Raw genomic sequence first — 113,432 nt, 5'->3', positions numbered from 1 at the left:
GATCGGTTTCGAGGGTGCCGGGCGGCGTACGACGACGCGGCTGCTCGAGGGCGACCTGCCGAAGTACAAGACGCTCTTCCCCACGGAGTTCAACTCGATCGCGGTCATCGAGACCGCCCCGTTCGTCGAGGCCGTGAAGCGCGTGGCCCTGGTGGCCGAGCGGAACACTCCGGTCCGGCTCAGCTTCGAGCAGGGCGTGCTGATCCTGGAGGCGGGCTCCAGCGACGACGCACAGGCTGTGGAGAGGGTCGACGCCCAGCTCGACGGCGACGACGTCTCGATCGCCTTCAACCCGACGTTCCTGCTCGACGGCCTGTCCGCGATCGACTCCCCGGTCGCCCAGCTGTCGTTCACGACGTCGACGAAGCCCGCTCTGCTGAGCGGCAAGCCGGCCGTGGACGCCGAGGCGGACGACGCCTACAAGTACCTGATCATGCCCGTACGTCTGAGCGGCTGAGCCCACAGGTGTGTGCGTGCGTCCGGGCGTAGGCTCGGACGCAGGTACGAAAGTGCCGTAACGCCACCTCGCTAGTGAAGGAACCTCTGATGGAGCTCGGTCTCGTCGGCCTCGGCAAGATGGGCGGCAACATGCGCGAGCGCATCCGCCGCGCAGGTCACACCGTCATCGGATACGACCGCAATCCGGATCTCGCGGATGTCGCAAGCCTCGAAGAGCTGGTGGGCAAGCTCAAGGGCCCGCGGGTGGTGTGGGTGATGGTCCCGGCAGGGGCCGCGACCCAGTCCACCATCGACGAGCTGTCCGAGCTCCTGCAGCCCGGCGACGTCGTCGTGGACGGCGGCAACTCCCGCTGGACGGACGACGAGAAGCACGCGGAGGAGCTGAAGGCCAAGGGCATCGGCTTCGTCGACTGCGGCGTCTCCGGCGGCGTCTGGGGCCTGGAGAACGGCTACGCGCTGATGTACGGCGGCGACAAGGACAACGTCGCCAAGGTGCAGCCCATCTTCGACGCCCTCAAGCCCGAGGGTGACTTCGGCTCCGTGCACGCGGGCAAGGTCGGCGCGGGTCACTTCGCGAAGATGGTCCACAACGGCATCGAGTACGCGATGATGCAGGCCTACGCCGAGGGCTGGGAGCTCCTGGAGAAGGTCGACTCGGTCACGGACGTCCGTGAGGTCTTCCGCTCCTGGCAGGAGGGCACGGTCATCCGTTCCTGGCTGCTCGACCTCGCGGTCAACGCCCTGGACGACGACGAGCACCTGACCGACCTGCGCGGCTACGCACAGGACTCCGGAGAGGGCCGCTGGACCGTCGAGGCCGCCATCGACAACGCCGTGCCGCTGCCCGCCATCACCGCGTCGCTCTTCGCGCGCTTCGCGTCCCGGCAGGACGACTCGCCGCAGATGAAGATGATCGCCGCGCTGCGCAACCAGTTCGGCGGCCACGCGGTGGAGAAGAAGTAGTCCACAGCCTGTGCACTGAGCACGGGTTTGCCGGGGGAGGTCGGCGCACACCATGCACGTCACGCATCTGTCGCTGGCCGACTTCCGGTCCTACGCCCGGGTCGAGGTCCCTCTCGATCCGGGCGTCACCGCGTTCGTGGGCCCGAACGGCCAGGGCAAGACCAACCTCGTCGAGGCCGTCGGCTACCTCGCCACGCTCGGCAGCCACCGGGTCTCCTCGGATGCGCCCCTGGTCCGGATGGGCGCGGAGCGGGCCGTCATCCGCGCCGCCGTCACCCAGGGCGAGCGCTCCCAGCTGATCGAGCTCGAACTCAATCCCGGCCGCGCCAATCGCGCCCGCATCAACAGGTCCTCGCAGGTCAGGCCGCGCGACGTGCTCGGCATCGTGCGCACGGTGCTGTTCGCGCCCGAGGACCTCGCGCTGATCAAGGGGGACCCCGGTGAGCGGCGGCGCTTCCTCGACGAGCTGATCACCGCGCGCTCGCCGCGCATGGCGGGCGTGCGCTCGGACTACGACCGGGTCCTCAAGCAGCGCAACACCCTGCTGAAGTCGGCCGCCCTCGCGCGGCGACACGGCGGCCGCTCCATGGACCTGTCCACGCTCGACGTCTGGGACCAGCACCTCGCGCGCGTGGGTGCCGAACTGCTCGCACAGCGGCTCGACTTGATCGCCACGCTGCAGCCGCTGGCCGACAAGGCCTACGAACAGCTGGCCCCCGGCGGCGGCCCGGTCTCCCTGGAGTACAAGCCGTCCGCACCGGGCGAAGGACACACGCGTGAGGCACTGTACGAACAGCTGATCGCTGCCCTGGAAGAGGCCCGCAAGCAGGAGATCGAGCGTGGTGTGACGCTGGTCGGCCCGCACCGCGACGAGCTGATCCTCAAGCTCGGCCAGCTCCCCGCGAAGGGGTACGCGAGCCACGGCGAGTCCTGGTCGTACGCGCTGGCGCTGCGCCTGGCCTCGTACGACCTGCTCAGGGCCGAGGGCAACGAGCCGGTGCTCGTCCTCGACGACGTCTTCGCCGAGCTGGACGCGCGCCGCAGGGAGCGCCTCGCCGAGCTCGTGGCGCCGGGCGAGCAGGTGCTGGTCACCGCCGCGGTGGACGACGACGTGCCCGGCGTGCTCACCGGCACGCGCTATGCGGTGTCCGACGGAGCGGTGGAGCGCGTATGAGTGCCGAAGAGTCCGCCAAGGACGCCTCCAGGGGCGCCGCCAAGCAACCCTCCGACGCCACGCCGAAGACCCCCGAGCCCTCCGGTGTCGATCTCGCGCGGGTCGCCCTGCGCGCCGCGAAGGAACAGGCACGCGCGCGTGGGGATGCCGTGCAGCAGAAGAAGCAGGCCCGTCGTGGCGGGCTGCGTTCCGGGGCGCGCGCCGACGGGCGTGACCCGCAGCCGCTCGGCTCCGCGATCAACCGGCTGATCACCGAGCGCGGCTGGGAGACGCCGGCCGCGGTCGGCGGGGTGATGGGCCGCTGGCCGCAGATCGTCGGCGACGACCTGGCCAAGCACTGCGTCCCGCAGAAGTACGACGAGGACGAGCGTGTCCTGACCGTGCAGTGCGACTCGACGGCATGGGCCACGCAGCTGCGGCTCATGGCCCCGCAGCTGGTCGCGCGCCTCAACGAGGACCTGGGCCACGGCACCGTACGCCTCATCAAGGTGCTCGGTCCCGGGGGTCCCCCGCGCCGCTTCGGACCCCTGCGCGCACCTGGTAGCACGGGTCCCGGCGACACCTACGGATGAGCCCGTTCCGGGCGGTAGCTGGCGGTTGACGGCCCAAAGCGCTGAGTGCCGCTGTGAGCCCTTTGGAGCCCCGTTCCGCATATGGGGAGTCGGCCGAGTCCGGTTCAGGGCGGCACATGCGGACTCAGGTACCGGCAAACCCCCATCACTGTCGGCGCTACCGGTAGACTGGAAGCTAATCCCGCCCCACTTGTGGGACGCACCGAGCAACGCTGACTATCGCTGAACGACGCAGCCGCTCCGGCCACCGCCGGGAGCTTGGCTTGTGCTGTGCCAGAAAGGGCGCTTCGTGGCCGATTCCGGCAACCCCAACGAGAACATCCCGTCCACCGCCGCCGGCGAGAACGGCGAGGTCACACCCTCGTACGACGCCAGCGCGATCACCGTCCTCGAGGGTTTGGACGCGGTCCGCAAGCGACCCGGCATGTACATCGGCTCGACCGGTGAGCGTGGCCTGCACCACCTGGTGCAGGAAGTCGTCGACAACTCCGTCGACGAGGCCCTCGCCGGGCACGCGGACACCATCGACGTCACGGTCCTCGCCGACGGCGGCGTACGCGTCGTCGACAACGGCCGCGGCATCCCCGTCGACATGCACCCCGTGGAGAAGAAGCCCGCGGTCGAGGTCGTCCTGACCGTCCTGCACGCGGGCGGCAAGTTCGGCGGCGGCGGCTACGCCGTCTCCGGTGGTCTGCACGGCGTCGGTGTATCGGTCGTGAACGCGCTCTCCACCAAGCTCTCGGTCGAGATCAAGCGCGACGGCTACCGCTGGACCCAGGACTACAAGCTGGGCGTGCCGACGGCCCCGCTCGCCAAGCACGAGCAGGTCGAGGAATCCGGCACCACGGTGACCTTCTGGGCCGACTCGGACGTCTTCGAGACGACCGAGTACTCCTTCGAGACGCTCGCGCGGCGCTTCCAGGAGATGGCGTTCCTCAACAAGGGTTTGACCATCAAACTCACTGATGAGCGCGAGTCGGCGAAGGCCGTGGCGGGTGCGGACACGGCCGAGGCGGCCGACGACGAGGTCCGCACGGTGACGTACCACTACGAAGGCGGCATCGTCGACTTCGTGAAGTACCTCAACTCCCGCAAGGGCGAGGTCATCCACCCCACCGTCATCGACGTCGAGGCCGAGGACAAGGAGCGCATGCTCTCGGCCGAGATCGCGATGCAGTGGAACTCGCAGTACACCGAGGGCGTGTACTCCTTCGCGAACACCATCCACACGCACGAGGGCGGTACGCACGAGGAGGGCTTCAGGGCCGCGCTGACGGGCCTGGTCAACCGCTACGCGCGCGACAAGAAGCTGCTCCGCGAGAAGGACGACAACCTCACGGGCGAGGACATCCGCGAGGGTCTGACCGCGATCATCTCGGTGAAGCTGGGCGAGCCCCAGTTCGAGGGCCAGACCAAGACCAAGCTGGGCAACACCGAGGCGAAGACCTTCGTCCAGAAGGTCGTGCACGAGCACCTCACGGACTGGTTCGACCGGAATCCGAACGAGGCCGCGGACATCATCCGCAAGGGCATCCAGGCCGCCACGGCCCGCGTCGCCGCCCGCAAGGCGCGCGACCTGACCCGCCGCAAGGGCCTCCTGGAGACGGCGTCCCTGCCGGGCAAGCTCTCGGACTGCCAGTCGAACGACCCGACGAAGTGCGAGATCTTCATCGTCGAGGGTGACTCCGCCGGTGGTTCGGCGAAGTCCGGCCGCAATCCGATGTACCAGGCGATCCTGCCCATCCGAGGCAAGATCCTGAACGTCGAGAAGGCGCGGGTCGACAAGATCCTGCAGAACACCGAGGTCCAGGCGCTGATCTCGGCGTTCGGCACGGGTGTGCACGAGGACTTCGACATCGAGAAGCTCCGCTATCACAAGATCATCTTGATGGCGGACGCCGACGTCGACGGTCAGCACATCAACACGCTGCTCCTGACGTTCCTGTTCCGCTTCATGCGGCCGCTGGTCGAGGCGGGGCACGTCTACCTGTCGCGCCCGCCGCTCTACAAGATCAAGTGGAGCCGGGACGACTTCCAGTACGCCTACTCGGACCGTGAGCGCGACGCCCTGATCGAGCTCGGCCGCCAGGCGGGCAAGCGCGTCAGGGACGACTCGGTCCAGCGCTTCAAGGGTCTCGGTGAGATGAACGCCGAGGAGCTGCGCGTCACCACCATGGACCAGGAACACCGCGTGCTCGGCCAGGTCACCCTGGACGACGCGGCGCAGGCCGACGACCTCTTCTCGGTGCTGATGGGAGAGGACGTCGAGGCACGGCGCTCGTTCATCCAGCGCAATGCCAAGGACGTTCGCTTCCTCGACATCTGAGTCGGCCCGTACCAGCCGCACCTCGAAAGGACTTTGACCAGCAATGGCCGACGAGAACACCCCCGTGACGCCCGAAGAGGAACCCGCCGTTCCCGGCGTGGGCATGCGTGTCGAGCCCGTCGGGCTCGAGACGGAGATGCAGCGCTCGTACCTCGACTACGCGATGTCCGTCATCGTGTCCCGCGCGCTGCCCGACGTACGCGACGGTCTCAAGCCCGTCCACCGCCGCGTCCTGTACGCGATGTACGACGGCGGCTACCGCCCCGAGAAGGGCTTCTACAAGTGCGCCCGCGTCGTCGGCGACGTCATGGGTACCTACCACCCGCACGGCGACTCCTCCATCTACGACGCCCTGGTGCGCCTCGCCCAGCCGTGGTCGATGCGGATGCCGCTGGTGGACTCCAACGGCAACTTCGGCTCTCCGGGCAACGACCCGGCGGCCGCCATGCGCTACACCGAGTGCAAGATGGCGCCGCTGGCCATGGAGATGGTCCGTGACATCGACGAGGAGACCGTCGACTTCACGGACAACTACGACGGCCGCAACCAGGAGCCGACGGTTCTGCCGGCGCGCTTCCCGAACCTGCTGATCAACGGCTCCGCGGGCATCGCGGTCGGCATGGCCACCAACATCCCGCCGCACAACCTCCGCGAGGTCGCGGCGGGCGCGCAGTGGGCGCTCGAGCACCCCGACGCCTCGCACGAGGAGCTCCTCGACGCCCTTATCGAGCGCATTAAGGGCCCCGATTTCCCGACCGGCGCCCTAGTAGTGGGCCGAAAGGGCATCGAGGAGGCGTACCGCACGGGCCGTGGCTCCATCACGATGCGCGCGGTCGTCGCGGTCGAGGAGATCCAGAACCGCCAGTGCCTGGTCGTCACCGAGCTGCCGTACCAGACCAACCCCGACAACCTCGCGCAGAAGATCGCCGACCTGGTGAAGGACGGCAGGGTCGGCGGCATCGCCGACGTCCGCGACGAGTCGTCCTCGCGCACCGGCCAGCGTCTGGTCATCGTCCTGAAGCGGGACGCGGTCGCCAAGGTCGTACTGAACAACCTCTACAAGCACACCGACCTGCAGTCGAACTTCAGCGCCAACATGCTGGCGCTGGTCGACGGTGTGCCGCGCACCCTCTCCCTTGACGCGTTCATCCGGCACTGGGTGACGCACCAGGTCGAGGTCATCGTCCGGCGCACGAAGTTCCGGCTGCGCAAGGCCGAGGAGCGGGCCCACATCCTGCGCGGCCTGCTCAAGGCCCTGGACGCCATCGACGAGGTCATCGCGCTCATCCGCGGCAGCCAGACCGTCGACATCGCGCGCGAGGGCCTGATGGGCCTCCTGTCGATCGACGAGATCCAGGCCAACGCCATCCTCGAGATGCAGCTGCGCCGCCTCGCCGCCCTGGAGCGCCAGAAGATCGTCGCCGAGCACGACGAGCTGCAGGCGAAGATCAACCAGTACAACGCGATCCTGGCCTCGCCCGAGAAGCAGCGCCAGATCATCAGCGAGGAGCTCGCGGCGATCGTCGACAAGTTCGGCGAGGACCGTCGCTCGGCGCTCGTTCCCTTCGACGGCGACATGTCCATGGAGGACCTGATCGCCGAAGAGGACATCGTCGTCACCATCACGCGCGGCGGCTACATCAAGCGCACCAAGACCGAGGACTACCGCTCGCAGAAGCGCGGCGGCAAGGGCGTGCGCGGCACGAAGCTGAAGCAGGACGACATTGTCGACCACTTCTTCGTGTCGACGACGCACCACTGGCTGCTGTTCTTCACCAACAAGGGCCGTGTCTACCGCGCCAAGGCGTACGAACTGCCCGACGCGGGACGCGACGCCCGCGGCCAGCACGTGGCGAACCTCCTCGCCTTCCAGCCGGACGAGCAGATCGCCGAGATCCTCGCGATCCGTGACTACGAAGCGGCGCCTTATCTGATCCTGGCCACCAAGGGCGGCCTCGTGAAGAAGACGTCGCTCAAGGACTACGACTCGCCCCGCTCCGGCGGCGTCATCGCCATCAACCTCCGCGAGACGGAGGACGGTTCGGACGACGAGCTGATCGGCGCCGAACTCGTGTCGGCCGAGGACGACCTGCTGCTCATCAGCAAGAAGGCCCAGTCGATCAGGTTCACCGCAACGGACGACGCGCTGCGCCCCATGGGCCGCGCCACTTCGGGCGTCAAGGGAATGAGTTTCCGCGACGGCGACGAGCTGCTCTCGATGAATGTGGTTCGTCCGGGTACGTTCGTCTTCACCGCCACCGACGGTGGGTACGCGAAGCGGACCAACGTCGACGAGTACCGCGTTCAGGGTCGCGGTGGCCTGGGCATCAAGGCCGCCAAGATCGTGGAGGACCGTGGTTCGCTCGTCGGTGCACTGGTGGTCGAGGAGACCGACGAGATCCTCGCCATCACGCTGTCCGGCGGTGTGATTCGTACGCGAGTCAACGAGGTCAGGGAGACGGGCCGTGACACCATGGGCGTCCAACTGATCAACCTGGGCAAGCGCGATGCCGTGGTCGGCATCGCTCGTAACGCCGAGGCCGGGCGCGAGGCCGAGGAAGTCGACGGAGACATCGTCGTCGACGACTCGGACGGTGCCGAGCCGGCCGCCGGTACGGACGAGGGCACGGACTCCTCGGCCGAGTAAGCGCGAGGAGTGAGTCATCGTGAGTGGAGCCACGGGCGCCGGATCGAAACAGACCGGCACCACCGGCACGGACAGTGCCCGTGGCTCTGCCGCTGACGCACATGACTCTCACGAGTCTCATGGATCCCAGGGGGGGACTGTGACGGACACCCGAGGGCCGGGGACTTCTGGTCAGACGTCAGGCCAGTACGACGCCGCGTACGCGGCGGGCAAGACGTCGGGAGGCGGTGGCGGGGCGCTCCCCGGGGAGCGGCAGCCGCAGCAGGCCTCAGGGCCCTACCACCCGCCGCAGGCGTACCAGCAGGGCTCGCAGACGGGTTCGGTGCGCAGGCCGCGCACGGGGGCCCGTACGACGCCCCGTACGCGCAAGGCGCGCCTGCGCGTGGCCAAGGCCGACCCCTGGTCGGTGATGAAGGTCAGCTTCCTGCTCTCCATCGCGCTGGGCATCTGCACCATCGTCGCGGCCGCCGTCCTGTGGATGGTCATGGACGCGATGGGCGTCTTCTCGACGGTGGGCGGCACGATCTCGGAGGCGACGGGCTCGAACGAGTCCAACGGCTTCGATCTGCAGTCCTTCCTGTCGCTGCCGCGCGTCCTGATGTTCACGTCGATCATCGCGGTCATCGACGTCGTGCTCGCCACGGCCCTCGCGACGCTCGGCGCCTTCATCTACAACCTCTCCGCGGGCTTCGTCGGAGGCGTCGAGCTGACCCTCGCCGAGGACGAGTAGCACCCTGGTTTCCCGGCGCTCGGGTATCGATTTTGGGACTGGACCGCAGGTGCGCTAATCTTCAGAGGTCAGCGCGCGGGACATACCGCAGCGCGGCGGGGCTATAGCTCAGTTGGTTAGAGCGCATCCCTGATAAGGATGAGGCCACAGGTTCAAATCCTGTTAGCCCCACAGCAGAGCAGTACATGAAGAAGGCGTCTCCCCAGGTGGGAGGCGCCTTCTTTGTGTTTCGGGTCCTGGTGAGACCTCGTGAAGCTGTCCTTCGGCGTGGTCGCCGGGGCCGGTGTGCTGGTCGCCCTGGTCGTGGCCCTCACGGCGGTATGTGTCAGAGCGTCGGCTCTCGTCCGTCCTGCAGTCGCGCGGCGAACGCCCGCGCGGCGGCCAGGTCCCCGGCGTTCGGCCGCTGTTTCTGGATCCCGCCGACCAGCCTGAAGGGCGCCATGGTGTCCAATGCCCGGCACGAGAAGTTTCCGTCCACCTCGAAGCCCTTGCGTTCGAGGAGCTGGACCAAGGGGCGGGTGAAAGGCGCAAGCGGCAGCTCGGGAAGCCCGCTGGTGGCGAACACGAATGCCCGGCCCCTGCCGGTGGGCAGGGCCTTGACGAAGTCGGTCAGGCGGGGGTGGAGCCTCTGATAGAACACACCCGAGCCGAATCCCACGAGGTCGGCCTCGGCGAGCTCCGCCAGGTCGGCCTGCTCGGGCGAAACGACCTTCGCGCCCAGTACCTGGGCCATGCTGTCGGCGACGCGACGCGTATTTCCGTGCGACACGGAGGCGCACACGATGACGGCCTTCATCCTCACGATCCCTTCTCTCGCTTCCGTGGATAGGACAGCGCAGCGACATCAGATGTGACACCACCCGCGTGTGATGGCAGTCACATCAGGCAGGGGGAGGCGAGCCCGCACGGCAGGGCTGGAGGCAGTGTGGGAGGGAGCAACTTCATTGGCTGGTAGCACGGTTGACGGTTTCTTCCGGCGTGCGTTTCGCTGTCAGCGGCTAGATCCTCTGGGTGATGGGTAGACAGCTGTGGCCGGAAAGAAGCGCCGCACGATGACAGAACGCCTTGCCGAGGTCGAAGAGGAGATTTCGCGGTCGAAGACCGCGAAAGAGTTGGCGGCCACCGACCCCGACACCGTGACAGCACCTGGTGCATCCTGGCCTGATCGGCGATCCGCCTCCGCCACGGGTTCATCCTGAGTTGGCTCGGGATATTGGCTGACCGGGGTTCCATGTAGGGGGAAACGGTCCTTTGTGTGTATTCCGGACTTCCTGTCCCGCATATCGAAGAGCGTCGATCAATTGAGTGCCCTGCGCAGGCGCTCTCACGGCAATCGCTGCACAGCGAGGGCATGGAAAGGCCCGACCGCTGGCGACGGGGGATGCACCAGCGATCGGGCTGGTCCAACCGTAACAAGGCTGCCTGCGCAGGGGGAGTGGACTGCCCGGTCGAGATGAGTGGTTGTGATCGGGATCACGTGGTGCGATCCGCGGAGAGAATCAGCGAACCGTTACTCGTCGCACGGAGGCTCGTACGAGAGACGGGGTAGATATTCGCGCCATATTTCCGGTGTCAGAACGCCCTGCGTGGTCGAGCAAACGCGGTGAATTGCCTCGACCGTGTCCAGGTTCCACAGCCGGACGGTGTCGGTTCCGCTCGATACTCCGAGCATGTCGATCTGCGAACTGAACGACAAGAAACTGCCGGTCTTGGCGTTGGGGCTCATCGACTGACCGATGGCAGCGGCCTTGGCGGGGTTGGAGATGTCCCAGAGCCGGACCGTGTTGTCGTTGCCGCCGCTCGCCAGGGTGTGGCCGTCCTGGTTGAACGTCAGTGACACGACCGCGTCGGTGTGGCCGGTGAGAGTGGCCTCGAGGCGGCTTGCCTTGAGTGGGTCGGAGAGGTTCCAGAGCCGGACCGTACCGTCGTCGCTCGCGCTGGCCAGGGTGTGGCCGTCCGGGCCGTAGGCGAGAGCGTTGATGGGGCCCAGGTGCCCTGTGAGAGGGGTGCCGAGCTGGGTGGCATGACGGGGGTCGGTCACTTTCCAGAGACGTACGGTGCCGTCCGCGCTGCCGCTGGCGAGGCTTCGTCCGTCCTTGTTGAAGACAAGGGAGTTGACGTAACCCTTGTGGCCGGTGAGTGGCGTGCCGAGCGGGCGAGGGCGGGACGGGGTGCTGACATTCCACAGCTGGATGGTGCGGTCGGTCTGGGGGGTCGCCAGCGTGCGGCCGTCCGGGCTGAAGGCCAGTGAGGCCGCGAATCGTGTCCGCAGTTCGATGGGCGGCCCGTAGACGACGGGGCGAGCGGGGTCGGTGACGTTCCACAGCTGTACCGAGTTGTTTGCCGTGAGCACCGCCAGCGTGTGGCCGTCCGGGGAGAACGCCATCGCGCGCACCTCCCCCTTCCCGGAGCTGAAGGGCTTGCTCACGGACGCGGGCCGGTCGGGGCGCTTCACGTTCCACAGCCGGATCTTGTCGTCGCCCGCGGCCGTGGCGAGCACTTTCCCGTCCGGGCGGAACTCGCCCATCCGGCCGATCATGTCCGATGTCGGTATCGACCACAGGCGGACCTTGTTGTCGCCGCTCCCGGTGGCGAGAGACCGCCCGTCGGGGCTGAAGCCGAGGGCGTACATTTCCCCGCTGCTGCCTGTGAGCGGCTCGCCGACCTGGGCCGGATGTGCCGGATCGCTGACGTTCCACAGACTCGCCGTGCTGTCCGCGCTGGCGGCCGCGAGCATGCTTCCGTCGGGGTTGAAGGCCACCGACCAAACCGGTCCGGTGTGGCCCGTGAGCGGTGTGCCGAGGGGCTTCGCGCGGTGTGGGTCGGTGACGTTCCAGAGGCGGACGTTGTTGTCCGAGCCGCCGCTGGCGAGCGTGCGGCCGTCGGGGCTGAACGCCACGGAGTGCACCGTGCTCGTGTGGCCGGTCAGAGCCTTGCCGGTCGGCTTCGGGCGGCGCGGGTCGGCCATGTCCCACAGCCTGATCGTGCCGTTGTCACCACCTGCCGCCAGCGTCTGCCCGTCGGGGCTGAAGGCAACGGAGCGTACGGCGGCGGTGTGGCCGGTCAGCGTACCGAGCGCCTTCGGCCGACTCGGGTCCTTCACGTTCCACAGGCGGACGGCGTGGTCGTCATTGGCTGAGGCCAGAGTGCGTCCGTCCGGGCTGAAGGCGACCAGATAGATCGCGCCGCCGTGGCCGGTCAGGGGGGCGCCCAGCAGGCGTGGGTGGCGGGGGTCCCGAACGTTCCACAGCCTGATCGTGCCGTCGTCCGACGCACTGGCAAGGGTGTTGCCGTCCGGGCTGAAGACCGCGCTGCTCACCCAGCTCTTGTGGCCGGTGAGGGGTTTGCCCAGGGGCTTGGGGCGCGACCGGTCCTTCACGTCCCACAGCCGAACGGTTCGGTCGTAGCTCGCAGTGGCCAGGAGCCGCCCGTTCGGGCTGAACGAGGTGAGGTAGACGGCGCCCTTGTGGCCGAGCAGTGGTGTGGCCAGTGGCGCGTTCACGATCGAGATCAATCGATTCCGTGTGGCCTCGTCGTCCGGCCGCATGCGATGTGCCACCAGGTCGAGCTGGGCTGACAGCGACGGGTCCGTCTTCTGCGCGCGATCGGCCTCGGCGACCACCTGCTGGAACACCGCGTCGTCCCGCTGGTTCCACGCGATCACCGCCGAGACGACGGCCACCATCGCCAGGACGACCAGCGCCGCTACCGCACCGCGGGCGATCCAGACCGTGCGCTTGCGCAGCCTGGCCGAAGCGGCCAGGAATTCCACGGTGCCGCGGGTCAGGAAGGTGTCACCGGAGGATTTCGCCCAGGCGCGGGCCTGTTCCAGCCGGGAACCCCGGTAGAGCAGTGCCGTATCGCGGTCGGATTCCTCCCATGCCTTGCCGTCTTCCTCAAGACGCTGGCGCAGCAGGTGATCGTTCCTGTCCTCGTCGATCCAGTCGCGCAGGCGTGGCCAGGCGTGGAGCAGCGCTTCATGCGTGATCTCCACGGTCTCCGAGTCGAGTGTGACCAAGCGTGCGCGGACCAGGGCTTCGAGCGATTCTTCCGTCTTGTTGGGGTCTGTCGACTCCGCTGCCAGTTGGCGCCGTGTCCCCCGCCTACGGGTTGCCTGGGTGTCTTCGCCAAGGCGGACCAGCCTGAGGAGGAGCAGCCTCGCGGCCGTGCGCGCCGCCGGGTCGAGGTCGGACCAGGCGCGCTCGGCGGTCGCCGCCACCGCTCCCTGGATTCCTCCCGCCGCGCGATAGCCGGCGAGCGTCAGGCGTCCCGTCTTCCGCCGCTGCCAGGTGGCCATCAGGGCGTGGGAGAGGAGCGGCAGTACTCCCGCGTCATGCGACCCGCGGGGACCGTCCGTGCTCACTTCCCGGATGATCAGCTCCGCAAGGCCCGGTTCGAGCTCAAGACCCACTGCCTTGGCCGGTCCTGTCACCGCGTCGCGCAACTCCGTGGTGGTCAGCGGCCCGAGGACCATGTGCCGGTGTTGCAGCGCGTCGGCCAGTTCGGGATACCGGAGGCACTGATCGTAGAAGTCGGCGCGTATGCCGAGGACTACGAGCGCGGGAGCGGGGTCACCGGAGTCGGTGGGCGAGCACGCGGCGTGCAGGAGCTGGATGAAAGCGCGCTTGTCCGCCTCGTCGGAGCAGAGGGTGAACGTCTCCTCGAACTGGTCCACGATGATGACCGGACGGGCGGCGGAAGACGCTTCGCGGTGCGCCCAGGCCGTGACGGACTCTCTCACCGCGTGCACGAATGGCGGAGTACCAGGCTCCTTCGCCGCCGACTCCCCCTCGATGGGGACGGCGTGTGCAAGCTCAGGTATGTGGCGGGTCAGCTCTTTGAGGGGATCGCCTCCCGGCACGAGCTGCACCACCAGGTCTGCCTGGCTGTTCTCGTCGCGCAGCGCGCCGTTCCGCAGCGCGGGCACCACACCGGCGTTCAGCAGGGAGGACTTTCCTGCCCCTGAGGCGCCGACGAGCATGACCAACCCGCCCGTCTTCTCCGTGGCGCGGAGCTGAGTGATGAGAGCCTCCGTACTCCGCTCCCGTCCGAAGAACCACCGGGCGTCCTGTTGGCGATACGAAGCCAGGCCCTTGTAGGGGCACACCGCGGCGGCGGCCGGGGCCTCGGCGGGAGAGGAATTCTCAGCTTCCGCGGGCGTAGCGGCGCGGCCGCTGACGGGGTCGGCCACCGCGTGCTCCCACAGGAGCTGCCACTGGACGATGTCGTACAGACCCGCGGACACCGGGACGGGCCGCTCGTGGCGCGCGTCGGGGATCAGAACATGGAGTACCGCTGCGAGGGCGGTGAACTGGGCAGGCACGTTCTTGGCCCGCCGCCAGTCGCTGATCCGCTGTGCGGAGACCCGTACGGGTCGCCCTCGTTCGTCGACTCGCTGCAGTCGGACGACCGCCTCGGCCACACGCTGGAGGGGAGGGTTGCCGGCCTCCTTGTACAGCAGTGCGAGACGCTCCGCGAAGGCTGTGCGTGCCCCTGAATCGGGACTCAAGGCCTCCACTCCTCACTTCCCCCGCGCCTGGACATCCGGACCGGAAAACTCACTTTATATGGCTGACCTGCGATTTAGGGGTCCGGATGCTGCCGGGATCTCCTCGGTGTGAGCGAGGACTGGCAGGATCGCAGAGCAGTAGCGAACCAACCGCGCAGCGTCAGGGCAGGCCAACGCCTCGGGCGCTCGGAGAGGTGAGACATGGCGCTGCATGATCTCGGCTGGTTTCCGCCGGAGTTAACAAAGTCGCGATGACGATCCCGTCGCGCGAACTCATGAGGCCGCTAAGGCCGACCACATCCGGACCGTCTTCGCGTCGCCCGCGGACCGGTCTCTCCTCGATCCGCGCTGATACGCCGACATAGCGCGGATCGACTTCGCCCGCGTCGTTCGGTACCGGTCCCCACAGGGGAGGGACCGGTGCCGATACGACGCGGCGGACGAAGCTCATGTTCTTTCGCACCGAAGCCCGGGCCTTCACGAACGCTGGGCGAGGCTGGGGCCTGTCAAAGGTGCATCATGGACATCACTTCAGGGCTCCGTACGCCGGTCGCCACGCTGGGGACGGCCTCGCCGGGGCGGACCCATCCCGCGTTCACGGCCGCGGTGACGGCGGCTTTCTCCGCTGCGTCGGCTTCGGCGTTCAGCCCCTCGTCCGTACCCAGGTACTTTGCCCCCGCCGCAACTCCGGCAGCCTGTGAGGCATTGAGTGCGGCCCGGCAGGCGACAGCCGAGAGTTCGGCGTCGGCGTCGACGAGCTGCCCCATCTGTGAGGCCTGCGCGGCCGACGCGGCCGCGTTCCGAGCACAGCGCGAGTCCGCGGCCGGGTCGGGCGCGCTCTCGGAGAGCACGGCAAGGGCCTGCGCCGCCACGCGCGCTGCGTGAGCGATCTTCCAGGCGGCGTCCGCGTGGCCATCTGAGCCGAGCTGCTCGACGTAGGGGATAAGGGCTGCCGCGCGTGCCGCAGCGCTCTCGGCGCGGGCGGCGTGGCTTGCCCTGAGGGCTACCGCGGTCGGCTCCCGCTCTTCGTGGTTGTGCTCGTTCACCGGCACCTCCATGTCCGCGCGCACAGCGGCGGAGCGTCGTGCTCCAGCCGCCCCAACGTTGTCCACGGCGGTGGACAACGGATGTGTCGGGCAGGGTGGCACGTCGCCCCACAACAGACCAGAGCCGCGCGCGAGCCAGGTGGCCGCACCGGTCGTACCCAAGACCGGTTGGGAGACCGTCCGTGATGAGTCGCGGGGCACCCGGCATTCCGAAGCCTTGACCACCTGGCCCACGGTCAGCTGACGACCGTCACTTCTCTCGCATGCGCCGACTCGCACCCGCCGAAGGAAGCGCCCTGCGGGGCCACTACGGCACCGGCCTGGCCTGCACGGGCCGCGTGAGCCGATCGCGCCGCAACCACGGTGTCATGTGCCATCGTCCCTTCACGCGAGTGGCTGTTGTAACTCCAGGGACATCGATTCACTCGGTCGCGGCCGAGAGGGGCGGACGGACATGCAGGATTTCCACCTGGGCCACCTTCTTGTGGCCGCCGAGGACGGCGACCTGCGGGCGATGGTGCTCCTCGCTGGGCATTTACACCAGAGTGACCAGGCTGAACAGGCCGAGCCGTGGGCGCGTGCGGCCGCCGAGATGGGTGACCCCGAGGGAATGGTCTGCTTGTCTCGCATTTGCATCACCATGGCGCTCGGCGGGGCGTATTGCGTTGATCTCGCGAAGCTGGCGGAACTTCGCCGGGATCCGGAGTTCGTGAAGCAGTCCACGAGATGGTCGGACGAGGCTCGCTGCTGGAAAGTGAAAGCGGCCGAAGCCGGACAGGAAGACGCCATAGCGGCGTTGTCCCGCTCGGCGGAGAGCCCTGAGGAGCGCGAGCGATGGCTCCGGCATGGCGCATCAGCAGGGCATCGTCACCTCAGAAGTGAGCTCCTGCGCCTCCTGCGAGAACAGCGGCGGTTCGAGGAAGCTGAGCCATGGCAGCGAGCGGAAGCTGAAGACGGAAACGGTGACGAGCAACTGAGGCTTGCCCGACGCCTCATCGAGCAGGGGCAGCTCGAAGAGGCAGAGCACTGGTTCCGGAGCGCCGCTGCAAGCGCCCGGGAATGGACAGCGGTTCAGGCCGGGGAGAAGCTCGCTCGATTCCTCACGGACCAAGGACGCGACGACGAGGCAGAACAGTGGCGTCGGCACGCCAGAGAGATCAAAACCCGTCTGCTCCGAGAATCCGACGCCGGCGGAGTCCATCCTCCGTACCACGTCAGCGAGCAAGTCGTACTCACGGCCCTGGTGACCACGGCCGTGCTCCCCTTCATTCAGACACTGGTCTCCAAAGCGGCCGAGGACGCATACGCACAGGCCCGCCAACTGATCCGCCGCCTGCCCCTCAGGCCCCGGGGAAACCGCAGTGCCAACGGCCCAGCCAGCGTTTCCAACCAGACAGAGGCACGGTTCGTCATAGTCGACGACCCGGATACAGGCATCACCCTGTACCTGTCGTCCGACGTGTCCGACGAGGCGCTTCAAGCCCTCTCCTCCTTCGACCTGAGCGAGTTGACCGCACGCAGACCCGATGCGGGACGGGTTCGTCTCATCTGGCACCAGCCAAGCGGTACATGGCGCATCCGCGGTGAATCGGATCAGCAGCCCAGAAGGCCGGATTGAGCCAAGCCTCAGTTCCTCCCGCCCTTCCAAAAGGGGAGCTACACCCGGCCTGGTTGGGGCTACTCCGCGGGGCATGACGACACCGGAGCCGACGAAGGGGCGAGCACTCCTTCCAGGCCTGGGCGCGGGGGTGCTGATCGGGCTGCTCGCCTTCGGCCCCAAGGCGTGGTTCTGAGTACGCGCTACGCCTCTCGTTGAGTGGGCGGCAGCAATAGATCACGTTCCTGGTGCTGATCGCCTGTGACTCGTCCCCTGACGCCGAGGTCCTGGCGCGCGGCGTCGTGGAAGGTGTTGATGGCCCGGAAGACGGCCCGATTGCGATCCCGCCAGTCCTCAAGCGCCCCGGGCAGCTTGCCGGTTGCCTGCCAGTCGATCTTGAGTGCCACGGCGTTGAGCTCGTGTGCGGCCTCCATGACGTCGTCGCCTCCAAGGAGGAGGAGACGCTCGAAGGCCCTCCCCCGGAGGTGGCCGGCCTCCGCCATCTCGACGCGGACATCGCGTTCGCTCTGCTGGCTCTCGCGGAGGCCCTCTCGAATCTCGTAGAGATGAACGGCGAGGAAGACGCAGGACCGGACGGCGTCGATGTAACCCTCGTACGCGGCGACCTTCTTGTCGTCCCACCGGACCAGCAGCTCGTGCTTGCGACGGCTTCGCTCCATGAGGAAGTTGGTCAGGTGCGTCGACAGCGCACCGAGCAGCACCGCGGCGATCGTGACGAGCTGCTCGCCCGTTCCCACCGGCCCCCCAAGGTCAGCAGCACTCCTAAAGATGACTGGACGATCTTATGAGTGCGGTCGGGGAGGGGCGGGGGGATTGCTGAAACAGGGGGTGTCACGGCTTGGCACGGCGGTTCGCGGCCAACAGCAGGGGGCGTGACTCTGTGACCGGTGTGACACCTGCCTATGTTTCAGCTCTTTTGTCAGTGCTTGCGGATCCGCTCAGGGGGTTCCGCGGTGACGGACTGGGACGCCCGTGGACCACGGGCGTCCCAGTGATGTTCGTGTGTGTGGTCCTCGTCAGTCCCGCTCAGGACTCTTGGACTCTGTCTCGTTGATCTGTGGAACAGGCTTGAACGGGCCGAGTTGGGGTCGCTGTCGCTTCCGCAGATGCCGGTGCCATCGCTTGACGCACCACCAGGCGAACACGAGGGGTACGAAGGACAGCACCGTGGGGACCAGTGGCGGCAGCCACGTCCACAGGGACATCGGCCGCACCACCGCGACGACGATCGGAACCACGACGCTCAGGCCCATCAGGAGGACGCCCCACACGTCGTCGACCCGCGACCACCACGAGCGACTCTGCAGGTGTGGTTCGACCAGCATCATCACGGCCAGCGCCAGCCCCACGACCGGTGCCATCAGCCAGGGGGACGTGGGCACGCCGCGATTGCCGAAGAGTTCACCGATGAAAGTCGCGGGGATGTACGCGATGAGCAGGAACGTGATGGTGTAGACGGCCCCGCTGGTGGCGGCATCGAGCTCGTCAGCCGAGTCCTGCGCCTGTGGGTCCGAGTTCTGCTCCATGGGAGGCACCTTCCCTCCTTGCGCCTACAGGCATGCGTGAGCCAAGGCGGGGAGCCCGGTGGAATTGATGATGAGGTTCGCGATGTCCTCGTCGATGCTGCCAGGGTACTTGCCGTGCTTTACGTACGCCCAGACGGCCTTTGCCACCTTCTTGCCGTTCTTGACGAGCTTCCAGGCCTTGGCGACGCCGATCCCGTTCTCGGCGGCGAACTTCGCCACACCGGTCGCGCATCCGAACCATCCGAAGGCCTGAACAGCGACCTTGGCCTGAGGGTGCTGGTTCAGAAATTCACCCACCTCGCGAAGCGCGTCCTGGTCGCCTGCTTCGACCCTCTGTATCAGCGACTCGGGGATGGAGCCGATGAGGTCGAACGCGCGCTGGACCGCGGCCTCGCCTTCCGCATCGCTCACGTCAGCCAGCCCGGAGTCGGTGGTCGGGCCTGACGCTATGACCGCGGATATCGAAGCCTGTGAGGTGTTCTCCTGCGTGCGGTCGGCGGCGGCCGCCGATCCGGACACTCCCGTGCCGATGATTGCCGCGGCAACAAGGGTGGCAACTGCTGCGCCAAATCTGCGTCGGTGAGTGCTGTTCTGCATAATTCCGCCTCAGATCTCTCTCAACTCCCAAGAGTTGGCGTATATCTGCCCATACGGACCAACGGCCAAGGTCAGGCGGCCTTGCATACCAAAGGTCCATCGGTGAGGTGGGCAGGATGGTGGCGGAGACCTTGGCTGAATCCGGCCTATTTGAATCCCGGGAGTGTCTTCGGCCTGACGCTTTGGCGGGGTCCGTCAGTTCGCCAGGCTGGAGACACCGAACTGGCCCTGCAACGGCAGAAGATCGCCGAGGGCGCACCACCCGCCTACTCGAGTCCAAGCGAGCAGGCGTGCACGGACCGGTGGGACCAGCTCGGCGAGCGCCAGCGGAGCGCGGGCGACCGGGACGGCTTCCTCGCCGCTTGCTCCTCGATTCCGGCCCCAGGCATGCCCGGCTACGACGAGGTCGTGGCTGAGGTGGCCGCAAGCAGTCCGTAATTCGCGGTGGGACGGCGCCGAGTTCCCCATGCGCGTCCACCTGGCCTGGGAACTGCCCGAGGACAAGCGGCGCGGCTTGAAGGTCAGACTCCGCCGTATCACCTACGAACTCGGGCCGATCGCTCCCGCCGGTCGATGCGGCACCGCGAAGAACGGCAAAGCGGTGCGCGAGTACGTCTACGCGGACGACGGCACACCGGTCCTCGGCAAGGGCGACTCCCTCGACGGGGACACCGGCATGATCACCCGCACCTACCCGTGGGCTCCCGGTCGGCCGACCCCGTGGACGTGCTACCTCACGGACGCCGAATGGGAGCTGGACGACCTCAAGTACGCCGACTTCCTCTACGACCTGCCCGTGGACAAGGCCACTTACCGGGTCCGGTCAGAAGATCCCCAGCGCCGCATCCAGCGACCACACCTGCCAACTCGACGCGAACAGCGCCACGACCGAGATCAGCGCCATCATCAGGTTCTGCCCCTGCTCCGCCACGTCGTGGATCATCAGCACGAGGTAGATCAGGTTCAGCAGGAGCCCGCCGACGAGGGCGATCGGTGTGAGGAAGCCGAAGATCAGGCCGAGGCCGAGTGCCAGTTCCGCGTAGGCGACGACGTAGGCCATGGTCTGCGGGCGGGGCTTCACCACGACGTCGAAGCCGCTGCGTACCGCGGTCCATCGGTGCTTCTCCGCGATGCCGGCCGCCCAGCCGATACCCCCGCCGCCGAACCACGTCTTCTTGTCCTTGTGGCGCCAGCTCTCAAGCCACCACAAGCCGAGCCCGATCCGGAGCACAGCCAACAGCTCGGCTCCGCTTAGCCACATCGTCTGCATCGAGAGCCCTTCCTCAACATGACCTGACGATGCGTCAGTTCAGCGGATCGGCGCGGATCGCGCAAGGGGTCGAGTTGCGGGCGGGCGCTTGCCGTTGCCAAGGCGAGCCCATAACCTCCATCTGATGGATCGTCAGATTTGAGTCTCGGAAACCGGCAGGCAGTAGGGGGCACAGCAGTGGTCAACAGCGAGGTCGGCACCAAGGAACTCCCCCGGGTCATCAGCGTGGACGACCACGTGATCGAGCCCGCGCACCTCTTCGAGAAGTGGCTCCCGAGCAAGTACCGCGACCGTGGGCCGAAGCCCTTCACCGCAGGTATCGGCGAGCTCGCGTACGTCGGCGGGAAGTACAAGTTCACGACGGATCCGGACGGCCAGACCACCGACTGGTGGGAGTACGAGGGCGAGATCTTCCCGTACAAGCGCATCATCGCGGCCGTCGGCTTCTCCCGCGACGAGATGACCCTCGACGGCATCACCCGAGAGCAGATGCGGCGCGGCTGCTGGGACCCCAAGGCGCGGCTCGAGGACATGGATCTCAACCACGTCGAGGCCTCGCTCTGCTTCCCCACGTTCCCGCGCTTCTGTGGGCAGACCTTCGCCGAGGCCAAGGACAAGGAGGTGGGCCTGGCCTGCGTCCGGGCCTACAACGACTGGATGGTCGAGGAGTGGTGCGGCGACAGCGGTGGTCGGCTGATCCCGCTCTGCCTGATCCCGCTGTGGGACATCGATCTCGCGGTCGCTGAGATCAAGCGCAACGCCGCTCGTGGGGTGCGGGCGGTGACCTTCTCCGAGATTCCGACGTATTTGGGGCTGCCCTCGATCCACTCCGGTTATTGGGACCCGTTCTTCGCGGCCTGCGAGGAGACCGGCACGGTCGTGAACATGCACATCGGGTCCTCGTCGCAGATGCCCGCCGCGTCTCCCGACGCCCCGCCCGCCGTCCAGGCGGCGCTGTCCTTCAACAACGCCATGGCGTCGATGATGGACTTCCTGTTCTCCGGCGTCCTGGTGAAGTTCCCGCGGCTGAAACTCGCGTACAGCGAAGGGCAGATGGGCTGGATCCCCTACGCCCTGGAGCGCGCCGACGACGTGTGGGAGGAGCACCGGGCGTGGGGCGGGGTGAAGGACCTGATCCCCGAGCCGCCCTCCACGTACTACTACCGGCAGATGTTCTGCTGCTTCTTCCGCGACAAGCACGGCGTCGATTCGATCGAGACCGTGGGCGTGAACAACGCGACCTTCGAGACGGACTATCCGCACGTCGACTCGACGTGGCCGCACACGAAGCAGGTGGCACAGGAGCACGTGGGCGGGCTGCCTGAAGACGTCGCGTACAAGTTGCTCCGTGGCAACGCCATTCGCATGCTCGACCTGCCGTTCGACCAGGACTGAGCAGCCTCTCCGGTCGCCTGGAACCGGCCATCGCTCACCGCTCATAGCTGATCGCTGGGGGCGTCACCGCCCCCAGCGTTATGGTTCGCCTGTTCCCTGACGGAGAGGTGATCGGATGAGCAACCCCACGACGGAGGCCCTGGTCACGCTTGGGCGTGCCTATGTACGACGGGCCCCCGGCGAGCTGTTCAAGAGCGCGCTCGCCGCCCGCTTCCTGAATCCCCATCTCCGGGATCACCCTCGTCGGAGGGTCGTCGACGTGGAGTTCGGTGCCAGGTTCGCGGTCGACACCCAGGACCTGATCCAGCGCTACCTGTACCTCTTCGGAGGCTGGGAGCCGGGCATGACGCGGTGGCTGCAGAGCCGTTTGAGCGCTGGTGACGTGCTGGTGGACATCGGCGCCAACGTGGGGGTCTTTGCCGTCCTGGGCTCTCGGCTCGTGGGTAGTACGGGCCGGGTCGTGGCCATTGAGGCGTCCCCGACCTTCCATCACCGCCTGACGCAGCACGCCGAGCTCAACGGCTGCGACAACATCCGCGCGGTCAACGCCGCTGTGTCGGACAGCCGGAAGACGCTGACGTTCATCCTCGCCAGCTCCAACAACATGGGCGCGAACTCGATAGTCCCCTACGACGGTCCTGCCGAGTCCACCTTCGAGATGGAGGCGCTCCCGCTGTCGGAGCTCCTGGACTCCGACGAGGTCGCCAGGGCGCGTGTCATCAAGATCGATGTAGAGGGAGCGGAGGGAGGGGTCGTCCGAGGGATGAAGGCCCTCTTGGAGCAGCTTCGCCCTGACGTGGAGATCGCCGTGGAGGTCACGCCCGATCGCATGTCCCAACTCGGGGATTCGGTCGACGAGCTGCTGGACATCATGCGTGAGCACGGCTTCCACACCTACCGGCTCGTCAACGACTACGGGCCCGAGGGCTACCCGCGGGCCATGCGGCATCCGTCGGCCGCTGTGCGGTGGAGGGGGCCGGTAGTGGGCGAGACCGACTTGGTCTTCTCGCGTGTGGATGCCGAATCGCTCGCTTGAGTCGATGCCGGAAGCTGAGGGCCATCCTCGTCGTCCGGGTCGCTGTCGGGTTGAGATCGTCTACGAGGTTCCGGTCAATCAGTGCTGATGGGGTAGCGCCACTGGAAGTGGCCCAGTGCCCGCGCCCTGGCTTCGACGATGGCCATGCGCGCGTCGCGTTCCGCCGTGTCGACGTGCGCGGCCTGGCCGGTCGCCTGGCCTTCCCACTTGCGGTAGAGCAAGCCGACCTCGGACGAGAACCAGCCGCGGGAGGTCGAGTTCAGGGCGAGCAGGAGGCCCGTGTCCTCGGACGCGGGCAGCGCCATCCAACCGCCCAGGGCCACGAGGAGATCGCGGCGGACAAAGAGTGTCGCCGGGTGGACCTGCGCGCGGTAGTCGTGGGACGCCCAGTAGTCGAGCACTTCCTTGCGCTCGACAGGGCCGTGCTCGGGGTCACCGGGGAAACCGACAGTGGATCCGTCGGGGAGTAGATCGAGTACGCGTGACGTCGCCCAGCCGATGGATCGGTCGACTTCGAGGGCTGCGAGGTCGCGGGCCAGCGCGCCGGGCGCGAGCTGGTCGTCGGCGTCCAGGACCTTGACGTACTCGCCGTCCGCGCCAGCCAGAGCGATGGTTCGAGCGACCCCGGGGCCTCCCGGGCGTCCCTGCTTGAACGTGATCCGGTCGTCGGCGGGGACGTGGGGCGCGACCTGGTCGGTCGTCCCGTCCTCCTGGATCAGCCAGTGCCACTCCCAGCCCTCGGGCAACTCCTGCTCGCAGAGGGACTTGTACGCGTCGGGCAGGAAGCGCGCCGACGGTGTGTGAACGGCCGTGACGATGATGATGCGCCGGCTCACGGCTCACCACCTTTCCAAGTGAGTCGTGAAGAGCATTTCCGTACGGTCGCCGGGCAAGATCACGTCGGACATCTCGACGGCCCGGCCCTCGATGTCGTACGAGGTCTTGCGGAGCACGAGGACCGCGGTGCCGGGCGGTAGGCCGAGTTCCTCGGCTTCCTCGGATGCCGGAGGACGAGCCGTGACGCGCTCCTCCACCCGATCGATCTCGATGCCGACCGTGGAGAGCTGGTTCATGGTGCCGCCCGGCCACGGTTCCTTCGTGTCGTCCAGGAGGTCGGGGTTGGACTCGACGAGGCTCCGGACCAGGTACGAGGTCACCAAGGTGAAGGGCGAGCGCTCGGCGCCGTACCGGGTTCGGTAGCTGCGTTCCACGAGCGGCGTGCCTTCGGCGACCCCCATGGCGTCGCTGATCTCCTTGGGCGCCTCGGTCTCGCGGTACGAGGCGTGGAAGACGAGGTCGTTGACCTCCAGGCCGGTGTCGTGCTCGGTCGAGCCCGTTTCCAGCCGCTTCGTCTCTGGCTCGTGAGCGCGGCTCTTCTCCCACTGGTGCCGTGCGTTGTCGCGCTGTACGAGTGTGCGGGGCCGGCGAACGAAGGTTCCTACGCCGTGCCGCTTCTCGATCAGCCCCTCTGCCTGGAGGACACGCAGGGCCTGTTGGACGGTCGGCCCGCTGCGGCCGCTGCTCTCGATGAGGTCCGCCTCGGACGGCAAGCGGTCGCCAGGCCTGAACTGACCCGCGCGGATCTGCTCGCGAAGCTTGTCCGCGATCGTCTCGTAGGCCTTCGCCATCGCTGCGCACCGTCCCGTCGTTCGACGCGGTTCAGGATACGACTCCTCAAGAGGTCTTGATGAGCTGGGGAGGCGCGCGCGTCATGGCCTTGGCAACTTCTCAAGAGGGCTGGAGGACATGACCTCTTAGGGACCACGAACGCTGGGCCATCACCGCCGAGACGGCACGCGGCGTAGCAGAGTTCACGAGGCTCGGTGCTTCTGTTCGCCCGGGGCGAGGCTCCCAGCGCAAGTGAGATGGCAGGCAAGACTGGGAGTCTTCGATGAGTCCTGTCAGCCCCACAGTGGCGTAACGCCGAGAAGGCCGGTGGATCGGAAGATTCACCGGCCTTCTTCGTGTGTCCGTCCCCCGGAGCGGCGATCTGTGCTGCTCACAGGGGTGAAGCGGGGTATCTGCTCGTTTCCTGGTGGGGTGGAGTTGATGTTGGTGGGGCGTGAGTACTTCAACCACCAGCCCGATACTGACCGTCACTTCCGGCCGCACCGATCTGGGCAGGGGCGCTGACGCCGCGCCCTGCGACATAGTCGTCCTCTCCTGCGTCAGGATCGGCGACACCCTGGCCCTCCAGCTCGTGGGCGAGATCGACCACTACAGTGCCGGTCCGTTGCGCGTGATGCTCGCGTCGGCAGCCGCCCAGGGGTACACCGGTCTGACGTTGGACACCTCCCGTGTCACCTTCTGCGATTCCGGGCTCTTCCTTGTGCTCGATTTCTGGTCGCTGCGGGGGCGGCGGCTGCGACTGGTGAACACGTCGCGGGCCGTGCGGCGGCTTCTGGAGGTCGCGGTGTAGGAGCGGACGTGCGAAGACCCCCGGTCCGTAGGGCGGGCCGGGGGTCTTCGGAGTCTTGGTTGCGCGCGGGCGGTGAGCCCGGTGACACCGTGGTGACTACGGCTCCGCGGCGAGTGCGGGTTCCTGCGCGGCGGTCTCAGCCTCGGCTTCCGTGTCCGTCGTGGGCAGGTGCCGGCAGCTGGGTGACGATCCATGGGCCTCGGCGCGGATGCGCTGCTTCATCGTCGGGGGCAAGGACCGTTCGTACGCCATCGTCCAGTGGGCCATGGCCGGTGCGGGTGCACACACCGTGGCGGTGCGTGCGTTCGTGGTGTCCTGTACCGCCGTGGCCGCGGTGGCCGTCGTGGTGAGTCCCAGCGCGGCGAACAGCGCGAGCAAGGCGGTGACGATCGTGGTCCACAGCTTCATGGCCTTGGTGCCGGTCATGGCCCCTCAATTCAGGTTGGGCGATTTGCGTACTTTCCTCATGATGTGTATGCGGGGCCGAGAGTGGTGGACCGACGCACGCGCCGCGTCGATGTTCAGATGAACACCACCCGGATGGCCCCAAGGGCCCCGAGAAGGGGCAAGAGCGGCGAAAGTCACAATGGACGGGATCCGCTGGGAGCGGCGGCATCCGGTTCGACTGCTGCGCGGGGGGCGGTAGTTGGGGTGGATCCAGGTCACCGATCGATATCGATCGGTGTGTATAGTCGGGCGCCAGAAGTCCCCTACGTCAAGGAAAGACGAGGTCGCACGGTGAAGAAGCTTCTCCTGGTCGCACTGGCCGCCATCGGCGGGCTCCTCGTGTACCGCCAGATCCAGGCGGATCGCGCCGAGCAGGATCTGTGGACGGAGGCGACTGACTCCGTGCCCACGGGTTCGTGAGCATCGACAACAGTCACTTCACAAGCCCCGGTCGCTTTGCGGCCGGGGCTTCGTGTTGCCCGGACCGGCCGCATGTGCCCGCGATATTCGCTCGTGTGAACGAGTTGATTGCGTAAGCGAACGTCAGGGGTGGGGCGGGGCCGCCGAAGGCGGGTTCGTGGTGGTGTTTCCGCGGCGTCGCGCGGGCAGGACGGTCGGGATGGGTGGGACGGCTGGGTTCACGACGAGGGGTGGCGCGTGATGGGGCGGCGGCTGACCGAGGGCCGGGCGGCACGAGGGGGCGGGGGCCGGGCGGCGCGGCGGGGCAGGTGTCGGGCGGCGGCCGCGGTCGCCGCCATGTCGATGTGCGTGGTGGCGGGGCTTGAGGGGCAGGGCGCCGCCGCGGGGACGCCGAGCCCCTATGCCTTCGCCGAGGGAGCCGAGGCGGTCGACGGAGCGGTGAGCAACGTCGAAGGGCCCCTGCTCGTGGCGGGGGCGACGTACAAAAGCTCCCTCCCGCGCGTGGGACAGCGTTTTTACCGTCTTGAGCTCAAGGCCAAGGAGAACGCGTACGTCTCCGCCACCGCTGTCCCGAAGCTCGGCACGAAGGTCTCGTACGCCGACGGCCTCAAGGTGTCCGTCCAGGACGCCAACGGCTACAACTGCAGTCCCCTGGACTCGGAGAAGGCGCGGTTCGGCTCGTCGGAGAGCGCACGGCCCATCACGGCGACGGCGTCCCGGAGGGTCGGTGCCGACGAGAAGAGCTGTACAGGGGAGGGCACTTACTACGTGCTCGTCGAGCGGATCAGCGATCCCGAGACCACCCAGGAGGAGTGGGACCTGGAGCTGCGCGTCGCCTCGGAACCCGCCCTGCGGACGGCGGGGACGACGAAGCCTCCGGAGACATGGGATTCCGCCTCCCCCGAGCCGCCGACCGGCGCCCGGAAGCCGCGCGAGGGCGGCACGAGCTTCAACAAGGCGCGCGGGCTTGAGAACGGGGTCTGGGGGGACCGGCTGGAGCCCGGGGAGACGCGCTTCTACCGGGTTCCGGTCGACTGGGGACAGAGCCTCTCGGTCGGTGCCGAGCTCGGCAGTTCCGGCGGGGGCCTCACCGAGGACCGGGGGTTCGTCTCGACCGCGCTGGTCATGTCCCTGGCCAATCCGGTGCGGGCGCAGGTCGACGACGCGGACACGGCGTACGACGGAAAGCAGAACGTGACGGCCCTGGGGTCGCTGCCGCCGGTCGCCTACGAGAACCGTTTCGCCCCCGAGGGCAAGGTGTCCGCGATGCGCTTCGCGGGCTGGTACTACCTGTCGGTCCATCTGAACCCTGACGTGGCGCGGAAGTTCGGCAGGGCGCCGCTGGACGTGACGCTGCGGATCAACGTTGAGGGGTCGCCGCGGCCGGGGCCCGCGTACGCCGGAACGGCGAAGCCCGCCGACGAGTTCAGCGTCACCGAGCGGGACACGGAGGCCGCGAGGCGTGGGGAGTCGGACGCTTCGGCCGCCTCGACCGGTGGGGGCGGGTACGACGACCGGGTGATGGCGGTGGTCGCCGCCGGGGGGATCGGGGCCGGTGTGGGGCTGCTGGCGATCCTCGGTGTGTGGACGCTGATCGCGCGGCGGAGGGCGGCGGCCGTGGCTCTGCGGAGGGCTTCGGCCGTGTCGGGAGCGGGCCAGTCCGCAGCTCCTGCGGCGCAGTTCGGGCCGCCGCGGGGCTGGTAGCGGGATCTGGGTTCGCCGGCGGCCTGTCAGATCTGTGCCAGGGCCCAGAATCCGACGGTGAGGCAGGCCAGCGCGATCAGCAGCATCGGGACCGCCACCTTCGCGGGCGGGCCCGGTCGGCGCGGGCGGACGCGGGAGTGGGAGTGGGAGTGGGCGTGCGCGGGGCGGGGTTGAGTGGCTACCTGGCTCGGGGCTGCCTGGTTTGGGGCCGCGTGGCTCGGGGCCGCCTGGCTCGGAACTGGCTGGCTCGGAGGCGGAACCTGAGCGGCGTGAGCGGTGTATGGATAAGTAGGAGCGTGGGGGCGATTCACCGAGGACGTCACGGCGGCGGCATGTGAGGGGTCGTCGGCCGGGGCGCGGTGGGCCTGATGGGGGGAGGTCGCATGCGTGGGTTCGGGCGTGGGTGCCTGCGGGGGCACCGGAGCAGGGGGAGTGAACGGCGAGGGCGGCGCGGTCGGCTGCTGGGGCGGCGGGAGAGGGAAGCTGCCGGTATCCGAGGCGGTGGACGGGGCCGAGGCGGTGGATGGATCCGGCACTGTGGACGAATTCGAGCCAGTGGGCGGATCCGAGACGGCACGCGGGCCCGGCGTGAGGGACGGATCCCATCCGAAGGACCGATCCGATGTGACGGGCGGACCGGATGCCGAGGCCGGGTGCGATGTCGACGTGGGGAGCGGCGCGGGGGCGGCCATCGGGCGTGGCGGCGTGGTGGGCGCCTCAGGGATCACGGGAGCGGGCGCATGGCCCGGGGCGGGAGGCACGTGGCTCGGGGCCGGGACCGAGCCCTGGGCGGGGGTGCGCCGTGGTGCGGAGTTGAGGGGACCGTCGGGGCCGAACCCCGTGGGCAGGGGCGCGAGTTGGTCGAAGATCTCGACGAGTTCGTCGTCCGGGCCCGGCTCGGGCAGCATCTCGGCGGCCGATGCCAGGGCCTTGCGCGCGCCCGTGGCGGTGCGGAAGCGCGTCTGGGGGTCCGGTTGGAGCAGCGTGGCGATGACCTGCCAGAGCGGTTCGGGCATGCCCTGCGGGGCGCGCGGGGTGCCGTGCTCGGCGAAGTGCTCGATCAGCGCCTTGGCGTCCGGCTTGGCACCTTCGAGGAGATACAGGGCGACCAGGCCGACGGCGAAGAGGTCGGCGGGGAAGTCCGGTTCGGCGCCCATCATCTGCTCGGGGGCGAAGTAGCCGGGCGTGCCCACCACATAGTCGGTCTCGGTCAGCCGGGGCTCGCCCTTGCGCATCGAGATGCCGAAGTCGGACAGGCGCAGGTGCGGGCGGCCCGCGCCAGTGGCCTCGAGCAGGATGTTGGCGGGCTTGATGTCGCGGTGGACGACGCCCTCGGCGTGGACCGCGGCGAGGCCGGAGAGGAGCTGGTCGAGGAGCGTGCAGGCGAAGCGGGGTGGCAGCGGGCCGTAGTCCCCGATCACATGGGCCAGCGAGCCGCCGGCGACCAGGTCCATGGTGAACAGGACCTTGTCGTCGTCGGCGGCCCAGCTGGCGGGCGCGAGTACATGGGGGTGGTCGATGCGCAGGGCCTGTTCCCGTACGAACCGCAGGAGCGAGTGTGCGTCGCTCTGCTGCAGGACCTTGGCGGCCACATACCGGTGCCGTCGGTGGTCCCAGGCCCGCCAGACCGCTCCGACTCCCCCGTGTCCGACCGGATCGACCAGTTCGTACCGGCCTGCGAAGACCTCACCCATGGTCGCGCTCCGCTCCCCTTCCGGGCCGCGCGGCGGCCCGGCCGACGGCTCAGCTCTGGTGCGCCTCGTAGTGGGCGACCGCGTCCGCGGTGCGCCCGGCGCCGTACACCTTGAGGAACTCTGCCAGTTCCGGGTGGGTGGGGGCGAGGGAGTCCGCGGCATCGATGATGTCGCCGGCCGCCGCGACGGAGCGCAGCAGTGACTGGATCTCGCGCACCACGCGCTTGACCGTGGGCGCGCCCGAACTGGTCGCTGTCTGCGAGGTGTTGGTGAGGACGGAGCCGCCCTGGGACTTCTTGATCTCGTCCATGCGGTCCGTCGCCTCGGCGGCGCTCACGCTGCCGTCCGCCACCTGACCGGCCAACTCCTGCAGGAGCTGGACGCGTTGGACGACGGCGGGGTTGCCGATCTTGGCGCGCTGACCGCTCATCAGCTGGGAGAGCATCGGGGCGGACAGGCCAAGGACTCCGGCGAGCCGTGCCTGGTTCAGGCCCAGGTCATCGATGAGCCGACGGAAGAGCGCCCCCAGCGGCTCCCCGTACCAGTTCCGCTGGAGCTCTCGTGCTCTCGCGGTGGTGTCTTGTTGTGCGGCGTCCATTGCGTCTCCCCATCGCTTCCCCTAAGACCGCGGTTCGCTGCCGCGAACCACGTCGAGCATCTTACGGAGCGTGGTCGTGGACCGGGACCCCCAATCCTTTTGCGAGATCCGGGGGGTGACCCGGTACTCTGGTCTGCGGTGCTCACCGGAGACGTGGTTCTCGCGGTCCGGTGCATCGTTTTCGGGGCCTTAGCTCAGTTGGTAGAGCGCTGCCTTTGCAAGGCAGATGTCAGGAGTTCGAATCTCCTAGGCTCCACTCAGTAAATGCCCCCTGGCCTGCGGAAACGCAGTTCCAGGGGGCATTTCTCATGCCCGCGTGGGCATATCCGTGCCCGCTTGTCCGCCCTGCGGCGGGTGCACCGTTCTGGTTCTCCCCGCGCGCCCGGAGTGGTTCCCGTACGAGGTCAGGAGGGGCCACGAGGTCTACTCTGAACCTCGATGGCGCACGGGGAAGGGGGATGCCGGTGGACGGCTGGATATGGGTGCTGCTCATCATCTTCTGGACGGGTGGCTTCGCGTGGGTGGCCGATAACGTCCGTACCGCTCTGCGCAACCGGCACGAGCGCAAGATGGAGGTCCTGGAGGCCGCGAAGCAGGAGCGGCTGGCCCTCGAAGCGGCGCAGCAGCCGCCGGAGCCGGTGTGCGGGTGCACGCACCACCTCGCCAAGCACGACAAGCAGGGGCGGTGCCATGAGCGGGTCGAGGCGCCGACGGAGTGGGACGAGAACAAGAAGCCGCTGAGGTACGAGGCCGGTCAGTGCAACTGCCAGCAGTACGTGGGTCCGCAGCCCCTGTCGCAGGTGTTCGCCGAGGAGCTGACGGACCGGGCCTGAGCGGGCGGTCCGGGGCGGTGGCGGGGTAGGGGAACACCCCGGCGTCACCTACCCCATCGCCGTACTTACGGTGCTGCCCGAGGCCGTGCTCCTCGGCCGACGGGTCTTCCTGCGGGCGGAGCGAAAGGTGCAGACGACGGGGGCACTGACCCAGTTCTGACGCTGCGGGGCCCGCCGGATCCGGTGCCCGGTGCTAGCCTGGGGCTATCTAACACTGTTAGGAAGAGTGCCCGGGGGCCTCTGCGGGCACCGGATCCAGGGGGTTACGTGACTGCCGACGCTGCCGCTCCGATAGGTCTCCCCGGAGGGCCCTACGACCCCCCGCACGTCCGCGTGCTCTCCCTGGCCGCGGCGAAGTGGGTCTCCCAGCCGATCGCCGTCCTGGCCTCCCTGGGGGTGGCGGACGCGCTGGTGGACGGGCCCCGCACGGTGGACGACCTCGCGGCCGCGGTCGGCGCGCGGGCCGGTGCCCTGGGGCGCTGTCTGCGCGCCGCCGCGTCGGTCGGTGTCTTCGCCGAGCGGGAGGACGGGACGTACGAACTGACGCCCATGGCCGGGAGCCTGCGGGCCGATGCGCTCGACTCGATCCGCAACTGGGTCCTGATGCTGAACCAGGGCCCCATGTGGGACTCCTTCGGGAAACTGGAGGAAGCCGTGCGCACCGGGCGTTCCGCCTTCGAAGTGGCGCACGGGCGGCCGCTGTTCGAGCATCTCGACAAGGACGTGGAGTTCCGCGGCGTCTACGAGTCGGCCATGGGCGAGCTCACCTCGGAGCTGGCCGGGGAGCTGGCACCGGCCATCGACTTCAGCGGCTACGGCACGCTCGTCGACCTCGGCGGCGGAGACGGCGAGCTGCTCGGCACCCTGCTGCGGCACTGTCCGGACAGCAGGGGCGTGCTCGTGGAGCGTCCGCACGTCGTGGAGCGGGCCAGGGTGCGCCTCGCCGAGCTCGGTGTCGTGGACCGGACAAGCCTGGTGGCGGGGGACGCGACCGAAGAGGTGCCGGCGGGCGGGGACGCGTACCTGATCAAGAACATGCTGCACTGTTTCGACGACGACACCGCCCTTGCCGTGCTGCGCAGGGTGCGCGAGGCGGGCGGCGACGACGCGCGGCTCTTCGTCATCGAGGTCGTGGTGCCGCCGGGCAACGGCTTCCACTGGGCGAAGCTCATCGACATCGAGATGCTCGCCGACAACGACGGCCGTGAGCGCGGCGAGGACGAGTGGCGGGAGCTGCTCGGCCGTGCCGGGTTCGAGCTGGAGCGCGTCGTACCGGCGACGCCGCCGCAGTCGGTGCTGATCGCCAGGCCCGTCTGACAGAAGCCGACAGAAGTCGACGAGAAGCCGACAGAAGGAGAGATCTCATGCGAGCACCGTGGAAGGGCGATCCCGTCGAGCGCGCCCGCAACCGCGCCAGGCAGCGGGAGCTGCAGCGTCAGCAGGACGCGGAGCAGGCCCGCAACCGTGAGCGCCAGGAGCGTGAACAGGCCGAGCGGGACGCCAGGCAGGCGCGGGACGAGCAGAACGATCGCCGATAGCGGGATGAGCGGAGCGACCGCCGTCCTGGCTCAGTCGTGGTGCCGGTTCTCCAGGCGGCTGCGCAAGCCGTCGAGCAGGCGGTCGAGACCGTAGGTGAAGCGCGCCTCGATGTCGGGGCGCGCGAGCCGGGCGCCGACGGCCACGACGTTCGGATACTCCTCGGGGGAGAGCCCGGCCAGGCGTTCGCGCGCCGCCTCAAGGAACTCCTTGGGGTCCGCGCCGCGTGCCACGTCGGCCGACAGCGGCGACGTCTCGTGCAGGACGAAACCCTGGACGTACTGCGTCAGGGAGTAGAGCGAGTCCGCGGTGTCCTGGTCGTCGAAGCCCGCGCGGCGCACCGCGCCGAGGATGACCTCCGCATGGCGCAGGAAGTGCGGCCCCAACTGGAGCCGCCCCGCGAGCACGCGGCCCGAGTCCCGCTTGGACAGCAGGTAGGCGCGGTACTCGAGCATCATGTCGCGCAGCTCGGTCCGCCAGTCGCCGTCGGTGCGGACGTGGGCGTCCAGGCGCAGATCCGCGAGGAGGGCGTCGGCGAGCAGGTCGAGGAGCTCGTCCTTGTTGCGGACGTACCAGTACAGGGACGGCGCCTGGATGGACAGCTCGTCGGCGAGGCGGCGCATGGAGAGGGCGTCGAGGCCGTCCCTCTGGAGCGTGCGCAGCGCGGCGTCGGTGACGGCCTCCAGCGTGATCGCGGGCCGTGGCTGTCGCCGGGTCGTGTTCGCGGCACGCTGGGCTCCCATGCGCCGGCTCCCTCCTGCAAGCTCCGCCCCGGTGAACCGGGCTGGTCCTCTAACTATGTTAGAGGACCATGGCCGCCCGCTCCTCAGCGCAGTTGGGGCAGGACCTCGTCCCTGAAGAGCCGGAAGCTGCGCTCCATCGTCGCCCCGTCCTGGCCGCCGAAGTCGACCTGCCACAGGAAGGTGTCGACGGAGAGGAAGTCCCGTAGCTGGCGGGCCCGTTCGAGGACGGTGGCGGGCGATCCGACCACCGCCGTCCCCAGGCTGCGGAAGTCGGCGATGTCGAGGTTGCGCAGGGTCAGCGCCATCTGGGAGTACGTCGGGTAGTCCTTGGACGAGGTGTGCATCCATGCCTCCGCGGCCTCCGCCCACACGGTCAGGTACTCGCGGAGCAGCGGGTCGGCCGTCTCGTACGCCTCGTCGTCGGTCTCGGCGACGTAGAGCGGGATGGAGACCGCCACGCGCGGGCGAGGCCCGTCGGGGGTGGAGCCGTGCACGTCCTCGAACGTGTCGAGGTAGACCTCCACGAGGTCGCGTACGCCCGCCAGGTCCTGCTGCCGGGGCGGCGGCGTCACGAGCAGCCCGAAGCCCTGCTCGGCGAGCCAGGCGAAGCTCTGCCGGGAGCGGACCGCCGCGCCCCACACCGGCGGATGCGGGCGCTGCACCGGAGCGGGCAGCGAGGTGGCGTCGCGGAACGAGAAGAAGGGGCTCTCCTCGCTCACCTTCTCCTCGGTCCACAGTCGCAGGACGGCCGCGATGGTGTGGTTGAAGCGGTCCCTGGACTCGTCCATGGAGACCCCGAACGCGGCGAACTCGTACGGCATCCAGGCACGTGCGAAGCCGACGTCGAGGCGGCCGCCGCTGAGCGCGTCGACCATCGCGGTGTGCGCGGCGAGCTGGATGGGGTGGTGGAAGGCGGGCAGGACGCAGCCGGTCATGAGGCGGATCTGGGAGGTCTGCGCGGCGACGGCGGCGAGGAAGGTCAGGGGGCTCGGACAGTAGCCGCCGTACTCCTTGAGGTAGTGCTCGGTCATCTTCACGTAGTCGAGCCCCGCCTCGTCGGCGAGGCGGGATATCCGCAGTACGTCCTCGTAGTACTCGCGGGCGCCCCGGGTGGCGGGACGGCAGTCCGGAAGCAGTGAAATGCCGTGTTGCACGGTGTTTTCCTCTCAGTCGGGCTTCGAGATCACCGGCGGCCTGCGCCGGTTGCCGCAGAGCGTTGTTTCACGTGAAACGCTCGCCTCCTCGTTCCTTCACCCCTTCGCTCCTCGCTTCCTTGTTTCACGTGAAACAGCCGCTTCCCTTCGGTCGGGATGAGCAGGGCGAAGAAGGCGGCATCGGCCGCGAGCAGGGGCACGAGCGTGCCGCCGCGCCAGTACAGGACGGTGTGCACGGTGGCCATGAGTAGAGCGGGCGCCCAGGCCTCCGGAGTGCGGCGCCGACCGGCGGGCATGCCCCGTACGACGACGGTGATCTGGGCGAGGACCGCGACGCCGACGGCCAGCCACGCACCCGCACCCGCGAGCGCCTCGGTGAGCGTCGCCCGGAAGACGGTCTCGTCGCAGAGCACGGCCGCGGCGAGCGCGACGACGCCCCACAGGCCGGGCCCGGCGACCCGGGCCCTCGCCTCCTCGGCCACGTGCCCACGGGCGAGTCCGAGCCAGTGCGTGCGTCCGGCGGCGGCGGTGGTGGTGCGCGCCGCGGCAGTGGCGGGCCGGGGCCGTGGCATCCTGCGCGCGGCGGCGAGCACCGGGCGCGTGCCGCGCAGGGCGTCGGCGGTGTCCGCCACGACGCTGGTCAGGAAGGCCGCTGCCGCGAACTCCCCGCATCCCAGGGCGAGTCCGATGAGCAGCAGCGGCACCGTCGTGGCGTCGGGTGCCGTGAGGTTCCAGGACAGGACACCGACGGCGAACGCGGTCGCCACGGTCATGGCACCGGCCGCGGCGGCCGCCAGGGAACGCGCCCTGGCCGGGGCGAGTCCGGTCAGCCGTCCGGTGAGCCACGGCGCGAGGAACCCGTACGCGGCGGCCGCCACCGCGAGCGTGAGTCCGCCGCCCACCACGGGCCCGGGGCCGCTCATGACGCCACCGCCGGGCCGCTCATGACGCCACCGCCGGGCCGCTCATGACGCCACCGCCCCGCGCACCGTGTTCTGGTAGCGCCAGATCCGTACGTTGAAGAGCGCGTGTGTCACGACCGCGCCGAGCACGCTGCCCGTCACCAGTGTGATCGCGAGAGCTGTCACCGAGAGCGGGAGTTTCGCCGCGACCTGGGCCCAGCCGAAGAAGATGTGCGAGAGCGCGAACGCGCCCGTCGCCGCGAGCAGGATCAACACCCGGGCCGTGATGCCCTGTTGGGTCAGGGCGACGCCGGTGAGCGTGCCACGGAACACGCACTCCTCCAGCACGCCCACCGCGACCAGCCAGCCCAGCGGCAGCGCCACGTCCGTGTCCCGGTGGCTCGGTGTCCACTGCTGCTTGGTCGTCGTGGCCGATGAGGCTCCCGCGAGGCGTGCGGCCTGCCCGACGGGGCGGGTGGCACGGGCGCGCGGCGCGGTGGCGGGGGCCCGGCCGCCACGGGTGGCCGAGCGGGCGGCCCGTCGCCCCAGCCGCCGTGTGATCAGCGTGTCCGCGGCGGCCACGAGGGGCGCGACGGCGGCGCCGAGCAGCGGGCTGACCAGCAGCCCCCAGCCGACGCCCGACCCGAGCACCCGGGGACCGACCACCAGCAGCCCGCACCCGGCGACGACCGCGAGCACCGCGGCGTACACCTGGAGCGTGTGCATGCCGCGGTGGTCGAAGAAGCGCACGTGCAGATGTGAGGCGAGCGCCAGGCACGACAGCGCGCACAGGGTGAGCGCGGCGAGTGCCGGTTCTCGCAGCTCAGGGGTATGGATGAGGGACGTCATCGGTAAAGCCCCCGTAGTCGGCGAAGCGCGGGTGCGCGGCCGGGACGGCGCTGGGCAGCGGCAGGCTGACCGTGTCGGGCGACCACACCCGCATCGCGTGGAAGCCGAGCGCCCGCAGGTCGCGGGTGGTCAGATCGCCGAAGTAGAGCTGTTTCCCGGAGTGCTCGAAGGCGTCGACCAGGGTGCGTACGGCCTCCTTGACCGGGCGGTCGTCGTCCGGCGGAAGTTCGGAGGCGGCGCGTTCGGTGTGCAGGGCGAAGCGTCGCTCCACCGTGCGCGCGCCCTGGGACGTGGCGTACAGGCCGACGTTGCCCTCCAGGTCGTAGATGTCCTGGTCGGCGGGTGTGCCCTGCACCGCCTGCTCGACCGCGACCCAGGCGGCGAGCCACTGCACACCGGCCGCCTCCAGGAGCGCGCGGTACATCGCGCGGGCGAGCGAGGCGCCGCTGCCGAGCCCGATGGCGACCTCGGGCACGAGCCCCGGCGGCTGGCGCAGCAGGCAGGCGATGGTGAAGCCGGGCAGGTCGGGGCTGGGCAGGGCGTGGAATTCGGGTCGTGGGGCGGAGGCGGGGAAGTACGTGTCGACGATCGCGTCGAGGTGGCGGGTGCGGGCGTCGGGACGGATCAGGACGCTCTCGGTGCGCCCGTACCAGTGCCCCATCGCGGCGTCGACCTGCACGACTTCCTCAAGTGCCGCGCGCAGGGCGGCCTGTGGAGTGGTGTGTGTGGCGGTGCCGGTGGTGACGGCGGGCAGCGTCCAGGGCTCCTCGCGCTCGCGGACGTAGCCGAGCAGGAAGCGCTGGGCGGGCACCCAGCACCGCGAGCCGTCCGTCAGGGAGCCGACCCGCAGCCACCCGGAGGGCGCCTCGGGGTCGAAGGGGTCGAAGGGGAAGCCCGCACGCTCGTACTGCTCGTCGGTGAAGAGCCGGAAGGCGTCCGGCGGCAGCACCGGTTCGCCCCGTGCGGCCAGTTCGGCGTACGAGAGGTGATGGATCTCGAAGCGTCCGTCGAGGGCCGCGGCGTATCCGGAGTAGCGCTCAAGGGTCTCGGCGAGCGAGCGGATGTGGCTCTCGAACGGGAAGATGCCGTAGCCGCCGATGTGATAGCTGCCCGCCTTCGGCGGCGGCTGGTCCTGGCGTACGTGCACGCCCGTCATGTCGGCGGTGCCGACCAGGAGCCGGGGTCCGCCCGGATAGCGCGTCAGGAAACCCATGGACGTGGTGATCCCGCAGAGCGGTCCGTGCATGCGGGCGCGCAGCCGGTGGACGCGGGTGTCCTCGTCCTGGTGGAGCGTGAGCCGCATCAGCCCTCCAGCCAGGTGCGCGGGTCGAAGTGGAGCGTCTCGTCGTCGCGTTCGGGCACCGGGCCGCAGCCGGGGCAGCCGGGCAGCGGAAGCACCTCCTGGTAGGCGATCTCCATGCTCGGCAGGTAGCAGCCGAGGACCTTCTCGACGGTGAACGTCGAGCCGCAGCTGAGGTAGTTGGTCGCCTCCATCGCCAGGTGCGAGCAGAGCAGGGACTGCACGGGGCCGTAGACGGGCGGGGCGCCCGCCAGGACGGCGGAGCGGGCGAGCGCCGTCTTGTAGCGCTGGTATCCGGCGCTCTCGCGGAGGTTCATCGTCACGCGCGTCTCGAAGCACTCGAAGCACGCGGAGCGCCCGGCCAGCATGGTGGGGCCGACAAAGAGGAAGGGGCCGTCCACCGCCGCGTACGTCCAGTCGATGCTCGCGGCGCGGGTGAGCCGGTTGAGGAGCTGGGCGCGTACCGGGTCGACGGTCTTCTCGGCGAGCAGCAGATAGCTGTCCCGCCAGGGGCGCAGCGTCTCGACGGCCTCTTCGAAGGCCAGTCCGTCGTGGAGCACGGCGGGGGCGAGGGCGTCGAGGCGGGCGCGTACGGGGTGGTCGGCGCCCGGTATGAGGACGTCGCCGGTGACCTCGGGGGGCAGCAGGGACGCGGTGCGCTCGCACAGGTCGGTGTCGCCGAGCAGGACGACGCCCGACGCGACGGGCTCCGCGGTGCGGCCGCCGAGGGCGGCCATGTCGGCGAGGTAGGCGTCCAGGGCGTTGCCAGGAGCCTCCTCGATGGCGTCGAGGCCGTAGAGGTGGTCGACCAGGGCCTCGACCTCGACCCGCGAGACGCCCTCGCGCTTGGCGAGGTCGCGCCGGGAGAGCGTGCCGTCGAGGCCGCTGATCAGGTTGAAGAGGGTGCCGGAACGGGAGTCGTCGGTGAGCGTGTAGGACTTGGCGTTCCACACACCGGTGCGCAGCTCCACGACGTCGGGGCTGTGGCCGATGACGGAGAAGGAACGGCGCACGCGGGGCTGCCCGTTGTCTGTTGGCTGCCGGTTGTCTGTCATGCGAAGCCTCTCTGCCGCTCTCCGCGGCCTTCTGTACGGCCGGAGGCCGGATCGCCGCGGCCTTCGGTACGTCCGATCCGGTCGCGCTAGGTCAGGCCGCGCCGAGCAGCACGGTGTGCAGCAGCGTCCTGTGCACGCCGTCCAGGCCGAGTGCGGAGTGCGCCTCGTCGTCGTAGAAGCCGGAGAAGTCCACGCTCTCCAGGCCGAGTCCGGTGGCGGCCAGATGGGCGTTCTGCGCGATGCCGCCCGCCTCGTGGAACATCGAACGCATGCCCCGTGGCCCGTACTTGCGCATCGAACGCCAGGGGTTGCCGACGAGCAGGAGCACCGCGGCCGCGCGGTCGAAGTCGATGGAGCCGTCCTGCGGGTCGAAGGAGGCGATCAGCTCGGTGACCGCCGCCGGGCCCGCCTGGGCGGCGAGCGACTCCTCCACGGGCAGGAAGCGGTGCAGCCCCGGTTCGAGTCCCGCCACGTTCTGGGCGGCGAGCCAGATCTCCACGGGGTAGAGCCCGCCCGCGCTCGGCACGGTGCGAAATCCCATGGTGAGGGGCGCGCCGTCGGCGAGTTCGATGTCGGCCTCCGCGGTGACCGAACCCGCGAAGCGCAGCACGGAGGTGATCTCGTCGAGGCCGACGGGGGCACCGGAGAAGTCGCGGCCGCTGCGCCTGCGCAGCACCGTCTCGGTGAGGCCCGCGTCGATGTCCGCGCCCTCGGGGAGGGGAGTGCGCGGTGCGCTCCGGCGCGGCACGCGGTCCTGACGGGACTGGACCACGGCCATGACGTCGGAGAAGTAATAGCCGATCGACAGCAGCGCGGAGCGGTCCCAGCGCCGCATTCGCGTGGCCATCAAGAACTCTTCCGCGATGCGCCTGAAGGTTCCCGACGAAAGATTCTCGAAGCGCATCGAGTTGGTTTGCAGGCCGACTCCGGAGGCGTTCGGGCTCATCGTCCGATAGGCGCTCGTGGCCACTGAAGATTGAATAAGGCGCGCTTGTTCAGGGCTGTCCGCATCGCTCACGTAATGGCTCCTGTCGTTCTCTGAATTCACCGACGCGCGGCAGGTCGTGGACCTGCCGCGCGTGGTTTTGCGGGTTACTTGCGGACAACGGCACCGCAGCAGCAGGAACACGCGCCCGGGACCAGAACGGCCTCGTCGCGTCCCGCGCCGAAGGGCTCGAGGGCGGCCTGGGGGGTGCTGTTGCGGTGCTCGGCGACCTTCTCGGACTGCAGCTTCATTACAGTTCCTTCCTGAGGAATCAGTGCGCGTCAGAGCGTATCTGCGCACACTTCTTCGCCTTGTCTGCGTACCTTGTTGATGTTTCTTGCGGTGTGCTTTGTGAGCTTTGACTTCCGGCTCACGGTCCCGCAAACTAACAGTGTTCGTCTAGGTGCACAAGGCTTGTTCGTGAGGACAATTGATTGGTAAACGAAGATTCTAATTCCGTTTTGCTACTTCTTTGAACTGGATAACCGGGAATTTATTGAGTGTCCGCTCTTCTGCTGTTACCAACGACCTCATGGCCCTCGATGGAGCACCTGACGAAGCAATTGATCTCCTGAACCCCGCGTTCATGGCCGATCCCGGGCCCGGCTACGCGCGGCTGCACCGCGTCGACCCGGTGACCCGCGTCCGGCTGCGGCCCGGCCTGAACCCCTGGCTGGTCTGCGGTTACGACGAGGCGATGGAGGTCCTCTCCGACCCGCTGTTCAGCGTCGACCCGGCGAGCACGGGTGACTCCGTCAGGGATGCCATCGCCGTGGGCCGCGCCGAGGAGAAGACCGCGCTGCTCGGCCGCCACCTGCTGAGCGTCGACCCGCCGGACCACACCCGGATGCGCCGGTTGATGTCCCGTGCGCTGACCGCCCGCAGGATGCGCGCCCTCGAAGGGCCGATCGGCGGCTTCGCCGACGCGCTGCTCGACAAGCTCGTGAACCTCGCGGACGGGGGGTACGAGTTCGACGTCCTCGGCGACTACGCACTGCCCCTCGCGGTGGAGGTCATCTGCGAGCTCATCGGCATCCCCGCCGCCGACCGCCCGCGCTTCCAGGAGTGGGGCGCGCTGCTCGTCCGGTCCGAACTCCAGGACGATGCCGCCTTCGACGGAGCCGCCGACGGCATGGCCGGGTACTTCGTCCCGCTCCTCGCGGCCCGTCGCGAGGAGCCCACGGACGACCTGGTGAGCGCCCTGGTGAGCGCGCACGGCGAGGAACAGCTGGACGACTACGAGCTGATCTCCCTCGTCTACCAGCTCTTCTTCGCGGGCCACGAGTCCAGCGCGTACCTCATCTGCAACGCCGTGCTGCGACTCCTTCGCCACCCCGACGAGCGGGCCGCGCTCGCCGCGGAGCCCGCGCTCGTCGACCGGCTGATCGAGGAAGTCCTGCGCGTGGACGGCCCGGTGAAGGTCCCGACCTGGCGTTTTCCGCTGCGGGACACGGAGTTGGGCGGCCGGAAGGTTCGGGCGGGCGAGCCGGTGCTCATCCTGCTCGGCGCGGCGGGCCGCGACCCGAAGCGCTTCCCCGACCCGGACCGCTTCGACAGCGGTCGCACGGGCCGCCAGCACCTGGCGTTCAGCCACGGGATCCACCACTGCATGGGCGCGGCGGTCGGCCGCACGGAGGGCCGGGTCGCGGTGGGCCGCCTGTTCGCCCGCTTCCCCGGCCTCGAACTGGCCGTCCCCGCGGAGAGCCTGCGCTGGCGGGACAACCTGATGATGCGGGGCGTGTGCGAACTTCCGGTGCGGGTGGCGGGCTGAGCCGCGTACGTCTCAAGAGCCAGCGCGCCCGCGTACGTCTCATCGGTGAGCTGACACACGAGCGCCGGACGGGCCCCCGGCGGGGGAATGCGGTGGCCCGTCCGGCTGTCTGTGCGAGGGCTGGGGGCGACGCCTCAGAGGCGTTCGGCCACCTGCCCGGCGGAACCGGAGTCTTCGCTCCCCGTACGCTCCGTCAGTTCGGTCTCGATGTCGTCGCGGTCCCTGCCGCGCACCAGGAAGTACACGGCCACGGCGGTCACCAGGAGCAGCGCGCCGCCGACCCGCTCCGCCAGGTGGAGCCCGTCCACGAAACCGTCGTTGACCAGCGCGGTGATCCGCGCGCTGCCGCCACCGCTGCCCGCGCTCTGGGCCCCGCCCGCCTCGACGGCGCGCACCACCTCGTCGCGCGCGGCGGCCGGTACATGAGCGTCGGTGAGCCGGTCGCGGACGCTGTCCGTCATCCGCGTGGTCAGCAGGGTGCCGAGCACGGCCACGCCGAAGACGCTGCCGAGCTGGCGCGTGGCGTTGCTCGCGCCGGACGCCATGCCGGACCGCGCGGCGGGCACCCGCATCATCACCAGGGTCGAGATCGGGGTGAGGGTCAGGCCGATGCCGAGGCCGACGAGCAGGACGACCCACCAGTACTCCGCGTAGCGGGCGTCCGCGCCGTACAGGGACGCCCCGAACATCGTCAGCGAGGCGAACAGGATGCCGAGTCCGAGGGGGATCGCGCCGCCCACCTTGCTCGTCATCCAGCCCGCGAGCGGCGCGGAGACCATGGCGAGCAGCATGCCCGGCAGGATCGCGAGCCCGGCGCCCACGGCGGACCAGCCGAGCACGGTCTGCAGCCAGAGCATCAGGAAGTACGTGATGGCGAAGAGCCCGAAGTACAGGACGAACCCGGCGATCACCGAGCCGGTGAAGACCCGGTCGCGGAAGAAGGACAGGTCGAGCATCGGCTCGCGCACGCGCAGTTCGGTGATGACGAACGCGATGAGGAGCACGCCGCCCGCGAGGTAGGTGCCGACCACCAGGCGGTCGCTCCAGCCGCGCGAGCCGCCCTCGATGGTGGCGTAGACGATCGCGGACATCGCGGCGACCGAGAGGACGAGCCCTGCCGGGTCGAGGCGGCGTTCGGGGTTGGACGACTCGGGGACCATGCGGACCGCGAGCACGAAGCCGAGCACCGCGATGGGCACGTACATCCAGAAGATGCCCGCCCAGCCGAAGTTCTCCACCAGGGGCCCGCCCACCACCGGGCCGAAGGCCACCGCGGCGCCGGCCACCGCCGCCCAGATGCCGATGGCGGTGCCGCGCTCGCCGCTGTCCGTGAAGACGTGCCGGATGATCGAGAGGGTGTTCGGCATCAGCAGCGCGGCGCCCACGCCGAGCACCGCCTGGGCCGCCACGAGCACCCACACCGACCCCGCGAGCGCGGAGAAGACCGCGCCGCCGAGGAACACGGCGAGGCCCGTGAGGAACGTCTTCTTGCGTCCGAAGCGGTCGCCGCAGGTGCCGCCGGTGAGCATCAGCGCGGCGAAGGCGAGCGAATAGCCGCTGATCACCCACTGGATGTCCTGGATGCCGCCGTTGAGGTCGTCCTGGATGTCGGGCAGCGCGGTGGAGAGCACCGTGCTCTGCAGCATCGTCAGGGCCAGTGGGACACAGAGCGCGGGGAGCGTCCGGTAAGGGCTTGGCCCCTGTCGGGCGGGGGCGTCGACCGCCATCACACACCGTCCTGTCGAGTCGTCTGTCACCGTTCATCTGTCTAACAGTGTTAGACCACTCTAACAGTGTGAGTTTGGGCTCGGGAAGCGGTGGCCGCGGGCTGTTCCACGTGAAACATCGAGCGGGTGCGGGCGATCCGTGACGGAGGGGGCACGGGAAACGCCGAGGGGCGGGAGACCATCCGGTCTCCCGCCCCTCGGCGTTTCTGTCGGCGCTGCGGCTACTCGCCCCGCTCCGCCTCGGCCTGCTTCGCCTGGACCTCGGGGTCGAGAACGGCCCCCGCGCTGCCGTCGACGGAGGTCAGCGTGGTGTCCGGGACCTCCGTGGCGGCCGGCGGCTCGACCAGCCAGTCGGGGTTGGCCTGCTTGTCCCACCACTTCCAGGCGGCGAAGGCGCCGCCCGCGAGGATGCCGAGGACGGCAAGCCTCTTGGTGAGGCGGCCCGCCCTGGCCCGGCGCTCGTGCTTGCGGGCCAGGCGCTGGATCTCCTTCGGCGTGACCTCGCCGCGCAGCGCGGCGAGAGCGGCCACGGCGCGGGCGGCGGCCTCGTCACGGACGGGCTGCGCGGCGGCCACGGCGTGCTCGATGCGCGGCTTGGAGTAGTCCGCGGCCTGCCGGGCAGCGTTGCGGGTGCGGACGGCGGCCTCGTGCGCCGCGTGGTCGACCTTCGGCGGCACGTGCGTGCGGGCCTGCTCGACGCGGGGTGCTACGTGGGCGCCGTACTGGACACGGGCTTGCTCGGCGGCCTGCTGGGCGGCCTGCGACACCTTGGGTGCGAGCCGCACGCGCGCTTCGTGGGCGTAGTGGGCGGCCCGGTCCTTGGCCGTGTCGGCGTAGGGCGCCACCGCGTCCGCGGCGTGACGCACGCTGTCCTTGGCCGAGCCGGTCGCGGCGCGCACGCTGTCGATGCGGGTCACGGGATCCTCCTCCTCGGTGGCGTATAGGTATGTCACCTTTCCACCCTTTCAGGGATCATGCCTTCTGGATGTGAAGAAGGCATGCGAGGGCGGGCATCCGGGTCACTTGCGCGTTCCGTTCAATTCGATTGATTCGGTGCAAGAAGAGCTCTTCGCCGACAATGCCACGGATGGCTTCGGTGCGCGCCCAGTCGGCGGCTACTCGTCCCAATCCGGTCCGTGCGAGGATCGGGGGGTCACAGAAGACAACGGAAGGCAGATCGTGGCTGAGCAGCTTTACGCCACCCTGAAGACCAACCAGGGCGACATCGTGGTCCGGCTCCTGCCGAACCACGCGCCCAAGACGGTCAAGAACTTTGTTGAGCTCGCTCAGGGCGAGCGCGAGTGGGTCCACCCCGCGACCGGCAAGAAGACCTCGGACCGCCTGTACGACGGCACCGTCTTCCACCGTGTGATCAGCGGCTTCATGATCCAGGGCGGCGACCCGCTGGGCAACGGCACCGGCGGTCCGGGCTACGAGTTCGAGGACGAGTTCCACCCGGACCTCGCCTTCGACAAGCCCTACCTGCTGGCCATGGCCAACGCAGGTCCGGGCACGAATGGCTCGCAGTTCTTCGTGACTGTGTCGCCGACCGCGTGGCTGACCCGCAAGCACACCATCTTCGGCGAGGTCACCGACGAGGCCAGCCAGAAGGTCGTGGACGCCATCGGCACCACGCAGACCAACCCGCGCACCGACCGCCCGGTGAACGACGTGGTCATCGAGTCCGTGGTCATCGAGACCCGCGACGCCTGATCCACGCGTACCGACGCGCGTCAGTGCGTCGTGCGTCAGCGTGAGGGAACCAAACCGCCCCGCCCGTCCGTAAGGAAGGGCGGGGCGGCGCGTTGCCACGCGTGCCGTCGCAGTGCCTTCGTACGGAGATTGAGGGGACCCCCATGGACCAGGCGCCAGGCAGCCCGCAGGAGCCGCAAGGGGCGTCGGCCCTGCCCGGGTGCTACCGGCACCCGGACCGTGAGACCGGCATCACCTGCACGCGCTGCGAGCGGCCCATCTGCCCCGAGTGCATGATCAGTGCCTCGGTCGGCTTCCACTGCCCGGAGTGCGTCAGGGACGGCTCGGGCACCGGGCACGCGCCGACGGCCAATCAGCCGCGCACCGTCGCGGGCGGCGCCGTCACGGCCGACCCGCGCCTGTTCACCAAGGTCCTGGTCGGGATCAACCTCGCCCTCTTCGTGGTGCAGCTCGCGGCCGGGGACAGCTTCACGGACCGGTTCGACCTGCTCGGGCGGGCCTACGTCCCGGAGCTCGGCTCGGTCGAGGGCGTCGCCGAGGGCCAGTGGTACCGCCTGGTGACGGCGATGTTCCTGCACAGCAGCTATATGCACATCGCCTTCAACATGCTCAGCCTGTGGTGGATCGGCGGCCCGCTCGAAGCGGCGCTCGGCCGGGCCCGCTACCTCGCGCTCTACGCGGCCTCGGGCATCGCGGGCAGCGCGCTGACGTATCTCATCGCCGAGCCTAACCAGCCCTCGCTCGGGGCGTCCGGCGCGATCTTCGGTCTGTTCGGCGCGACCGCGATCCTGATGCGGCGGCTCAACTACGACATGCGGCCGGTCATCGCGCTGCTGGTGCTCAACCTGATCTTCACGTTCGGCTGGAGCAACATCGCGTGGCAGGCCCACATCGGCGGCCTCGTCGGCGGTGTCGTCGTCGGCTACGCGATGGTGCACGCGCCCCGCGAGCGGCGGAACCTCATCCAGTACGGCAGCGTCGCGCTGATCGTCCTGGTGTCCCTGGTCATGGTCGTCGTCAGGACCGGCCAGCTCACCTGACGTGCTCGCGTTGTCCACAGCGTGTGCCGGATCTTGTGCATGCTGTGGGGAACAACCGTGCCCCTTGTCGCTGACCTGGGTTTCCCCAGGAAGGACAAGGGGCGAGCGGCGAACGGAGATCCGGTGGGCCAGTCACACCGGCGTCAACCTCCGGAGAGTTATCCACAGATCTTCAGACCTTTTCCCCATGTGGATAGCGCTGTGGATAACTCAGGGCAAGGCTTGTGCGTGGAGCGCGGACGCGCTCCGTGGTCCCGCGCCTACTTCCACTGCGTGGAGACGCCGAATCCTGCCGCGATGAAGCCGAAACCGACCACGATGTTCCAGTTTCCGAGCGGGTCGATCGGCAGCTTGCCGTCCGTGACGTAGAAGACGACGATCCAGGCGAGCCCGATGAGGAACATCGCCAGCATCACCGGAGCCACCCAGCTGCGGTTGGTCAGCTTGATGCTCGTCGCCTTCTTCGAGGGCGGCGGTGTGTAGTCGTCTGCCTTCTTGCGGATACGTGACTTCGGCACGAGGGTCTCTCCTGTCGATGCGCTGCGTGGCCGCGCAGGTAACTGTCGTCTGTCGCCGGGCGGGGTGCTACGGGGAGCTGAGGCCTCCCCCGGGCGTCCGTTAGCGTAGTGCTTCCGCGGCGCTGAAGGAGATAAGGGTACGTTGAGCAATTCTGCCGACTCCCACAAAGGTGCCGGTCGCCGCCCCCGCTGGCGCCCGGTTCGGGTGCTTACGGGCGCTGTGTTCGCGCTGGCCGGGCTGATCTTCTTCACCAGTTTCAACACGGCCAAAGGCACCAACATCCGTACGGACGCGTCCCTGTTGAAACTCTCCGACCTCATCCAGGAACGCAGCCACAAGAACGGCGAGCTCGACGAGTCCAACGGCACCCTGCGCGACGACGTCGAATCGCTCGCGCAGCGCGACAACGGCGGCACCAAGGCCGACGACGCCCGGCTCAAGGCCCTGGAGGAGAACGCGGGCACCAAGAAGCTCGACGGCGAGGCGGTCACCGTCACCCTCGCCGACGCCCCGCCGAACGCCACCGCCAAGCTGCCCGGCTACCCCGAGCCCCAGCCGAACGACCTGGTCATCCACCAGCAGGACCTCCAGGCCGTGGTCAACGCGCTCTGGAAGGGCGGTGCCGAGGGCATCAAGGTCATGGACCAGCGCCTGATCTCCACCAGCGCCGTGCGCTGCGTCGGCAACACTCTGATCCTCCAGGGCCGGGTCTACTCCCCGCCGTACAAGGTGACCGCCGTCGGCGACCCCGACAAGCTCAAGAACGCGCTCGCCGCGTCGCCCGAGATCCAGAACTACATGCTGTACGTCAACGCGTACGGCCTCGGCTGGAAAGTGGACGACGACGGGGCGGTGACTCTTCCCGGCTACTCGGGCACAGTGGATCTCCACTACGCGAAGCCCGTGGCGTAGCGCCCGGAGTAGCACCCAGGGAGGGGCCGTCCTGTGTCGGTGCGCGTGCTCGTCAGGACGTTCAGCGAACTGTGCGTCACCGTCGGCACGTTGATCGTGCTCTTCGTGGTGTACGTCCTGTTCTGGACCGGCGTGAAGGCCGACAACGCCATGGACAGCCAGATCGACCAGCTGCAGGACCGGTGGGCGCGGGGCGCGCTCGCCACGGGGACGGGCGACAAGGGCGACGGCGACAACGGGGCCGATGACGCCTCGCCGCAGAAACCCGCCCCCTACAAGGACGGCAAGGCGTTCGCCGTCATGTACATCCCGCGGTTCGGTTTCACGTGGAACAAGCCGGTGCTCCAGGGCACCGGCACCGACGTCCTCAAGAAGGGCCTCGGCCACTACGGCTCCACCGCCCAGCTGGGACAGAAGGGCAACTTCTCCGTGGCCGGTCACCGCCGCACCTACGGCGACCCGTTCAAGGACTTCCCGAAGCTGCGCCCGGACGACGCCGTCGTCCTGACCGACGGCGTCACCTGGTTCACGTACCGCATCGACAAGAGGCCCTACAAGACGCTCCCCGGCGACATCGGAGTCATAGATCCGGTCCCTCGCAAATCGGGCTTCGACGGCCCCGGGCGTTACCTCACCCTTACGACCTGTGAACCAGAGTGGGGCCACAGCCACCGGCTGATCGTCTGGGCACATCTCGATGCCACCCAGCCCGTGGAGGCCGGGAAACCGGAGGCACTGCGCCGTTAGTCTGGTGCCGTACGGCGAGCGAGGCCTGGTGCCGTACGCGACGGAAGGGACGGCATGTACGGCTGGATCTGGCGGCATCTGCCGGGAAACGCATGGCTGAGGGCACTGATTTCGCTGGTGCTCGTCTTCGCCGTGGTCTACGTGCTCTTCCAGTACGTCTTCCCGTGGGCGGAGCCCCTGCTGCCGTTCAACGACGTCACCGTGGACGGCCAGTGAGCGCCGCGGGCGGCCGCAGCCGCATCCTCGTCGTCGACAACTACGACAGCTTCGTCTTCAACCTCGTCCAGTACCTGTACCAGCTGGGTGCCGAGTGCGAGGTCCTGCGCAACGACGAGGTCGAACTGAAGCACGCGCAGGACGGCTTCGACGGCGTCCTGCTCTCGCCAGGGCCCGGCACCCCGGAGCACGCGGGCGTCTGCGTCGAGATGGTGCGGCACTGCGCCGCCACCGGCGTGCCCGTCTTCGGGGTCTGCCTCGGCATGCAGTCGATGGCGGTGGCGTACGGCGGTGTGGTGGACCGCGCCCCCGAGCTGCTGCACGGCAAGACCTCCCTCGTGCGCCACGAGGGCAAGGGCGTCTTCGCCGGACTCCCCTCGCCCTTCACCGCGACCCGCTACCACTCGCTGGCCGCCGAGCCTGCCACCGTCCCGGCCGAGCTCGAGGTCACCGCGCGTACGGAGGACGGCATCATCATGGGGCTGCGCCACCGCGAACTGGCCGTCGAGGGCGTGCAGTTCCACCCGGAGTCCGTGCTGACCGAGCACGGGCATCTGATGCTCGCCAACTGGCTGGTGGAGTGCGGCGACACCGGGGCCGTGGAGCGATCGAGCGGGCTCGCCCCGGTGGTGGGCAGGGCCACGGCGTGACCGCCCTGCGCCCCGAGCGCGACTCCTCCGGAGCCCCTGACGGCGAGAACGTCGCGCACGGGGACTCCGCTGGTGATGCGCACGGGGACGCCGGTGCGTTCGCCGCGGCCGTCGACGACTTGGCCGACCCCCTCACCGATCCGCTGCCGGGACAGCATCCCTCGCCGTGGTTCCGCAGCGGCGCGGCCGCGGAGCCGCAGATCCCGCAGGAGCCCCAGGCTCAGGAACAGCCGCAGGAGCAGCCGCAGGAACAGGAGTGGTACGACCCCGAGGGGTACGTCCGCGACTGGTACGGGCCCCAGGCGCCCCAGGCGCAGCGTCAGGCGGCCTCCCCGCAGCCTCCGATGCCCGAACCGACGTACGAGCAGTTGTACGGCGCGTACGCCCCGGAGCAGCCCACACAGGCGTACGAGCCGATACCCGATGACGAGACGGTGGGCCTGCGGACGGCGGACACCCGCCGAATAGCGGAACCGGAGCGTGAGCCGGAGCCGGATTCGGAGCCGGAGCGCCCCACGGAAGGCCGGGCCGCCCGCCGCAAGGCCGCCAAGAAGGGCGGCGGCGCGGGGCCGCCTCCGCGCCCGACGTCGTCAGGGGCCCCGCTCTCCCGTCTGGAGGCCCGCCGTGCCGAACGCGCCCGCAGGCCGTCGCCGGGCGCCGTGCTCAGCCGGGGGATCGGCGAACTGTTCATCACCGTCGGCGTCCTGATGCTCCTGTTCGTCACCTACCAGCTGTGGTGGACGAACATCCGGGCCCACCAGCAGGCCAACAGCGCCGCCCACGAATTGCAGGACGACTGGGCCAAGGGCAAGGGCAAGCCGGGGTCCTTCGAGCCCGGCCAGGGCTTCGCCCTGCTGCACATCCCGAAGCTGGACGTCGTCGTCCCGGTCGCCGAGGGCATCGACAAGCAGCGGGTCCTCGACCGCGGCATGGTCGGTCACTACAACGAGGGCAGCACCAAGACCCCGATGCCGGACGCCAAGCAGGGCAACTTCGCGGTCGCGGGGCACCGCAACACCCACGGCGAGCCGTTCCGCTACATCAACCGTCTGGAGCCGGGCGACCCGATCGTGGTGGAGACGCAGGACAAGTACTTCGTCTACAAGATGGCGAGCATCCTGCCGCAGACCAGCCCCGGCAACACCGGTGTCATCGGCCCCGTTCCGCCCGGCTCGGGCTTCACCAAACCCGGGCGGTACATCACACTGACCACCTGCACCCCGGAATTCACGAGTAAGTATCGAATGATCGTCTGGGGCAAGATGGTCGAGGAACGGCCGCGCGGCAAGGGAAAGCCGAGCGTGCTCGTCAATTAGAACGGTGAGAACGGGGCACATCCAGTGGCAGCCACGACCGACCAGGACGAGAAGCGGGACGAGGCGCCCGCGCCCGCTCCGGCACCACGACGCGGGGGCCGCGGCCCCATCGCCACCGCCGTCAGCGTCTTCGGTGAACTGCTCATCACCGCGGGCCTGGTGCTCGGTCTCTTCGTCGTCTACTCGCTCTGGTGGACGAACGTCATAGCGGATCGTGAGGCGCACCGGCAGGGCGACCGGGTGCGCGACCGCTGGGCGGGCGGTCCCGGGAACATCGACACCAAGGACGGCATCGGCTTCCTGCACGTACCCGCGATGGGCGGCGGCGAGGTGCTGGTCAAGGCGGGCACCAGCAGCAAGGTGCTCAACGACGGTGTGGCCGGTTACTACAAGGACCCGGTCAAGTCGGCGCTCCCCCAGGACAAGGAAGGCAACTTCACGCTGGCCGCGCACCGCGACGGGCACGGCGCGAAGTTCCACAAGATCGACAAGCTCAAGAAGGGCGACGCGATCGTCTACGAGTCCCGGGACAAGTGGTACGTCTACAAGGTCTACAAGACGCTGCCCGAGACCTCGAAGTTCAACGTCAAGGTCCTCGACCAGGTCCCCAAGGAATCGGGCGTGAAGAAGCCGGGCCGCTACATCACGCTCACGACCTGCACGCCGGTCTACACCTCGCGCTACCGCTACATCGTCTGGGGCGAGCTGGAGCGGATCGAGAAGGTCGACAACAAGCGGACGCCGCCGGCGGAGCTGAAGTAAGCCGCCGGAGCTCGGCTAGGTTCCTTGGCCCCAGGCCTTGCAGGACTTTGCGACCTTCTTCCCGTCCATGACGGCAGCTTGTATGCCGATGTAGCTGAGCCCGTATTTCCCGGTCGACGCAGTGGTTTCCACGACGTCCTTCTTGTTGTAACCCTTGCGGTTGTGGTGCCAGCCCCAATAGCGAATCTTGCCGTCGTAATCCGTCTTCGAGATGAGACGGATTGCTACGTGCCGCTTGTCTTTCAGAGTGTCGTACGTCACGAAGGATATCTTCGCGCTGTTGTGGGTCCAGTTCTTGAAGTGGCCATACCCGTCGACCCCGTTGACCACGCAGTGTGCGCTTCCCTTGCTGCCAAGTGCATGCGCGTTGACTGTGGATGTTGCGATGAATATCGCCGCCGCCGTGGCTCCGACCGCTGCGATGCGCTGACTCGTCTTCTGCATAAGTGAAAGCTATCACTCCCAAGTCGGTGTTGATCAAGTTGCTTTTTAGTCGCTCGTCAGGGGTGAAAGGTCTGTCAGTGGTAAAGGAATGCCCGGCACACCTGGATCGGTGTGCCGGGCATTTCTCTTTGACTGGTGCGAGTGCGACCGCTTTCTTCTTCGGGTCAGTCCCTGTTGTGACGGCCCCAGTCACCCATGCCCTCGACGAAGCCGCCTCCACCGTCTCCGCCGTCTCCGCCATCGCCGTTCCCACCGTTGCCGTTGCCGCCGGCGGTGGTCAGGTTGATCGCGGTGCCCGGTGCGGCCTTCTCACCGGCGCCGGGCTGGGACAGGACCACGAGGGCGTCGTCGTCCTGCGGGCCCTGGATGTTGCCGACCGTCAGGCCCGCGCCTTCGATGGCCTTGCGGGCGTCCTTGAGCTTCTGCCCCGTCAGCGGCGGGACGGTCGCCTCTTCGGCCTTCTTAGCGACCTGGACGGTGACGGTGGAGCCGGGGTCGACCGGGCTGCCGGCCGAGGGCGTGGTCTGGACGACCTTGCCCTCCTCGACCTCCTCGCTGGCCACGTCCTGGCGCTGCGCGACGAGGTCATTGGCCTCGATCTGCTGCTTGGCCTCTTCCCAGGTCTTACCGGCCACGCTGGGGACGGTGCTCTGGGCCTTCTTCTTGGCGACGGTGAGCGTGATGGTCTCGCTCTTCTCCGCCTTGGTGTCGCCCTCAGGGTCCTGGCCGATGACCTTGCCGGGGGTCCGGTCGGACTCCTCGGTCTTCTGCTCGATGTTCGAGAAGCCCTTGTCTTCGAGCAGCTTCTTGGCCTCTGCGTAGCTCAGGCCCTGGACATCAGGAACAGCGATCTTCGGCGATCCTGTCGAGACGGTCACCGTGATCGTCTCGCCCTTCTTGATCTCGGTGTCCGCCGCCGGATCCTGGTCGCAGATCTCGCCCTTCGGATACTTCTCGCAGGGCTTCTTCTCGCCGATCTCCAGCTTCAGACCGATGTTCTCGGCCGACTCCTTGGCCGCCTCGTACTTCTCGCCCACGAAGTCCGGCGCCTTGGTGGTGCTGTCACCGCCGTCCCCGCTGAACGCCCACTTCCCGATGAGGATCGCTCCCACCAGGACGAGGACGCCCGCGAGGACGAGCAGCCACGTGGAGGTGTTGCTCTTCTTCTGGCGGCGGCCGTGGCCGCCTTCGTCGTAGCCGTAACCCCCGTCGTCGGGGTTGACCGGCGGCATCATGGACGTCTGGCCGCCGCCGTTCTGCGGGCGCAGCATCGCCGTCTGCTGGTCGTCCGGGCCGCCGTAGCCGACCGCGCCCATGGCGGCGGTGGCCGCGACGGGCTGGCCGTCCAGGCACGCCTCGATGTCGGCGCGCATCTCGTCGGCCGACTGGTAGCGGTAGTCCGGGTCCTTCGTGAGCGCCTTGAGGACGATCGCGTCCATCTCGGGCGTGATCTCGTTGTCGAAGACGCTCGGGGCCTGCGGCTCTTCCCGTACGTGCTGGTAGGCGACCGCGACCGGGGAGTCCCCGACGAACGGCGGCCGGACGGTGAGGAGCTCGTAGAGGAGGCAACCGGTGGAGTAGAGGTCCGAGCGGGCGTCGACCTGCTCGCCCTTGGCCTGCTCCGGCGAGAGGTACTGCGCCGTGCCGATGACCGCGGCGGTCTGCGTCATCGTCATGCCGGAGTCGCCCATCGCGCGGGCGATGCCGAAGTCCATGACCTTGACCTGGCCGTTGCGCGTCAGCATGACGTTCGCGGGCTTGATGTCGCGGTGCACGATGCCGTTGCGGTGCGAGTACTCCAGGGCCTGGAGGATGCCGATCGTCATCTCCATGGCCCGCTCGGGCAGCAGCTTGCGGCCGGAGTGCAGCAGTTCGCGCAGCGTGGAGCCGTCGACGTACTCCATCACGATGTACGGGATGGAGACCCCGTCGACGTAGTCCTCGCCGGTGTCGTAGACCGCGACGATCGCCGGGTGGTTGAGCGAGGCGGCAGACTGGGCCTCACGGCGGAACCGGGCCTGGAAGGACGGGTCACGAGCGAGGTCCACCCGCAGCGTCTTCACCGCCACGGTGCGGCCGAGCCGGGTGTCGTGCGCGAGGTACACCTCGGCCATGCCACCACGGCCGAGCACCTGGCCCAGCTCGTACCGGCCGCCGAGGCGACGCGGCTCTTCCATAGCTAATCCAGCCCTCTCCGTCGGTCCCGACCGCACCGTTGTGTGGTCCGGCGGTGTGCTGTCCGGGCATACCGTACCCGGCTCGAGTTGCGTGACCCGGCCGCGACCGTCACCCGATATCGGACCGGTACCGCAACGTGCACCGATGTGGAGAGGCCGTGACGGGGGTCACTTCTTGCTGTCGATGACTGCCTTCATCACGTCCTTGGCGATGGGAGCGGCGAGGCCACCACCGGAGATGTCCTGGCGGCTGGCGCCGCTGTCCTCCACCACCACGGCGACGGCGACCGGCGAACCGGAGTCCGTCTTCGCGTACGAGATGAACCAGGCGTACGGGTTCTTGCTGTTCGCGACGCCGTGCTGTGCCGTACCCGTCTTGCCGCCCACGGTGACGCCCGGGATCCTGGCGTTGGTTCCGGTGCCCTTCTCGACGACCGTCTCCATCATTTCCTGGAGCTTCTGGGCGTTCTCCTTCGACAGCGGCTCGCTCATCTCCTTGGGCGAGTGCTTCTCGATGGTGTCCAGGTTGCGGGCCTGCAGTTCGCTGACCATGTACGGCTCCATGAGCTTGCCGTCGTTGGCGATCGCGGAGGTGACCATGGCCATCTGCAGGGGCGTCGTGGCGGTCTCGAACTGGCCGATGGAGGACAGCGCGGTCTGCGGCTTGTCCATGTCCTCGGGGAAGTTGGAGGCGTTGGAGCGGACCGGCGTGAACTGCTCGGAGTTGAAGCCGAACTTCTTCGCCGTCTCCAGCATCTTGTCCTTGCCGAGATCGGAGCCGATCTTGCCGAAGACGGTGTTGCAGGAGACCCGCAGCGCCTCGCGCAGCGTGGCGTTCTTGCAGGGCAGGTCGCCCTCGTTCTTCAGCGGCTGCGTGGTGTTCGGCATCGTCCACGGAAGGGGCGAGTCCGTCTTGCTGTCGATGTCGGTGTACAGGCCGTGCTCGAGGGCGGCCGCCGCCGTGACCACCTTGAAGGTGGAGCCGGGCGGGTAGGTCTCGCGCAGCGCGCGGTTGACCAGCGGCTTGTCCTTGTTCTTGTCGAGGTCGAGGAACTTCTGGGCCTCGTCGTCGGTGTTGCCCGCGAAGTCCCCCGGGTCGTACGACGGAGTGGAGGCGAGCGCCAGGATCGCGCCCGTGGACGGGTCGATCGCGGCGACGGCGCCCTTGCCCTTGCTCTTCAGACCGTCGTACGCGGCCTTCTGCGCGGCGGAGTTGAGGGTGGTGACGACATTGCCGCCCTCCTTCTTCTCGCCGGTCAGCATGTCCAGCGTGCGGCGGAAGAAGAGCCGGTCGTCGTTGCCGGTGAGGATGCCGTCGTCGATGTTCTCCAGCTGGTTGGCGCCGATGCGCTGCGAGGAGTAGCCGGTGACGGGGGCCCACATGGGCCCGTCCTTCCAGGTGCGCTTGTACTTCAGGTCGCTGCCCGGGGTGGCCTTTGAACCGGTGATGGGCTTGCCGTCGACGATGATGTCGCCGCGCGGCTGGGCGTACCGCTCGATGGTGACGCGGCGGTTCTTCTCGTGCTTGGCCAGGGAGTCGGCCTGGACGTACTGCAGCCAGTTGTCCCGGGCGAGCAGGGCCAGGACGAGGAGCCCGCAGAAGATCGCGATCCGGCGCAGGGGCTTGTTCACGGTCGGACCACCTGGGTCATCTCAGCGTCGGGGTTCGGTGCGGGGGACGGGGCGGGCCGCCGAGCGGTGTCGCTGATCCGGATCAGGATGCCGATCAGGGCCCAGTTGGCGATGACGGAGGAACCGCCGTACGCCAGGAAGGGCATGGTCATACCCGTCAGCGGGATCAGGCCCATGACGCCGCCGGAGACGACGAAGACCTGGATGGCGAAGGCTCCGGAGAGGCCGATCGCCAGGAGCTTGCCGAACGGGTCGCGGGCGGCGAGCGCCGTGCGCACGCCGCGCTCCACGATCAGGCCGTAGATCAGCAGGATCGCCATGACGCCCGCCAGACCCATCTCCTCGCCGAAGGTGGCGAGGATGAAGTCGGAGTTGGCGGCGAAGCCGATGAGGTCGGAGTTGCCCTGGCCGAGGCCGGTGCCGAGGACGCCGCCGGAGCCGAAGGCCATCAGCGACTGGGCGATCTGGTCGGTCTGGGCGATGGTCTCCGGGGCGAACGGGTTCAGCCAGGCGTCCACACGCTGCTGCACGTGGGGCTCGAAAGAGGCCACGCCGACCGCGCCGACGGCGGACATCAGCAGACCGAAGACGATCCAGCTGGTGCGCTCCGTGGCGACGTACAGCATCACGACGAACATGCCGAAGAACAGCAGCGACGTACCGAGGTCGGTCTCGAAGACCAGGATCAGGATCGAGATCGCCCAGACGACGATGATCGGGCCGAGGTCGCGGCCGCGCGGCAGGTACAGGCCCATGAAGCGGCGGCTGGCCAGGGCGAGCGCGTCCCGCTTCACCATCAGATATCCGGCGAAGAAGATCGCGATGACGATCTTCGCGAACTCACCGGGCTGGATGGAGAAACCACCGACCCGGATCCAGATCTTGGCGCCGAACACGTTCATGCCGAGGCCCGGCACGAGCGGAAGGAGCAGCAGGACGATCGCGCCGACCATGGAGATGTACGTGTAGCGCTGCAGGACGCGGTGGTCCTTGAGCAGGAGCAGCACGCCGACGAAGAGGGCGACGCCGATCGCCGAGTACATCAGCTGGTTCGGCGCGGCCTCGACGAAGTTCTTGCGCTGCTGGAGCTTCTCCGACTGGTCGAGGCGCCAGATGATCACCAGACCGAGTCCGTTGAGCAGCGTCGCCAGCGGCAGCAGCAGCGGATCGGCGTACGCGGCGAACTTGCGTACGACGATGTGGCCGACGCCGGCCAGGAGACCGAGCCCCAGGCCGTAGCCGAGCATGCCCGTGGGGACCTTGCCGTCAAGGGCGAGGCCCACGTTCATGTAGGCGAACAGCGGGATGACGACCGCGAACGCGAGCAGCGCGAGCTCGGTGTTGCGCCGGCTCGGCGCCCCGATCGCGCCGATCGTCGACGTGTGTGTAGTACTGCTCATGGCGTGCAAGGGCCCCCAACGGCTGCTTACTGCTTACCGCACAGCGGGACCAGCTTCTGCTCATCGTCGGAGAGGCTGGGGCCGGGTGTGGGAGTCGGCGCGGTCTTGGACTTGTTCTTGTCGGTCTTGTCGGTCTCGGTCGGGTTGCCGGTCGGGGCGTTCTCCTCGACCCTGCCGGGCGCGCCCTCGTCCTTGCCGGACTTGTCCTTCTTCGCGCGCTCCGCCGCATCGCGGCGCTCCGCGTCCTTCTTGCACGCGGAGGCCTGCAGGCCCAGCTCCTCGACCTTGCCCTTGGCGTCGTCGAGGTTGTCCTCGGGGATGGTCCCCTCGACCTGCTTGCGCTGGTACGGCGGCAGGTACTTGAGTTCGATCTCGGGGTGGTCCCGCTCCACCTTCGACAGGCTGACCCAGGCCAGATCCTGGTCGATGCCGCGGTAGAGAGCGATGTGCTTGTCCTTCGTGCCCACGTAGTACTGGGTCTGCGTCCAGCGGTAGCCGCCGTAGAGACCACCGGCGATGACCGCGAGCGCGAGGACCACGTAGAGGGATCTCTTGATCCACTTGCGGCCGCCGCGGGGCTTCACGAAGTCCTCGTCGTCGTACGCGCCGAAGCCGCCCTCGGGGGCGTACCCCGTGGTGTCACCGCTTCCCGGAGGGCCGAAGCCGCCTCCGGAGGGCTGCGGCGGCACCGGGCGGCCGAGCCCGGAGGCGCGGCCCGCGGGCGTCTGCATGGCGCCGTCGTCCTGCGCCTGGAGCTGGTTCTCGGCGACCGCGCCGACCACCACGGGGGTGTCGGACAGCTGACCCGCGAGGGTGTCGCCGCTGTCGATGTCCAGGACGTCGGCGACGATCACCGTGATGTTGTCGGGGCCGCCGCCGCGCAGCGCGAGCTGGATCAGCTCCTGCACGGTCTCCTGGGGGCCCTGGTAGCTGGCGAGGGTGTCTTCCATCGTCTGGTGGGAGACGACGCCCGACAGACCGTCCGAGCAGATCAGATAGCGGTCACCGGCGCGGACCTCACGGATGGAGAGGTCCGGCTCGACGTGGTCGCCGCTGCCCAGCGCGCGCATGAGGAGGGACCTCTGCGGGTGCGTGGTGGCCTCTTCCTCGGTGATGCGGCCCTCGTCGACCAGGCGCTGCACCCAGGTGTGGTCCTGCGTGATCTGCGTCAGGACGCCGTCCCGCAGGAGGTACGCGCGCGAGTCGCCGACATGCACGAGGCCGAGGCGCTGGCCCGTCCACAGGAGGGCGGTCAGGGTGGTCCCCATGCCCTCGAGCTGGGGGTCCTCCTCGACCATGATCCGCAACTGGTCGTTGGCCCGCTGCACGGCCGTGCCGAGCGAGGTGAGGATGTCCGAGCCCGGTACGTCGTCGTCGAGCGCGACGATCGTCGAGATCACCTCGGAACTCGCCACTTCGCCCGCGGCCTGGCCCCCCATGCCGTCGGCGATCGCGAGGAGACGTGGTCCGGCGTAACCGGAGTCCTCGTTCCCCTCCCGGATCATGCCTTTGTGCGATCCGGCGGCGAAGCGCAAAGACAGACTCATGCGCACCTCGCCCGTCGGCTCCGGGTACATCCGCACGGTGCCCACCCTCCGGTCGGGAGCGCGCTGGCGTCCAGTGACTGGACCGCGTCGGCTCGCTCGCTCCGCTCGCTCATTGTCGTACTACTTCCGCAGCTCGATGACGGTCTTGCCGATGCGGATCGGCGCGCCGAGGGGAACGGGCGTCGGGGTGGTGAGTCGGGTCCGGTCGAGATACGTGCCGTTGGTGGACCCGAGATCCTCGACGATCCACTGGCCGTCCCGGTCCGGGTAGATCCTGGCATGCCTGCTGGAGGCGTAGTCGTCGTCCAGCACGATCGTGGAATCGTGCGCACGGCCCAGCGAGATGGTCTGCCCCTGCAGCGCGACCGTCGTCCCGGCGAGGATGCCCTCGGAGACGACCAGCTTGCTGGGGGCGCCGCGGCGCTGGCGGCCGCCACCGCCCTGCTGGCGCTGCTGCGGCGGTGCGGCGGCCTGCTGTTGCCGGGCGGCCTGCTGTGGCCGCTCTCGGCGCGAACCGCGCTGTGTGACGCGCGTTCCGAACAGGTCGCTGCGGATGACCTGGACGGCCACGATCACGAACAGCCACAGAACGGCTAGAAAACCTAGCCGCATGACCGTCAGGGTCAGCTCTGACATTGCCCCCGCTTCACCCTTCGGCTTGCCGGTAAACGATGGTGGTTTGGCCCACGACGATCCGCGAACCGTCGCGGAGCGTAGCGCGGGTGGTGTGCTGCCCGTCTACCACGATGCCGTTGGTAGACCCGAGATCCTGGATCGTCGAGGGCGTTCCGGTCCGGATCTCACAGTGCCGACGCGATACGCCGGGGTCGTCGATCCGCACATCGGCGTCGGTGCTGCGACCCAGCACCAGCGTCGGGCGGGAGATCTGATGGCGATTGCCGTTGATCTCGATCCAGCGCCGCACCTGCGCGCCCGGAAGTGGTCCGGCGCCGGGGCTCTGGGGCCTGCTCGGTGCCGGGGACTGGCCGCCTGGACGGCCGCCGCCGGGTGGTGGCGCGCTCGGCATGGGAGGTGCGCCCGCGCCACCGGGAGCTCCGGAGGGCGGTTGCGGATATCCGTAGCCGCCGCCCGCACCGCCTGCGCCGCCGCCCGCACCGCCGCTAGCGCCACGACTGGGCCCGGCAGGGCCGCCGGGGCCCGCGGGAGCTTGGTCGGGCCCCTGGGAGGAGCTGGAGGCGAGCGTGCGGCTGCGCACGCGGTACAGGCCGGTGTCGAGGTCCTCGGCCTTCTCCAGGTGGACCTTGATGGGGCCCATGAAGCTGTACCGCTGCTGCTTGGCGTAGTCGCGGACCATGCCGGAGAGCTCGTCCCCGAGCTGGCCCGAATACGGGCTCAGGCGCTCGAAGTCGGGTGCGCTGAGCTCGACGATGAAGTCGTTGGGGACGACGGTCCGCTCGCGGTTCCAGATCGTCGCGTTGTTGTCGCACTCGCGCTGGAGGGCGCCGGCGATCTCGACGGGCTGGACTTCGGACTTGAACACCTTGGCGAAGGTGCCGTTGACCAGACCTTCAAGTCGCTGCTCGAACTTCTTCAGGACTCCCATGGGGCACCTCCTCCGTCGTAGTCATCCTGGTACTGCTTACTGATCGTATCCACGCGCCGGGAAATCGGCTGGTTCCCCCTGTCCGCCCAGTCGACGAGTGTCGCCTCTCACAAGGCATGCCCGCACAGGGCTCCGGGGATCCTCCCAGGCCCCCTGACGGGACCCTGATCCTCGGCTCCGGAACCCCTCCGGGCAGCTGCTCGGGACGCCTGCTCGAGCCTCCTCTTCACAGGGATCGTAGAGGGGGCCTCAAGCCAGTGTCCCGCACCTGGCTGTGGACCTCGGCGAGCTCGGCCGGGGCGGGGGTGGGCGCTGGGCCGCTCCCGAGCCGGTCCCGGGTGGCTCCTGGGCCGTCTCAGGGTTGCCGTCGGGGGCCTGCTCAGGGTCACCGTCAGGGACCCGGTCAGGGCCCGGGCCCCTGGGCAGGTGCCCCCGAATACGGATGTGAATCCACCCTCTGCAGCGTGCTAATCTTCTCGATGTCAGCAGGCGCTCGCACCACACAGTGAGAGACCCGAAGACAACACCCATGCGCGGGTGGCGGAATAGGCAGACGCGCTGGATTCAGGTTCCAGTGCCCGAAAGGGCGTGGGGGTTCAACTCCCCCCTCGCGCACCATGAGGAAGCGGTCCTCGCTCGGACGAAAGTTCGGGCGGGGGCCGCTTCTTTTTGTGCTCCAGACCGTGGTCCAGGTCGTGCTCCAGGGCGGGCGGTGATGTATGTCACCGAAGTTTTCCACAGGCTCTGACGGCGATCGGCGAGCGGCAGTACCGTCGTGCCGAGTGCCAGTGGGTTGATCCACTGGGTCGATCGGTGGGGGCGATGGACATGGCGCAGCTTGGTGGGGCGGTTCCGGCGCAGCGGGGGCGGCAGCGGTCGCGGGAGCGGTCGGGGCCCCGGCTTCCCGGGGTCGCGGGGTTCGCCGAGTGGCCTGCTCAGGGGTCGCCCAGGGCCGAGGGCAAGGCGCTGCGGGCGCGGGTGCCCCGTTCCTCGCACGCGGAGTTCGCGGTGCACGACGAGCGGCCCGATCCCGTGGCCGCCGTGGTGGACTCCAACCGCAGCAGGCTCCCCGAGCTCGCGCCGATCCGGGTCGGCAGGATGTCGGCCTCGCCCTTCGCGTTCCTGCGCGGTTCGGCGGGACTCATGGCGTACGACCTCGCACGTACCCCGATGACCGGCGTCGGCGCGCAGATATGCGGAGACGCGCATGCGGCGAACTTCGGTCTGTACGCGGACGCGCGCGGCGGTCTCGTCATCGATCTGAACGACTTCGACGAGACGGCGCACGGCCCGTGGGAGTGGGACCTCAAGCGCCTCGCCGCCTCTTTGGTCCTCGCGGGGCGCGAGGCGGGGGCGAGCGAGTCCGTCTGCGGGGAGGCGGCGGTGGGCGCGGTGGGGGCGTACCGGCGGACCATGCGGCTGCTCGCGAAGCTGCCCGCGCTCGACGCGTGGAACGCCATCGCGGACGAGCAGCTCGTCTCGCACACCGACGCGCGTGACCTCGTCGGCACCCTGGAGCGGGTCTCGGAGAAGGCGCGGCACAACACGAGCGCCCGGTTCGCGGCGAAGGCCACGGAGCGGTTCGACGGGACCGACGGTGCTGTGGGGCGGCGCTTCGTCGACGCCCCGCCGGTGCTGCGGCGCGTGCCCGACGAGGAGGCGGCCGCGGTGGCGGGCTCGCTCGGCGGGTATCTGGGCACGCTGGCCGAGGACCGGCTGCCGCTGCTCGCGCGGTACGCGATCCAGGACGTGGCGTTCCGCGTCGTGGGCACGGGCAGCGTGGGACTGCGGTCCTACGTGGTGCTGCTGCTCGACCACCGGGGCGAGCCGCTGGTGCTCCAGGTGAAGGAGGCGCGGCCCTCCGCGCTGCTGCCGCATCTGCCGGTCGCGGGCTTCAAGGCGCCCGAGGCCACGCACGAGGGGCGCAGGGTGGTGCTCGGGCAGAAGCGGATGCAAGTGGTCAGCGACTTCCTGCTGGGCTGGGCGACGGTCGACGGACTGCCCTTCCAGGTACGGCAGTTCAGGAACCGCAAGGGCAGCGTGGACCCCGCGGCGCTGGCCGCCGACCAGATCGACGACTACGGCCGGATGACCGGCGCCCTGCTGGCCCGCGCCCACGCGCACAGCGCCGACCCGCGTCTCATAGCGGGGTACTGCGGCAAGAACGACGAGCTGGACGAGGCGGTGGGACGGTTCGCCACGGCGTACGCGGACCGGACGGAGGCGGATCACGCGCTGCTGGTGCGGGCGGTCAAGGAGGGGCGGATCGCCGCTGAGGCGGGGGTGTGACGAGGCGCGCGGGGCGTGGTGGGGGTGTGCGGGCGGGGCGGCTCGGCGGCTCTGTCCGGTGGCGCCGGTGGGTGGCCTAGGCTGGACAGGTGACGACCCCGGAAGCCGAGCCGACGCAGCCCGAAACCTCTGAGGCCCCTACGGGACAGGTCCCGGCGGGGGGCGAGGAAACGTCCCGGCCCGAGGCGCGTCTGGAGCGTGCGGTGCGCGCCGCCGAGCAGGCGCTGATCGAGTACGAGATCGCGCTGGAGACCTTCCGTGTGGAGGTGGAGAACTTCTCCCGTCTGCACCACCAGAAGCTCGGCCCGATGTACGCGCGGCTCGATGAACTCGACGCGCAGATCGCCGAGGCCACCGCGGCCCGTACGGGCGACCCCGAGGACCGGCGCAAGGCGGCGGAGGCCCGGGCGCGGGTGATGCCGATGCCGGGCGTCGAGGAGCTGTTCCACGGCTGGATGGACGCCGAGGGCCTGTACCCCGAGGCCGCCGCGATGCTGACGGACCAGTCGGTGCGGCCGCCGCAGCGGGTGCGTCCCGGCGAGGAGGCCCGCAAGCTCTACCGCGAGCTCGTCCGCAAGGCCCATCCGGACCTGGCACAGGAGGAGGGCGAGCGGAACCGGCGCGAGGAGTTCATCACCCGCGTCAACGCCGCGTACGCCCGTGGCGACGAGGCACTGCTGCGGGAGCTGTCCGAGGAGTGGGCGGCGGGGCCCGCGCCCGAGGTGCAGCCGCTCACCCGCAGCGAGGAGCTCTACGCACGGCTCGAATGGCTCGCCCAGCGCAAGGAGCTCCTCTCCGTGCTCGCCAAGGAGCTGGAGGAGGGCGCGATCGGCGGGATGCTGCGCCTTGCGCCGGACGACCCCGACACGCTCCTCGACGAGATCGCCGAGCAGCTGCTCGCACAGGTGGCCGAGCGTGAGGCCGAGCTGGAGCGGTTGACCGCGTAGGGGTCGGCGGCCCGTTCCCTTCGGGTAGCGTCGGGGGCATGGCTTTCGGATCTCAAGTGCCCACGGTCGGCGTCGATGACCTCGCGAACGGCGATTTCCTGCTGGACGTCCGCGAGGACGACGAATGGCAGGCGGGTCACGCCGAGGGCGCGCTGCACCTCCCCATGAGTGAATTCGTCGCCCGTTACGGTGAGTTGACCGAGGCCGCGCCGCAGGACGGCCGGGTCAACGTCATCTGCCGGTCCGGCGGGCGCTCCGCCCAGGTCACCATGTACCTGGGGCAGCAGGGCATCGAAGCGGTGAACGTCGCCGGTGGCATGGAGGCGTGGGCGGCCTCCGGCCGGCCCGTCGTCGACGACAAGGGCCAGCCGGGCACCGTCGTCTAGCAGCCGAGCGCGTGGGCGGCCAGCAGGTCGCCCAAGGCCTCCTCGTGCGCCGCCGCCGGGCCGAGCGAGAGCTCCAGCTGCTTGGCCCAGGCGTGGTAGCGGTGCAGGGGGTAGTCGGTGTCCGCGCCGAAGCCGCCGTGCAGGTGCTGGGCGGTCTGTACGACCCTGCGTACGCCGTCGGAGGCCCAGATCTTGGCGACGGCGACGTCTCCCGCGGTGGGCAGGGCGCCGTCGGCGCCGGTGCTGACGCGCCAGGCGGCCTGCCAGAGGGTGGCTTCCATCGCGCGCAGGTCGATGTAGCGGTCGGCGGCCTGCACGGCCACGGCCTGGAAGGTGGCCACGGGGTGGCCGAACTGCTCGCGCTTGCTGGTGTATTCGCTCGTCATGCGCAGCACGCCCTCGCCGAGGCCAAGGGCGAGCGCGCACGTGCCGGTGGCGAGCAGGTCGCGTAGTCCGTCCCAGGCGCCGTCGGCATCGATGACGTCCGACGCGGTGACGCGCACGGATTCCAGGTGGACTTCGCCGAGGCGTTCGCCGCTGGTGGAGACCTGCTCGGCGATGGTGAGGCCGGGCTGTTCGCGGGGGACGAGGGCGAGGACCGTACGTCCCTCGGGAGTGTGACCGGGCACGACGATCAGGTCGGCGTTCCGCGCCCAGGGCACGGCGGTCTGCAGCCCGTTCAGGACCCAGCTGTCGCCGTCGCGCTGCGCGGTGACGGCGAGCTCGGCGGGGTCGTGTCCGGTGCGGCCGCTGGCGGCGACCGTCAGGACGAGCTCCCCGCGGGCGGCCGCGGGGAGGACCCTTCGCTTCAACTCCTCGCCGCCATGGGCCCCTACGGCGTACGCGGCGGCGCCGCTCTCCAGGAGCGGGACCCGCGCGAGCACCTTCGCGGACTCGCGCAGGACCAGGCACAGGGCGATGGCGTCGAGGCCCACGCCGCCGTGCTCGGCGTCGACGAGCACGCCGAGCAGGTCGGCGTCGGCGAGCCGGGACCACAGGGCGCGGTCGAAGTCATCGGCGACCGCGCCGGGCGTGAGGGCCGGGCTCGGCACCGCGTCCGGCGCGACGTCGGCGAAGATCGCCTTCGCCGCCTCGACCACGGCCTGCTGTTCCTCGGTGAAGGTGAAGTCCACTGCCTGTCCTCCCGTGCACCGGCCGACCGACGTATCCGTCGCCTCTTCCGCCTCTTCGCATCTGACGGTCCGTCAAGATAGAACAGGTTCTAGAGGAAGGGAACAGGCAGGGCCTCGGCGGGACGGTGCGGGGTCAGCGGTCGAAGTCCAACTCCACGGTGTCCGTGGCCGGATGGGACTGGCACGCCAGCACGTATCCGGCCTCCGTCTCCTCCGGCTCCAGCGCGAAGTTGCGGTCCATCCGCACCTCGCCCGAGACCCGGAACGCCCGGCAGGTGCCGCACACCCCGCCCTTGCAGGCGTAGGGCGCGTCCGCGCGGTTGCGCAGGACCGTCTCCAGGAGGCTCTCGCCGTCCAGGACCGGCCAGGTGCCGGAGCGGCCGTCGAGGGTCGCCGTCACTGTGCTGTGCGCGGGCGCCGGGGTGGCGGGGGCCACGGGGGCGCCGCCGTCGTCCACGTGGAAGATCTCCTGGTGGATGCGCCGACGGGGCACGTCGAGGCCGCGCAGGGTCCGCTCGGCGCTCTGCACCAGGCCGAACGGGCCGCACAGGAACCACGCCTCGATCTCCGCCACGGGCAGCAACGCGGGCAGCAGCCCGGCGAGCCGCTCCTCGTCGAGCCGACCGGAGTCGAGCCCCGCCTGCTGCTCCTCGCGCGAGAGCACGGTCACCAGCTGGAACCGGTCGGGCCAGCGGTCCTTGAGGTCGGCGACCTCCTCCAGGAACATCGTCGAGGCGGCGGTGCGGTCGCTGCGTATGAGACAGAAGTCCGCCCGCGGCTCGCGCTCCAGGAGCGTCGTGACGATGGAGAGCACGGGGGTGATGCCGCTGCCGCCGACCACGGCCGCATAGCGTCCGGGCGCGGGGTCCAGGGTGAAGCGCCCGGCCGGGGTCATCACCTCGAGCTCGTCGCCGACGGCGACTTCCTTGAAGGCGTACGTCGAGAAGGCGCCGTCCTCGACGAGGCGCACGCCGACGCGCAGGGTCCGGGGCTCTCCCTGGGCGCCGGGGAGCGGCGCAGGGGAGCAGATCGAGTACGTACGCCGGATCTCGGTGCCGTCGACGAAGCGGCGGACGGCGAGGTGCTGGCCCGGTGTGAACGCGTACTCCTCCCGCAGCGGGGGCGGTACGTCGAAGGTCAGCGTCACGGAGTCGTCGGTGAGCCGGTCGACCGCCGCTACCCGGAGCGGGTGGAAGCGGGCCATCACAACTCCTTGAAGTGGTCGAAGGGTTCACGGCAGGACGCACAGCGGCGCAGGGCCTTGCAGGCCGTGGAGGAGAAGCGGCTGAGCAGTTCCGTGTCGGTGGATCCGCAGTGCGGGCAGCGGATGGACAGGCCCAGGGGGACCGGTCCTTCGGTCGCGTGGGAGCGCGGTGGGGCGATGCCGAACTCGGTGAGTTTGCGGCGGCCTTCGGCGCTGATGTCGTCCGTCGACCAGGCGGGGGAGAGCACGGTGCGCACCGAGACCTCGGCCATGCCGCGGTCGTGCAGGACCCGCTCTATGTCGGCGGACATGGCCTCGATGGCCGGGCAGCCCGTGTACGTGGGGGTCAGCTCGACGTCGACCTCGCCGGAGGGGAGGACCCGCACGCCGCGCACCACTCCGAGCTCGGCCAGGGTGAGCACGGGCAGCTCGGGGTCGGGCACCGAGCCCGCCAGGGCCAGGAGCTCCGCTTCGAGCGCGGTCGGCGCGGGGTGCGCTGTCGTCACCATGACGCCCCCGGGTGGCTGCGGTGCAGGTGCTGCATCTCGGCGAGCATCCGTCCGAAGGATTCCGTGTGCAGGCCCTGGCGGCCCGCGCCCGCCGCCCACGCGCCGGTCTGCGGGCCCGACGGCACGGTCAGCGTCGCCCGCTCGACGACGGCCGTCACCGAAGACGTCCAACTCGCGCGCATGGCCTCCCAGTCCACGTCCACGCCCGCCACCGGCTGGAACATCTCTCCGGTGAAGCGCCACAGTGCGTCGAGTCCGCGCTGGGCCCTGGCGTGGCTCTCGGGGGTGCCGTCGCCGAGGCGCAGGGTCCACTGCTCGGCATGGTCCTGGTGGTAGGCGACCTCCTTGACGGCCTTCGCCGCCAGGGGGGCCAGCTCGCCTTCGCCGGTCGCCAACTGCCCGTACAACAGGGATTGGTAGGTGGAGAAGTAGAGCTGGCGGGCGATGGTGTGCGCGAAGTCGCCGTTCGGCTGCTCGACCAGCTGGAGGTTCTGGAAGGCGCGCTCCTCGCGGAGGTACGCCAGCTCGTCCTCGTCGCCCGCCAGGGAGAGCAGGATGCGGGCCTGGCCGAGCAGGTCGAGTGCGATGTTCGCCAGGGCGACTTCCTCTTCGAGGACGGGCGCGTGACCTGCCCACTCCCCCAGGCGGTGCGAGAGCACCAGTGCGTCGTCTCCCAGGGGCAGGGCGGGGAGGGCCGGGGCGTCGGCTGCGGTGGTCACAGGTGCTTCACCCCCTCCGGGATGTCGTAGAACGTCGGGTGGCGATACGGCTTGTCGCCCGCGGGTTCGAAGAAGGAGTCCTTCTCGTCCGGCGAGGAGGCGGTGATCTCGGTGGACGGCACGACCCAGAGGGAGACGCCTTCGCTCCTGCGGGTGTACAGATCGCGGGCGTTGCGCAGGGCCATCTCCGCGTCCGGGGCGTGCAGGCTGCCCGCGTGGGTGTGCGAGAGCCCGCGGCGGGAGCGCACGAACACCTCCCACAGTGGCCAGTCGGTCGAGCTGCTCATGCCGTCGCCTTTCCGTGCTTCGCGGCATAGGCGGCCGCGGCGTCCCTGACCCAGGCGCCCTCGTCGTGGGCGCGCTTGCGCTGGGTGATGCGCTGTTCGTTACAGGGTCCGTTGCCCTTGAGGACGTCCCAGAACTCGGTCCAGTCGATCGGGCCGAAGTCGTGGTGCCCGCGCGACTCGTTCCACACCAGGTCCGGGTCCGGGAGGGTGAGGCCGAGCGACTCGGCCTGGGGGACGCAGATGTCCACGAAGCGCTGGCGCAGCTCGTCGTTCGAATGGCGCTTGATCTTCCACGTCATCGACTGCTCGGAGTGCGAGGACTCGTCGTCGGGCGGGCCGAACATCATCAGCGAGGGCCACCACCAGCGGTCCACCGCGTCCTGTGCCATGTCGTGCTGGGCCTGGGTGCCGCGGCTGAGGGCGAGCAGCGATTCGTACCCCTGGCGCTGGTGGAAGGACTCCTCCTTGCAGACGCGGACCATCGCGCGGGCGTAAGGCCCGTAGGAACAGCGGCACAGGGGGACCTGGTTGGTGATCGCGGCGCCGTCCACGAGCCAGCCGATCGCGCCGACGTCCGCCCAGGTCAGCGTGGGGTAGTTGAAGATCGATGAGTACTTCTGGCGGCCCGAGTGCAGCTTGTCGAGCAGCTCGTCCCTGCCGGTGCCGAGCGTCTCGGCGGCGCTGTACAGATACAGGCCGTGCCCGGCCTCGTCCTGCACCTTGGCCATGAGGATCGCCTTGCGCCGCAGGGAGGGGGCGCGGGTGATCCAGTTGGCCTCCGGCTGCATGCCGATGATCTCGGAGTGGGCGTGCTGCGCGATCTGCCTGACCAGTGACGCGCGATAGGCGTCCGGCATCCAGTCGCGCGGCTCGATGCGCTCGTCGGCGGCGACCGCCGCGTCGAAGACGGCCTGGTGCGCCGCGGCGGCTTCCTGTTCCGCCGAGCGCGCGGCCGGGGACCCGGCCTCGTCCGGCTCCGTCCCCGCCGCCTGATGTGCGGCTGCTGTCGCCATCTCGGTCCCCCTAGACCTGAGCGAACCGCCCGACCGATCGTTCGGTTCGTTGAATTCAATGGTGCGGCTCGCCGCCATAAGGTGTCAACCCTGTGGATAACTTCACGGACGCTGTGCGCGACGGGCGGGCCTGAGTACCGTTCCGGCGGCAGGGTTCGGTGCGGGAACAGGGATCGGGGCGGAATGGACGGGTACGACAAGGGTTCCGGCGGCGGGTCCGCCGGGCCTGACGAGCCCGCCGGGCCTGACGAGCCCGCCGAGTTCTCCGGCTCTGAGCAGCAGGACGGGCTCTCCGGCCCCGAGGAGTCCGGCGGGCTCTCCGACTCCGAGCGGCAGAGCGCGCCCGAGCCCCGCGTCGAGCCCCGCGTCGGCATCGCCGGGCTCTCGCTGGGCCATCAGATCGCCGCCGCGGTCGCGCTCGCCCTCATCGCCGTGGCCGCCTGCGTCCACATCGGCATGCTCTTCCTGCACGTCGCCCCCTCGAACACCGTGACCAAGCAGCACGGCGACGTGGTCGACGACTGGATCTACCCCGAGTTCGAGCAGAACTGGAAGCTCTTCGCGCCCAACCCGCTCCAGCAGAACGTCGCGGTGCAGGCCCGCGCCGAGCTCCGTACGGCCGGTGGCGGTGTACGGACCACGCACTGGTACGACCTGTCCGCGCGCGACGGCGCCGCCATCGACGGCAGCCTGTTCCCCAGCCACACGCAGCAGAACGAGCTGCGCCGCGCCTGGGACTTCTACACGGGCTCGCACGACGCGCAGAATCGTCCCGTCGGCCTGCGGGGCCAGCTCTCCGAGCGCTATGTCCGCCGAGTCGCGCTCATGCGGCTCGACAGGGAGCGGCCGGGCGGCGCGGGCGACCACATCGCGCGCGTGCAGGTGCGTTCCCGGACCACGAACGTACGGCCGCCGAAGTGGAGCGAGGAGAAGGTGCCCACCAAGCCGACCTATCGGATACTCCCTTGGTGGTCGGTGACGTCCGGGGACATGCCCCTGGGGGACGGCGCCGGAGTCGGCACCGGGCGGGACACGGGCCGGGACACGGACCGGGACGGGCAGGGGAGTGACCGATGAGCCGCTTCGAACGTCCGCTGGCGCAAGGGCTCGCCAAGGCCACCGGCTTCGCCCTCGGTCCGTACCAGACCGCGGTGATCCGCATCGGCTTCGCCGCCACCTGGCTGCTCTTCCTGCTGCGCGAATTCCCCCACCGCCATGAGCTGTACGGCCCGGACGGGCCCTGGAGCTGGGACATGGCCCAGCAGCTCATCGCGAACAACGGCGCCTTCACGGCACTGATGTGGTCGGACGGGCAGCTCTGGTTCGAGGTCGTCTATCTGCTTGCCATGGTGAGCAGCGTCCTGCTGCTGCTCGGCTGGCGCACGCGCGTGATGTCCGTGCTCTTCATGGTCGGCGTGCTCTCGCTGCAGAACCGCAGCATCTTCATCGGCGACGGCGGCGACAACGTCATCCACCTGATGGCGACCTACTTGGTGTTCACCCGGTGCGGTCAGGTCTGGTCCCTGGACGCGCGACGCGCGGCACGCGCGCGTGCCGAGAGTCCCGAACTCACCGTGCCGGTCGACCGCGTGGGGCCCGCCCTGTGGTGGGTGCTCGGGCTCGTCCTGTCCGGTGTGACGTTCCTGGGGGAACTCAGCGGCGGCTGGCTGCTGTTCTTCTGGGGGCTGCTGCTCGTGCACGGCCTGTGGTGGGCCGTGGGGCAGCGTGCGCCGCAGGGACAGTTCCGCAAGCTCTTCGACGTCGTCGCCAACCTCGCCCACAACGCGGCGCTGCTCGTGATCATGGTCGAGGCGTGCCTGATCTACGCGACCGCCGGCTGGTACAAGATCCAGGGGAGTCGCTGGCAGGACGGCACGGCCGTCTACTACCCGCTGAACCTCGACTACTTCTCGCCGTGGCCCGCGCTGTCCGACGTCCTTTCGTCCAACGGCGTCATGCTGATGCTGGTGACGTACGGGACGGTCGCCGTGCAGGTGGCCTTCCCGTTCACCCTCTTCAACCGGCGCGTCAAGAACGTGCTGCTCACGGCCATGATCTTCGAGCACGCCGTCATCGCGGTCGTGCTCGGACTGCCGTTCTTCTCGCTCGCGATGATCACGGCCGACGCGGTGTTCCTGCCGACGACGTTCCTGCGGCGGGTGGGCGGATGGGCGACGCGCGCACGCGTGGGGCTGGCATCCCGGGTGCCGCTCGACCGGCTTCCCCGCAGGAGCGCCCTGCCGGAACAGCGGGCCGTGGGCGGGGAAAGGGACGAGGAGCCCACCGAGCACGCGCGCGTAGGCTTCACTCCATGAACAGGACGGACGCGACGGCGGATCCCGGCGGCGCCGAGCGCGCCTGGCGGGGGATCGCCGAGACGTCCGTACTGCTCGACGGCTTTCACGCGATCAAGCACGCGCTGCGCTTCGGCGCGTCCGTGCCCCTGGCGCTGACCAGTGACAGGGCCGCGGTCCTCGCGCTCGCCGACGAGCTGGCCCCGGACGTGCGGGACGCGCTCGACGCGCTCCTCGTGCGGGTCCCGGACGAGCGGCTGCGCGCGCTCGTGCCGCGGCTGCACCCGACGGCGGTCGCCGCCCTCGCGGTCCGCCCCTCGCGCGCCGCCAACCTCGAAGCACTGGCACGTACGCCCAGGACCGCGCCGGTCGTCGTGCTCGACGATCCCCGCAATCTGGGCAACGCGGGGGCCGTGATCCGGCTTGCCGCGGGCTTCGGGGCGACCGGCGTCGTCACGACAGGCACGCTCGATCCCTGGCACCCCACCGTCGTACGCGGCGGGGCGGGGCTGCATTTCGCGACGGCCGTGGAGCGGATGGACGTCGCCGAGCTGCCGCACGGCCCGGTGTTCGCGCTCGACGCGGAGGGCGAGGACATCCGGTCTCTGAAGCTCCCCGACGACGCGGTGCTCGCCTTCGGGTCCGAGCGCAGCGGCCTCTCGGAGCGGCTGCGCGCCCGCGCCGATCACTTGGTGTCGCTGCCGATGCGCCCGCAGGTCTCCAGCTACAACCTGGCGACGAGCGTCGGCATGGCGCTCTTCCACTGGTCGGCGGGCAGGCCCCCGGGGCCGGGGGCCTGAACCCGCCGCGCGTCGCGCGTGATGCGTCACGCGTCCTTGCGGATCTCCACCACGCGGAAGCGGTTGGCCACGAACGCGCCGTCGCAGAGCGCGGCGTTGGCCGCGGGGTTGCCGCCCGAGCCGTGGAAGTCCGAGAACGCCGCCGTCTGGTTCACATAGACGCCGCCCGTGAGGTTCAGGGACAGCTGGGCGCACTCCTCCAGGCACGTCTCCTCGACGGCCGCGGAGACCTCGTCCGACGTCGTGTACGCCCCTACGGTCATGGCGCCCTTGTCCCGCACCGTGCGGCGCAGCAGCTCCACCGCGTCCGTCGCGGAGTCGACGGCGACCGCGAAGGAGACGGGACCAAAGCACTCGCTGAGGTAGGCGGCCTCCGCGTCCGGCTTGGCGCCGTCCAGCTTGACGATGACGGGGGTGCGGACCACCGCGTCCGGGAACTCGGGGTTGGCGATCTCCCGTGAGGCGAGGGCGACTTCACCGAGCCCGGCGGCGGCCTCCAGGCGGGTCTTCACGCCCGGGTTGACCAGGGCGCCGAGGATGCCGTTCGCCCGGGCGTCGTCGCCGAGCAGGCCGCTGACGGACGCCGCGAGGTCGGCGACCACGTCGTCGTACGACTTGGCGCCCGCGTCCGTGGTGATGCCGTCACGGGGGATCAGCAGGTTCTGCGGGGTCGTGCACATCTGGCCGCTGTACAGCGACAGGGAGAAGGCCAGGTTCGCCAGCATCCCCTTGTAGTTGTCCGTCGAGTCGATGACGACCGTGTTGACCCCGGCTTTTTCCGTGTAGACCTGGGCCTGGCGGGCGTTGGTCTCCAGCCAGTCGCCGAAGGCCGTCGACCCCGTGTAGTCGATCAGCTTGATCTCGGGGCGCACGGCGAGGGTCTTGGCGATGCCCTCGTCGGGCCGCTCGGCGGCCAGACAGACGAGGTTGGGGTCGAAGCCGGTCTCCGCGAGGACCTCGCGGGCGATCCGCACCGTGAGCGCGAGCGGCAGCACCGCGCGCGGGTGGGGCTTGACCAGGACGGGGTTGCCGGTGGCGAGCGAGGCGAACAGGCCCGGGTAGCCGTTCCACGTCGGGAAGGTGTTGCAGCCGATCAGGAGCGAGATGCCGCGCGCGACGGGCGTGAAGCGCTTGTTCAGTGCGAGCGGGTCGCGCTTGCCCTGGGGCTTCGTCCACTCGGCGGCTTCGGGGGTGCGGGCCTGCTCCACATACGCGTACGCGATGGCTTCGAGGCCGCGGTCCTGGGCGTGCGGTCCGCCGGCCTGGAACGCCATCATGAAGGCCTGGCCGCTGGTGTGCATGACCGCGTGCGCGAGCTCGTGCGTGCGGGCGCTGATCCGGGCCAGGATCTCCAGGCTGACCATCGCGCGCACTTCCGCGCCCGCGTCGCGCCAGGCGCGCATCCCGGCGCGCATGGCGGGCAGCAGGGTGTCGATGTCCGGGTGGGGGTACGTGATCCCCAACTCCGGTCCGTACGGAGAGACTTCCCCGCCCACCCAGTCGTCCGTGCCGGGCTGGTCGAGGTCGAAGCGGGTGCCCAGGAGGGCGTCGAAGGCGGCCTTGCCCTCGGGCAGGCTCAGGCTTCCGCCCTCGCCGTACGCCTTGGGGTGCTCGGGATGAGGGGACCAGTACGCGCGCGTGCGGATGGTCTCCAGCGCCTGGTCGAGGGTGGGCCGGTGCTTGGCGATCAGCTGGTGCGCGGTGAGTTCGGCGGCCATGACAGGACCAACTCCTCGTCGGGCAGCTCTCCATCGAGCTGGTGAGCCGGGCAGGAACAGTGGGCAGGGACTGGCTGACAGAGCTAGAGTAACCGAACGATCGGTCGGGACAAGAGGGTCTGCCGAACCTGTGGACAACTTCTCCACGGCGACCCCCGGACCCTGCGGCCGACAGGCCGTGCGGGAGGATCGCGAACATGACAGGACTGGAGCTCAGCAGCGCCGTTGCCGTGGTCGGAACCGGCACCATGGGACAGGGCATCGCCCAGGTCGCCCTGGTCGCGGGCCACCCCGTGCGGCTCTACGACGCGGCGCCCGACCGGGCGAGGGCGGCTGCCGACGCGATCGGCGCCCGCCTTGACCGGCTGGTCGAGAAGGGCAGGCTCACGGCGGCGGACCGCGCCGCCGCGGCCGCCAGGATCACCCCGGCCGAGAGCCTCGCCGAGCTCGCCGACTGCGGGCTCGTCGTCGAGGCCGTCCTGGAGCAACTGGACGTCAAACAGCGACTGTTCCAGGACCTGGAAGACGTGGTCGCCGAGGACTGTCTGCTGGCCACCAACACCTCCTCCCTCTCCGTGACCGCCATCGCGGGCGCGCTCAGGAACCCCGGCCGTTTCGTCGGTCTGCACTTCTTCAACCCGGCGCCGCTGCTCCCCCTCGTCGAGGTCGTCAGCGGCTTCGCGACGGACGAGGCGGCCGCCACGCGCGCGTACGAGACGGCCAAGGGCTGGGGCAAGACGCCGGTGCGCTGCGCGGACACCCCCGGCTTCATCGTCAACCGCGTGGCCAGGCCCTTCTACGCCGAGGCGCTGCGTGCGTACGAGGAGCGGGTCGCTGATCCCGCCACGATCGACGCCGTCCTGCGCGAATGCGGCGGCTTCAAGATGGGCCCCTTCGAACTGACCGACCTCATCGGCCAGGACGTCAACGAGGCCGTCACGCGCTCCGTGTGGGAGTCCTTCTTCCAGGACCCCAAGTTCACGCCCTCGCTCGCCCAGCGCAGGCTCGTCGAGTCGCGCCGCCTCGGGCGCAAGTCGGGGCAGGGCTGGTACGCGTACGGCGATGGTGCCGCGCGCCCGGAGCCGCACACGGCGGAGCCCGCGAAGGCACCCGAGTCCGTGGCAGTCCACGGCGACCTCTTCCCGGCGGACGCCCTGACCGGCCTCATCAAGGAGGCGGGCATCAGGGTCGGACGCGGCAAGGGCGTCCCCAGCTACCCCGGCTCCATCGAGCTGCCCAGTGGCGTGCGGCTCGCCCTGGTGGACGGCTCAGCGCCCGACGCCGCGGCGGAGCCCACGATCCACTTCGACCTCGCCCTGGACTACCGGGCGGCGACCCGCGTCGCGCTCGCGCCGTCCGGCCGGGTGGGCGAGCAGGGCCTCAAGGAGGCGATCGGCCTCTTCCAGGCGCTCGGGAAGAAGGTCAGCGTCATCGGCTACACCCCGGGGATGATCGTGGCCCGCACGGTGTGGATGCTCGTCGACTTCGCCCTCGACGCCGTGGGGCGCGGGGTCGCGGACGCCGACGACGTCGACACCGCCCTGCGGCTCGGCGTCAACTACCCGCGCGGGCCCGTCGAATGGGGCCGGGCGCTCACCGCGTACCGGGTGGCCGAGGCGCTCGACCAGCTCCACGAGGAGTACCCCACAGGGCGCTACGCGCCGTCCCAGGCCCTGCGGCGCCAGGCCGTGCGAGAGGAATACTCATGACCACCGCCCGGCGGGACACGTACACCCCGGAGACGCTGCTCAGCGTGGCAGTCCGGGTCTTCAACGAGCGCGGCTACGACGGCACGTCCATGGAGCACCTCTCCAAGGCGGCGGGCATCTCCAAGTCCTCGATCTACCACCACGTGGCGGGCAAGGAGGAGCTGTTGCGGCGCGCGGTGAGCCGGGCCCTCGACGGTCTCTTCGGGATCCTCGCCGAGGAGCACGCGCGCGTGGGCAGCGCGGTCGAGCGCCTGGAGTACGTCACGCGCCGCACCGTGGAGGTCCTTGTCGCCGAACTGCCCTACGTGACGCTGCTGCTGCGGGTGCGCGGCAACACGGACACCGAGCGGTGGGCCATGGAGCGGCGCAGGGAGTTCGACCAGCAGGTCGCCGAGCTGTTCAAGGAGGCCGTCGCGGACGGCGATCTGCGCTCGGACGCGGATCTGCGCCTGGCCACCCGGCTGCTCTTCGGAATGATCAACTCCATCGTGGAGTGGTACCGCCCGGAGAGCCGCGGCGCCGCCAACGGCGAGCAGGTCGCCGACGCCGTGGTGCAGTTGGCCTTCGCCGGGCTGCGCGCCGAGAGCTGAGCACGCCCGCCCGCAAGGTACGGACGGGATCAGGGCTCCGGGTCCATGTCGTCCTCCTCGAAGACCAGCAACGTCCGCGTGCTGAGCACCTCGGGGATGGACTGCAGCCGGGTGAGCACCAGTTCGCGCAGGGCGCGGTTGTCCGGCGTGTGCACCAGGAGCAGTACGTCGAAGTCGCCGCTGACCAGCGCGATGTGGGACGCACCGGGCAGTGCGCGCAGATGCTCGCGCACCGTACGCCAGGTGTTCTGGACGATCTTGAGCGTGATGTAGGCGGAGGCGCCCTGCCCGGCGCGTTCGTGGTTGATCCGCGCCCCGAAGCCCCGGATGACGCCGTCGTCGATGAGCCGGTTGATGCGCGCGTACGCGTTGGCACGCGAGACATGGACGCGGTCGGCCACGGAGCGTATCGACGCGCGACCGTCCGTGTGCAGGATCTGGAGGATGTCGCGGTCGATGGCGTCCAGGGCCCTGGGGTCCGGGCGGTCGTCGCCGTGCCGGTCGACCATTCGTTCAGGTGCCATGTCCCCCCGCCTCCCTACCATGGACGTACTGCATCCATCCCAGGCTGTGCAGAACCGTTTGTCCACAGCCTGGAGGTGCCTGTAGCCAAAATGTGCCGACGACCGAACAATCGGTAGGTGAGGCGCACCACACCGCCGCGCCTCTTTTGCCGCTCCTCACGAGGAGACCGCTTCCCCCAGGAGGTGCCGTCATGACGGTCATGGAGCAGCGGGGCGCCTACCGGCCGACCCCGCCCCCCGCTTGGCAGCCCAGGACGGACCCCGCGCCGCTGCTGCCGGACGCGGAGCCGTACCGAGTCCTTGGCACCGATGCCGCGCAGAAGGCCGACCCGGGGCTGCTGCGCCGCCTGTACGCGGAGCTGGTCCGCGGACGCCGCTACAACACGCAGGCGACGGCCCTGACCAAGCAGGGCAGGCTCGCCGTCTACCCGTCGAGCACCGGGCAGGAGGCGTGCGAGGTCGCCGCGGCGTTCGCCCTGGAGGAGCGGGACTGGCTCTTTCCCAGCTACCGGGACACGCTCGCCGCGGTCGCCCGCGGCCTCGACCCGGTCAGCGCGCTGACGCTGCTGCGCGGCGACTGGCACACCGGGTACGACCCCCGCGAGGCCCGCATAGCGCCGCTGAGCACGCCGCTCGCGACCCAGCTCCCGCACGCCGTGGGCCTCGCGCACGCCGCCCGCCTCAAGGGTGACGACGTGGTCGCGCTCGCCATGGTCGGCGACGGCGGCACCAGCGAGGGCGACTTCCACGAGGCGCTGAACTTCGCGGCCGTGTGGCAGGCGCCCGTCGTCTTCCTCGTGCAGAACAACGGCTTCGCGATCTCCGTGCCGCTCGCCAAGCAGACCGCGGCCCCCTCCCTCGCGCACAAGGCCGTGGGGTACGGCATGCCGGGGCGCCTGGTGGACGGCAACGACGCGGCCGCGATGCACGAGGTGCTGAGCGAGGCGGTGGCCCGGGCACGCGCGGGCGGCGGCCCGACCCTCGTCGAGGCGGTCACGTACCGCATGGAAGCGCACACGAACGCCGACGACGCCACGCGCTACCGCCCCGACGCCGAGGTCACGGCCTGGCGTGACCACGACCCGATCCTCCTCCTGGAGCGGGAGCTGACGGAGCGCGGACTCCTGGACGACGACCTGAAGCGGCAGGCGGGCGACGACGCGGAGGCCATGGCGGCCGACCTGCGCGGGCGCATGAACCAGGACCCCCAGCTCGACCCCATGGACCTCTTCACGCACGTGTACGCCGAGCAGACCTCCCAACTGCGGGAGCAGGCGGCGCAGTTGCGGGCCGAGCTCGAAGTGGCCTCGGAAGAGGCGGAGGAGGAAGCGCGATGACCACGGTCGCGGCGAAGCCGGTCACCAAACCGGTCACGAAACCGGCCACCATGGCGCAGGCGCTCGGGCGCGCGCTGCGCGACTCCATGGCCGAGGACCCCTCCGTACACGTGCTCGGGGAGGACGTCGGCGCGCTCGGCGGCGTCTTCCGGGTCACCGACGGGCTCACCAAGGAGTTCGGCGAGGAGCGCTGTACGGACACCCCGCTCGCCGAGGCGGGCATCCTGGGGACGGCGGTCGGCATGGCGATGTACGGGCTTCGGCCCGTCGTCGAGATGCAGTTCGACGCCTTCGCCTACCCCGCCTTCGAGCAGCTGATCTCGCACGTGGCGCGGATGCGCAACCGCACGCGGGGCGCGATGCCGATGCCCATCACCGTGCGCGTGCCCTACGGCGGCGGCATCGGCGGCGTCGAGCACCACAGCGACTCCTCCGAGGCGTACTACATGGCGACCCCGGGCCTGCACGTCGTCACGCCCGCCACGGTCGCCGACGCCTACGGCCTGCTGCGCGCCTCCATCGCCTCCGACGACCCGGTCGTCTTCCTGGAGCCGAAGCGCCTGTACTGGTCCAAGGCCGACTGGAACCCTGCCGCGCCCACGGCCGTTGAACCGATAGGCCGCGCCGTGGTGCGGCGCACCGGACGCAGTGCCACGCTCATCACGTACGGCCCTTCCGTGCCCGTCTGCATGGAGGCCGCCGAGGCCGCGCGTGCCGAGGGCTGGGACCTCGAAGTGGTCGATCTGCGCTCGCTGGTGCCCTTCGACGACGAGACGGTCGCCGCCTCCGTGCGCAGGACCGGGCGCGCCGTCGTCGTGCACGAGTCGGGCGGCTTCGGCGGCCCCGGCGGGGAGATCGCCGCGCGGATCACCGAACGCTGCTTCCACCACCTGGAGGCGCCGGTGCTGCGGGTCGCGGGATTCGACATTCCGTACCCCCCGCCGATGCTGGAGAAGCACCACCTGCCGGGCGTGGACCGGATCCTGGACGCGGTCGCGCGGCTGCAGTGGGAGGCGGAGAGCTGATGGCCCCTGCTTTTGATGTGAACAGTCTCGAATTCAAGCTGCCCGACCTCGGGGAAGGGCTGACGGAGGCCGAGATCGTCCGGTGGCTCGTGCAGGTCGGTGACGTCGTCGCCGTGGACCAGCCGGTCGTCGAGGTGGAGACGGCCAAGGCGATGGTCGAGGTGCCGTGCCCCTACGGAGGCGTGGTCACGGCCCGCTTCGGGGACGAGGGCGCGGAACTGCCGGTCGGTGCGCCGCTGTTGACGGTCACCGTGGGCTCACCGGCGGGCTCGGGCTCGGCAGGGGCTCCGGAGGAGCCCGCCGAGCGGGCCCTGCTGTCGGCCGCGCGGTCGCCCGCGCTGTCCGCCGCCGAGGAGTCCTCGGGGAACGTCCTCGTCGGGTACGGCACGGCGGCGGCGCCTGCCCGCCGTCGACGGGTGCGGCCCGCGGCACCGCAGGCCGTCGCGGCACCGCAGGCCGCAGCGCCGCCGGAGCCGGTCACGTCGCCGGAGCCCGTCGCGCTGTCCGGGCGACAGGATCCCGCGCGCGGTGACGGGCCGATTCCGGTGATCTCGCCCCTCGTACGGAAGCTGGCGCGGGAGAACGGCGTCGATCTGCGTGTCCTCGTGGGCTCGGGCCACGACGGGCTGATCACGCGGGCCGACGTCGAGGGAGCCATCGCCGCGGGCGGACTGGCCCGGCACGGGGCGGGCCAGTCCGCCGGGGGGACGCGCGAAGAGTCCCAGCGGCCCGGATCCCGCGAGGACGAGGCGCGCGGGCGCGCGGTGAAGGAAGCCGTCCGCGAGGACGACGAGCTCATCCGCGAGGGGCTGGCCGAGGCGCGCCGTCAGGTCGAGGCGGGGCAGGAGCCGACCCGTGCGGGCATCGCGTCCCGGCACCCCTTGACCGGCATCAGGGGCCTCGTCGCCGACAAGATGTCCCGCAGCAGGCGCGAGATACCGGAGGCCACCTGCTGGGTCGACGCCGACGCGACCGAACTGCTCGCCGCCCGCGCCGCGATGAACGGGGCCATGGGGCCGCGCGACGGCCAGAAGGTGTCGCTCCTTGCGCTGTTCGCCCGCATCACCGTCGCCGCCCTCGACCGGTACCCGATGCTCAACTCCACCGTGGACATGGAGGCGCGCGAGGTGCGCCGCCTCGCCGACATCCACCTCGGCTTCGCCGCGCAGACCGACCGCGGCTTGGTCGTCCCCGTCGTACGGCACTCCCAGACGCGGACCACCACGTCGATCAACGGTGAGCTGATACGCCTGACGGAGGCGGCGAGGGAGGGCACGCTCACCCCCGCGGAGCTCACCGGAGGGACCTTCACGCTCAACAACTACGGAGTGTTCGGGGTCGACGGATCCACGCCGATCATCAATCACCCCGAGGCGGCCATGCTCGGCGTGGGCCGCATCGTGCCCAAGCCGTGGGTGCACCAGGGGGAGTTGGCGGTGCGGCACGTGGTCCAGCTGTCGCTCACGTTCGACCACCGGGTGTGCGACGGCGGTACGGCTGGCGGGTTCCTGCGGTACGTGGCGGACTGCGTCGAACAACCGGCGGTGCTGCTGCGGTCGGTGTGAGCGACCACAGCGTCACCGAAGTGACATAAGTCCCTTGCCCGAAGGGCCCTTCGCGGGGGTGGCAATGATCCTCCGTATGCCCATACTCGGGGGATGACCGCGAACGAGCGTGACACCCCTCCGTACGACGCCGTCGTGCTCGCCGGGGGCGGGGCCGCGCGGCTCGGCGGCGCGGACAAGCCCGGCGTGCGGGTGGGCGGCCGGGCGCTGATCGACCGGGTCCTCTCGGCCTGTTCCGGCGCGCGGACCACCGTCGTGGTGGCCGAGCCGCGGGCCACCGCGCGCCCCGTGGTGTGGGCGCGCGAGGACCCGCCGGGCGGCGGCCCGCTCGCCGCGCTCGACGCCGGGCTCCGCGCCACCACGGCGGAGCGGGTGGTGGTGGTCTCCGCCGACCTGCCGTTCCTGGCCGAGCGGACCGTACGCGGACTCCTCGACGCCCTGCGCGAGAGCGGCGCGGACGGGGCGGTCCTCACCGACCCCGACGGCCGTGACCAGCCGCTCGTCGCGGCCTACCGGAGCGCGTCGCTGCGGCGCGAGAGCGCGGTCCTCGCGGAGGCGAACGGCGGCGGGCTCACCGGGCTCCCGCTGCGGCGGCTCACCGCGCGGCTCGCGCTGACCAGGGTCGCCGACCCCGTCGCGGCCTTCGACTGCGACACCTGGGACGACATCGCCGCCGCTCGGGCGCGCATCAGGGAGCATGGGCACGTGTTGGATGAATGGATTTCCGCAGTCAAGGACGAGCTGGGCATCGAACTCGACGTCGATACCGGCACGCTGCTCGACCTCGCCCGTGACGCCGCGCACGGCGTGGCCAGGCCGGCGGCGCCACTGACCACTTTCCTCGTCGGGTACGCGGCGGCCCAGGCGGCGGCGCGGGGCGAGGCGCCCGGCGGTGCCGAAGCCGTGGCCGACGCGGCCCGCAAGGCCGCGGCGCTCGCACTCCGGTGGGCGGACGAGGACCAGCAGGACGCGCCCACAGGGGCCGCGCCCGGATCTTCCCCCGAGGCCGGCAGCGGCGTCGCGCCGGACGCCGGATGACCGGGCGGCCCATGCCCGACGCCGAGCTCGACGAAGCACTCGCCCTGGTGAACGACCACCGGGAGGGCCCTGGCGCGACGTCTCGCCCCGCGGCCCCGTCCGGCGCCCCCGCCGCCACCCCCGCTCCCTCACCCGCCCCCGCCCCCGCTCCCCGGAGCGAGGCGCCCGACAGGCATGGCCACACCACCCCCTGGCCCACCGCCCGCGCCCGCGCCGCCCGGGCGCCGCGCCCCGGCTCCGCGGTCACCCCGGTCGCCCTCGACCAGGCACTCGGGCTGACCCTGGCCGCGCCGCTCGGCGCCCTGACCGATCTGCCGTCCTTCGACACCTCGGCGATGGACGGCTGGGTCGTCGCGGGCCCGGGCCCCTGGGACGTGCGGGCCGAGGGGATCCTCGCCGGGCACGGGCGGCCCGAGCCGCTCACCGACGGCGAGGCGGTCCGCATCGCGACCGGCGCCCGCATCCCGCAGGACGCCACCGGCGTCCTGCGCAGCGAGCACGGCCGCACCGATGACAGCGGCAGGCTGCACGCGGGGCACGAGGTCGTGCCCGGGCAGGACATCCGCCCGCGCGGCCAGGAGTGCCGTTCCGGCGACCAACTCCTGCCGCGGGGCACGCTCGTGACGCCCGCCGTGCTCGGTCTGGCCGCGGCCGCCGGGTACGACACGCTGCCGACGCTGCGCCGTCCGCGCGCCGAAGTGCTGGTCCTGGGCGACGAGCTGCTGACCGACGGACTCCCCCGCGACGGCCTCATCCGGGACGCGCTCGGCCCGATGCTGCCGCCGTGGCTGCGCGCGCTCGGCGCCGAGGTCACCGCGGTCCGACGCCTCGGCGACGATGCCGAGGCCCTCCACAAGGCGATCACGACGTCCGACGCCGACCTGCTCGTCACGACCGGCGGCACCGCCTCGGGCCCCGTCGACCACGTCCACCCCATCCTGACCCGCATCGGTGCCGAGCTGCTCGTGGACGGTGTCGCCGTGCGCCCCGGCCACCCCATGCTCCTGGCCCGCATCCGGCCCGACCAGCACCTCGTCGGGCTGCCCGGCAACCCGCTGGCGGCCGTCTCGGGCCTGCTGACCCTGGCCGAACCCCTGTTGCGTACGCTCTCGGGGCGCGGAAATCAGGCTGCGTACACCGCGCCCGTCCGCGACGATGTCCAGGGACACCCGCACGACACGCGTCTCGTCCCCGTCACCCTGCGCTCCGAGCACGCGGTGCCGCTGCACTTCAACGGGCCCGCGATGCTGCGCGGCATCGCGGCGGCCGACGGGCTCGTGGTCGTACCGCCCGGCGGAGCGCACCAGGAACAGGAGTTGGAGATTCTCGATCTGCCCTGGGCCCTGATGGCCTCCGACGGCGGGGTGTGTTTCACGTGAAACTTCCCGGACACGACGCGATCGCCCGGCACCCCGACGAACACCACACGACCCACCGGATCAAGCTGCCCCAGCGCGAGGTCGTGAAGCCGCTGCGGCAGGTCACCCGGCGTCTTGCGATGGCGCTGCTCGTACTCGCCGTCACGACGTGCATCGTCTGGCTCGACCGCGCCGGGTACCACGACAACTCCGACAAGCACGTCGACTTCCTCGACGCGGCGTACTACGCGACGGTGACGCTCTCCACCACCGGGTACGGCGACATCGTCCCCTACAGCGATTCCGCGCGGCTCACCAACATCCTGCTGATCACGCCGCTGCGCGTGCTCTTCCTGATCATCCTGGTCGGTACCACCCTCGAAGTGCTCACGGAACGGACGCGCGAGGAGTGGCGTCTGTCCCGCTGGAGGTCCAACTTGCGTGAACACACTGTCGTCGTCGGCTTCGGCACCAAGGGCCGCTCGGCGATCCAGACCGTCTGCGCGACCGGCCTGAAGCCGGACCAGATCGTGGTCGTCGACCCCAGCGCGAAGGTCGTCGACGCGGCCACGGCGGAGGGATTCGCGGGCGTCATCGGCGATGCGACGCGCAGTGACGTGCTGCTCCGTGCCGAGGTGCAGCGGGCCCGCCAGATCATCATCGCGACCCAGCGGGACGACACCGCCGTCCTGGTCGCCCTCACCGCACGGCAGTTGAACCGCGGGGCGAAGATCGTGGCGGCGGTCCGCGAGGAGGAAAACGCGCCGCTGCTCCGCCAGTCCGGTGCCGACGCCGTGATCACCAGCGCCAGCGCGGCGGGCAGGCTGCTCGGTCTCTCCGTGCTCAGCCCCAGCGCGGGCATGGTCATGGAGGACCTGATCCAGCAGGGCAGCGGTCTCGATCTCGTCGAACGGCCGGTGATAAAGGCCGAGGTGGGGCGTGGTGTGCGGGAGACCGACGACCTGGTCGTCAGCGTCGTCCGTGGGCATCGGGTCCTTGGATACGACGATCCGGCGGTCGGGAAGCTGCAGTTGACGGACCGTCTGATCACGATCGTGCGGGCTTCGCCCGCGAGTGTGGTGGCGCCGGATCTCAAGCCGTTGCGGGCGGACTAGTCCGGACTACTGGAGCGGACCGGTCCGGACTACTCGAACGGGGACAGTGGGGCGGCGACGGGGTTTTGCGCAGTTCCCCGCGCCCCTTTATGGCGCAGTTCCTCGCGCCCCCTCTGACGGGGGCGCGAGAGTAGCCTCGGGGCCATGTATGCGATCACGATCCCTGAACCCGGCGGCCCCGAAGCGCTCGTATGGGCCGAGGTCCCCGATCCCGTACCCGGCGAGGGCGAGGTCCTCGTCGAGGTCGTGGCCAGCGCCGTGAACCGCGCCGATCTGCTGCAGCGGCAGGGCGCCTACAACCCGCCGCCCGGCTCCTCCCCCTACCCCGGCCTGGAGTGCGCGGGCCGGATCACCGCGCTCGGCACCGGCGTCTCCGGCTGGTCGGTCGGCGACGAGGTGTGCGCGCTGCTCGCGGGCGGTGGCTACGCCGAACAGGTCGTCGTGCCGGTGGGCCAGCTGCTGCCCGTGCCCGACGGCGTCGACCTCGTCACGGCGGCCGCGCTGCCCGAGGTCACCTCGACGGTGTGGTCCAACGTCTTCATGATTTCCCACCTCCGGCCCGGCGAGACGCTGCTCGTGCACGGCGGCTCCAGCGGCATCGGCACCATGGCGATCCAGCTCGCGAAGGCGGTCGGCGCCAAGGTGGCGGTCACCGCCGGTACGAAGGAGAAGCTCGACTTCTGCGGTGAGCTCGGTGCGGACGTGCTGATCAACTACCGCGAGCAGGACTTCGTCGAGGAGATCGCGCGGGCCACGGACGGGGCGGGCGCGGACGTCATCCTCGACAACATGGGCGCGAAGTACCTGGGGCGGAACGTTCAGGCACTCGCCGTCAACGGGCGTCTCGCGATCATCGGCATGCAGGGCGGGATCAAGGGCGAGCTGAACATCGCGGCGCTGCTCACCAAGCGGGCGGCGATCACGGCTACGTCGCTGCGGGGGAGGCCGCTGGGCGAGAAGGCGGCGATCGTCGCGGCGGTGCGGGAGCATGTGTGGCCGTTGATCGGGGCGGGGCAGGTGCGGGCCGTGGTGGATCGGCAGGTGCGGATGAGTGAGGCTGCGGAGGGGCATCGGGTGCTGGAGGGGAGTGGGCATATCGGGAAGGTGCTTCTGGTTCGGTAGCGGCGGGGGTTCCCCTGCGGGGGGCTTCGGGGCGGTTCTGAGGGGGCGTAGTTCCTCGCGCCCCTGGGCGGGGCGGGGCTTGTGCCTTTGTTCGAGTGGGCCTGGGCGTGGCCGTTTGCGCAGTTCCCCGCGCCCCTGGTCCGCGCCGCTGCCTCTGCCCTCGTCGGGTGGGTCTGAGCGGTTCTTCTCGCGCAGTTCCCCGCGCCCCTGAACGGCGTTCCCTCGGCCCGCGCCGGTGCTTGTGCCCTTGTCGGGTGGGCCGGGGCGTTGGTTTTTGCGCAGTTCCCCGCGCCCCTGAACCGCGTCCCCCGGCCCGCGTCCTCGACCACGCCCCCAGCCCTCGCCCCGAGCCCTCGCCCCGAGCCCTCGCCCCGAGCCCTCGCCCCGAGCCCTCGCCCCCTCCCCGCGCCCCCAGCCGCATGCCCCCGGCCCGAGCTCCCAGCCCCCGCGCCCCCAGCCCGCGCCCCAGCCCGCGCCCTCAGCCCATGCCGCTTCCCTTGCCCGCCCCCCCGTCGAGCCAGTTCCCCTCCCTCCTCCCCCCAATCCAAGATGCCGGAATTGTCACAACATGTGACTCTTGTCACTGGTGGTGTGGCCGGTTCGGTGTGGGAGGGGGTTGGTGTGGTCGTGGATGGGGCTTGGGTTGGGCGGGTCGTGGGGGTCGTGGGGGTCGTGGGGGTTGTGGGAGTTGTGGGGCTCGTCGGGGTTGGGTCCGTGGGTGTCTCGTATGCCGGTGAAGCCGCCCCGAACAAGTCCGTGATCAGCGTTGACGAGACCTCCCGTGCCGGGAGTCGCGCGGGTGAGGGGCGGGAGCGGCCTGGGCGGCCGGAGTCGGTGCTTCCCGATCAGGGCCTCCCCGATCAGGCCGATCAGGGCCTGCCTGATCAGGCTCTCCCCGTGCCGACATCGCCGTCCCCGAAGCCCGAGCGGGAGTCCGTCGCCCGGCGCGATGCCGCGTTCGATGCCGCCCGGCCCACCCGCGCCGACCCCGTCCTGCCCGGTCTGCGCGTGTTGCCGCTCGGGGGCGGGCTCGTCCTCATCGGGCTGGGCATCGGGTTCCTCGGGCTGCGGTTGCGTCGTGGGTGAAGGGTGGATCAGCTCTGGATGGGGGCACTACCGATGTGTGATGTACGGGTACGAGAGAATGGCGGCATGGAGATGCCGAGGAACGAACGGTCGCCGGAGAGCCCCCAGGTCCTGGTCGTGGGCCAGGACGGAATGGCACTCGGTGGTGGCGGAGACGACGACTCCCGCGAGGTCCCGGTGACGGAGATGGTCGAACAGCCGGCCAAGGTCATGCGGATCGGCAGCATGATCAAGCAGCTGCTGGAGGAGGTGCGGGCGGCTCCTCTCGACGAGGCGAGCCGGGTCCGCCTCAAGGAGATTCACGCCAGCTCGGTCAAGGAGCTCGAGGACGGTCTCGCCCCCGAGCTCGTCGAGGAGCTGGAGCGGCTCTCCCTGCCCTTCACGGACGACACGACGCCGAGCGATGCCGAACTGCGCATCGCGCAGGCCCAGTTGGTCGGCTGGCTCGAAGGCCTCTTCCACGGGATCCAGACGACGCTGTTCGCGCAGCAGATGGCCGCGCGGGCGCAGCTGGAGCAGATGCGGCGTGCGCTGCCGCCCGGTGTGGGCGGCGACGAGGACGAGGAGCCGGGCGGTGGCCTCGCGGGCCGCTCGGGAGGCCCCTACCTCTAGGTCCCGAGCGGACGACGACAGAAGAGGTGAGGGGCTCGGCACGCAATCCGCGTGCCGAGCCCCTCACCTGTGAGTCCTCGGACCGCCTACGCCGGATCCCCCGAGGAGATGTCGAACTGGATCTCGACATGCTTCGGGTCGATCTCCGAGCCCTCCTTCGGGGTCTGGCGCATGACCGTGTCCTCGCCGTACGCGTTCTCGTCGACCTTGCGCTTGTCGTAGCTCCAGCCCGCCGCCTGGAGGCAGGTCAGCACCGACTTCCAGTCCTTGAACGTGAAGTCAGGCGCCTTGATCTTGTTCTCGTCGTTGTAGGCCGTCTCCGGCTCCGTGCACTTGGTCGATTCCATCGTCTTCGTGCGGTCGGGGCCCTTGTGCCCGGCGACCGGCTGCTTCGACTTGTCGTCCGTGGCCTCGTTGCCGCCGTCGTCCTTGTTGAGCGAGATCGCGGTGATCACGCCGCCGACGGCGAGCAGCGCGACGACGATCGCGCCGACGACCACCGGCATGTTCCGCCGCTTCCCGGAGCCGCCCTGGCCGGTGGGCGCGGGCGCGGACTGCTGCGTCGCGAGGTTGTACGGCGGCGGGGTGTGCGCGCCCTGCGGCTGGGCGTACGCGTTGACCGGCGGCGGGGTCTGGTAGCCGCCCTGCTGCGGGTAGCCGTACCCCGGGGTGGGGGCGGACGCCGGGGCCGGGGTCGGCGGGCCGTACGAACCGGGCTGGTACGGCGTCTGGACGGGGCCGCCCTGCGGGAGCGAGGTGTCGACCGGCGGGAAGACCGCGGAACCGACGCCCGCGCCGCTCGCCGTCTGGGCGCCGGGGACGATGCTGGGGGCCGCCGCCTGGAAGGACTGGGCCACGCGCAGGCACTCGTCGCGCATGGAATCGGCGGTCGGGAAGCGCTCGTTCGGGTTCTTCTTGAGCGCGCGGGCGACGATCGCGTCGATCGCGGGCGGCAGGGAACGGTTGATCGAGGAGGGAGCGACCGGCTCCTCCTGGACGTGCGCGTACGCGATGGCGAGCGGCGAGTCCGCCTCGAAGGGCAGCCGCCCGGTGACCAGTTGGAAGAGCATGATGCCGACGGAGTAGAGGTCCGAGCGGGCGTCGACGCCACGGCCGAGGGCCTGCTCCGGCGAGAGGTACTGCGGGGTGCCGACGACCATGCCGGTCTGCGTCATCGACGTGACGCCGGACTGCATCGCGCGGGCGATGCCGAAGTCCATCACCTTCACGACGTTGCGCTTGGTCATCATCACGTTGCCGGGCTTGATGTCGCGGTGGACCAGGCCCATCTCGTGGCTGATCTCCAGGGCCGCGAGCACATCGGCGGTGATCTTCAGTGCCTGGTCGGACGGCATCGCGCCGTACTGCGCGACGGAGGCGTCGAGCACCGAGCCGAGCGGCTTGCCCTCGACGTACTCCATGACGATGTACGGCATCGTCGCGCCGTCCAGCTCGTCCTCGCCGGTGTCGAAGACCGACACGATGTTGGTGTGCGTGAGCTTCGCCACCGACTGGGCCTCGCGGCGGAAGCGCTCGCGGAAGGACTGTTCGCGGCCGAGTTCGCTGTGCAGGGTCTTGATGGCGACCTGGCGGTCGAGCACGGAGTCGTAGGCGAGGTGCACGGAGGCCATGCCGCCCTCGCCCAGCAGATCGCGCAGTTGGTAGCGGCCGCCGGCCAGCGAACGCCCCGCATACCGCCCCTGTGCGCCGTCCTGGCTGCTCATCTTGTGCGTCCCCCATCGGCGCGGTTGCCGGACGGCTCCGCGGCTGGTGATCGATAACCGCTATTCCAGGCCAAGTCTGCCCCAGGACGATGACGCGTCAAGCTCGGTGCCCGTTCCGTGACCGTACGCGCAAGAAGCGTCTCGGAAGCGTTACAAGTTTGCGCATGGGCACCGGCAAAGGCTTTGATGTCCGGTCCACCTCGAATCGGGAGGTGGTGTGAAGGCTGTAGCGTGGCCGACGGAGTACCCCGTTATCGCGACGTACTCAGTTTCAAGTACCACGACCAGAAACGACGGCGAGGACTGATGGCACAGACGCAGCGCGCTCAGGGCCCGTCCGACCCCGAGGCGACTGGCGGCGGAATGTCAGACGCGCCTGAGTTGTGGGGGAATGGCGGGCTTGTCGGAGACGGCCGATATCGGCTGACGCACAGACTCGGCCGGGGCGGCATGGCCGAGGTGTTCGCGGCCGAAGACGTACGGCTCGGCCGTACGGTCGCGGTCAAGCTCCTCCGCTCCGACCTTGCCGAGGACCCGGTCTCCAAGGCGCGTTTCACGCGTGAGGCACAGTCCGTCGCGGGCCTCAACCACCACGCTGTGGTCGCCGTGTACGACTCCGGTGAAGACGTCGTCGGGCCGAACGTCGTCCCCTACATCGTCATGGAGATCGTCGAGGGCCGCACGATCCGCGACCTGCTGATCAACGCGGAGGCCCCGGGCCCCGAGCAGGCGCTGATCATCGTCTCCGGGGTGCTCGAAGCGCTCGCCTACTCCCACCAGCACGGCATCGTGCACCGTGACATCAAGCCCGCGAACGTGATCATCACCCACGCAGGTGCGGTGAAGGTGATGGACTTCGGCATCGCGCGCGCCCTGCACGGCGCGCAGTCGACGATGACGCAGACCGGCATGGTCATGGGCACGCCCCAGTACCTGTCGCCCGAGCAGGCGCTCGGCAAGGCCGTCGACCACCGCTCCGACCTGTACGCGACGGGCTGTCTCCTCTACGAACTGCTCGCGCTGCGGCCGCCGTTCACCGGCGAGACGCCGCTCTCCGTGGTCTACCAGCACGTCCAGGACACGGCCGTACCGCCCTCCGAGGTCTCGGACGCGGCGCCGCCGGAGCTGGACGGGCTCGTCATGCGCTCCCTCGCCAAGGACCCGGACGACCGGTTCCAGACGGCCGAGGAGATGCGCGGACTCGTCCAGTACGGGCTGCAGATGCTGCACGAGCAGGGCAGCCACACCGGGACCTGGAACACCGGGCCCGTCGAGATGCACGAGGGCGGCAACACCCCCGCGATGGGCGTCGCGGGCACGGCGGCGATGGGGCACCCGGACTCCGGGACCGCGCAGATCCCCAGCCCGATGCTGCCCTCGCGGGGCGGCGACGACGGCGGCTTCGAAGGCGGTCACCGCGGTGGCAAGGGCGGCCGCGGCAAGATGTGGATCTTCGTGGTGCTCGCGATCATCGCCATCGCGGTGGGCGTGACGTTCGCGCTGACCGCGGCGGACAAGAAGAACCAGAAGGACCCGCCGAAGACTCCTGAGACCAAGCAGTCGCAGGAGAAGGAGCCGAGCGAGAGCGCGGACGAGACCACGGACGAGGAGACCGACCCCGGCGCGGACCCCGGCGGGCAGACGGACTACAACCCGCCGACCAACCAGCCGACCAGGCCCACCCAGCCCACCCAGGGCACCACCCAGCCCACCACGGACCCGACGACGCCGACCGGCGAGCCGACGACCGCGGACCCGACCACGGACCCGACCACGGATCCCACCGAGGACCCGCCGGAGACGACGGATCCGACGGACGACGGTGAGGACCCGGGCGCCGGGGGCGGCGACGGGGCCTGAACCCCTCGTACGGACAACGACGCGTGCGGACACGACGAAAGGGCCGACCCGACCGGGTCGGCCCTTTCGCGCGAGTCAGAGGATGTACTGGAGCGAGCGGTCGTGGCCCGCCCGCAGCGTGTGGACCGTGGCGAACTGCGGCTCTATCCGCAGGTACACCGGGTCGAAGAGCTCGCCGTCCGCGAAGTGCGGGGTGGGACCGAAGAGTTCGAGCTCGGCGTTGGTCGGCTCGACGGCCTCGCAGACGCCCACCAGCTGGACCGTCCACTGGCCCTCGCGGGCGGTCGCCACATTGAGGTTGTCCGCGCCGTACGCGACGACACTGCCGACACATGCGTGGTGGTAGCCGTAGCCCTTGTGCATGCGGAGAAGGATCTTGCCGTCGACGACGATGTGGCGCGCCGCGGCGAGGAAGGGCAGCGCGCGCATGCTGGTCGCCACCCGGCCGTAGTCGCTGCGGCGGAGCAGTTCGAAGGCGAGCTGTTCGTCGGTGGGCATGACCACCACTTTGGTTCATGGACAGGATGTCGGAAAAGGGGATCCCGCCCTGAGAAGGCGGGGACGTAAGTCCCGGCCGGGGCTGCCCTCCCGGCCCGTCCCCGCTTGTCCTCCCGGCCCCGTTCCGCTGTCCCACGGGCGGAGAACGCCTCCCTCAGTGCTGCTTCTCCGCCTGCATGCGCGCCACATAGGCGGCCGCCTGCGAACGGCGCTCCATGCCCAGCTTGGAAAGGAGGCTGGAGACGTAATTCTTGATCGTCTTCTCGGCCAGGTGGAGGCGCTCGCCGATCACGCGGTTGGTCAGGCCCTCGCCGATCAGGTCGAGGATCTTCCGCTCCTGGTCGGTGAGGTTGGCCAGGCGGTCGTCGCCCTTGGGGTTGTTGCCGTCCCGCAGCCGCTCCAGGACCCGGGCGGTGGCCACGGGGTCGAGCAGGGACTTGCCGGCGGCCACGTCCCGTACGGCCGTGAGGAGTTCATTGCCCCTGATGGCCTTGAGGACATAGCCGGAGGCACCGGCCATGATCGCGTCGAAGAGCGCCTCGTCGTCGGCGAACGAGGTGAGCATCAGGCACTTGATGTCCTCGTTCTGCGAGCGGATCTCGCGGCAGACCTCGACACCGCTGCCGTCCGGCAGGCGCACGTCGAGCACCGCCACGTCGGGCCGCGTCGCGGGGATCCTGACCAGGGCGTCTGCCGCGGTCCCCGCCTCGCCGACCACCTCGATGTCGGACTCCACGGAGAGCAGCTCATGGACTCCACGCCGGACCACTTCATGGTCGTCGAGGAGAAATACCGTAATTTTTCCGTCTTCGCGCACGGAGCCAGTCTCACACACGATCTCTTTCTACGCCCGGGCGGAACCCTTCCCGTGCGCGGGGTGGCCGGGATAACGTGCCGGTGTTCCGGCCCCCTGCCAGGCTGTGATCAGTGCTGTGACCAGGAAGTGTTCCCGCCTTTCTCGATTTACTCGGAAATCCAAGCAATCAGGTACTTGGAAATCCAAGCAAATTCGCAGGTCAGATGGGGTTTCACAGAATTGGGAAGCACTGGGTAACGTGCATTGAGCAGGGCGCTCGCCGGGGCACCTGTCACGCCTGTTCCCGGCCGAGTCGCACCCACCCCGTGCGCGGGCACGGACCAGGCGAGCCGCACTGGCCAGCCCGGTAATCCCGGGGGCCGGACCGACGGAGGAGCACACGTGACCGTGGAGAGCACCGCCGCGCGCAAACCGCGCCGCAGCAGTACGGGCGGCGGCAAGCGCGCAAGCACCAAGAAGGCCGCGCCGCAGAAGGGCGCCGAGCCCGAGCTCGTGCAGCTGCTGACCCCTGAGGGCAAGCGGGTCGAGAACGCCGAGTACGACGGGTACGTCGCCTCGATCACCCCCGAGGAACTGCGCGGTCTCTACCGCGACATGGTCCTCACCCGCCGCTTCGACGCCGAGGCCACCGCTCTGCAGCGCCAGGGCGAGCTGGGCCTGTGGGCCTCGCTGCTGGGCCAGGAGGCCGCCCAGATCGGCTCGGGGCGCGCCACCCGCGACGACGACTACGTGTTCCCCACGTACCGCGAGCACGGCGTCGCCTGGTGCCGCGGCGTCGACCCGACGAACCTGCTCGGCATGTTCCGCGGCGTGAACAACGGCGGCTGGGACCCGAACAGCAACAACTTCCACCTGTACACGATCGTCATCGGCTCACAGACGCTGCACGCCACCGGCTACGCGATGGGCGTGGCCAAGGACGGCGCGGACTCGGCCGTGATCGCGTACTTCGGAGACGGTGCCTCCAGCCAGGGTGACGTCGCCGAATCGTTCACCTTCTCCGCGGTCTACAACGCGCCCGTCGTGTTCTTCTGCCAGAACAACCAGTGGGCCATCTCCGAGCCGACCGAGCGCCAGACCCGGGTGCCGCTGTTCCAGCGCGCGCAGGGCTACGGCTTCCCCGGCGTACGGGTCGACGGCAACGACGTGCTCGCCGTGCTCGCCGTGACCCGGTGGGCCCTGGAGCGGGCGCGTACGGGCGAGGGCCCCGCGCTGATCGAGGCGTTCACGTACCGCATGGGCGCGCACACCACGTCCGACGACCCGACCAAGTACCGCAGGGACGAGGAGCGGGAGGCCTGGGAGGCCAAGGACCCGATCCTGCGCCTGCGCGCCTACCTGGAGTCCGAGGGCCACGCGGACGAGGCCTTCTTCGCGGAACTCGAGGACGAGAGCGAAGCGTTGGGCAAGCGAGTGCGAGAGGTGGTGCGGGCGATGCCGGATCCGGATCTGATGGCGATCTTCGAGAACGTGTACGCGGACGGGCACGCGCTCGTCGACGAGGAGCGCGCCCAGTTCGCCGCCTACCAGGCGTCGTTCGCGGACGGAGAGGGCAAGTAGCCATGGCCGTACAGAAGTTGCCCCTCGCCAAAGCGATCAACGAATCGCTGCGTACGGCGCTGGAGACCGACCCCAAGGTCCTGATCATGGGTGAGGACGTCGGCAAGCTCGGCGGCGTCTTCCGCGTGACGGACGGGCTGCAGAAGGACTTCGGCGAGGAGCGGGTCATCGACACCCCGCTCGCCGAGTCGGGCATCGTGGGCACGGCGATCGGCCTCGCGCTGCGCGGCTACCGGCCCGTGGTGGAGATCCAGTTCGACGGCTTCGTCTTCCCCGCGTACGACCAGATCGTCACGCAGCTCGCGAAGATGCACGCCCGCGCGCTCGGCAAGATCAAGATGCCGGTCGTCATCCGCATTCCGTACGGCGGCGGCATCGGCGCGGTCGAGCACCACAGCGAGTCGCCCGAGACGCTGTTCGCGCATGTGGCGGGCCTGAAGGTGGTCTCGCCCTCCAACTCGGCCGACGCGTACTGGATGATGCAGCAGGCCATCCAGAGCGACGACCCGGTGATCTTCTTCGAGCCGAAGCGGCGCTACTGGGACAAGTCCGAGGTCGACAAGGAAGCGATCCCCGGGCCGCTGCACAAGGCCGTCGTGGCGCGCCCCGGTTCGGACCTCACCCTCGCCGCGTACGGCCCGATGGTGAAGGTCTGCCTGGAGGCGGCCGCGGCCGCCGAGGAGGAGGGCAAGTCCCTCGAAGTCGTCGACCTGCGCTCGATGTCCCCGATCGACTTCGACGCGGTGCAGTCCTCGGTGGAGAAGACCCGCCGCCTGGTCGTCGTGCACGAGGCCCCGGTCTTCCTGGGCACCGGCGCGGAGATCGCGGCGCGCATCACCGAGCGGTGCTTCTACCACCTGGAGGCCCCGGTGCTCCGGGTCGGCGGCTATCACGCGCCGTACCCGCCCGCGCGCCTGGAGGAGGAGTACCTGCCGGGCCTTGACCGGGTGCTCGACGCCGTCGACCGCTCGCTTGCGTACTGAGGAGAGGGTCGTGACGACGATGACTGACACAGCTGCGGCCGAGTTCAAGATGCCGGACGTCGGTGAGGGGCTCACCGAGGCGGAGATCCTCAAGTGGTACGTGGCGGTGGGCGACACCGTCACCGACGGGCAGGTGGTGTGCGAGGTCGAGACGGCCAAGGCGGCCGTCGAACTGCCCATTCCGTTCAACGGGGTGGTGGCTGAGCTCCGGTTCCCGGAGGGGACGACGGTTGACGTCGGCCAGGTGATCATCACGGTCGACGTGGGTGGGGGTGCGCCTGCGGCGCAGGCTGAGCAGAGTGCCCCTGCGGAGGAGGATGCTCCTGCCGGGCGGCAGCCGGTGCTCGTGGGCTATGGAGTGGCCGAGTCCTCCACGAAGCGGCGGGCGCGGAAGGTCGGCTCTGCTGATGCTGCCGTCGCGACGCCGGAGACGGGGGTTGTGCCCCCCCGTCCCGCCGAGCGGGACAATGGCCCACAACAGGGCGGCGCACAACGGGAGATGCTGAACGGGCACGGTGGCGAACGCCCGCTCGCCAAGCCGCCCGTGCGCAAGCTCGCCAAGGACCTCGGGGTCGATCTGGCGACCGTCACGCCGTCCGGGCCCGACGGGATCATCACCCGCGAGGACGTGCACGCGGCGGTGGCCCCGGCGCCGGTCGCCGCACCCGAGCCGCAGGTGATCGAGGCGCCCGCTCCCGCCCCGGTGGTGAGCGGGGATGCCCGCGAGACCCGCATCCCCGTCAAGGGCGTGCGCAAGGCGACCGCTCAGGCGATGGTCACCTCGGCGTTCACCGCGCCGCACGTCACGGAGTTCGTGACGGTCGACGTGACGCGGACGATGAAGCTGGTCGAGGAGCTCAAGCAGGACCGGGCGTTCGAGGGGCTGCGGGTCAATCCGCTGCTGCTCATCTCCAAGGCCCTGCTCGTCGCGATCCGGCGGAACCCGGACGTCAACGCGGCCTGGGACGACGCGAATCAGGAGATCGTCCAGAAGCACTATGTGAATCTGGGCATCGCCGCGGCCACTCCGCGCGGTCTGATCGTGCCGAACATCAAGGACGCGCACGCCAAGACCCTGCCCGAACTGGCCGGTTCGCTCGGCGAGTTGGTCTCCACGGCCCGCGCGGGCAAGACCTCGCCCGGTGACATGCAGGGCGGCACGGTCACGATCACGAACGTCGGCGTCTTCGGCATCGACACGGGCACGCCGATCCTGAACCCCGGCGAGTCCGCGATCCTCGCGGTCGGCGCGATCAAGCTCCAGCCGTGGGTCCACAAGGGCAAGGTCAAGCCCCGTCAGGTGACCACGCTCGCGCTCTCCTTCGACCACCGCCTGGTGGACGGGGAGCTCGGCTCCAAGGTGCTCGCCGACGTGGCGGCGGTCCTTGAGCGCCCCAAGCGGCTCCTCACCTGGGCGTAGCCGCCCGTACGACGAAGGGGCCCGCCGCGGATCGCGCGGCGGGCCCCTTCGTCGTACGCGGGGTGAGTCAGACCTTGAAGCCGTAGTCCATCAGCTTCTTCGCGTCCTTGGTGCGGTTGGCCACGGAGGACGACGTGAGGACCGTGCCGATGACGGTCTTGCCGCTGCGCGTCGCCGCGAAGACCAGGCAGTACTTCGCCTCCGGGCCGGAGCCCGTCTTCACGCCGATGGCGCCGCGGTAGGAGCCGAGCAGGCCGTTCGTGTTCGACCACGACATGTAGCGGTAGCCGCCGCTCTTCGTCGTGACCTTCTGCTTCGTCGACTTCGTCTTCACGACCGAACGGAACGTGGAGTACTTCATCGAGCTGCTCGCGAGCTTCGTCAGGTCGCGCGGCGTCGAGTAGTTGCTGCCGTTCCCGATGCCGTCGAACGAATCGAAGTGGGTGTTCTTCAGGTTCAGGTTCTTGGCCGTCGTGTTCATCTGGCCGATGAAGTTCTTCACGCGCTTGGCGCGGGTGGAACCCTTGCCGAACTTGTCCGCCAGCGCGTACGCGGCGTCGCAGCCGGACGGCAGCATCAGACCGTAGAGGAGCTGGCGGACGGTGACCTTGTCACCGACGATCAGCCGCGCCGACGACGCGCTGTTCCTGACGATGTAGTCGCTGTAGGCCTTCTGGACCGTGACCTTGGAGTTCAGGTTCAGGTTCCGCTGGCCGAGCACCACGCGCGCCGTCATTATCTTCGTCGTGGAGCCGGTGGAACGGCGGGTGTCGGCGGCCTTGGTGAACAGGGTCTTGCCGGTGCCGTTGTTCATCACGAAGCCGCCCTTGGCGACGATCGACGGCTTCGGCGGTGCGGCCGCGTGGGCCGGGGTCGCGAGGGCGCCGCCGGCCAGTATCGCGCTCGCAGTCATCGCTACGACCGATACGCGCCGTACATCCTTAATGCCGGTTTTCAAGTTACCTACTCCAAATGCCCCTGGTTGGCGGCCACATGAAGGTGCCGCTCACACATAAGACGAGTGAGGGGGGTAAATGGATGTGCCGAGATGCCCGCCATGTGGACGAGTCTGTCGGCGTATACGTGTTGTATCTATGCTGTGCGCATGCCAGCAAGTACCCTCACCGCCGCCAAGCGGCCGCCCGCCGCCGAGCGCGTCTACGCACACGTCAAGCAAGCCGTCCTCGACCGTCGTTACGAGGGCGGCACGCTGCTCACCGAGGGCGAGCTCGCCGAGGCGGTGGGGGTGTCCCGCACCCCGGTGCGCGAGGCGCTGCTCAAGCTGGAGGTGGAGGGGCTGCTGCGGCTCTACCCCAAGAAGGGCGCCCTGGTCCTGCCGGTCTCCGCGCAGGAGATCGCCGACGTCGTCGAGACGCGGCTGCTCGTCGAGACGCACTCCGTGCGCAAGGCGGTGCCCGCCCCCGCCGGGCTGCTCGACCGGCTCGGCGAGCTCCTCGCCAAGCAGCGGGTGCAGGCCGCGGCGGGGGACCTCGCGGCGGCCGCCGTCACCGACCGGTGCTTCCACGCCGAGATCGTGCGCAGCGGCGGCAACGAGATCCTCTCGCGCCTCTACGACCAGCTGCGCGACCGGCAGCTGCGGATGGGCGTCGCCGTGATGCACTCGCACCCCGACCGGATCGCCAAGACGCTCACCGAGCACGAGGAGATCCTCGCCGCGCTCACCGCGGGCGACACCGAGGCCGCGGTGGCCGTGGTCACCCGGCACGTCGGCTGGTTCCAGAACCTCGCGAGGGGCGAGGTCCGATGAGCTCCGCCACCGCGCCCGTCTCCCTGCCCGGTGATCCCCCGGGCGGGAAGAAGGCCGTGCTCGTCTGGGGCATCGGCGTCGCCGTCTACTTCGTCGCCGTCATCTTCCGTACGTCCCTCGGGGTCGCGGGCCTGGACGCCGCCGACCGCTTCCACGTCAACGCGTCGGCCCTGTCGACCTTCTCGATCCTCCAGCTGCTCGTGTACGCGGGCATGCAGATACCCGTCGGCCTGATGGTCGACCGGCTCGGCACCAAGAAGGTGCTGACCATGGGCGTAGTCCTCTTCACGATCGGGCAGCTCGGCTTCGCGCTCTCCCCGACGTACGGAATGGCGCTCGCCTCCCGCGCCCTGCTCGGCTGCGGCGACGCGCTGACGTTCATCAGCGTCCTCAGGCTCGGCACCCGCTGGTTCCCGGCCCGGCGCGGCCCGCTCGTCGCGCAGCTCGCGGGCCTGGTGGGCATGGCGGGCAACCTCGTCTCCACCCTCGTCCTCGCCCGGCTGCTGCACTCGGTCGGCTGGACCGCCGCGTTCGCGGGCAGCTCGCTGTGCGGCGTCGTCGTCCTGGTCCTGATGACGCTCTTCCTCAAGGACCACCCCGAGGGGCACGAGCCGGAGCCCGTGCGGCACACCGGATCGGGTTTCGTACGGCAGCAGATCGCCCTGTCCTGGCGGGAGCCCGGCACCCGGCTCGGCCTGTGGGTGCACTTCACCACGCAGTTCCCCGCGATGGTCTTCCTGCTCCTGTGGGGCCTGCCCTTCCTCGTCGAGGCGCAGGGGCTCTCCCGGGCGACGGCCGGGGAACTGCTCACCCTGGTCGTGCTCTCCAACATGGCCGTCGGACTCCTGTACGGCCAGATCGTCGCCCGGCACCACGCCGCGCGCCTGCCGCTGGCGCTCGGCACCGTCGGCGCGACGGCGACGGCCTGGGCGGCCACGCTCGGCTACCCCGGCGAGCACGCGCCGATGTGGCTCCTCGTCGTCCTGTGCACCGTGCTCGGCGCGTGTGGTCCCGCCTCCATGATCGGCTTCGACTTCGCGCGGCCCGCGAACCCGCCGGAGCGCCAGGGCACGGCGTCCGGCATCACCAACATGGGCGGCTTCGTCGCCTCCATGACGACGCTGCTCGCCATCGGCATCCTGCTCGACGCGACGGACCAGAACTATCGCGTGGCGTTCTCCGCGGTGTTCGTGCTGGAGGCGGTCGGGCTCTGGCAGATCTTGCGCCTCAAGTCGCTCGCGGTGCGCAGGGAGCGGGAGCGGGTTGTCGCCAGCCGCGTGGAGGCTGTGCACGTGCCTGTCTGAGCCGGGTTTCGGGGGCTCTGCCCCCGGACCCCCGGTCCTCAAACGCCGGACGGGCTATCCCTCTTCTTACGGCGTCACCGCGAAGTTGCGCAGGATCGCGTCCGCCAGCTCGTGGTCGCCCTCTATCTTCACGCGGTCCGCCACCGACGCGTACGTCACGCGGCCGCAGGCGAGCTTGAAGTAGGTCTCCCAGTCGAGGCCGAGGGTGGCGAGCGGGCCGAGTGAGGGGGCGCTGTCGACGGTGGCCTTGCCCTCGGCGTCCACACGGACCGTGCGCAGGAACTCGACGGGGCCGCTGACGTCGAAGACGACCGCCGAATTCGGGGGCGCGCCCGCCTTCTTGGCGACGACCTTCGGCAGCCCCTGCAGCAGCAGGTCCCGGGCGACGAGGGCGCCGGGGGAGTCGAGGTTGCCGGGCTTCTTCAGCGTCGTGCGCAGGTCCTGCTCGTGCACCCAGACGTCGAAGGCCCGCATGCGGGTGGCCAGTTCGAGGGTCTGCTCGGTGCCGAGCGGGCCGCGGATCTTGTGGGAGGGGTCGCGCGACTCGTTCCGCAGCTGCCGCGAGCGGCGGATGATCGTGTACTCCAGCTCGGAGGTCATCTCGGGCGCCGTGTGGTGGCGGCGGACGTCGACCTGCATCTCCATGTACCGCTGACCCTCGGTCTGTACGTGGTACAGGTCGCGGGGCAGGGTGTGGATCGGACGGGGGTCGCCCAGCATCTCGCAGTCGAGGCCGATGACATGGGAGATGATGTCCCGCACCGACCAGCCGGGGCAGGGAGTGGCCCAACTCCACTCTCCCTCGGCGAGCGGGTTCACCAGCTCGGATATCGCTTCCACTGACTGGGTCCAGGCATCGGCGTAGGTTTGCAGGCTGGGATGGAGACTCACGGGACCCCTCGGCGGTCGTACGCGGGCGGTGGGTGTCTGAGACGCTAAGTTACGCTGCCCAGAGGCACCCCGGCAGTGCTTTCGTGTGACGATCGTAGGCCGTGTTGACGGCTCGAATGCCAGGACGGTGGTAGTGTGCGCGCCTCTCTGATCCAGATCGCCGTAGACGAGGGCGAATCGGTCAATTCCCGTAGGACACGCGTCTCTTCGCTGGTCCGCGAGGTCGCGGAACGGGAAGGTTCCGGCCTGGTTGTCCTGCCCGAGCTGTGGACCACGGGAGCCTTCGCGTACGAAGCGTTCGCGAGTGAGGCCGAGCCGCTCGAAGGCCCGACGTACGAGGCGATGGCGAAGGCCGCGAGCGACGCGGGCGTGTGGCTGCACGCCGGATCCATCCCCGAGCGGGACCCGGACGGACCGCTCTACAACACCTCCCTCGTCTTCTCCCCCGACGGCCAACTCGCCGCCGCCTACCGGAAGATCCACCGCTTCGGCTTCGACCAGGGCGAGGCCGTCATGATGGCCGCCGGGTCCGAACTGGCCACGGTGCGCACGACGGACACCACGCTCGGCCTGGCCACCTGCTACGACCTGCGTTTCCCGGAGCTCTTCAGGGGGCTCGTCGACGCGGGCGCCGAGATGTTCGTGGTGCCCGCGGGATGGCCCGCGCGGCGGCGCGAGCACTGGCGCCTGTTCGCCAGGGCGCGGGCGGTCGAGGACCAGGTGTACGTCCTGGCCTGCGGCACGGGCGGGACGCACGCGGGGGTCCCGCAGGCCGGGCACAGCGTCGTCGTCGACCCCTGGGGCGAGGTGCTCGCCGAGGCGGGGGACGGCGAGGAGGTGCTCACCGTCGATCTCGATCCGGCGAAGGTGGCCGAGACCAGGGAGCAGTTCCCCGCGCTCAAGGACCGTCTGCTCGGCCTGGCCGCGCCCCGCCGCTGACGGGGCGGGGGCGGGCGGCCCGGCGGGCGACGTGCTCAGTCCTCCCCGCGCTCCTTCTCGGCGAGCCGGATCACGCAGACCGTGACGGCGAGGAGCAGCGCGGGATCGGCGTCCTCGCGCACCACGTGCAGGCCGTACGTCTCGCGGACGCGGAACCAGCGGCGCGAGATGTCGGCGAGCAGTTCACCGTCGTACTCGATGGCGAACTCGCGGTCGAGGATCTTGCCGCTGACGTCGAGCGTCGTCGTGCCGTCCGCCAGCTCCACGCGGTAGTGGTTGCGCAGCAGAGAGAGCCGTTTGCGCTTCACCCTGGCCAGCGGTTCGCCCTCGCGCTCGATCACCATCGTGTCGCGCAGGGCGAGCAGCTTGGCGTGGATGTCGATCAGGACGCGGCCCTGCATGTCCTTCAGCTCGAAGGTGTCGCGCAGGCGCATCGCCTTGCCGTCGACGAAGAAGACCTTGCGGCCCTGGTCGTCCTCGATCCAGTAGTCGTCGCCGATGCCGAGCATGCGGTCGCGCACGAGAAGTTTCATGACGTCATGACTACCCCGATGACTACCCCGTACCGCCGCACATCGGACACGTCGGTGACTCGATGACTCGGCGGGTCAGTAGCCGCGCCGATCCTGCTCCGGTTCGACGACGGTGGTCCGGGCGACCGGCGGCACGGCCCGCCTGCGCCGCCTCCCTGGTGTAGTGGCTGCCGACGTCCCGGGTACCCGGGACGTCGGCAGCCACACAACGGAAGCGGTACTCAGCCCTCCAGGAACGCCACGAGCGCGTTGGCCAGCATGTGCGGGTCGTCGGCGCCGCACAGCTCGCGCACGCTGTGCATGGAGAGGATCGCGACACCGATGTCGACCGTCTTGATGCCGTGGCGCGCCGCGGTGATCGGGCCGATGGTGGTGCCGCACGGCATCGCGTTGTTCGAGACGAACGACTGGAAGGGCACGCCCGCCTTCTCGCACGCGGCGGCGAACACCGCGCGGCCCGCGCCGTCCGTGGCGTAACGGTTGTTCACGTTGACCTTGAGGATCGGGCCGCCGTTGGCGCGCGGGTGGTGCGTCGGGTCGTGCCGCTCCGCGTAGTTGGGGTGCACGGCGTGGCCGGTGTCGGAGGAGAGGCAGACGGTCCCGGCGAAGGCCCGCGCCCGGTCCTCGTACGTACCGCCGCGCGCGAACACGGACCGCTCCAGGACGGTGCCGAGCAGCGGGCCGTCGGCGCCGGTGTCGGACTGCGAGCCGTTCTCCTCGTGGTCGAAGGCGGCGAGCACGGGGATGTACGGGAGGTCCTCCTGGGCGGCGACGGCGGCGAGGGCGGCCGTGGCGGCGTGCACGGACAGGAGGTTGTCCATGCGGGGGCCCGCGACCAGTTCGCGGTCGCGGCCGAGGAAGGCGGGCGGCTCGACGGAGTACGTCATGAGGTCCCAGCCGGTGACGTCGCCCTCTCCGAGTCCGGTCTCCTCCTCCAGGAAGCGGATCAGATCGCCCTCGTGGACGTCGTCGCCGAGTCCCCAGATGGGCTGCATGTGCTTCTGCTTGTCGAGCTTGAGACCGTCGGTGTGCACGGAACGGTCCATGTGGATGGCCAGTTGGGGCACCCGGAGCAGCGGCCGGTCGATGTTCACGAGCCGCGAGGTGCCGTCGCGCAGCGAGAGCCGCCCGGCCAGGCCGAGGTCCCGGTCGAGCCAGGAGTTGAGCAGCGGTCCGCCGTAGATCTCGACCGCGACCTGGCGCCAGCCGTGCGCGCCGGTGTCGGGCTGCGGCTTCACGCGCAGGTTCGGGGAGTCGGTGTGCGCGCCGACGATCCGGAAGGGAGTGTTCGCCGCGGCACCCTCGGGGACGAACCAGGCGACGACGGCGCCGCCCCGCAGCACGTACTTCCCGCCACTGGTGCCGTCCCAGGCGTCGGTCTCCTCGACCTGCCGGAAACCGGCCTTCTCCAGCCGCTCGGCGGCGCTCGCCACGGCGTGGTACGGCGAGGGGCTCGCGGCGAGGAAGGACATGAGGTCTTCGGTGTGGCCGCGGTCGAAGGGCCCGGAGGGTGTGCGCATGGCTGCCAGCCTAATGGGAACGGTGTTCGGGTGGCTGGGCGATCAGAGGCGGTCGATCTCGGTGAGGTCGATGTCGATCGTGAACGGCACGGCGAGCTTGAGCCGGTCGTGGTGGACGCCGGAGCAGGCGTAGGCGCCGGTGTGCGGGTCGAGCTCGTAGGTATGGACGGCGGGCCGGTCGTTCTCGTCCATCCTGACCAGCCAGTAGTGCCGGATGCCCGCCGTGGCGTACTTGCGGGGCTTGGTGTCCTGGTCGCGGTCCTCGGAGTCGGGGGAGACGACTTCTACGGCGAGGAGGACGTCCTCGGCCTGGTAGCGGGTCTGGGTCTGGTCGGCGTCGGCCTCCGCGGCCACGACCACGAGGTCCGGCTCGGGCGCCTGCTTGCGGCCGAGGACGACGGCCATCTCGCGGCGCACGCGCAGGTGCTCCGGAATGGTGGCGCGCAGACCTTGCTCCAAGAGGAACATCGCCAGTGTGTGGAACTTGCGCTGCGGACTCACGAAGACCAGGCTCCCGTCGATCAACTCGGTGTGCGGCGGGAGGTCGAGGGTGAAGAAGTCGTCCGTGGTGTAGCCGTCCTGTGGCGGCATCGGCCACGCCGAACCATCGGGCTGGAGCGCGTGCTGCGCGTCGGTTCGGGGCTCGGCGGTCATGGTTCCTCCCATGGGCGGGATTCTCGGCCGTTCCGTCAGCGTACCCAGGGCGTACGACAATGCCGCCACCCGAAAGGATCAGGTAGCGGCATCGCGCTGACGTGCGAGAGAAATCTGGTCGAATCGGGTCGGACTAGAACGCCGCCTCGTCCAGCTCCATCAGGTCCAGCTCCACGCCCTCGGCGAGCTTGCGCTCGCCGGCGACGCCCGGCAGGACGTTCGTGGCGAAGAACTTGGCTGCCGCGATCTTGCCCTCGTAGAAGGGCACGTCCTTGCTGGAGGCCGTCTCCAGCTTCTCCGTGGCGACCGCGGCGCCGCGCAGGAGCAGGTAGCCGACGACGACGTCGCCCGAGGCCATCAGGAGGCGCGTGGTGTTCAGGCCCACCTTGTAGATGGACTTCACGTCCTGCTCCGTGGCCGCGAGGTCGGTCAGCATGACGCCGACGATGGCCTCCAGCTCGACCGCGGCCTTGGCCAGCTCCTCACGGGCGCCGGCAAGGGCCTCGCCGCCCGTGCCGACCGCGAGGAACTTCTTGATCTCCTCGGCGAGGCCGTTCAGCGCGGCGCCCTGGTTGCGGACGATCTTCCGGAAGAAGTAGTCCTGGCCCTGGATCGCCGTGGTGCCCTCGTAGAGGGTGTCGATCTTGGCGTCCCGGATGTACTGCTCGATCGGGTACTCCTGGAGGTACCCCGAGCCGCCGAACGTCTGGAGCGACTGCGCCAGCTGCTCGTAGGACTTCTCCGAGCCGTAGCCCTTGACGATGGGCAGCAGGAGGTCGTTCAGGGCGATCAGCGCCGACGCGTCCTCGCCCGCCGCCTCCTTGATCTGGATGTCGTCCTGGACGGCCGCGGTGTGCAGGACCAGGGCGCGCATGCCCTCGGCGTACGCCTTCTGCGTCATCAGCGAGCGGCGCACGTCCGGGTGGTGAGTGATCGTCACCTTGGGCGCGGTCTTGTCCATGAACTGGGCCAGGTCCGGGCCCTGCACGCGCTCCTTGGCGTACTCCAGGGCGTTCAGGTAACCCGTCGAGAGCGTCGCGATGGCCTTCGTGCCGACCATCATGCGGGCGAACTCGATGATCATGAACATCTGGCGGATGCCGTCGTGCTTGTCACCGATCAGCCAGCCCTTGGCGGGGTGCTGGTCGCCGAACGTCATCTCGCACGTGTTGGACGCCTTGAGGCCCATCTTGTGCTCGACGTTGGTCGCGTAGACGCCGTTGCGCTCGCCGAGCTCGCCGGTCTCCCAGTCGAACTCGTACTTCGGTACGAGGAAGAGCGAGAGGCCCTTCGTGCCGGGGCCGTGGCCCTCGGGGCGGGCGAGGACGTAGTGGAGGATGTTCTCCGACATGTCGTGCTCACCGGACGTGATGAAGCGCTTCACGCCCTCGATGTGCCAGGAGCCGTCCTCCTGCTGCACGGCCTTGGTGCGGCCCGCGCCCACGTCCGACCCTGCGTCCGGCTCGGTCAGGACCATCGTGGAGCCCCACTGCTTCTCGACGGCGATCGAGGCGACCTTCTTCTGCGCCTCGTTGCCCTCTTCGAAGAGGATGCCCGCGAACGCGGGACCGGAGGAGTACATCCAGATCGCCGGGTTCGCGCCGAGCAGCAGCTCCGCGTACGCCCAGATCAGGGAGCGCGGCGAGGTGGTGCCGCCGATCTCCTCGGGCAGGCCGAGGCGCCAGTACTCGGAGTCCATGAAGGCCTGGTAGCTCTTCTTGAACGTGGCGGGGACCGGTGCGGTGTTGGTCTCCGGGTCGAAGACCGGCGGGTTGCGGTCGGCGTCCTCGAAGGACTCCGCCAGCTCGTTCTCGGCGAGGCGGCGCAGCTCGTCGAGGACGGTCTTGGCGGTGTCGACGTCCATCTCCGCGAACGGGCCGGTGCCGTACAGCTTGTCGCGCCCGAGCACCTCGAAGAGGTTGAACTCGATGTCGCGGAGATTCGACTTGTAGTGGCCCATGGCGAAGGCTCCGTAAGCAGGAAAGGGATGAATACCAGCAAGTAGCTACGATGATGCTACCCGCCGGTAATAAGATGCAACCCCTAATAGGTCATCTGTGACTCAGTACTCTTGCGGGCATGTACGGCTACGACCAGAACCCCGGCGCCCAGCAGCAGTACGCTCCGCCGGGCGCGCAGCCGCCGCCGCAGCAGATGCAGGGCATGCCCGGCGGTGGCTACGGCCAGCAGCCTCCCCTCTACCCCGAGCCCTCGCCGCCGTCCCTCGCGGACGCGGTGCGCGCGTTCACCACGGGCTCGATGGCCGCCGAGGACTTCCAGCAGGCCTTCGCCACCTCGAAGGTCTACTGCCCGCGCGGCGACAACCCCGGCTTCCTCGCGCTGCACAACACCCAGCAGCCCGTGATCCCGATGTTCACCTCGCTCAAGGAGCTGCGGCGGTACGCGGGCAAGGACTCCAAGTACTTCGTGATCACCGGCGCGGAGGTCATCGACCTCCTGCCGACGGGGTACGGGTTCGTCCTCGACATGGAGGGCGAGCACCGGATGGTCTTCGACGCGAAGGCCGTGGAGCAGATGGTGGACTTCGCCATGCGGCGTATGTACGGCTAGGGCCTGACGGGTTCCTGCTGCTCGGCCTTCGGCCTTGCTCCCTGCTCTCGTTCGCTGCCGCGGGCCCGTCGTGGCTTGTCGCGCAGTTCCCCGCGCCCCTTACGGGGCCGCCTCGTGGCTCGTAGATCGTTTTCAGTCATGTCTGAAGCCCGGAGGGAATTCCCTCCGGGCTTCCTTCGTTCCAAGTGGCAGAAAGTTCTACGTTCAACTAAAGTGAGTCCACGAGGAGGTACCGACCATGCCTGCAGTGACTGTCGAGAACCCGCTGACCCTGCCCCGGGTGGTGGCCCCGGCCGATGCCACGGCGCGCCCCGTGCTCGCCGTGACCACCGCGCCGAGCGGCTTCGAGGGCGAGGGGTTCCCGGTGCGCCGGGCCTTCGCGGGAATCAATTACAAGCACCTCGACCCGTTCATCATGATGGACCAGATGGGCGAGGTGGAGTACGAGGCCGGAGAGCCCAAGGGCACGCCCTGGCACCCGCACCGGGGCTTCGAGACGGTCACGTACCTGATCGACGGCACCTTCATCCACCAGGACTCCAACGGTGGCGGCGGCACCATCCAGAACGGCGACACCCAGTGGATGACGGCGGGTTCAGGCCTGTTGCACATCGAGGCGCCGCCGGAGTCCCTCGTCCAGTCCGGCGGGCTCTTCCACGGCCTCCAGCTGTGGGTGAACCTGCCCGCGAGGGACAAGATGATGGACCCCCGCTACCAGGACATCCGCGGCGGCCAGGTCCAGCTGCTCACCACCCCCGACGGCGGCGCGCTGCTCCGCGTCATCGCCGGTGAGCTCGACGGACACCAGGGTCCCGGCATCACGCACACGCCGATCACGATGATCCACGCGACCGTGCGGCCCGGCGCCGAGGTGACGCTGCCCTGGCGCGAGGACTTCAACGGACTCGCGTACGTCCTGGCAGGACGAGGCACCGTCGGTGCCGAGCGCCGTCCGGTGCACATGGGGCAGACCGCGGTCTTCGGCGCGGGCTCCTCGCTGACCGTCCGCGCGGACGAGCGGCAGGACGCGCACGCCCCCGACCTGGAGGTGGTGCTCCTCGGCGGGCAGCCGATCCGGGAGCCGATGGCGCACTACGGCCCGTTCGTGATGAACACCAGGGCCGAACTGGAGCAGGCCTTCGAGGACTTCCAGAAGGGTCTGCTCGGCACGGTCCCGGCCGTTCACGGCATGTAGCCGTACATGTCCACGGCAGGTAGCCGTACATAAGGTGCGGGCTCCGCGCCGCCGTGCTCGGGTAGGAGGGTGAGCACCCTGCTGCCCGAGCCCGCGCGCCGCACCGCCGCCTGGTGCGTGGTCGCCCTCCTGGTCACCGGCGTGGCCGCCGTGGGGATCTGGCTCTGCGTCACCCTGAAGACGGCGGTCACCCCGGTCCTCCTCGCGCTGCTCGGCACCGCGCTCCTTGGCCCGCTCTACCGGCGCCTGGTCCGCATGAAGGTGCAGCGCTCCCTCGCCGCGGGGCTCACCTGCGCGGCCGTCGTCGCCGTCGTCGGCGGGGCCACCTACGTCGTGGTCAAGGCCCTGATCGACAGCGGAGACCAGATCATCGCCTCGCTCAAGCAGGCCGCCACCGACCTGTCGAAGTACTTCGGGGCGGCCGGGACCTCGCTCGACGACATGGCGTCCAACGCCAAGGAACTCTTCGGCAAGTTCGGCGGGACCGCCGCGTCCGGAGTGATCAGCGGGCTCAGCACCGTCGGCGAGATGATGGCGATGGCCGTCCTCGCGCTGCTCCTCGTCTTCTTCTTCCTGCGCGACTCGCAGCGCGCCATGGGCGCGCTGCGCTCGCTCGCCCCCGGCGGCAGCGCCGACACCATCGAGGCCATGGCGCGCCGCGCCTTCGAGGCCATCGAGGGCTTCATGCGGGGGACCACGATCATCGCGTTCATCGACGCCATCTGCATCACCGTGGGGCTGCTCGTCCTGCGGGTGCCCGGCGCCTGGGGGCTCGGCGCGCTCGTGTTCGTCGGCGCCTACATCCCCTACCTCGGGGCGTTCCTGTCCGGCGCGGTCGCCATCCTGGTCGCCCTAGCCGACCGGGGCTTCGTCATCGCGCTCTGGGCGCTCGGCGTGGTCCTCGCCGTGCAGGTGCTCGAAGGTCACGTCCTCCAGCCGATGATCCAGAGCCGTACGGTGCAGATGCATCCGGCGCTGGTGATGCTGGCGATCACGGCGGGGGCGTCGGTCGCCGGGATCCTCGGCATGCTCCTCGCGGTGCCGCTGACGGCGGCGGCGTTCGGGATCTTCTCCGAACTGCGGGACCGCTACGCCCCGTAAGGGGCGCGGGGAACTGCGCGACCAGCCACGAACCACCCGCGCTTTCCTACTCCGCCCCACCGCCGGAGGCATCTTCGTAGAGCTCGAACCAGATGCTCTTGCCGTCGCCGCGCGGGTCCACGCCCCACGCCCCCGCGAGCAGCTCCATCAGGACCAACCCGCGCCCGGACGAGGCGAGTTCGCCCGGTCTGCGCTTGTGCGGCAGGTCGTCGCTGCCGTCCGCGACCTCGGCGCGCAGGCGGCGGGCGCCGGGCTCGCCGGTGACCTCGGCGACCAGGAGCGCGTCGCCGTCGGTGTGCACGAGGACGTTGGTGAGCATCTCCGAGACCATCAGGACGGCGGAGTCGACCTGGTCGGCGTCCGCCCAGTCGTGCAGCAGGTCCCGCAGGTGGCGGCGGGCGCCCGCGACGCGCTCGGGCTCGGCCTGGGCGACGGTCAGGACCGTGCGGCGGGCGTCCGTGTGCTGCTCGGTACGGCCCGTCCTGCTCAGCAGGAGCACGGCTATGTCGTCCTCGCGCCGGTCGGCGAGCGGGCCCGTGGTGTGGTGCGAGGAAGGGCCGTGCACGGCCTGCACGAGGGTGTCGGCGAGCCGCTCCAGGCCCTCGCCGTCGCCGGTCGCGCCCTCCTCCTCGTACTCCTCCAGGATCGCCCTGATCCGCGCCCAGCCGCTGTCGAGGTCGTGGCCGCCGGTCTCGATGAGGCCGTCGGTGCAGATCAGCATGGTCTCGCCGGACTCCAGGACGAGGCGGGTCGTCGGGTAGTCGGCGTCCGGGTCGATGCCGAGCGGCAGGCCGCCCGCGGTGGGGCGGAGCAGGACCGTTCCGTCACTCATGCGTATGGCGGGTTCCGGGTGGCCCGCGCGGGCCATCTCCAGGACGCCGGTGGTGGGGTCCGCCTCTACGTACAGGCAGGTCGCGAAGCGCGGGTCGTACGCGGTGGCCGCGTCCGTGCCGCTGCCGCTCGACCCGTAGGCGATGGACTCCGTGATCCCGGAGAGGAAGCGCGTCGCCCGGGAGAGCACCGCGTCCGGGCGGTGCCCCTCGGAGGCGTACGCGCGCAGGGCGATCCGCAGCTGGCCCATCAGGCCCGCGGCGCGCACGTCGTGGCCCTGCACGTCGCCGATGACGAAGGCGATGCGGCCGTTGGGCAGCGGGATCATGTCGTACCAGTCGCCGCCCACCTGGAGGCCGCCGCCGGTCGGCACGTAGCGCGCGGCCACGCTCATGCCGGGGATCTTCGGGCCGAGCGTCGGCAGCATGGAGCGCTGCAGGCCCTCCGTCAGCTCCCGCTCGGACTCCGCGACCCCGGCCCGCGAGAGGGCCTGCGCCAGCATCCGCGCGACCGTCGTCAGGACGGAGCGCTCGTCGGGCGTGAACGAGACGGGGTACGTGAACGCGGCCATCCACGCGCCCATCGTGCGGCCCGCGACGGTCAGCGGCAGGAACGCCCAGGACTGCCGCTCGAAGCGGCTGGCCAGCGGCCAGGCCGCGGGATAGCGCCTGCGGTAGTCCTCCGGCGTGGAGAGATAGACGGCCCGTCCGGTGCGGACCACCTCGGCGGCCGGGTAGTCGGTGTCCAGCGGCATCGCGGAGAAGGGGCCGTCGTCGCCGGGCTGGTGGCCGTGGTGCCCGATGATCGTCAGGCGCTCGCCCGCGACGCCGAAGACCGCGAGGCCGTCCGGCGAGAACCCCGGCATGGAGAGCCCCGCGGCGACCCGGAGGACCTCCTCCGTGGACCGCGCCTCGGCGAGCGCGCGCCCCGCGTCGAGCAGGAACGCCTCCCGGGAGCGGCGCCAGTCGCCGGTGACGGGCGTGCGGGCGGCGGTGCCGGGGGCGGGCTCGGTGACTTCCTGGAGGGTGCCGATCAGTTCGTACGCCTCGGTGGCGTCATGCAGGACGGGCTTGGAGCGGCTGCGGACGGTGCGCAGGACCCGGCGCCCCGTGTCGTCCATGATCCGGAGGCGGGCCTCGGCGAGGGTGCCCTCGGCGACGGCGAGCTGGACGGTGCCGTAGATCTCGTTCCAGTCGACCGGGTGGAAGCGGGAGCGCACGCCCGCCTCGCTGAGCGTCTGGGCGTGCGCGGGCAGGCCGAGCAGCCGGGCGGCCTCGGCGTCGAGCGTGACGGTCCCGGTTGCGTTGTCCCAGCGCCACAGTCCGGTCGCGATGGCGGCCAGGACGTCCCGCACGGGAGGCAGGGAGTCGTCCCCCACCGGTAGGAGGGGATCGTCGGTGCGCATTGACCCACTTTAGGAAGATGTACAGGCAAGGCGCCACCGAGCCCTGTCGTTCCCGGGCCCCGGGAGGGTGGCGCCCGCGAATATCCGGAAACCGATCTTCGACCGGACGGTAGCCTTGGGGAGGTCTGCTCTCTCCCCTATTCGCGAAGACTGGATGAACGACGATGCATCGGTACAGGTCCCACACCTGCGGCGAGCTCCGCGCCTCTGACGTCGGCACCGACGTCCGGCTGAGCGGCTGGCTGCACAATCGCCGAGACCTGGGCGGCATTCTGTTCATCGATCTCCGCGATCACTACGGAATCACGCAGCTGGTGGCCCGCCCGGGCACCAAGGCCGCCGAGGTCCTGGACAAGCTGTCCAAGGAGACGGTCGTCCGGGTCGACGGCAAGGTCGTCTCGCGCGGCACGGACAACGTGAACCCGGAGCTGCCGACCGGCGAGGTCGAGATCGAGGCGAGCGAGGTCGAGGTGCTCGGCGCCGCGGCCCCCCTCCCCTTCACGATCAACGCCGAGGACGGCGTGAACGAGGAGCGGCGCCTGGAGTACCGCTTCCTGGACCTGCGCCGCGAGCGCATGCACCGCAACATCATGCTGCGGTCGTCCGTGATCGCTTCGATCCGTTCGAAGATGGTCGCCCTCGGGTTCAACGAGATGGCCACGCCGATCCTCACGGCGACCTCGCCCGAGGGCGCGCGTGACTTCGTGGTCCCCTCCCGCCTGAACCCCGGCAAGTTCTACGCGCTGCCGCAGGCCCCTCAGCAGTTCAAGCAGCTGCTCATGATCTCGGGCTTCGACCGCTACTTCCAGATCGCGCCGTGCTTCCGCGACGAGGACGCGCGCGCGGACCGCTCGCCGGGCGAGTTCTACCAGCTCGACGTCGAGATGAGCTTCGTGGAGCAGGAAGACGTCTTCCAGCCCATCGAGAAGCTGATGACCGAGCTCTTCACGGAGTTCGGCGGCGGCCGCGAGGTCACCTCGCCCTTCCCGCGCATCCCGTTCCGCGAGTCGATGCTGAAGTACGGCAACGACAAGCCCGACCTGCGCGCGAAGCTCGAACTGACCGACATCACGGACATCTTCGAGGGCTCGGAGTTCAAGGCGTTCGCGGGCAAGCACGTGCGCGCGCTGCCCGTGCCGGACACGGCCTCGCAGTCCCGCAAGTTCTTCGACGGCCTCGGTGACTACGCGGTCGAGCAGGGCGCGAAGGGCCTGGCCTGGGTGCGCGTCGCCGAGGACGGTTCGCTGACGGGCCCGATCGCCAAGTTCCTGACCGAGGCCAACGTCGAGGAGCTGACCAAGCGCCTCTCGCTGGCCCCGGGTCACGCCGTCTTCTTCGGCGCGGGCGAGTTCGACGAGGTCTCGAAGATCATGAGCGCTGTGCGCGTCGAGGCCGCCAAGCGCGCCGGGCACTTCGAAGAGGGCGTCTTCCGCTTCTGCTGGATCGTCGACTTCCCGATGTACGAGAAGGACGAGGAGACGGGTCGCATCGACTTCTCCCACAACCCCTTCTCGATGCCCCAGGGCGGCATGAAGGACCTGGAGGAGAAGGACCCCCTCGACATCCTCGCCTGGCAGTACGACATCGTGTGCAACGGCATCGAGCTGTCCTCCGGCGCGATCCGCAACCACGAGCCCGACGTCATGCTCAAGGCCTTCGAGATCGCGGGCTACGACGCGGAGACCGTCGAGCACGAGTTCAAGGGCATGCTCAAGGCGTTCCGCCTCGGCGCCCCGCCGCACGGTGGCATCGCGCCCGGCGTCGACCGCATCGTCATGCTCCTCGCGGACGAGCCGAACATCCGCGAGACGATCTCCTTCCCGCTCAACGGGAACGCGCAGGACCTGATGATGGGCGCGCCGACGGAGCTGGAGGAGACGCGGCTGCGTGAGCTGAACATTTCTCTGCGTAAGCCTGCGGTGCAGAAGCCTGCGGCGCAGTAGCGGATGTGTGTGAGGCCCCCCGGAACTTGGTGTTCCGGGGGGCCTTCGCGTGTCTGGGCTTCTTTTCTGCTGCGCGTGCGTTGTGGCTGGGCGCGCAGTTCCTCGCGCCCCTTGCGGAGTTCCCCGCGCCCCTAGAAGATTGCGCAGTTCCTCGCGCCCCTAGAAGACTGCGCAGTTCCTCGCGCCCCTAGAAGATTGCGCAGTTCCCCGCGCCCCTAGAAGATTGCGCAGTTCCTCGCGCCCCTAGAAGATTGCGCAGTTCCTCGCGCCCCTGACGGGGCTCGGGTGCTCAAGCCGCCTGTGTAGGGGTGGACTTGGCTTCCGCTTCTGCCCATTCCGTTACCAGGCGTTCGTACACGAGGCGTTCGTCGGGGCGGAGGCGGCCGCCTGCGCCCAGCCAGAGCGCACGGATCTCCTCGTTGACCTCGTCGGCGGTGCGTCGCCGGTCGGGGGAGGGAGTCGTGGCCATGTGGTGAAGCTTACGTAGGAGAGTGTGAAGGCGCCGTCAATTTGCGCTGCCTCTCCGCATGACTTAGCTCACCGTGATCCATTTTCGGGTTTCAACTGGCCGAAAGTCGTACGGTCAGACCGTCGAGGACCCGCTGGAGGCCGTAGTCGAAGGTCTCGTCGCGCGCCTTCTCCGGATCCCGCATCCGCGGGTCGCCCTCGCCTTCGCCCCGCAGGCTCTCCGCGAACTCCCGCTCGGTCTTGCCGCTGCGCGCGATCAGTGACAGGTACGCGGCCTCGCTGGTGGCCATCCCGATGATGTACGAGATGACGGTGCTCATCGCCTGCTCGGTCTCGTCGGCGGGGAAGCCCGCCGTCGCGTACACGGCGGTCATCCGCTCGGACATCCTCGTCACGTTCGGGCCGAGGTGGATCAGGCCGACCTGGCCGAGCACCGAGGCGACCCAGGGGTGCCGCAGGATCATCGCGCGCAGGCTGTACGCGCTGTGGACGGAGGCCGCCCGCCAGCGCTTCCCGTCGTCGGCGGCGGGCACGTCGAGCTCGCCGTAGACCTCGTCGACGACCAGCTCGATGAGCTCGTCCTTGTTGGCGACGTGCCGGTAGAGGGAGGTGGCGCCCGCGTCGAGGCGGGTGCCGAGCTTGCGCATGCTCAGCGCCTCCAGGCCGTCCGCGTCGAGGAGTCGGACGGCCTCGGCGACGATCTGCTCGCGGCTCAGCTGCTCGCGCTGGCGGCGCGGGCGGGTCCAGACCGAGGCGATCTCGGGGGCATCGGACTTCTGGCCGGGCTTCGGATCGGGCTTCGGATCGGGCTTCTGAGCGGCGGGCATGGCGGACCTCCTGGTGGTGTGCGACTGTCCCCCGTTCCACGGTAGCGCACAGCGTTCGCATCTTGCGTACGGCGATCCTTGTGCGTACAGTGTTCGCAAGACGAGAACGACGTACGCATCGCTACTGATCGCTACTGATCGTGGAGGAACCCATGTCGGAGAAGAAGTTCGAACTCGCCCGCTGGCAGGCCCGGTTCGACGAGCTGCGTGCCGCGCACCACGTCCCGGGCGCCGCGCTCGCGGTCCTCGTCGACGGGGAGATCCACGAGCTGGCGAGCGGCGTGCTGCACGCCGGGACCGGTGTGGAGGTGACCACGGACTCGGTGTTCCAGTCCGGCTCGATCGCCAAGATCTATACGTCGACGCTGATCATGCGCCTCGCCGACGAGGGGCAACTGGACCTGGACGCGCCGGTGAAGGAGATACTCCCCGAGTTCGAGACGGCCGACGAGGAGGCCACGCGGACCATCACCACCCGTCAACTCCTCTCCCACACCAGCGGGTTGACCTGCGACTTCACCTATGACGCCGGGCGCGGCGACGACTGTCTGGAGCGCTACGTCGAGGCCGCGAAGGGCGTGGCCATGGACTGCGGC

The 113,432-nt window shown here is 69.7% G+C and carries 104 protein-coding genes and 3 tRNA genes (2 of these 107 only partly in view); 57 read left to right on the top strand and 50 right to left on the bottom strand.

Annotated features, from left to right (window positions below):
- The 8 genes from dnaN to CP970_RS21245 all read left to right on the top strand — a co-directional run.
- On the top strand, positions 1 to 457 hold the final stretch of the coding sequence (dnaN, locus tag CP970_RS21280; RefSeq protein WP_055544630.1) for a DNA polymerase III subunit beta. The gene continues 674 nt to the left of window position 1, outside the view; only the last 457 of its 1,131 coding nucleotides appear in the window; the start codon falls outside the window, past its left edge; the stop codon is at positions 455 to 457.
- 89 nt (positions 458 to 546) lie between these two features.
- On the top strand, positions 547 to 1,422 hold the full coding sequence (gene gnd, locus CP970_RS21275) for a phosphogluconate dehydrogenase (NAD(+)-dependent, decarboxylating) (protein ID WP_055544631.1): 876 nt from the start codon (positions 547 to 549) through the stop codon (positions 1,420 to 1,422).
- A 52-nt stretch (positions 1,423 to 1,474) separates the two neighbouring features.
- Positions 1,475 to 2,596, top strand: a complete 1,122-nt coding sequence (recF, locus tag CP970_RS21270; RefSeq protein WP_055544632.1) for a DNA replication/repair protein RecF — start codon at positions 1,475 to 1,477, stop codon at positions 2,594 to 2,596.
- Positions 2,593 to 3,168: a DUF721 domain-containing protein gene (locus CP970_RS21265; protein ID WP_055544633.1), complete on the top strand. Its 576-nt coding sequence runs from the start codon at positions 2,593 to 2,595 to the stop codon at positions 3,166 to 3,168. Before recF ends, CP970_RS21265 begins: the two co-directional genes overlap by 4 nt.
- A 265-nt stretch (positions 3,169 to 3,433) precedes the next feature.
- Positions 3,434 to 5,494 carry a DNA topoisomerase (ATP-hydrolyzing) subunit B gene (gene gyrB / locus CP970_RS21260; RefSeq protein WP_055544634.1) on the top strand — a complete coding sequence of 687 codons (2,061 nt, stop codon included), beginning with the start codon at positions 3,434 to 3,436 and terminating at the stop codon, positions 5,492 to 5,494.
- Positions 5,495 to 5,537: 43 nt separating this feature from the next.
- The gene (gene gyrA, locus CP970_RS21255) at positions 5,538 to 8,141 is read left to right on the top strand and encodes a DNA gyrase subunit A (protein WP_055544635.1); all 2,604 of its coding nucleotides are present in this window, start codon (positions 5,538 to 5,540) and stop codon (positions 8,139 to 8,141) included.
- A gap of 19 nt (positions 8,142 to 8,160) precedes the next feature.
- Positions 8,161 to 8,871: a DUF3566 domain-containing protein gene (locus tag CP970_RS21250; RefSeq protein ID WP_079043245.1), complete on the top strand. Its 711-nt coding sequence runs from the start codon at positions 8,161 to 8,163 to the stop codon at positions 8,869 to 8,871.
- 97 nt (positions 8,872 to 8,968) lie between these two features.
- A tRNA-Ile gene (locus CP970_RS21245) sits at positions 8,969 to 9,042 on the top strand.
- Between the two features lie 154 nt (positions 9,043 to 9,196).
- Here CP970_RS21245 and CP970_RS21240 read toward each other — a convergent pair.
- The 3 genes from CP970_RS21240 to CP970_RS21230 form a co-directional block, all read right to left on the bottom strand.
- Positions 9,197 to 9,667, bottom strand: a complete 471-nt coding sequence (locus CP970_RS21240) for a flavodoxin family protein (protein WP_055544637.1) — start codon at positions 9,665 to 9,667, stop codon at positions 9,197 to 9,199.
- A 714-nt stretch (positions 9,668 to 10,381) separates the two neighbouring features.
- The gene (locus tag CP970_RS21235) at positions 10,382 to 14,389 is read right to left on the bottom strand and encodes an nSTAND1 domain-containing NTPase (protein ID WP_055544638.1); all 4,008 of its coding nucleotides are present in this window, start codon (positions 14,387 to 14,389) and stop codon (positions 10,382 to 10,384) included.
- 497 nt (positions 14,390 to 14,886) lie between these two features.
- Positions 14,887 to 15,426: a hypothetical protein gene (locus CP970_RS21230; protein ID WP_150493709.1), complete on the bottom strand. Its 540-nt coding sequence runs from the start codon at positions 15,424 to 15,426 to the stop codon at positions 14,887 to 14,889.
- 454 nt (positions 15,427 to 15,880) lie between these two features.
- On the opposite strand from CP970_RS21230, the gene CP970_RS21225 reads away from it, so the two are divergent.
- Positions 15,881 to 17,044, top strand: a complete 1,164-nt coding sequence (locus CP970_RS21225; protein WP_055544640.1) for an SEL1-like repeat protein — start codon at positions 15,881 to 15,883, stop codon at positions 17,042 to 17,044.
- Between the two features lie 182 nt (positions 17,045 to 17,226).
- On the opposite strand, the gene CP970_RS21220 is transcribed toward CP970_RS21225, so the two are convergent.
- From CP970_RS21220 to CP970_RS21205, 4 genes are all read right to left on the bottom strand, one after another.
- Entirely contained in the window at positions 17,227 to 17,781 is a 555-nt protein-coding gene (locus tag CP970_RS21220; protein ID WP_107098838.1) for a hypothetical protein, read from the bottom strand.
- Between the two features lie 279 nt (positions 17,782 to 18,060).
- Positions 18,061 to 18,570 carry a hypothetical protein gene (locus CP970_RS21215; RefSeq protein ID WP_055544641.1) on the bottom strand — a complete coding sequence of 170 codons (510 nt, stop codon included), beginning with the start codon at positions 18,568 to 18,570 and terminating at the stop codon, positions 18,061 to 18,063.
- Between the two features lie 24 nt (positions 18,571 to 18,594).
- The gene (locus CP970_RS21210) at positions 18,595 to 19,167 is read right to left on the bottom strand and encodes a hypothetical protein (RefSeq protein ID WP_150493707.1); all 573 of its coding nucleotides are present in this window, start codon (positions 19,165 to 19,167) and stop codon (positions 18,595 to 18,597) included.
- 823 nt (positions 19,168 to 19,990) lie between these two features.
- The gene (locus CP970_RS21205; protein WP_055544643.1) at positions 19,991 to 20,437 is read right to left on the bottom strand and encodes a DoxX family membrane protein; all 447 of its coding nucleotides are present in this window, start codon (positions 20,435 to 20,437) and stop codon (positions 19,991 to 19,993) included.
- 177 nt (positions 20,438 to 20,614) lie between these two features.
- On the opposite strand from CP970_RS21205, the gene CP970_RS21200 reads away from it, so the two are divergent.
- Together CP970_RS21200 and CP970_RS21195 are read left to right on the top strand one after the other, a co-directional pair.
- Positions 20,615 to 21,832, top strand: coding sequence for an amidohydrolase family protein (locus CP970_RS21200; protein WP_055544644.1), 1,218 nt, complete (start codon positions 20,615 to 20,617; stop codon positions 21,830 to 21,832).
- Between the two features lie 115 nt (positions 21,833 to 21,947).
- Positions 21,948 to 22,868, top strand: a complete 921-nt coding sequence (locus CP970_RS21195; RefSeq protein WP_055544645.1) for an FkbM family methyltransferase — start codon at positions 21,948 to 21,950, stop codon at positions 22,866 to 22,868.
- Between the two features lie 74 nt (positions 22,869 to 22,942).
- Here the strand turns inward: CP970_RS21195 and CP970_RS21190 are convergent, their stop codons facing one another.
- Positions 22,943 to 23,704 carry a glycosyltransferase family 2 protein gene (locus tag CP970_RS21190; protein WP_055544646.1) on the bottom strand — a complete coding sequence of 254 codons (762 nt, stop codon included), beginning with the start codon at positions 23,702 to 23,704 and terminating at the stop codon, positions 22,943 to 22,945.
- 3 nt (positions 23,705 to 23,707) lie between these two features.
- On the bottom strand, positions 23,708 to 24,496 hold the full coding sequence (locus tag CP970_RS21185) for a GntR family transcriptional regulator (RefSeq protein ID WP_055544647.1): 789 nt from the start codon (positions 24,494 to 24,496) through the stop codon (positions 23,708 to 23,710).
- A gap of 434 nt (positions 24,497 to 24,930) precedes the next feature.
- On the opposite strand from CP970_RS21185, the gene CP970_RS21180 reads away from it, so the two are divergent.
- The gene (locus CP970_RS21180) at positions 24,931 to 25,287 is read left to right on the top strand and encodes an STAS domain-containing protein (RefSeq protein WP_055544648.1); all 357 of its coding nucleotides are present in this window, start codon (positions 24,931 to 24,933) and stop codon (positions 25,285 to 25,287) included.
- 96 nt (positions 25,288 to 25,383) lie between these two features.
- Here the strand turns inward: CP970_RS21180 and CP970_RS21175 are convergent, their stop codons facing one another.
- Positions 25,384 to 25,713 (bottom strand): DUF6344 domain-containing protein, encoded by a 330-nt coding sequence (locus tag CP970_RS21175; protein WP_055544649.1) that lies wholly within the window; start codon positions 25,711 to 25,713, stop codon positions 25,384 to 25,386.
- 312 nt (positions 25,714 to 26,025) lie between these two features.
- Between CP970_RS21175 and CP970_RS45035 the strand changes: the two genes are divergently transcribed.
- Together CP970_RS45035 and CP970_RS21165 are read left to right on the top strand one after the other, a co-directional pair.
- Positions 26,026 to 26,154 (top strand): DLW-39 family protein, encoded by a 129-nt coding sequence (locus tag CP970_RS45035; protein WP_003999697.1) that lies wholly within the window; start codon positions 26,026 to 26,028, stop codon positions 26,152 to 26,154.
- 240 nt (positions 26,155 to 26,394) lie between these two features.
- On the top strand, positions 26,395 to 27,858 hold the full coding sequence (locus CP970_RS21165) for a hypothetical protein (protein ID WP_191094939.1): 1,464 nt from the start codon (positions 26,395 to 26,397) through the stop codon (positions 27,856 to 27,858).
- 26 nt (positions 27,859 to 27,884) lie between these two features.
- On the opposite strand, the gene CP970_RS21160 is transcribed toward CP970_RS21165, so the two are convergent.
- Positions 27,885 to 29,552 (bottom strand): serine/threonine-protein kinase, encoded by a 1,668-nt coding sequence (locus CP970_RS21160; protein ID WP_150493705.1) that lies wholly within the window; start codon positions 29,550 to 29,552, stop codon positions 27,885 to 27,887.
- Positions 29,553 to 29,601: 49 nt separating this feature from the next.
- The gene (locus CP970_RS21155) at positions 29,602 to 30,150 is read right to left on the bottom strand and encodes a helix-turn-helix domain-containing protein (RefSeq protein WP_055553425.1); all 549 of its coding nucleotides are present in this window, start codon (positions 30,148 to 30,150) and stop codon (positions 29,602 to 29,604) included.
- A 183-nt stretch (positions 30,151 to 30,333) separates the two neighbouring features.
- Between CP970_RS21155 and CP970_RS21150 the strand changes: the two genes are divergently transcribed.
- The 4 genes from CP970_RS21150 (at position 30,334) to CP970_RS44270 (ending at position 32,521) form a co-directional block, all read left to right on the top strand.
- A tRNA-Ala gene (locus CP970_RS21150) sits at positions 30,334 to 30,406 on the top strand.
- 208 nt (positions 30,407 to 30,614) lie between these two features.
- Positions 30,615 to 30,983 carry a hypothetical protein gene (locus CP970_RS21145; protein ID WP_150493703.1) on the top strand — a complete coding sequence of 123 codons (369 nt, stop codon included), beginning with the start codon at positions 30,615 to 30,617 and terminating at the stop codon, positions 30,981 to 30,983.
- Positions 30,984 to 31,250: 267 nt separating this feature from the next.
- Positions 31,251 to 32,300: a methyltransferase gene (locus CP970_RS21140; RefSeq protein ID WP_150493701.1), complete on the top strand. Its 1,050-nt coding sequence runs from the start codon at positions 31,251 to 31,253 to the stop codon at positions 32,298 to 32,300.
- A gap of 47 nt (positions 32,301 to 32,347) precedes the next feature.
- On the top strand, positions 32,348 to 32,521 hold the full coding sequence (locus tag CP970_RS44270; protein WP_157877789.1) for a hypothetical protein: 174 nt from the start codon (positions 32,348 to 32,350) through the stop codon (positions 32,519 to 32,521).
- A gap of 30 nt (positions 32,522 to 32,551) precedes the next feature.
- On the opposite strand, the gene CP970_RS21135 is transcribed toward CP970_RS44270, so the two are convergent.
- The 8 genes from CP970_RS21135 to CP970_RS44265 form a co-directional block, all read right to left on the bottom strand.
- On the bottom strand, positions 32,552 to 33,262 hold the full coding sequence (locus tag CP970_RS21135; RefSeq protein ID WP_055553431.1) for a TetR/AcrR family transcriptional regulator C-terminal domain-containing protein: 711 nt from the start codon (positions 33,260 to 33,262) through the stop codon (positions 32,552 to 32,554).
- A gap of 83 nt (positions 33,263 to 33,345) precedes the next feature.
- Positions 33,346 to 34,416, bottom strand: a complete 1,071-nt coding sequence (locus CP970_RS21130) for an LLM class flavin-dependent oxidoreductase (RefSeq protein WP_055553434.1) — start codon at positions 34,414 to 34,416, stop codon at positions 33,346 to 33,348.
- A gap of 29 nt (positions 34,417 to 34,445) precedes the next feature.
- Complete coding sequence (locus CP970_RS21125; RefSeq protein ID WP_055553436.1) at positions 34,446 to 35,339, bottom strand: CPBP family glutamic-type intramembrane protease; 894 nt, start codon at positions 35,337 to 35,339, stop codon at positions 34,446 to 34,448.
- 42 nt (positions 35,340 to 35,381) lie between these two features.
- Entirely contained in the window at positions 35,382 to 36,167 is a 786-nt protein-coding gene (locus CP970_RS21120; protein WP_055553438.1) for a CPBP family intramembrane glutamic endopeptidase, read from the bottom strand.
- On the bottom strand, positions 36,142 to 37,470 hold the full coding sequence (locus tag CP970_RS21115) for a YcaO-like family protein (protein WP_055553439.1): 1,329 nt from the start codon (positions 37,468 to 37,470) through the stop codon (positions 36,142 to 36,144). The genes CP970_RS21120 and CP970_RS21115 overlap by 26 nt, the downstream gene beginning before the upstream one ends.
- Positions 37,470 to 38,522 carry a TOMM precursor leader peptide-binding protein gene (locus tag CP970_RS21110; RefSeq protein ID WP_150493699.1) on the bottom strand — a complete coding sequence of 351 codons (1,053 nt, stop codon included), beginning with the start codon at positions 38,520 to 38,522 and terminating at the stop codon, positions 37,470 to 37,472. Before CP970_RS21110 ends, CP970_RS21115 begins: the two co-directional genes overlap by 1 nt.
- Before the next feature lie 91 nt (positions 38,523 to 38,613).
- Entirely contained in the window at positions 38,614 to 39,369 is a 756-nt protein-coding gene (locus CP970_RS21105; RefSeq protein ID WP_157877790.1) for a SagB/ThcOx family dehydrogenase, read from the bottom strand.
- Positions 39,370 to 39,614: 245 nt separating this feature from the next.
- Positions 39,615 to 39,758 carry a hypothetical protein gene (locus tag CP970_RS44265; RefSeq protein ID WP_157877791.1) on the bottom strand — a complete coding sequence of 48 codons (144 nt, stop codon included), beginning with the start codon at positions 39,756 to 39,758 and terminating at the stop codon, positions 39,615 to 39,617.
- A gap of 281 nt (positions 39,759 to 40,039) precedes the next feature.
- On the opposite strand from CP970_RS44265, the gene CP970_RS21100 reads away from it, so the two are divergent.
- Positions 40,040 to 41,278, top strand: a complete 1,239-nt coding sequence (locus CP970_RS21100; protein WP_055553446.1) for a cytochrome P450 family protein — start codon at positions 40,040 to 40,042, stop codon at positions 41,276 to 41,278.
- Positions 41,279 to 41,412: 134 nt separating this feature from the next.
- Here CP970_RS21100 and CP970_RS21095 read toward each other — a convergent pair whose 3' ends face one another.
- A complete protein-coding gene (locus CP970_RS21095) occupies positions 41,413 to 43,005 on the bottom strand; it encodes an MFS transporter (protein WP_079043882.1) in 1,593 nt (530 codons plus the stop codon).
- 221 nt (positions 43,006 to 43,226) lie between these two features.
- The gene (locus CP970_RS21090; protein WP_055546557.1) at positions 43,227 to 43,922 is read right to left on the bottom strand and encodes a DUF5324 family protein; all 696 of its coding nucleotides are present in this window, start codon (positions 43,920 to 43,922) and stop codon (positions 43,227 to 43,229) included.
- Between the two features lie 262 nt (positions 43,923 to 44,184).
- Between CP970_RS21090 and CP970_RS21085 the strand changes: the two genes are divergently transcribed.
- Together CP970_RS21085 and CP970_RS21080 are read left to right on the top strand one after the other, a co-directional pair.
- The gene (locus CP970_RS21085) at positions 44,185 to 44,718 is read left to right on the top strand and encodes a peptidylprolyl isomerase (RefSeq protein WP_055546556.1); all 534 of its coding nucleotides are present in this window, start codon (positions 44,185 to 44,187) and stop codon (positions 44,716 to 44,718) included.
- A 143-nt stretch (positions 44,719 to 44,861) separates the two neighbouring features.
- Positions 44,862 to 45,758, top strand: a complete 897-nt coding sequence (locus CP970_RS21080; protein ID WP_055546548.1) for a rhomboid family intramembrane serine protease — start codon at positions 44,862 to 44,864, stop codon at positions 45,756 to 45,758.
- A 260-nt stretch (positions 45,759 to 46,018) separates the two neighbouring features.
- Here the strand turns inward: CP970_RS21080 and crgA are convergent, their stop codons facing one another.
- On the bottom strand, positions 46,019 to 46,276 hold the full coding sequence (gene crgA / locus CP970_RS21075) for a cell division protein CrgA (RefSeq protein WP_055546546.1): 258 nt from the start codon (positions 46,274 to 46,276) through the stop codon (positions 46,019 to 46,021).
- A gap of 142 nt (positions 46,277 to 46,418) precedes the next feature.
- Between crgA and CP970_RS21070 the strand changes: the two genes are divergently transcribed.
- The 6 genes from CP970_RS21070 to CP970_RS21045 are packed head-to-tail and all read left to right on the top strand — an operon-like array spanning position 46,419 to position 50,880.
- Positions 46,419 to 47,189 (top strand): DUF881 domain-containing protein, encoded by a 771-nt coding sequence (locus CP970_RS21070; RefSeq protein WP_055546544.1) that lies wholly within the window; start codon positions 46,419 to 46,421, stop codon positions 47,187 to 47,189.
- Between the two features lie 39 nt (positions 47,190 to 47,228).
- Positions 47,229 to 47,936 carry a class E sortase gene (locus CP970_RS21065; protein WP_055546559.1) on the top strand — a complete coding sequence of 236 codons (708 nt, stop codon included), beginning with the start codon at positions 47,229 to 47,231 and terminating at the stop codon, positions 47,934 to 47,936.
- 54 nt (positions 47,937 to 47,990) lie between these two features.
- Complete coding sequence (locus CP970_RS21060; protein WP_098243663.1) at positions 47,991 to 48,152, top strand: hypothetical protein; 162 nt, start codon at positions 47,991 to 47,993, stop codon at positions 48,150 to 48,152.
- Positions 48,149 to 48,802, top strand: coding sequence for an aminodeoxychorismate/anthranilate synthase component II (locus tag CP970_RS21055; RefSeq protein ID WP_055546542.1), 654 nt, complete (start codon positions 48,149 to 48,151; stop codon positions 48,800 to 48,802). The genes CP970_RS21060 and CP970_RS21055 overlap by 4 nt, the downstream gene beginning before the upstream one ends.
- Positions 48,799 to 50,118, top strand: a complete 1,320-nt coding sequence (locus tag CP970_RS21050) for a class E sortase (protein WP_055546540.1) — start codon at positions 48,799 to 48,801, stop codon at positions 50,116 to 50,118. Before CP970_RS21055 ends, CP970_RS21050 begins: the two co-directional genes overlap by 4 nt.
- A 24-nt stretch (positions 50,119 to 50,142) precedes the next feature.
- Positions 50,143 to 50,880 carry a class E sortase gene (locus CP970_RS21045; protein ID WP_055546538.1) on the top strand — a complete coding sequence of 246 codons (738 nt, stop codon included), beginning with the start codon at positions 50,143 to 50,145 and terminating at the stop codon, positions 50,878 to 50,880.
- Between the two features lie 15 nt (positions 50,881 to 50,895).
- On the opposite strand, the gene CP970_RS21040 is transcribed toward CP970_RS21045, so the two are convergent.
- The 7 genes from CP970_RS21040 to CP970_RS21005 all read right to left on the bottom strand — a co-directional run bounded on the left by CP970_RS21040 (position 50,896) and on the right by CP970_RS21005 (position 59,644).
- A complete protein-coding gene (locus CP970_RS21040) occupies positions 50,896 to 51,324 on the bottom strand; it encodes a hypothetical protein (RefSeq protein ID WP_150493697.1) in 429 nt (142 codons plus the stop codon).
- Between the two features lie 164 nt (positions 51,325 to 51,488).
- Entirely contained in the window at positions 51,489 to 53,501 is a 2,013-nt protein-coding gene (gene pknB, locus CP970_RS21035; protein ID WP_055546534.1) for a Stk1 family PASTA domain-containing Ser/Thr kinase, read from the bottom strand.
- Positions 53,502 to 53,669: 168 nt separating this feature from the next.
- Positions 53,670 to 55,133 (bottom strand): peptidoglycan D,D-transpeptidase FtsI family protein, encoded by a 1,464-nt coding sequence (locus tag CP970_RS21025; protein ID WP_055546532.1) that lies wholly within the window; start codon positions 55,131 to 55,133, stop codon positions 53,670 to 53,672.
- Entirely contained in the window at positions 55,130 to 56,533 is a 1,404-nt protein-coding gene (locus tag CP970_RS21020) for an FtsW/RodA/SpoVE family cell cycle protein (protein ID WP_055546529.1), read from the bottom strand. Before CP970_RS21020 ends, CP970_RS21025 begins: the two co-directional genes overlap by 4 nt.
- Before the next feature lie 26 nt (positions 56,534 to 56,559).
- Positions 56,560 to 58,080: a Stp1/IreP family PP2C-type Ser/Thr phosphatase gene (locus CP970_RS21015; RefSeq protein ID WP_224058577.1), complete on the bottom strand. Its 1,521-nt coding sequence runs from the start codon at positions 58,078 to 58,080 to the stop codon at positions 56,560 to 56,562.
- 120 nt (positions 58,081 to 58,200) lie between these two features.
- Positions 58,201 to 58,716, bottom strand: a complete 516-nt coding sequence (locus CP970_RS21010; RefSeq protein ID WP_055546525.1) for an FHA domain-containing protein FhaB/FipA — start codon at positions 58,714 to 58,716, stop codon at positions 58,201 to 58,203.
- Between the two features lie 10 nt (positions 58,717 to 58,726).
- On the bottom strand, positions 58,727 to 59,644 hold the full coding sequence (locus tag CP970_RS21005) for an FhaA domain-containing protein (RefSeq protein WP_055546523.1): 918 nt from the start codon (positions 59,642 to 59,644) through the stop codon (positions 58,727 to 58,729).
- Positions 59,645 to 60,175: 531 nt separating this feature from the next.
- On the opposite strand from CP970_RS21005, the gene CP970_RS21000 reads away from it, so the two are divergent.
- The 4 genes from CP970_RS21000 (at position 60,176) to CP970_RS20985 (ending at position 63,266) form a co-directional block, all read left to right on the top strand.
- A tRNA-Leu gene (locus tag CP970_RS21000) sits at positions 60,176 to 60,262 on the top strand.
- A 210-nt stretch (positions 60,263 to 60,472) separates the two neighbouring features.
- On the top strand, positions 60,473 to 61,933 hold the full coding sequence (locus CP970_RS20995) for a DUF2252 domain-containing protein (RefSeq protein WP_224058575.1): 1,461 nt from the start codon (positions 60,473 to 60,475) through the stop codon (positions 61,931 to 61,933).
- A gap of 89 nt (positions 61,934 to 62,022) precedes the next feature.
- Positions 62,023 to 62,880, top strand: a complete 858-nt coding sequence (locus CP970_RS20990) for a hypothetical protein (RefSeq protein WP_055553354.1) — start codon at positions 62,023 to 62,025, stop codon at positions 62,878 to 62,880.
- A gap of 56 nt (positions 62,881 to 62,936) precedes the next feature.
- Positions 62,937 to 63,266, top strand: a complete 330-nt coding sequence (locus CP970_RS20985) for a rhodanese-like domain-containing protein (RefSeq protein WP_055553356.1) — start codon at positions 62,937 to 62,939, stop codon at positions 63,264 to 63,266.
- Here CP970_RS20985 and CP970_RS20980 read toward each other — a convergent pair.
- The 6 genes from CP970_RS20980 to paaA form a co-directional block, all read right to left on the bottom strand.
- Positions 63,263 to 64,399 carry an acyl-CoA dehydrogenase family protein gene (locus tag CP970_RS20980; RefSeq protein WP_055553358.1) on the bottom strand — a complete coding sequence of 379 codons (1,137 nt, stop codon included), beginning with the start codon at positions 64,397 to 64,399 and terminating at the stop codon, positions 63,263 to 63,265. The two genes, CP970_RS20985 and CP970_RS20980, sit on opposite strands and share 4 nt — an antisense overlap.
- A gap of 133 nt (positions 64,400 to 64,532) precedes the next feature.
- Positions 64,533 to 65,603, bottom strand: coding sequence for a 2Fe-2S iron-sulfur cluster-binding protein (locus CP970_RS20975; RefSeq protein ID WP_055553360.1), 1,071 nt, complete (start codon positions 65,601 to 65,603; stop codon positions 64,533 to 64,535).
- Positions 65,603 to 66,112: a 1,2-phenylacetyl-CoA epoxidase subunit PaaD gene (gene paaD, locus CP970_RS20970; protein WP_055553362.1), complete on the bottom strand. Its 510-nt coding sequence runs from the start codon at positions 66,110 to 66,112 to the stop codon at positions 65,603 to 65,605. Before paaD ends, CP970_RS20975 begins: the two co-directional genes overlap by 1 nt.
- On the bottom strand, positions 66,106 to 66,831 hold the full coding sequence (gene paaC, locus CP970_RS20965; RefSeq protein ID WP_055553364.1) for a 1,2-phenylacetyl-CoA epoxidase subunit PaaC: 726 nt from the start codon (positions 66,829 to 66,831) through the stop codon (positions 66,106 to 66,108). The genes paaD and paaC overlap by 7 nt, the downstream gene beginning before the upstream one ends.
- Positions 66,828 to 67,118 (bottom strand): 1,2-phenylacetyl-CoA epoxidase subunit PaaB, encoded by a 291-nt coding sequence (gene paaB, locus CP970_RS20960; protein ID WP_055553366.1) that lies wholly within the window; start codon positions 67,116 to 67,118, stop codon positions 66,828 to 66,830. Before paaB ends, paaC begins: the two co-directional genes overlap by 4 nt.
- Positions 67,115 to 68,131, bottom strand: coding sequence for a 1,2-phenylacetyl-CoA epoxidase subunit PaaA (paaA, locus tag CP970_RS20955; protein WP_055553368.1), 1,017 nt, complete (start codon positions 68,129 to 68,131; stop codon positions 67,115 to 67,117). Before paaA ends, paaB begins: the two co-directional genes overlap by 4 nt.
- A 183-nt stretch (positions 68,132 to 68,314) precedes the next feature.
- Between paaA and CP970_RS20950 the strand changes: the two genes are divergently transcribed.
- The 3 genes from CP970_RS20950 to CP970_RS20940 are packed head-to-tail and all read left to right on the top strand — an operon-like array spanning position 68,315 to position 71,225.
- A complete protein-coding gene (locus CP970_RS20950; RefSeq protein ID WP_224058572.1) occupies positions 68,315 to 69,208 on the top strand; it encodes a DUF5819 family protein in 894 nt (297 codons plus the stop codon).
- Complete coding sequence (locus CP970_RS20945; RefSeq protein ID WP_055553370.1) at positions 69,205 to 70,446, top strand: HTTM domain-containing protein; 1,242 nt, start codon at positions 69,205 to 69,207, stop codon at positions 70,444 to 70,446. The genes CP970_RS20950 and CP970_RS20945 overlap by 4 nt, the downstream gene beginning before the upstream one ends.
- Positions 70,443 to 71,225, top strand: a complete 783-nt coding sequence (locus CP970_RS20940; protein ID WP_055553372.1) for a TrmH family RNA methyltransferase — start codon at positions 70,443 to 70,445, stop codon at positions 71,223 to 71,225. The genes CP970_RS20945 and CP970_RS20940 overlap by 4 nt, the downstream gene beginning before the upstream one ends.
- 26 nt (positions 71,226 to 71,251) lie before the next feature.
- On the opposite strand, the gene paaN is transcribed toward CP970_RS20940, so the two are convergent.
- Positions 71,252 to 72,943, bottom strand: a complete 1,692-nt coding sequence (gene paaN / locus CP970_RS20935) for a phenylacetic acid degradation protein PaaN (protein ID WP_055553374.1) — start codon at positions 72,941 to 72,943, stop codon at positions 71,252 to 71,254.
- 197 nt (positions 72,944 to 73,140) lie between these two features.
- Here paaN and CP970_RS20930 point away from each other — a divergent pair, with 197 nt between their 5' ends.
- Positions 73,141 to 74,652 carry a 3-hydroxyacyl-CoA dehydrogenase gene (locus CP970_RS20930; protein WP_055553376.1) on the top strand — a complete coding sequence of 504 codons (1,512 nt, stop codon included), beginning with the start codon at positions 73,141 to 73,143 and terminating at the stop codon, positions 74,650 to 74,652.
- Complete coding sequence (locus CP970_RS20925) at positions 74,649 to 75,242, top strand: TetR/AcrR family transcriptional regulator (protein ID WP_055553378.1); 594 nt, start codon at positions 74,649 to 74,651, stop codon at positions 75,240 to 75,242. Before CP970_RS20930 ends, CP970_RS20925 begins: the two co-directional genes overlap by 4 nt.
- Positions 75,243 to 75,271: 29 nt before the next feature.
- Here CP970_RS20925 and CP970_RS20920 read toward each other — a convergent pair whose 3' ends face one another.
- Positions 75,272 to 75,766, bottom strand: a complete 495-nt coding sequence (locus tag CP970_RS20920; protein ID WP_079043876.1) for an Lrp/AsnC family transcriptional regulator — start codon at positions 75,764 to 75,766, stop codon at positions 75,272 to 75,274.
- A gap of 191 nt (positions 75,767 to 75,957) precedes the next feature.
- Between CP970_RS20920 and pdhA (CP970_RS20915) the strand changes: the two genes are divergently transcribed.
- The 9 genes from pdhA (CP970_RS20915) (at position 75,958) to CP970_RS20875 (ending at position 86,024) form a co-directional block, all read left to right on the top strand.
- Positions 75,958 to 77,103, top strand: a complete 1,146-nt coding sequence (gene pdhA / locus CP970_RS20915) for a pyruvate dehydrogenase (acetyl-transferring) E1 component subunit alpha (protein WP_055553383.1) — start codon at positions 75,958 to 75,960, stop codon at positions 77,101 to 77,103.
- Positions 77,100 to 78,128, top strand: coding sequence for an alpha-ketoacid dehydrogenase subunit beta (locus CP970_RS20910; protein ID WP_055553385.1), 1,029 nt, complete (start codon positions 77,100 to 77,102; stop codon positions 78,126 to 78,128). The genes pdhA (CP970_RS20915) and CP970_RS20910 overlap by 4 nt, the downstream gene beginning before the upstream one ends.
- A complete protein-coding gene (locus CP970_RS20905; protein ID WP_055553387.1) occupies positions 78,128 to 79,693 on the top strand; it encodes a dihydrolipoamide acetyltransferase family protein in 1,566 nt (521 codons plus the stop codon). The genes CP970_RS20910 and CP970_RS20905 overlap by 1 nt, the downstream gene beginning before the upstream one ends.
- A 93-nt stretch (positions 79,694 to 79,786) precedes the next feature.
- A complete protein-coding gene (locus CP970_RS20900; RefSeq protein ID WP_055553389.1) occupies positions 79,787 to 80,731 on the top strand; it encodes an NTP transferase domain-containing protein in 945 nt (314 codons plus the stop codon).
- A gap of 11 nt (positions 80,732 to 80,742) precedes the next feature.
- Positions 80,743 to 82,110, top strand: coding sequence for a molybdopterin molybdotransferase MoeA (locus CP970_RS20895; RefSeq protein WP_224058570.1), 1,368 nt, complete (start codon positions 80,743 to 80,745; stop codon positions 82,108 to 82,110).
- The gene (locus CP970_RS20890; protein WP_191094938.1) at positions 82,098 to 83,204 is read left to right on the top strand and encodes a potassium channel family protein; all 1,107 of its coding nucleotides are present in this window, start codon (positions 82,098 to 82,100) and stop codon (positions 83,202 to 83,204) included. Before CP970_RS20895 ends, CP970_RS20890 begins: the two co-directional genes overlap by 13 nt.
- A gap of 144 nt (positions 83,205 to 83,348) precedes the next feature.
- Positions 83,349 to 84,326 carry an NAD(P)H-quinone oxidoreductase gene (locus tag CP970_RS20885; protein WP_150493691.1) on the top strand — a complete coding sequence of 326 codons (978 nt, stop codon included), beginning with the start codon at positions 83,349 to 83,351 and terminating at the stop codon, positions 84,324 to 84,326.
- 897 nt (positions 84,327 to 85,223) lie between these two features.
- Positions 85,224 to 85,412 carry a hypothetical protein gene (locus CP970_RS20880; RefSeq protein ID WP_150493689.1) on the top strand — a complete coding sequence of 63 codons (189 nt, stop codon included), beginning with the start codon at positions 85,224 to 85,226 and terminating at the stop codon, positions 85,410 to 85,412.
- 66 nt (positions 85,413 to 85,478) lie between these two features.
- Positions 85,479 to 86,024, top strand: a complete 546-nt coding sequence (locus tag CP970_RS20875; RefSeq protein WP_055552672.1) for a bacterial proteasome activator family protein — start codon at positions 85,479 to 85,481, stop codon at positions 86,022 to 86,024.
- 86 nt (positions 86,025 to 86,110) lie between these two features.
- On the opposite strand, the gene CP970_RS20870 is transcribed toward CP970_RS20875, so the two are convergent.
- Positions 86,111 to 87,748: a protein kinase domain-containing protein gene (locus CP970_RS20870; RefSeq protein ID WP_055552670.1), complete on the bottom strand. Its 1,638-nt coding sequence runs from the start codon at positions 87,746 to 87,748 to the stop codon at positions 86,111 to 86,113.
- A gap of 306 nt (positions 87,749 to 88,054) precedes the next feature.
- Between CP970_RS20870 and CP970_RS20865 the strand changes: the two genes are divergently transcribed.
- Entirely contained in the window at positions 88,055 to 89,608 is a 1,554-nt protein-coding gene (locus tag CP970_RS20865) for a protein kinase domain-containing protein (RefSeq protein WP_150493687.1), read from the top strand.
- A gap of 75 nt (positions 89,609 to 89,683) precedes the next feature.
- Here CP970_RS20865 and CP970_RS20860 read toward each other — a convergent pair whose 3' ends face one another.
- Both CP970_RS20860 and CP970_RS20855 read right to left on the bottom strand, forming a co-directional pair.
- The gene (locus CP970_RS20860) at positions 89,684 to 90,106 is read right to left on the bottom strand and encodes a pyridoxamine 5'-phosphate oxidase family protein (protein WP_055557210.1); all 423 of its coding nucleotides are present in this window, start codon (positions 90,104 to 90,106) and stop codon (positions 89,684 to 89,686) included.
- Between the two features lie 154 nt (positions 90,107 to 90,260).
- Positions 90,261 to 90,923: a response regulator gene (locus CP970_RS20855; protein ID WP_150493685.1), complete on the bottom strand. Its 663-nt coding sequence runs from the start codon at positions 90,921 to 90,923 to the stop codon at positions 90,261 to 90,263.
- Positions 90,924 to 91,304: 381 nt separating this feature from the next.
- On the opposite strand from CP970_RS20855, the gene pdhA (CP970_RS20850) reads away from it, so the two are divergent.
- Genes pdhA (CP970_RS20850) through CP970_RS20840 form a run of 3 tightly spaced genes read left to right on the top strand, consistent with a single transcriptional unit; the run spans position 91,305 to position 94,886 of the window.
- A complete protein-coding gene (gene pdhA / locus CP970_RS20850) occupies positions 91,305 to 92,483 on the top strand; it encodes a pyruvate dehydrogenase (acetyl-transferring) E1 component subunit alpha (protein ID WP_150493683.1) in 1,179 nt (392 codons plus the stop codon).
- Positions 92,484 to 92,485: 2 nt separating this feature from the next.
- Positions 92,486 to 93,466 (top strand): alpha-ketoacid dehydrogenase subunit beta, encoded by a 981-nt coding sequence (locus CP970_RS20845; RefSeq protein WP_150493681.1) that lies wholly within the window; start codon positions 92,486 to 92,488, stop codon positions 93,464 to 93,466.
- Positions 93,467 to 93,476: 10 nt separating this feature from the next.
- Positions 93,477 to 94,886, top strand: coding sequence for a dihydrolipoamide acetyltransferase family protein (locus CP970_RS20840; RefSeq protein WP_191094937.1), 1,410 nt, complete (start codon positions 93,477 to 93,479; stop codon positions 94,884 to 94,886).
- 67 nt (positions 94,887 to 94,953) lie between these two features.
- Here the strand turns inward: CP970_RS20840 and CP970_RS20835 are convergent, their stop codons facing one another.
- Positions 94,954 to 95,799, bottom strand: coding sequence for a D-alanyl-D-alanine carboxypeptidase family protein (locus CP970_RS20835; RefSeq protein WP_055551154.1), 846 nt, complete (start codon positions 95,797 to 95,799; stop codon positions 94,954 to 94,956).
- A 192-nt stretch (positions 95,800 to 95,991) separates the two neighbouring features.
- On the opposite strand from CP970_RS20835, the gene CP970_RS20830 reads away from it, so the two are divergent.
- Both CP970_RS20830 and CP970_RS20825 read left to right on the top strand, forming a co-directional pair.
- Positions 95,992 to 96,654 (top strand): GntR family transcriptional regulator, encoded by a 663-nt coding sequence (locus CP970_RS20830; protein ID WP_055551198.1) that lies wholly within the window; start codon positions 95,992 to 95,994, stop codon positions 96,652 to 96,654.
- Entirely contained in the window at positions 96,651 to 97,958 is a 1,308-nt protein-coding gene (locus CP970_RS20825; protein ID WP_055551156.1) for an MFS transporter, read from the top strand. The genes CP970_RS20830 and CP970_RS20825 overlap by 4 nt, the downstream gene beginning before the upstream one ends.
- A gap of 66 nt (positions 97,959 to 98,024) precedes the next feature.
- Here CP970_RS20825 and CP970_RS20820 read toward each other — a convergent pair whose 3' ends face one another.
- Positions 98,025 to 98,849 (bottom strand): maleylpyruvate isomerase family mycothiol-dependent enzyme, encoded by an 825-nt coding sequence (locus CP970_RS20820; RefSeq protein ID WP_055551158.1) that lies wholly within the window; start codon positions 98,847 to 98,849, stop codon positions 98,025 to 98,027.
- 135 nt (positions 98,850 to 98,984) lie between these two features.
- Between CP970_RS20820 and CP970_RS20815 the strand changes: the two genes are divergently transcribed.
- Positions 98,985 to 99,788, top strand: a complete 804-nt coding sequence (locus CP970_RS20815; protein WP_055551160.1) for a carbon-nitrogen family hydrolase — start codon at positions 98,985 to 98,987, stop codon at positions 99,786 to 99,788.
- Between the two features lie 35 nt (positions 99,789 to 99,823).
- Here CP970_RS20815 and CP970_RS20810 read toward each other — a convergent pair whose 3' ends face one another.
- From CP970_RS20810 to CP970_RS20795, 4 genes are all read right to left on the bottom strand, one after another.
- Complete coding sequence (locus tag CP970_RS20810) at positions 99,824 to 100,321, bottom strand: LURP-one-related/scramblase family protein (protein ID WP_055551162.1); 498 nt, start codon at positions 100,319 to 100,321, stop codon at positions 99,824 to 99,826.
- Positions 100,322 to 100,542: 221 nt separating this feature from the next.
- Positions 100,543 to 101,841, bottom strand: a complete 1,299-nt coding sequence (locus CP970_RS20805; RefSeq protein ID WP_055551164.1) for a M18 family aminopeptidase — start codon at positions 101,839 to 101,841, stop codon at positions 100,543 to 100,545.
- Positions 101,842 to 101,883: 42 nt separating this feature from the next.
- Complete coding sequence (locus CP970_RS20800) at positions 101,884 to 102,507, bottom strand: Uma2 family endonuclease (protein WP_079043751.1); 624 nt, start codon at positions 102,505 to 102,507, stop codon at positions 101,884 to 101,886.
- A gap of 121 nt (positions 102,508 to 102,628) precedes the next feature.
- Positions 102,629 to 104,455: an acyl-CoA dehydrogenase gene (locus CP970_RS20795; RefSeq protein ID WP_055551168.1), complete on the bottom strand. Its 1,827-nt coding sequence runs from the start codon at positions 104,453 to 104,455 to the stop codon at positions 102,629 to 102,631.
- Positions 104,456 to 104,574: 119 nt separating this feature from the next.
- On the opposite strand from CP970_RS20795, the gene CP970_RS20790 reads away from it, so the two are divergent.
- The 3 genes from CP970_RS20790 (at position 104,575) to CP970_RS20780 (ending at position 107,362) form a co-directional block, all read left to right on the top strand.
- On the top strand, positions 104,575 to 105,066 hold the full coding sequence (locus CP970_RS20790) for an SseB family protein (protein WP_055551170.1): 492 nt from the start codon (positions 104,575 to 104,577) through the stop codon (positions 105,064 to 105,066).
- Positions 105,067 to 105,304: 238 nt separating this feature from the next.
- The gene (locus tag CP970_RS20785) at positions 105,305 to 106,261 is read left to right on the top strand and encodes a pirin family protein (RefSeq protein WP_055551172.1); all 957 of its coding nucleotides are present in this window, start codon (positions 105,305 to 105,307) and stop codon (positions 106,259 to 106,261) included.
- Between the two features lie 69 nt (positions 106,262 to 106,330).
- Positions 106,331 to 107,362 (top strand): AI-2E family transporter, encoded by a 1,032-nt coding sequence (locus CP970_RS20780; RefSeq protein ID WP_055551173.1) that lies wholly within the window; start codon positions 106,331 to 106,333, stop codon positions 107,360 to 107,362.
- A 46-nt stretch (positions 107,363 to 107,408) separates the two neighbouring features.
- Here CP970_RS20780 and CP970_RS20775 read toward each other — a convergent pair whose 3' ends face one another.
- Positions 107,409 to 109,598, bottom strand: coding sequence for an ATP-binding SpoIIE family protein phosphatase (locus CP970_RS20775; RefSeq protein WP_055551175.1), 2,190 nt, complete (start codon positions 109,596 to 109,598; stop codon positions 107,409 to 107,411).
- Between the two features lie 164 nt (positions 109,599 to 109,762).
- Here CP970_RS20775 and aspS point away from each other — a divergent pair, with 164 nt between their 5' ends.
- A complete protein-coding gene (gene aspS, locus CP970_RS20770; protein WP_055551177.1) occupies positions 109,763 to 111,541 on the top strand; it encodes an aspartate--tRNA ligase in 1,779 nt (592 codons plus the stop codon).
- Positions 111,542 to 111,830: 289 nt separating this feature from the next.
- Here aspS and CP970_RS20765 read toward each other — a convergent pair whose 3' ends face one another.
- Both CP970_RS20765 and CP970_RS20760 read right to left on the bottom strand, forming a co-directional pair.
- Positions 111,831 to 112,010, bottom strand: a complete 180-nt coding sequence (locus tag CP970_RS20765) for a hypothetical protein (RefSeq protein ID WP_079043752.1) — start codon at positions 112,008 to 112,010, stop codon at positions 111,831 to 111,833.
- A 91-nt stretch (positions 112,011 to 112,101) separates the two neighbouring features.
- Complete coding sequence (locus CP970_RS20760) at positions 112,102 to 112,836, bottom strand: TetR/AcrR family transcriptional regulator (RefSeq protein WP_055551179.1); 735 nt, start codon at positions 112,834 to 112,836, stop codon at positions 112,102 to 112,104.
- 152 nt (positions 112,837 to 112,988) lie between these two features.
- Here CP970_RS20760 and CP970_RS20755 point away from each other — a divergent pair, with 152 nt between their 5' ends.
- Positions 112,989 to 113,432, top strand: the 5' portion of a protein-coding gene (locus CP970_RS20755) for a serine hydrolase domain-containing protein (protein ID WP_055551181.1). It continues 942 nt past the right edge of the window; only the first 444 of its 1,386 coding nucleotides appear in the window; its start codon is at positions 112,989 to 112,991; the stop codon falls past the right edge of the window.

This window comes from Streptomyces kanamyceticus (genome assembly GCF_008704495.1).
Lineage (GTDB): Bacteria > Actinomycetota > Actinomycetes > Streptomycetales > Streptomycetaceae > Streptomyces > Streptomyces kanamyceticus.
This window is presented reverse-complemented; position numbering and strand designations above follow the sequence as displayed.

Coding starts and splice junctions, on each gene's coding strand:
- gnd (WP_055544631.1), top strand. CDS start 547: ATGGAGCTCGGTCTCGTCGGCCTCGGCAAGATGGGCGGCAACATGCGC.
- recF (WP_055544632.1), top strand. CDS start 1,475: ATGCACGTCACGCATCTGTCGCTGGCCGACTTCCGGTCCTACGCCCGG.
- CP970_RS21265 (WP_055544633.1), top strand. CDS start 2,593: ATGAGTGCCGAAGAGTCCGCCAAGGACGCCTCCAGGGGCGCCGCCAAG.
- gyrA (WP_055544635.1), top strand. CDS start 5,538: ATGGCCGACGAGAACACCCCCGTGACGCCCGAAGAGGAACCCGCCGTT.
- CP970_RS21240 (WP_055544637.1), bottom strand. CDS start 9,667: ATGAAGGCCGTCATCGTGTGCGCCTCCGTGTCGCACGGAAATACGCGT.
- CP970_RS21225 (WP_055544640.1), top strand. CDS start 15,881: ATGCAGGATTTCCACCTGGGCCACCTTCTTGTGGCCGCCGAGGACGGC.
- CP970_RS21215 (WP_055544641.1), bottom strand. CDS start 18,570: ATGGAGCAGAACTCGGACCCACAGGCGCAGGACTCGGCTGACGAGCTC.
- CP970_RS21210 (WP_150493707.1), bottom strand. CDS start 19,167: ATGCAGAACAGCACTCACCGACGCAGATTTGGCGCAGCAGTTGCCACC.
- CP970_RS21205 (WP_055544643.1), bottom strand. CDS start 20,437: ATGCAGACGATGTGGCTAAGCGGAGCCGAGCTGTTGGCTGTGCTCCGG.
- CP970_RS21195 (WP_055544645.1), top strand. CDS start 21,948: ATGAGCAACCCCACGACGGAGGCCCTGGTCACGCTTGGGCGTGCCTAT.
- CP970_RS21185 (WP_055544647.1), bottom strand. CDS start 24,496: ATGGCGAAGGCCTACGAGACGATCGCGGACAAGCTTCGCGAGCAGATC.
- CP970_RS21175 (WP_055544649.1), bottom strand. CDS start 25,713: ATGACCGGCACCAAGGCCATGAAGCTGTGGACCACGATCGTCACCGCC.
- CP970_RS21165 (WP_191094939.1), top strand. CDS start 26,395: ATGGGGCGGCGGCTGACCGAGGGCCGGGCGGCACGAGGGGGCGGGGGC.
- CP970_RS21160 (WP_150493705.1), bottom strand. CDS start 29,552: ATGGGTGAGGTCTTCGCAGGCCGGTACGAACTGGTCGATCCGGTCGGA.
- CP970_RS21155 (WP_055553425.1), bottom strand. CDS start 30,150: ATGGACGCCGCACAACAAGACACCACCGCGAGAGCACGAGAGCTCCAG.
- CP970_RS44270 (WP_157877789.1), top strand. CDS start 32,348: ATGCGAGCACCGTGGAAGGGCGATCCCGTCGAGCGCGCCCGCAACCGC.
- CP970_RS21135 (WP_055553431.1), bottom strand. CDS start 33,262: ATGGGAGCCCAGCGTGCCGCGAACACGACCCGGCGACAGCCACGGCCC.
- CP970_RS21125 (WP_055553436.1), bottom strand. CDS start 35,339: ATGAGCGGCCCCGGGCCCGTGGTGGGCGGCGGACTCACGCTCGCGGTG.
- CP970_RS21120 (WP_055553438.1), bottom strand. CDS start 36,167: ATGACGTCCCTCATCCATACCCCTGAGCTGCGAGAACCGGCACTCGCC.
- CP970_RS21115 (WP_055553439.1), bottom strand. CDS start 37,470: ATGCGGCTCACGCTCCACCAGGACGAGGACACCCGCGTCCACCGGCTG.
- CP970_RS21110 (WP_150493699.1), bottom strand. CDS start 38,522: ATGACAGACAACCGGCAGCCAACAGACAACGGGCAGCCCCGCGTGCGC.
- CP970_RS21105 (WP_157877790.1), bottom strand. CDS start 39,369: ATGGCCACGCGAATGCGGCGCTGGGACCGCTCCGCGCTGCTGTCGATC.
- CP970_RS44265 (WP_157877791.1), bottom strand. CDS start 39,758: ATGAAGCTGCAGTCCGAGAAGGTCGCCGAGCACCGCAACAGCACCCCC.
- CP970_RS21100 (WP_055553446.1), top strand. CDS start 40,040: ATGGCCCTCGATGGAGCACCTGACGAAGCAATTGATCTCCTGAACCCC.
- CP970_RS21095 (WP_079043882.1), bottom strand. CDS start 43,005: ATGGCGGTCGACGCCCCCGCCCGACAGGGGCCAAGCCCTTACCGGACG.
- CP970_RS21080 (WP_055546548.1), top strand. CDS start 44,862: ATGGACCAGGCGCCAGGCAGCCCGCAGGAGCCGCAAGGGGCGTCGGCC.
- CP970_RS21060 (WP_098243663.1), top strand. CDS start 47,991: ATGTACGGCTGGATCTGGCGGCATCTGCCGGGAAACGCATGGCTGAGG.
- CP970_RS21040 (WP_150493697.1), bottom strand. CDS start 51,324: ATGCAGAAGACGAGTCAGCGCATCGCAGCGGTCGGAGCCACGGCGGCG.
- pknB (WP_055546534.1), bottom strand. CDS start 53,501: ATGGAAGAGCCGCGTCGCCTCGGCGGCCGGTACGAGCTGGGCCAGGTG.
- CP970_RS21020 (WP_055546529.1), bottom strand. CDS start 56,533: ATGAGCAGTACTACACACACGTCGACGATCGGCGCGATCGGGGCGCCG.
- CP970_RS21015 (WP_224058577.1), bottom strand. CDS start 58,080: ATGAGTCTGTCTTTGCGCTTCGCCGCCGGATCGCACAAAGGCATGATC.
- CP970_RS21010 (WP_055546525.1), bottom strand. CDS start 58,716: ATGTCAGAGCTGACCCTGACGGTCATGCGGCTAGGTTTTCTAGCCGTT.
- CP970_RS21005 (WP_055546523.1), bottom strand. CDS start 59,644: ATGGGAGTCCTGAAGAAGTTCGAGCAGCGACTTGAAGGTCTGGTCAAC.
- CP970_RS20995 (WP_224058575.1), top strand. CDS start 60,473: ATGGCGCAGCTTGGTGGGGCGGTTCCGGCGCAGCGGGGGCGGCAGCGG.
- CP970_RS20975 (WP_055553360.1), bottom strand. CDS start 65,603: ATGGCCCGCTTCCACCCGCTCCGGGTAGCGGCGGTCGACCGGCTCACC.
- paaD (WP_055553362.1), bottom strand. CDS start 66,112: ATGGTGACGACAGCGCACCCCGCGCCGACCGCGCTCGAAGCGGAGCTC.
- paaB (WP_055553366.1), bottom strand. CDS start 67,118: ATGAGCAGCTCGACCGACTGGCCACTGTGGGAGGTGTTCGTGCGCTCC.
- paaA (WP_055553368.1), bottom strand. CDS start 68,131: ATGGCGACAGCAGCCGCACATCAGGCGGCGGGGACGGAGCCGGACGAG.
- CP970_RS20950 (WP_224058572.1), top strand. CDS start 68,315: ATGGACGGGTACGACAAGGGTTCCGGCGGCGGGTCCGCCGGGCCTGAC.
- CP970_RS20945 (WP_055553370.1), top strand. CDS start 69,205: ATGAGCCGCTTCGAACGTCCGCTGGCGCAAGGGCTCGCCAAGGCCACC.
- CP970_RS20940 (WP_055553372.1), top strand. CDS start 70,443: ATGAACAGGACGGACGCGACGGCGGATCCCGGCGGCGCCGAGCGCGCC.
- paaN (WP_055553374.1), bottom strand. CDS start 72,943: ATGGCCGCCGAACTCACCGCGCACCAGCTGATCGCCAAGCACCGGCCC.
- CP970_RS20930 (WP_055553376.1), top strand. CDS start 73,141: ATGACAGGACTGGAGCTCAGCAGCGCCGTTGCCGTGGTCGGAACCGGC.
- CP970_RS20925 (WP_055553378.1), top strand. CDS start 74,649: ATGACCACCGCCCGGCGGGACACGTACACCCCGGAGACGCTGCTCAGC.
- CP970_RS20920 (WP_079043876.1), bottom strand. CDS start 75,766: ATGGCACCTGAACGAATGGTCGACCGGCACGGCGACGACCGCCCGGAC.
- pdhA (WP_055553383.1), top strand. CDS start 75,958: ATGACGGTCATGGAGCAGCGGGGCGCCTACCGGCCGACCCCGCCCCCC.
- CP970_RS20910 (WP_055553385.1), top strand. CDS start 77,100: ATGACCACGGTCGCGGCGAAGCCGGTCACCAAACCGGTCACGAAACCG.
- CP970_RS20905 (WP_055553387.1), top strand. CDS start 78,128: ATGGCCCCTGCTTTTGATGTGAACAGTCTCGAATTCAAGCTGCCCGAC.
- CP970_RS20900 (WP_055553389.1), top strand. CDS start 79,787: ATGACCGCGAACGAGCGTGACACCCCTCCGTACGACGCCGTCGTGCTC.
- CP970_RS20895 (WP_224058570.1), top strand. CDS start 80,743: ATGCCCGACGCCGAGCTCGACGAAGCACTCGCCCTGGTGAACGACCAC.
- CP970_RS20885 (WP_150493691.1), top strand. CDS start 83,349: ATGTATGCGATCACGATCCCTGAACCCGGCGGCCCCGAAGCGCTCGTA.
- CP970_RS20875 (WP_055552672.1), top strand. CDS start 85,479: ATGGAGATGCCGAGGAACGAACGGTCGCCGGAGAGCCCCCAGGTCCTG.
- CP970_RS20870 (WP_055552670.1), bottom strand. CDS start 87,748: ATGAGCAGCCAGGACGGCGCACAGGGGCGGTATGCGGGGCGTTCGCTG.
- CP970_RS20865 (WP_150493687.1), top strand. CDS start 88,055: ATGGCACAGACGCAGCGCGCTCAGGGCCCGTCCGACCCCGAGGCGACT.
- CP970_RS20860 (WP_055557210.1), bottom strand. CDS start 90,106: ATGCCCACCGACGAACAGCTCGCCTTCGAACTGCTCCGCCGCAGCGAC.
- CP970_RS20845 (WP_150493681.1), top strand. CDS start 92,486: ATGGCCGTACAGAAGTTGCCCCTCGCCAAAGCGATCAACGAATCGCTG.
- CP970_RS20835 (WP_055551154.1), bottom strand. CDS start 95,799: ATGACTGCGAGCGCGATACTGGCCGGCGGCGCCCTCGCGACCCCGGCC.
- CP970_RS20830 (WP_055551198.1), top strand. CDS start 95,992: ATGCCAGCAAGTACCCTCACCGCCGCCAAGCGGCCGCCCGCCGCCGAG.
- CP970_RS20825 (WP_055551156.1), top strand. CDS start 96,651: ATGAGCTCCGCCACCGCGCCCGTCTCCCTGCCCGGTGATCCCCCGGGC.
- CP970_RS20810 (WP_055551162.1), bottom strand. CDS start 100,321: ATGAAACTTCTCGTGCGCGACCGCATGCTCGGCATCGGCGACGACTAC.
- CP970_RS20805 (WP_055551164.1), bottom strand. CDS start 101,841: ATGCGCACACCCTCCGGGCCCTTCGACCGCGGCCACACCGAAGACCTC.
- CP970_RS20800 (WP_079043751.1), bottom strand. CDS start 102,507: ATGGGAGGAACCATGACCGCCGAGCCCCGAACCGACGCGCAGCACGCG.
- CP970_RS20795 (WP_055551168.1), bottom strand. CDS start 104,455: ATGGGCCACTACAAGTCGAATCTCCGCGACATCGAGTTCAACCTCTTC.
- CP970_RS20790 (WP_055551170.1), top strand. CDS start 104,575: ATGTACGGCTACGACCAGAACCCCGGCGCCCAGCAGCAGTACGCTCCG.
- CP970_RS20785 (WP_055551172.1), top strand. CDS start 105,305: ATGCCTGCAGTGACTGTCGAGAACCCGCTGACCCTGCCCCGGGTGGTG.
- CP970_RS20775 (WP_055551175.1), bottom strand. CDS start 109,598: ATGCGCACCGACGATCCCCTCCTACCGGTGGGGGACGACTCCCTGCCT.
- aspS (WP_055551177.1), top strand. CDS start 109,763: ATGCATCGGTACAGGTCCCACACCTGCGGCGAGCTCCGCGCCTCTGAC.
- CP970_RS20765 (WP_079043752.1), bottom strand. CDS start 112,010: ATGGCCACGACTCCCTCCCCCGACCGGCGACGCACCGCCGACGAGGTC.
- CP970_RS20760 (WP_055551179.1), bottom strand. CDS start 112,836: ATGCCCGCCGCTCAGAAGCCCGATCCGAAGCCCGATCCGAAGCCCGGC.